Origin of the sequence: Mesorhizobium sp. GbtcB19, from assembly GCF_019091085.1 — a bacterium.
In the GTDB taxonomy this organism is placed as follows: Bacteria; Pseudomonadota; Alphaproteobacteria; order Rhizobiales; family Rhizobiaceae; genus Mesorhizobium.
Genome location: NZ_JAGXJY010000006.1, coordinates 171064 through 285795, shown reverse-complemented (window position 1 = coordinate 285795; position 114732 = coordinate 171064). Strand labels below are relative to the sequence as shown.

The following is a 114732-nucleotide window of genomic DNA, read 5'->3' as shown; positions in this document are numbered from 1 at the left end:
GTCGATGTTCTGGTAGACGGCGTCCGCCGTGCCTTCATACCACTGCGTCTCCGACACGCGCTGCGATGCGGGCAGGATGTCGAAGCTCTCGTTTCGCTCGGGGCGCAGGAAGTTCCAGCCGCGCTGCAGGTGGCGGATCAGCGAATGCGCCTTGTACTGGGTGGCGACGCCGAGACGGCGGATGCCGGAATTCAGCGCATTGGAGAGCGCGAAATCGATGATGCGCGTCTTGCCGCCGAAATAGACCGCGGGCTTGGCGCGCCGGTCGGTCAGTTCCTTGAGGCGACTGCCGCGGCCGCCTGCCAGCACATAGGCCATGGCGTCGCGCGCCAGCGGCTGGGTTCTTTTGATCTCTGCCATTTTGTTACCCTCCCAAACAAGCTGCGCGGACCGTTGCAAGAGCAGGATGAGACATCATCTGCTTCAGTCCGCGACGAATTCCAGCATGATCGTCGACAGCGGCGGCAACAGCATCGTCGCCGATACGCCGCCTCCTGCCCCGCTTGCCTCGACCGTGCCGCCATTGCCCATGCCGGAACCGCCATACTCGGCGGCATCCGTATTGATGATCTCGCGCCACTTTCCCGCCTTCGGCAACGGCACGCGATAGTTCTCGCGCGGCACCGGCGTGAAATTGGAAATGACGGCGATCGGGTCGCCGTCCGGCGCGTTGCGCACCCAGGCGAAAACCGAGTTGTCGCGGTCGTCGACGATCAACCAGGAGAAGCCCTCCGGCTCGCAGTCGCGGGCATGCAGCGCCGGGCGCGAGCGGTAGAGGTAGTTCAAGTCGCGCACCGTCTGCCACACGCCCCGGTGCGGCGCGAATTCGAGCAGGTCCCAGTCGAGCGCGCGTTCCTCACTCCATTCGCGGCGCTGGGCGAATTCCTGGCCCATGAACAAAAGCTTCTTGCCGGGATAGCCCCACATGAAGGCGTAATAGGCGCGCAGCGTGGCAAACTTCTGCCAGTCGTCGCCGGCCATCTTGTTGAGCAGCGTGCCTTTGCCGTGCACGACCTCGTCATGCGAGAGCGGCAGCACGAAATTCTCCGAGAAGGCATAGGTCAGGCCGAAGGTGATGTCGTTGTGGTGGTGCTTGCGGAAGATCGGCTCCTTGGAGAGATACTCCAGCGTATCGTGCATGAAGCCCATGTTCCACTTGAAGCCGAAGCCGAGCCCGTCCTCGTGCACGGGGCGCGAGACTTTCGGCCATGAGGTCGATTCCTCGGCGATCGTGACGACGCCGGGGTGATGGCCATAAAGCTCCTTGTTCATCTTCTGCAGGAAGGAGACCGCGTGCAAATTCTCGCGCCCGCCCTTCTCGTTGGGAATCCACTCGCCCGCCTTGCGCGAATAATCGAGGTAGAGCATCGACGCGACCGCGTCGACGCGCAGACCGTCGACATGGTATTTCTCGGCCCAGAACAGCGCGTTGTTGACGAGGAACGACACCACCTCGCGGCGGCCGAAATTGTAGATCGCAGTGTTCCAGTCGGGGTGAAAGCCCTGGCGCGGATCGGCGTGCTCGTAGAGTGCGGTGCCGTCGAAATGGACGAGGCCGTGCTCGTCGACCGGGAAATGCGCCGGCACCCAGTCGAGGATCACGCCGATGCCGGCGCGGTGCGCGCCATCGACGAAGCGGGCAAAGCCGTCCGGATCGCCGAAGCGGGCGGTCGGCGCATAAAGTCCGGTTGTCTGATAACCCCAGGACGGGTCGTAAGGGTGCTCCGAGATCGGCAGGAACTCGATATGGGTGAAGCCGGTGTCGACCACATAAGGGATCAGCCGCGCGGCGAGCTCGTCCCAGGACAGGAACGTGCCGTCGTCGCGGCGCTGCCACGAGCCGGCATGGACCTCGTAGATCGACATCGCCTCGCGCCGCGGATCAGCCTTGCGCCAGTAGCCGCGATGCGCCTCGTCGCCCCATTGATGCGCCATCGGCGGCGCCGTCACCGAGGCCGTCGCCGGGCGCAGTTCCGACCAGAAGGCGAACGGATCGGCCTTGAGCGGCAGCCGCACGCCGTCGGGAGCGATGATCTCGAATTTGTAGGGCTGGCCGGCGACGAGGTCGGGAATGAACAATTCCCAGATACCGGTGTCCTTGCGGTCGCGCATGGTGTGGCGGCGGCCGTCCCAGTCGTTGAAGGCGCCGACCACCGAGACGCGCCTGGCGTTGGGCGCCCATACGGCGAAATGCACGCCGGTCGCGCCTTCGTGGTCGATGATGTGGGCGCCGAGCTTGTCGAAGAGCCGCAGATGCGAGCCCTCGGCCATATAATAGTCGTCCATCGGCCCCAGCACCGGACCGAAGGAATAGGGATCGGTCAGCCACCAGTCGCCGCCGGCATTTCTGGCGTGATAGCGCAACGGCTGGCGCTTGCGGATCGAGACCTTGCCCTCGAAGAAGCCGGCATCGTCGCGGCGGGTGAGCTCACCAACGTCCTTGCCGGCCAGCGTGTAAGCGGTGACGAATTCGGCGTTGGGCACGAAGCAGCGCGCGACGAAACCCTTGCCGGCTTCCTGCACGCCGAGGATCGCGAAAGGATTGCCATGCGTTCCGGCGACAATCGCCGCGACATCACCGGCTGGCGCCAGTCCGTCCGGCCCGCTTGTCGCAGCGGTCACGCGCGGCTTCCTCATCAGGCGGTCGCCCTCCCCGGGCACCTTTGTTCTGCGCCGGCCGTCCCAAATCCGCTGGACATCTTGGGGCGACTTGCGCCGGGCCACATTGTTCGTGACCTCATGCAATCATATCAGACGGGCACGTTCCAGATTTCTTTCGCATATTGGCGGATGGTGCGATCGGACGAGAACCAGCCCATACGGGCAACGTTTCGGATGGCGCGCGCGTTCCAATCGGGGCTGTCGCGCCAGACATTGTCGACCTCGCGCTGGCAGGCTGCGTAGGAATCGAAGTCGGCCGCGACCATGAACCAGTCGCTCTGGTAGAGGCCGTTCATCAGGTCGCGGTAGCGGTTCGGGTCGTCGGGCGAGAAGACGCCGGACGAGATCGCCGCGACGGCCTGCGCCAGTTCAGGGGACCCCTCGATAACGCCGCGCGGATTGTAGCCATTGCTGCGGCGGTCGGCGACCTCGGCCGTGGTGAGGCCGAAGATGAAAATGTTGTCGGCGCCGACATGTTCCTTCATCTCGACATTGGCGCCGTCGAGCGTGCCGATGGTCAAAGCGCCATTCATCGCGAACTTCATGTTGCCGGTGCCGGAGGCCTCCATGCCGGCGGTCGAAATCTGCTCGGAAAGGTCGGCGGCCGGCATCAGCACCTCGGCCAGGCTGACATTGTAGTTCGGCACGAAGACGACCTTGAGCAGGCCGCGCACCGACGGGTCGCCGTTGATGACTTTTGCAACGTCATTGGCCAGTTTGATGATCAGCTTGGCGTTGTGATAGCTGGGCGCCGCCTTGCCGCCGAAGAATTTCACGCGCGGCATCCAGTCCCGCTCGGGATGCGAGCGGATCTGGTCGTAGAGCGCGATCGCCTCCAGGATGTTGAGCAGCTGGCGCTTGTATTCGTGGATGCGCTTGACCTGGATGTCGAACAGCGCCGACGGGTCGAGCCTGATGCCGAGCCGGTCGGCGACGAGATTGGCCAGCCTTACCTTGTTCTGCCGCTTCACGGCGGCGAATTTTTCGCGGAAGGCGGCGTCTTCGGCGAGCGGATCGAGCGCCTTTATCCTCTCGATGTCGTCCATGAAACGGTCGCCGATCGCCTCGCGGGCAAGCGCCGTCAGGCCCGGATTGCACTGGATCAGCCAGCGCCTGGGCGTGATGCCGTTGGTCTTGTTGTTGATGCGGTCGGGATAGAGCTTGTGGAGGTCGGCAAACACCGTCTCCTTCATCAGCTCGGTGTGGAGGGCCGAGACGCCGTTGATTGAGTGCGAACCGACAAAGGCCAGATTGCCCATGCGCACGCGGCGGTCGCCATTTTCCTGGATCAGCGAGATCCGGGCGATCTGCTCGTCGGAGAACTTGCCGGTGGCGCGCGCCTCGAGCAGCACCTGCGCATTGATGGCGTAGACGATCTGCATATGACGCGGCAGCAAGCGTTCGAACAGGGGCACCGACCAGCTTTCCAGAGCTTCGGGAAGCAGCGTGTGGTTAGTGTAGCCGAAGGTCCGCTTGGTGATGTCCCAGGCCTGGTCGAAGTCCATGCCGTGGACATCCATCAGAAGCCGCATCAGTTCCGGTACGGCGACCGCGGGATGGGTGTCGTTGAGATGGATCGCCGCCTTGTCGGGCAACGACTTCAGGTCGCCATACTGGCTGAGATGGCGCTGGACGATGTCCTGCAGCGAAGCGGTCGAGAAGAAATATTCCTGGCGCAGCCTCAACTCCTGGCCGGCCATGTGGGAATCGGCCGGGTAGAGCACGCGCGACAACGCGTCGGCCTTGTTGCTTTCGGCCAGCGCGCCGATGTGGTCGCCGGCATTGAACTTGTCGAGCAGGATCGGGTCGATCGGCATGCCGGACCAGAGCCGCAGCGTGTTGACGCGCTTGGCGCGCCAGCCGGCCACCGGCGTGTCGTAGGCGACGGCAAGAACATGCTCGGTCGGCTTCCAGACATGGCGCTCGAGCCGGCCGTCCTTCGAGGTGATCGATTCCACCGAGCCGCCGAAGCCGACCTCGAAGGAACGCTCGCGCCGCTCGAACTCCCAGGGGTTGCCGTGGTCGAGCCAGGTCTCCGGCAGCTCGACCTGCCAGCCGCCCTGGATTTCCTGGCGAAACATACCGTTGGCGTAGCGGATGCCGTAGCCATGGGCGGGGATATCGACGGTCGCCATGCTCTCCATGAAGCAGGCGGCGAGACGGCCAAGACCGCCATTGCCGAGCGCGGCGTCGGGCTCGAGCCCCGCGATCAGGTCGAGGTCGACGCCGAGCGAGGACAGCGCCTCGCGCATGTTCTCCATCAGGCCGAGATTGGAGAAGGCATCGCGCATCAGGCGCCCGATCAGGAACTCGAGCGAGAGGTAATAGACCCGCTTTTCCTGCTGGTCGTAAGCTTCCTTGGTCGCCTGCATCCAATGATCGACGACGCGGTCGCGAACCACCTTGATCGAAGCCGTCAGCCAGTCATACGGCGTGGCGACGGTGGTGTCCTTGCCGACCCGGTATTTGAGCGACATCAACACCTCTTCGGCGAGGGTCTTGGGGTCGGGGTTATCGAGAATGGGGGCTTCGGTCGTCATAGCGCGCGTCATGCTGCCTCTCGTGATGTTGCCACGATCATACCGGCTTTCATCATTTCTCCCAGCCTATCCTATCGCATTGCAGCATGCATTCAATCGATTTAGGCAAGCGTGCCGCCAGCCGGCCTGCGGCAATTTACCCATACATACTGGAGATCAGGCCGCCAGCGCGTCCTCTGGCGGCTTCTTGGCGCCGGTCATGAGGGCGACGGCATCCGACATGGAAATCTGCTTCGGATCGACGACGCAGAGGCGGCGGCCGAGGCGGTGGATGTGGATGCGATCGGCCACCTCGAAGACATGCGGCATGTTGTGCGAGATGAGCACGATCGGCAGGCCGCGCTTCTTGACGTCGAGGATCAGTTCCAGCACGCGGCGGCTTTCCTTGACGCCGAGCGCCGCGGTCGGCTCGTCCATGATCACCACTTTCGAGCCGAAGGCGGCGGCGCGCGCGACCGCGACGCCCTGGCGCTGACCGCCGGACAGCGTCTCCACCGCCTGGCTGATATTCTGGATGGTCATCAGGCCAAGCTCGGTCAGCTTGTCGCGGGCGCGCTTTTCCATCGCCGGACGATCGAGCATGCGGAACCAGCTTCCGAGTGGGCCGGGCTTGCGGATTTCGCGACCGAGAAACATGTTGTCGGCGATCGACAGCGCCGGCGACAGCGCCAAGTTCTGGTAGACAGTCTCGATGCCGGCTTCTCGGGCCTCCATCGGCGACTTGAAGGCAACGGGCTTGCCTTCAAGCCGGATTTCACCTTCGTCGGGCACAGCCGCGCCGGAAATCGCCTTGATGAGCGACGATTTGCCGGCGCCGTTGTCGCCGATCACCGCCAGGATTTCGCCCGGATAGAGGTCGAAATCGGCATTGTCGAGGGCGGTGACACGACCATAGCGCTTGGTAAGACCGCGCGCGGTGAGGATGGGTTCCTGGGTCATGGCTATGCCGAAACCTTTCTGATCCATTGATCGACAGCCACGGCGCCGATGATCAGCACGCCGGTGAGCAGCACTTTCCATTGCGGGTCGGCGCCCAGCATGTTGAGGCCCATCGAGACGACGCCGACGATCATGGCGCCGAACAGCGTGCCGAGGATCGAGCCGCGCCCGCCGAAGAGCGAGATGCCGCCGATCACCGTCGCGGTGATGGCCTGCAGATTGTAGTCGGTGACGGCGGCGGAAGGGGAGATCGAGCCGTTGCGGCCGATCGAGACCCAGGCGGCGAAGGCGGCGATCAGCCCGGCAAGGGCGTAGACCGTCATCAGCACCTTCTTGGTCTGGATGCCCGACAGCTTCGCGGCCTCCTGATCGTCGCCGACGGCATAGACGTGGCGGCCCCAGGCGGTATGGTTCAGCACATACCAAAGCAGCAGGACCAGCAGGACCATGGCGATGACGCCGGCCGTCAATACCGCGGAACCGACCCTGAAACTCAACGCGAAGAAGTGCAGCAGCGGCGCCTGGGTATCGACATCGGCGTCGCGGATCGTCTCGTTGGCGGAATAGATGAAATTCGTCGCCATGACGATGTTCCAGGTGCCGAGCGTGACGATGAAGGGCGGAAGCTTCATGTAGGCGACCAGGAGGCCGTTAAGCAGGCCGCAGGCAGCGCCGGCGGCCAGCCCTACGATCACCGCAAGAAGGGTCGGCATGCCGTAGGTGATGGCGCAGTTGCCCATGATGACGGCCGAGATCACCATGATCACGCCGATCGAAAGGTCGATGCCCGCGGTCAGGATGACCAGCGTCTGGGCGGCGCCGAGAATGCCGACGATGGCGATCTGCTGCAGGATCAGCGTCAGCGTGTAGGACGAGAAGAACCGTCCGCCGATGGCGATACCGAAGATGATGATCGACAAGACCAGCACGATCAGCGGCACAGCGGCCGGCGTGGAGTGCAGGAAATGCTGGGCGCGCTTGACGAACGACTTGCCGTGCTCGTCGAAGGCGGCGACGCTGGTGTCGCTGCTCGAGAGAACCTTCTCGAATTCCTGGATTTGAGACATATATCCTCCCGTCTCACGGAGCTTCGTCATGGCTCCATGCCGCGTTTACGCATTCCGGTCTGTCGCCGGGCTTATCAGCGTTTACGAAAATGCATCGTCCACCCGATGCGGCCGGGGATCAAGCCCCCAGCCGCGAGGTTTGTGCGCTCAGGCGGGCGTCAGCCCCAGCACTTGGCGAGGCCTTCCTTGGTGTCGATCGACTTGACACCCTTTGCCGGCTTGTCGGTCACGAGGTTGACGCCGGTGTCGAAGAAGTTCTTGCCTTCGGTCGGCTTCGGCTTCGTGCCGTCCTTGGCGAAAGCGGCGATCGCTTCGATGCCGAGCGCCGCCATCTGCAGCGGATATTGCTGCGAGGTGGCGCCGATGACGCCTTCGGTGACCGACTTCACGCCGGGGCAGCCGCCGTCGACCGAGACGATCAGCACCTGCTTTTCCAGACCGACGGCCTTGAGCGCCTGGTAGGCGCCGACAGCGGCGGGCTCGTTGATGGTATGGATGACGTTGATGGTGTTGTCCTTCTGCAGAAGGTTCTCCATCGCCTTGCGGCCGCCTTCCTCGTTGCCGTTGGTGACGTCATGACCGACGATGCGCGGATCGACCTCGTCGCCGATCTTGTTGGGGTCTTTCACGTCGATGCCGTAGCCCATCATGAAGCCCTGGTCGCGCAGAACGTCGACGGTCGGCTGCGAGGGGGTGAGGTCGAGGAAGCCGATCTTGGCGTCCTTGGCCTTGTCGCCGAGCGTGGCGGCGGCCCAGGCGCCGATCAGCTTGCCGGCTTCGAGATTGTCGGTGGCGAAGGTGGCGTCGGCGGCGTCGATCGGATCGAGCGGGGTGTCGAGCGCGATCACCAGCAGGCCGGCGTCACGCGCCTTCTTCACCGTCGGCACGATGCCCTTGGTGTCGGAAGCGGTGATCAGGATACCCTTGGCACCGTCGGCGATGCAGCTTTCGATCGCCGCGACCTGGCTTTCGCTGTCGCCGTCGATCTTGCCTGCATAGGTCTTGAGGTCGACGCCAAGTTCCTTGGCCTTGGCGGTCGCGCCTTCCTTCATCTTGACGAAGAAGGGATTGGTGTCAGTCTTGGTGATCAGGCAGGCGCCGACGCCGGCGGCCGACGCCGTCGATGCGAATGCCATCAGGCTCAAACCAGCCGCCGCGAACACGGTGGACTTCAGCAGTGATGTCTTGGTCACGATTTTCCTCCCAGTGGAACCATTCCGGGCGCCGGCCAACCGGCGCCTCAAGCGCATCCAACCATTTCTCCCAGCGTGGACGCCATCTAAAAAAACAACAGTCCGAAGCGCCTGTCAATAATTAAATCACTCTTATTTATTATTGACAGCCTTGCGCTGTTCACTCATTCTGAACGAAAAGCATCGCGGGGAAACAGACGGGAGGAACAGGGTGGAGACCGGCATTGCGAGGCACGGTTCGCCCGAGGCTTTGGAGAGCCGGCTGCATCGCGGCACCAACCAGAGCGGGATGCGCGACCACAATGAGCGGCTCGTGCTGTCCCTGGTGCGCCAGCATGGCAGCCTGGCCAAATCCGACATCGCGCGCATGACCGGCCTGTCGGCCCAGACCGTGTCGGTGATCATGCGCGAGCTCGAGGAAGACAAGCTGCTCGTGCGCCAGGCGCCGCTGCGCGGCAAGATCGGCCAGCCTTCGATCCCGATGGCGCTCAATCCCGAAGGCGCTTTCTTCATCGGCCTCAAGATCGGCCGACGCTCGGCCGAGCTCGTGCTGATCGACTTTCTCGGCAATGTGCGCGCCATGCTGCAGCACTCCTACCGTTATCCCGCCCCACGCGAGACGGTCGAGTTCGTCACCCAGGGCATCAAGACCATGCGTGGCGAACTGACGCCGGCGCAGGACAAGCGCATTGCCGGGCTCGGCATCGCCATGCCGTTCGAACTGTGGAACTGGGCCGACACGGCCGGCGCGCCGCGCGACATCATGGACGAATGGCGCCATCGCGACATCCGCGCCGATATCCAGGGCCAATGCGACTTTCCGGTCTACCTGCAGAACGACGCAACCTCGGCCTGCGGCGCCGAACTCGTCTTCGGCCAGGCGGGCGCGGCGCGCGACTTCGTCTATTTCTACATCGGCGCCTTTGCCGGCGGCGGCATCGTGCTCAACGGCCGGCTCTACAGCGGACCGAAGGGCAATGCCGGCGCGCTCGGCTCGATGCCGGTGCCGGGGCCTGACGGCAGGCCGACGCAGCTCATCGACGTCGCCTCGATCGCGATGCTGGAAAAGGCGCTTTCGGCCAAGGGCATCGACGGCTCCTACCTGTGGACCTCGCCGCAGGAATGGGGCGAGATCGGCGCTGAGCTCGACGACTGGATCGCCAGCGCCTCGCGCGCGCTCGCCTATGCCATCGTCGCGGCCTCGTCGGTCATCGATTTCGAAGCGGCGGTGATCGACGGCTGGATGCCGCTCGACGTGCGGCGCCGGCTTGTCGAGGCAATCCGGCAAGCCATTGCCGGGATCGACGCCGAGGGCCTGAAGCTGCCCTTCGTGCGCGAGGGAACCGTCGGCATCCATGCACGCGCGCTCGGCGGCGCCAGCCTGCCGCTTTCCGAGCGCTTCCTGATCGGACCGAACGCGACCGGGGGCGCCTGACCATGCTGATCGGCATCCCTTCGCTGCTCGGACCGCAGTTCCTGGCGACGCTCAGGGCCATGGGCCATGGCGACGAGATCGCGATCGTCGACGGCAATTACCCGGCAGAGGAACAGGCGCGGCGGCTGATCCGCGCCGACGGCCACCATGTAATTGCCGTGCTCGACGCCGTGCTCAGCGTGCTGCCGGTGGATGAGGCGGTGCCGGAGGCGCTGTTCCGCGCCTCGGTGCAGGGCGACCCGACGCTGGCCGATCCGGTGCACCACGAAATGGAAGCGGTTTGCGCCAAACGCGCGCCGGGCCACAAGGTGGTTGCGCTGGCCGGGCCCGACTTCTATGCACGCGTCAAGGCCGCGCACGCCATCGTGGCGACCAGCGAACCCCGGCTCTTTGCCAACATCATCATCCGCAAGGGCGTGATCCATCCGCCGGAGACCAAGACGACATGATCCTTTGCTGTGGCGAAGCCCTGATCGACATGCTGCCGCGCACCACCACCGAAGGCGAAGCGGCCTTCGCGCCCTATGTCGGCGGCGCGGTGTTCAACTCGGCGATCGCGCTCGGACGTCTCGGCGCGCCGGCGGGCTTCTTCTCGGGCCTTTCCTCGGATCTTTTCGGCGGCCAGTTCCGCGACGCGCTCGGCGCCAGCAAGGTGAGCTCCACCTATGCGCATACCTCGCCTCGCCCCACCACGCTTGCCTTTGTGCGGCTCACCAACGGCCAGGCGACCTACACTTTCTACGACGAGAACACCGCCGGGCGCATGCTGACCATCGAGGACCTGCCGAAGCTCGGCTCGGAGATCGAGGCGATGCTGTTCGGCGCCATCAGCCTGATCTCCGAGCCGGCGGGATCGGCCTATGAGGAGTTCATGCGGCGCGAGCACGAAGCCCGTGTGATGATGCTCGATCCCAACATCCGGCCGAACTTCATTCCGGACAAGGCCAAGCATCTCAGGCGCATCCGCGAGATGATGGCGATGGCCGATATCGTGAAACTCTCGGACGAGGACCTCAAATGGTTCGACGAGGCCGGCTCGCATGAGGATGTCGTGCGCAACTGGCTGGACCGCGGGCCGAAGCTGATCGTCGTCACGCATGGCAGCGAGGGCGCTGTCGGCTACAGCAAGGCGCACAAGGTCATGGTCATGCCGCAGAAGGTGAAGGTGGTCGACACGGTCGGCGCCGGCGACACGTTCAATGCCGGCATCCTCGCCTCGCTGCACGAGCAGGGCCTGCTTACCAAGGCGGCGATCGGCGGTCTGCCGGAAGACGCGATCCGCAAGGCGCTGGAGCTCGGCGCCAAGGCGGCCGCGGTGACGGTTTCGCGGGCGGGCGCCAACCCGCCCTGGCGGCACGAGATCGCCTGATCCGGCATCGGTCGGCGTGAAACCACCGCTCCCCGGCCGATCACTTTATGTTTCCCGAGGACGGAACGGTTCGATAACTGAGGCCGCAATCGCCTCGCAAAGCGCCGATTTCCGGCTTTTTCAGGCACTGCGCCGGCAAAATCGGTAACGGGCCGCGACACATAGGCAATTTGCCCTGGCCGCCACCGGCTTTCTCAGCCGGTTCAAGTCTGTTACCAGCGGGCCGGTTTTACAGGCAGTTTTTGAGGCCGACATGCAGTTCATCGATCTTGGCGCGCAGCGCGAACGTATCCGCGACCGGTTGAAGACCGCCATCGACACCGTCGTCGAGGAAGGCCGCTATATCCTGGGACCCCAGGTCACCGAATTCGAGAACAAGCTCGCGGCCTATATCGGCGTCAAGCATGTGGTCGCCTGCGCCAACGGCACCGATGCGCTGCTTTTGCCGTTGTTTGCCGCCGGCATCGGCCCGGGCGACGCGGTGTTCGTGCCGAGCTTCACCTTCGCCGCGACGGCTGAGGTGGTGGCGCTGGCCAAGGCAGAGCCGGTCTTCGTCGATGTCGACCGCGACAGCTACAACATCGACATCGCCAGCCTCGAGGCGGCGATCGAGATGATCAAGAAGGAAGGCCGCCTCAAGCCGAAGGCGATCATCCCGGTCGACCTGTTCGGGCTTTCGGCCGACTACGACGCGATCATGGCGATCGCCAAGCGTGAGAACCTTTTGGTGATCGAGGACGCCGCGCAGTCGATGGGCGGTTCGGCCGACGGCACAATGTGCGGCGCCTTCGGCCATGTCGGCTCGACCAGCTTCTACCCCGCCAAGCCGCTCGGCTGCTACGGCGACGGCGGCGCGATGTTCACCAATGACGGCGCGCTGGCCGACAAGCTCCGCTCCTTCGCCTTCCACGGCAAGGGCGAGACGCAGTACGACAATGTCCGCGTCGGCATCAATTCGCGCCTCGACACGCTGCAGGCGGCGATCCTGATCGAGAAGCTCGCCATCCTCGAGGACGAGATGGTGGCGCGCCAGGTCGTCGCCGACCGCTATGCCAAGGGCCTCGGCGACATCGTCAAGGCGTCACGCAATTTGGGCCATGGCCGCTCGGCCTGGGCGCAATACGCCATCGAGACGCCGAAGCGCGACGGGCTCAAGGCCCATCTCGGCGAAAAGGGCATTCCGTCGGTGATCTACTATGTGAAGCCGCTGCACGAACAGGTCGCCTACAAGGACTATCCGCGCACGCCGACGGGGCTTGCCGTGTCGGAAGCGCTTCCGAAGCAGATCCTTTGCCTGCCGATGCACGCCTATCTCAGCGAAGCCGACCAGGACCGCATCATCGAGACGATCCGCAATTATATCGGGTCTAACTCGGCGCATGTCGCGGCGGCCTGAAAGGTCCGCGCGAAGCCCCCCTCTCTGCCCTGCCGGGCATCTCCCCTCAAGGGGGGAGATCAGATGTCACGCGGGCTTTCGCCAACCTTCAACGTTGAAAGAATGAGCTGGGCGCTGAAGCTGCCAATCTCCCCCCTTGAGGGGGAGATGTCCGGCAGGACAGAGAGGGGGGCCTCGCGCCAGCGTTTACATTTGGCGACGCTGCGACTACGCGCTCTTCCCCATCGCGATGAAATGCGGGTTGGCGAAATCGCTGTCGCTCGCCTGGTTGCGCTTGCCGTAGGAAAGCGGCTCGCCGTCCAGCGTGCGGGTCATGCCGCCGGCGGCGCGCAGCACCGCGTCCCCTGCCGCCGTGTCCCATTCCATGGTGCGGCCGAAGCGCGGATAGACATCCGCCTCGGCGGCAGCGAGCAGGCAGAATTTCAGCGACGAGCCGACCGAGACGATCTCGGCTGCGCCGAGATCGCGGATGAAGGCGTCGGTTTCCGGCGTGTTGTGCGAGCGGCTGGCGACGACGGCAAGCGGCATGCCCGCTTCCCGCACCGCGATCGGCCGGCGAGCGGCAATCCGATAATCGCTGTCGATATCCAGCGCCTCGGCCTGGCCCGGCCGTCCGCTGAAGAAGCGCCCCGTGCAAGGCGCGAAGACGACGCCGACTTCCGGCACGCCATGACGGACCAGCGCGATGTTGACGGTGAAGTCGGTGCGGCGGTTGACGAATTCCTTGGTGCCGTCGAGCGGATCGACCAGGAAGAACGCGCCTTCAAGGTCGGGCGTCGCAATGCCCGCCGCCACCTCCTCCTCGGCCACGCAAGGGATATCCGGATAGGCGGCGCGCAGGCCGGCGAGGATGATCTTCTCGCTTTCGCGGTCGGCTTCCGTCACCGGCGAGGAGTCGGCCTTGCTGTCGACGGCACAGCCTTCGTGGAAGACGCGCATCACCTCGCGCCCGGCCTCGAGCGCCAGGCGCTCGAAGACGCCCAGCATCGCGTCGTCGTCAGATACCGCCGCCATTGTCATACTGCTCTTCGGCAATGTCGCGCTCGGTCAGCCAGTGTTCGAGGGCTTCCGCCATCTCCTGCGGACTCCGGCCGAGCGTCTCGAGGTGGATTTCGGGATGCTCCGGCGCCTCATAAGGAGAATCGACGCCGGTGAAGTTCTTGATCTCGCCGCTCAGGGCGCGCGCGTAAAGTCCCTTCGGATCGCGCCTTGCGCATTCCTCGAACGGCGTGTCGACGAACACCTCGACGAACTCGCCCTCGGCCATCAGCTCGCGCGCCACGCGTCGTTCGGCGGCGAAGGGCGAGATGAAGGAAACGATGACGATCAGGCCGGCATCGGCCATCAGTTTGGCCACCTCGGCGACGCGGCGGATGTTTTCCACGCGGTCAGCGTCGGTGAAGCCGAGATCGCGGTTCAGGCCGTGGCGGACATTGTCGCCATCGAGGATATAGGTGTGGCGGCCGGACGCGAACAGCTTCTTCTCGAACAAATTGGCGATGGTCGACTTGCCGGAGCCGGACAGCCCGGTGAACCAGAACACCGCCGGACGCTGGTTCTTAAGGTCGGAGCGGCCGCGCTTGCCGACATCGAGCGACTGCCAGTGGATGTTTTCGGCGCGGCGCAGCGAATGCAGGATCATGCCGGCGCCGACCGTGGCGTTGGTGATGCGGTCGATCAGGATGAAGGCGCCGGTCGTACGGTTCTCGGCGAAGGGATCGAAAGCGATCGGTGCCCTGGTCGAGAGGTTGCAGACGCCGACCTCGTTGATGTCGAGCGACTTCGCCGCCTCATGCGCGAAATCGTTGACGTTGACCCGGTATTTCAGCTCGGTGACGGTGGCGCTGACCTGGTCGGTCTCGGTGCGCAATATGTAGGAGCGGCCGGGCAGCAGCGCCTGCTCGTCGAACCAGACGATGTTGGCGGCGAACTGGTCGGCAACCTGCGGGCGCGCTGCCGGCGAGACCAGCAGATTGCCGCGCGAGACCTCGACTTCGTCGTCGAGGACAAGCGTGATGGCCTGGCCCGCAACGGCTTGCTTGAGGTCGCCGCCATGCGCGACGATGCGCTTGACGCGGGACGCCTTGCCGGATTTCGCGACGACGACCTCGTCGCCCTGTGCCACCGTGCCGGAGGCGATGGTGCCGGCGAAGCCGCGGAAGTCGAGGTTCGGCCGGTTCACATATTGCACCGGGAAGCGGAACGGCAGTTCGACCGCCGCCTCATCGACCGACACGGTCTCGAGATGCTCGATCAGCGACGGCCCGGAATACCACGGCGTGCGCTCCGAGCGGCTGGTGACGTTGTCGCCGAAACGCGCCGACATCGGGATCGGCGCAACACTGACGAAGCCTAGGCTTTGCGCGAATTCGGTGTAGTCGGCGACGATCCGGTCGAACACTTCCCTGTCGAAGCCGACAAGGTCGATCTTGTTGACAGCGAGCACGACGTGACGGATGCCGAGCAGCGAGGCGATGATCGAGTGGCGCCGGGTCTGGCGCAACACGCCCTGGCGCGCGTCGATCAGCACGATGGCGAGATCCGCGGTCGAAGCGCCGGTCGCCATGTTGCGCGTGTACTGCTCGTGGCCGGGCGTGTCGGCGACGATGAACTTGCGCTTCGGCGTGGCGAAGAAGCGGTAAGCGACATCGATGGTGATGCCCTGCTCGCGCTCGGCCTCCAGTCCGTCGACCAGAAGCGCGAAGTCGATGTCGTCACCGGTGGTGCCGTGCTTGCGCGAGTCTTTTTCCAGCGCCGCGAGCTGGTCCTCGAAAATCTGCTTGGTGTCGGAGAGCAGACGGCCGATCAGCGTCGACTTGCCGTCGTCGACCGAGCCGCAGGTGAGGAAGCGCAGCAGCGATTTCTTCTCCTGCGCGGCCATGTAGTCGCGGATCGAATCGGTCGGGGCGAGGCTCTTTGCCATGATGTGGCGCATGATCAGAAATAACCCTCGCGCTTCTTCTTTTCCATCGAGCCGGCCTCGTCGCGGTCGATGAGGCGGCCCTGGCGCTCGGAAGTGCGGGCGGTCAGCATCTCGCCGACGATGGCTTCGAGTGAATCGGCGTCCGATTCGATGGCGCCGGTCAGCGGATAGCAGCCGAGCGTGCGGAAGCGCACCAGGCGGTTCTCGATCGTCTCGCCGGGACGCAGCTGCATGCGATCGTCATCCTTCATGATCAGCATGCCGTCGCGCTCGACCACCGGCCGCTCCTTGGCGAAATAGAGCGGCACGATCGGGATGTTCTCCTGCAGGATGTACTGCCAGATGTCGAGCTCGGTCCAGTTCGACAGCGGGAAGACGCGGATCGACTCGCCCGGCGCGATGCGGGTGTTGAAGATCTTCCACATTTCCGGCCGCTGGTTCTTGGGGTCCCAGGAATGCTGCGCGTTGCGGAAGGAGAAGATGCGCTCCTTGGCGCGCGACTTCTCCTCGTCGCGGCGGGCGCCGCCGAAGGCGGCGTCGAAGCCGTATTTGTCGAGCGCCTGGCGCAGCGCCACGGTCTTCATCACGTGGGTGTGGGTGTTGGAGCCGTGATCGAAGGGATTGATGCCGTCGCGAACGCCGTCCTCGTTGACATGGACGAGCAGGTCGAAGCCGAGCTTCTGCGCCATCTGATCGCGAAAGGCGATCATCTCGCGGAACTTCCAGGTGGTGTCGACGTGCAGGAACGGGAAAGGCGGTTTGGCCGGGTAGAAGGCCTTCATCGCCAGATGCATCAGCACGGAGGAATCCTTGCCGACCGAATAGAGCATCACCGGCTTGGAGAAAGAGGCCGCGACCTCACGGAAGATATGGATGGATTCGGCCTCGAGCCGCTGCAGATGCGTGAGCGCGATATTCATGGACTGTCGAGCGTTCTCTCGTGCCGTCGAGTGGAAATCTTGCATTGCCGGGGCAATTCTGTGGCCGCAAGGGCGCAAATTTCACTTTGGACAAACTGTTTCGTGCGGGCGTTCTAACAGATCGGCGCCGCCCATAACAATGCAAGACGCGCCCGGCGCAAGGTGATTAGGGAACGAATTTTCCAAGCAGGACCGGTAAAGCGGAAAAATCCTGCCAGGGCGCTCGAAACACGGAAGCGAGAATATCGGCGGCCTGAAACATAGTCTCGGGACACCGGCGTCCCGGTCTGCGCCCCGATCGAGGATTTTTGCCGGAACATTGCCGGCCGCTCTATCGCGGAACGGCGCCAGCGGCTATACGGGCTCGGGGAACGGGCAAGGCGCGGCAAACGGAGTTCATCGAGACGGTCTTTCGGCTGACTCCACGGACCCGGGCGCAAGCTGGAAATGGCGAAGCAAAGCATTTGAACCCGTCCACAACGCTCCGGCGCCACCTCACGCCCGCACAGATCAATTTCTATTTCTCGATCCTCTGCTTTTTTTCGCCGCCGGTGCTCGGATCGCTGGTCAGCATCACCTTTAATGCCGGCGGCGTGTGGTCCGTGATGCTGCTCGCCACGAAGCGGCGGCGCTTCAACATCGACCGGCCGATGCTCGCCTTGACGGCAGCGATCTACGCCTATTGCGCGGCCATGCTGCTTGCTTCGATCGTCAACGGCACGCTGGCCGCCGATCTGCGATTGTTCCTGCCGCTGATCACCCTGCTGCTTTTTCCCGTCTCCTATTCGACCTGGAGCATCACCGAGAAGATCACGCTGGCACGCATCGCCATTCTGGCCAGCGCGGCGGCCTGCTTCGGCGCGCTGGCTCTCGCCGTCATCCAATACCACTGGCTCGGCACGAGGGCCGAGGGCGGCGCCGGAAACGCGATCGTTTTTGCAACCGTTACCTGCCTTGCCGTCATGTTATGCCTGGCCGGCGCGCTGTCGGGCATCGAGAAGCACTGGAAGCTGCTGGTCCTGGCGGCGATGGCCGGGGCCCTGGCGGTCGTCTATTCGGCGTCGCGCATGATCTGGGTGGCCGTCCCGGTAGCCGGCATCGTCGTCCTTCTCATCAATCGCCGCCGGTTCACCAACGCCAGCGTGGCGCGCTTTGCGGTGATCGGCGTCGTCGTCGCCCTGGTGATCGGCGGCATCGGCTCGCGCGTCATCCTCGATCGAACCGACTTCCTGGTCAGCGACTGGGACGCGCTGAACGCCAAGGGCGACCATTCGACGGCGCTCGGCCTGCGCGTGGCGATGTGGGAAATGGGCGCCAGCGCGTTTCGCGAGAAGCCGATTTTCGGCCATGGCATCTCCGCAAGCCGGGCGCTGATGAAGCAGGGCTTTCAGGATCAGTTCGGCCTGAACCAGGGTTTCAGCCATTTCCACAACGGCTTCCTGACGGCGCTTGTCGAGGCCGGCCTGCTCGGGGGGCTGGCGCTCGCGTCGATCTTCGTCGTCGCCGTCCGAAACGCTGCGAGGACATTGCGCGCCAGTGCCGATCCGGTCGAGCGGTTCGGCGCAACGATGATCCTTGTCGCGGTCATCACCTATCTCATCGCCGGAATGGCCGGCATCCTCATCGGCCACGATATCCTCGATGCGACGCTGATGGTGTTCCTGATTTCGGGAACCTACCTTGCCTCCGGGCGCACGATCGCGCCGACCGGCAAAAGCGCGCCCGCCAGGGCGCCGGACGCCAGCCCGCAACCATGAAAGTCCTGGTCACCGGCGCGACAGGTTTTGTCGGAAGCCGGGTCGTCGGCCGGTTGCGCGAGGCCGGATTTGACATACGGATCGCCTCCCGCGCGCAGCAACCGCTGGAAGGCGCGGACGATGCCGTGGCGCTGCCTGGCGCCGACGCGCCGGAGGAAGCCTTTCAGGCGCTGATTCGCGACGTCACGCATGTTGTCCACTGCGCGGCGCTCAACAATGATAGCGGCGCCGGCGGGGCCGATTTTCGAGCCGTCAATGCGACACTGACCGGACGGCTTGCCCAGGCGGCCGCGACGCGCACCGCCGGGCGCTTCATCTACCTTTCCTCGATCCGCGCCGTCGTGGGACCCGGTTTCAGCGGCACCATCGACGAGGCCACGCCCCCTGCCCCGCAATGCGCCTACGGGCGTTCCAAGCGCGAGGGCGAGATCGAAATGCTGAAGGCTTTCGCAACGGCCGGACGCGACGGCGCGACGGCGCTGCGACTGCCACCGGTCTATGGCGACGGCATGAAGGGAAATCTGCGCGGCCTGATGCGGCTCGCAGCCACTGGCTTGCCGCTGCCCGCAGCCGCTTTGGCGGCGGTGCGTTCGCTCATATCGCAGGACGCGGTGGCCGGGGCGGTGACGCATCTCCTGACCCGTCCGACGTCGCCGCGCCCGATCTATATTCTGGGCGATGCCTCGCCGGTCGCGATGTCGGACATCATCGCCGCATTCCGGCGCGGATACGGCCGGCCGACCCGGCTCCTGCCCATACCGGCCTGGCCGTTCCGGCTGTCGGCGACGTTGCTCGGCAGACAGGCGTCGTGGCAGGCTTTGGTGGCAACGCAGGTCTGCGACGTCTCGCTGCTGGCCTCGGAAGGCTGGATGCCGGAAACCGACACGCTCGGCCGGCTCGAGGAGCTGACGCGACGGGCTGGTCAAGCGCGGTAGAACGTGCCCAGCAATATCTTGAGATCGAGACCGGTGGAGGCGGCCTCGAGGTAGGCCGCGTCGGTCTCGGCGCAGCGTTTTGGATCCGACATGTCGATCCCCTTGATCTGCGCCAGCCCGGTGATGCCCGGCAGCGCGGCAAGCACGCCCAGTTCCCTGCGCCGTTCGATCAGTTCCGTCTGGGTCGGCAGGCATGGGCGCGGCCCGACAAGGCTCATCTCGCCCTTGAGCACGTTCCAGAGCTGCGGCAGTTCGTCGATCTTGGTCGCACGCAGCGTCTTGCCGACAGCCGTGACCGAACTCGCCGGCGCCTCGTGGGTAGGCAGTGACGGCGTTTCGCGATGCATCGTGCGCAGCTTATGGCACGCAAAGGGGGCTCCGTTACGGCCGACGCGGATTTGCGAGAAGATGGCCGGGCCGGGAGAGGTCACCCGGATCGCCAGCATCGCGACAAGCAGGACCGGAACCGCCAGCACCAGCATCGGAGCAGCGACCGCCAGGTCGAGCGCGCGCTTCGCCGTCATGGTCAAATCCAGCGCCGCAGAACGGCGAGATAGAGCCCCAACGTTCCCAGGAAGGTCTGCCGGTAGACCCCGCTCTTGCGTAACAGGCTGAAGCGCCTCAACACAGCACTCTTGCGCGCCTCGATGAACATCTCAAGGCAATGCTCGGCATCGGATGTCAGCAGATCCCGGTTGACGACCAGGCCGCTGAGATTGCTGTCGGTCCAGGCGGCGAACTGGCCTTTGCGCAGTCGTCCTATCCTGCTGAATCTCGCCCGCCACGAGACATTGGCGCCGACGAGATTTGCCCCGTGCTGGCGGTATCTGACCAGCGGCCGCGGGTCGTAGCGGATCGTGCCTCCGCCGGCGGCAACGATGAGATAGGCCCACCAGTCGTGGCTGACGAACTCGGTTCTTGCCGAGGCTTTCGCCAAAAGGTCGCGCGCCTTGCGGTTGAGCAGCATGGTGTTGCCGCCGGCGATGCTTTGCACGAGGGCGTTGCGAAACGAGGGCGGGCGCGGGAACAGCGGCGAATGGCCGGCCGCCTCGCCGGTCTCCGAAATGGTCGCCGTGCGCGAGCAGAACAGGAGCGGCGCCGCCGGATCCTGGGATTCCATCCAACGGATGGCGCTTTCCAGCCTGTCGCGCTCCCAGACATCGTCCTGGTCGCAAAAGGCGTAGTAGTCGGCCTGGATGCGCGGATCGATGATCATCGAACGGAAATTGGCGGCAAAGCCCTGCCGCGGGCCGTCCACCAGCGTGACGCAGCCTTTGGTCCAGTGGGTCCGCCACGCCTCGATGAAGGACGCCGTGCCGTCGGTCGAGCCGTCATCGGAAACCCAGAGATCGACGCGGGGCCAGGACTGCGCAGCCAGGGACTCCAATTGCTGATTGATGAATGCCGCGCCGTCCTTCGTGCCCAGAAGAACGGCCACGCGCTGATCTTGCCCACTCACAATTTGAAATCGCCCGCTGCCGATATCCGGGCACGCTAAAATAATGGTCACGCATGGGCAAGACAGCCTGGAGCGGTACATCCCTTGGTGGGCGAGGGTGAACCGCTCAAACTCGTTGTTTTGATGCGATTTCGGGCTTTTGACGCAAATTCGAGCGAAAAACCTTTCATGACTTTTTCTGGTACTGTTTTCAGGCCGATTGGCTTGCCGCCTTCGGCACAATTCGATCCGGCGTGTTCAGCGCCTCGTGCACTCCCGTCAGCACCGCCAGAGCCGTTGCCTTGTCCTGATCACGGACGGCGGCTTGCAGCGCGGTCAGCCCGGCCTGGATTTTCGGCCAGCCCAGGACCTCGGTCCTGAGGCCGAAGATCTTGGCGGTATCGAGCTTGACCACTTCCTCATTGTCGCCGTGCAGCGTCTCATGCAGCTTTTCGCCGGGCCTGACGCCGGTGAAGCGTATCTGAATGTCGGTGTAGGGACTTTTGCCGGCCATGCGGATCATCGTTTCGGCCACTTCGAGAATCGGCACCGGCTTGCCCATGTCGAGCATATAGATGGCATAGTCGTCCGCGCCCTGACGCTGCTCGGCGTCGGCGGCCGACATGATGACCAGATCGACGGCCTCGGCAACGGTCATGAAATAGCGGGTCATGCGACGGTCGGTGATGGTGAGCGGGCCGCCGGCCTCGATCTGGGCCTGGAAGATCGTCGCCACCGAGCCGTTGGAGCCGAAGACATTGCCGAAACGCACGGCGATGAATTTGGTCCCCGGATTGCGGCCGACGGCATCATGGCCGTTCAGCCCGATGCCATTCGACGCGGACGGACGCGCGGCATGCATCTCATGCAGCGAGGCGACGATCTGCTCGGCCGCCCGCTTGGTGATGCCGAGCACCGATGTCGGGTCCACCGCCTTGTCGCTGGAGATAAGCAGAAATTGCGGGACACCGCATTTGGCGGCGACCTCGGCGCAGGCAAGTGTGCCGAAAACATTGGTCTCGATCGCCGCTTCCCAGTTCTCCTCGAGGATCGGCACATGCTTCAGCGCGGCGGCGTGGAAAATGATTGCGGGCTCGAACTCCTTGACGAGGCGCATCATCTGGCGCCGGTCGGTGACGTCGACGATACGGCTGGTCAGCCGGTCGCGCTCGCCATCCTCGACCAGCTGATCGAGCTGGAAGATGCCGAACTCGGAATTGTCGGCGACCAGGACCGCCTCGGCGCCGAGCTCCAGCGAGCGCTTGACGAGCACGCGGCCGATCGAGCCGGCGCCGCCGGTGACCAGCACGCGCTTGCCCTCGACAAAAGCGCCGATGCGTTCGACATCCGTGGCAACGGCCGAACGGCGCATGATCGTTTCCATCTCGACCGCGTCGAGAACCAGCTTGCCGCCCTGTCCCAGTTCGGAAAGTCCGGAGAACTGGACGACGGTGATGCCGCTGTGGCGGGCAATGCGCACCAGTTCGGCATAGTCCTCGATCTCGCGCTCGACACCCTTGCCGAAGATGACGAAGTCGAGATTCTCCGTTCCTTTGACATATTCCTCCAGGACATCGACCAGGCGCGGACGGACCGCCACCACGGGAACGCCCTGGATCTGAGTGCCGAGCGGCGCATCGCTCTCGGTCGCCATGATGCCGCGAATGGCATATTCGGCCGGCACCGCCGTGCGGGTGAAGCGCACGATCACGTCAGCCTCGCTCAGCCGGCCGATGAAGAGCGCTTGCCTGATCGGCGCGTCGCCGGGGGTGCGGCGCAGGATGCGCCAGCTCGCGCCGTCGCGAAGGAAGCGGTAGTAAAGCCTCGGCGCGGAAATAATGGTGAAGGAGACGAGGAAAAAGACGATGAACTGGCGCTCGTTGAGGCCGGCGACAGGCTGGAAAGAGAAGCGGAAGGCGAGCGAGGTCACATAGAGGACCACCGTCAGTATTCCGCAGCCCTTCAGGATGTTGAAGAAATCGGGCGTGGAAGCAAAGCGCCAGACGGTGTTGTAGAGGCCGCAATACCGAAACAGCAGGTGGGCGACGAGCACGATCACCGTCCAGCAGGCCAGTCCGCCATAGGACAACGCCTCGAAAGAAAGCCGCGACTGCGACAGGATCAGGCTCAATGCCACGGCGATCAGGACCATGACGAGATCCTGGATCATGATGATGGCGCGCCGCATCTTAGGCCGGAGTCCAGATACGGCTTCTACATAGGACGTCATAGGGTGGCACTGAACTCCAGGCACGGGAATACAATCACCCGACTGGCACCGGACAAACCGCATCCGCCGCCACTCTAGATTGCAAGCTCCTGACCCCCTTACCCGTTATCGCAATAGCGCGGAGTCGGGCGTATCGCCAGAGGTTTTTTGTTCACATCGCGTCATATTGCCGATGTTCGACGCCGCAGCGCAGAGTCCATGGCGAGAACTCTCGATCAGCGTCCAGGATGATCGGCGACGATACGGCCCACGACAGCCGCGGTCGACTCACGCCAATCCGGCGCGGTCCAGCCGAACGCGGCCGCGAATTTGGCGCTCGACAGCCGCGAATTCGCCGGCCGCCTTGCTTTTGTCGGGTAGTCGGCGGTCGTGATGTCGCGAATGCGGGCATGCGGGCCGCCAAGCGCCCTGCTCGTCTCCAGGATGTGGCGGGCAAAGCCGCTCCAGTTGGTCTCGCCGCTGCCGGCCAGATGATAGACGCCGAAGGCAGCGCCCTTGTCCCGGCCGCCAAGGACAGCGGCCGCGCGCAGGATCGCCTCGGCAATGTCGGGCGCCGATGTCGGATTGCCCCATTGATCGGCGACGACGGAAATCTCGTCGCGGCCGGCGGCGAGCCTCAGCATCGTCTTGACGAAGTTCTTTCCGAACGGGCTGTAGACCCAGGCGGTGCGCAGGATGAGGTGACGCGGATTGGCGGCAGCGACCGCGTTCTCACCGGCGAGCTTGGAGGCCCCATAGACGCCGAGCGGCGCGGTTGCGTCCGTTTCCACATAGGCGATTGCCTTGGCGCCATCGAAGACATAGTCGGTCGACAAATGGATGACGGGAACGCCGAGTTTTCCTGCCGCCTCGGCGACCTTGCCCGCGCCCACGGCGTTGATGGTGAAGGCCAGGTCCTTCTCGTCCTCGGCCTGATCGACGGCAGTATAGGCGGCGGCGGAAACGACGATATCCGGTCTTGCCGCCTCCAGCGCCGAAAACACCGTGTCGGGGCGCGCCAGATCCAGTGCCGGCCTGCCGACGGCAACGACCTCGATGCCGCTTCGCCCCTGAGCCAACTCGATCAGGCTGGCGGCAACCTGGCCGTCGCGTCCGGTGACGGCAAGCCTCACGCGGTTTCCTTCGTGCCTTCGGCCCGGCCTGCGCCCAGCCTCTCGCCGGCGTAGCGCTGGTCGCGGATCGGACCCCACCACCATTTGTTGTCGAGATACCAGTCGACGGTTCTTGCCAGGCCTGAGTCGAAATTCTCGCGCGGCGTCCAGCCAAGCTCGCGCGCGATCTTGGAAGCGTCGATGGCGTAACGGCGGTCGTGGCCGGGGCGGTCGGTGACGAAGGAAATCAGCTCGCGATGGCTCCTCCCTCCGGCGCGCGGCCGTCTCGCGTCAAGCAGGTCGCAGATCGTCTCGACGACGGTCAGGTTGGTGCGCTCTGAATTGCCGCCGACATTGTAGCTCTCGCCCGGCTGTCCCTTCGTGGCGACGAGTTCCAAGGCCCGCGCGTGATCCTCGACGAACAGCCAGTCGCGGACATTGGCGCCGGCGCCGTAGACCGGCAGCGGCTTCTCGTCGAGCGCGTTGAGGATGACCAGCGGGATGAGCTTTTCCGGGAAGTGGTAGGGCCCGTAATTGTTCGAGCAGTTGGACAGCACGACCGGCAGGCCGTAGGTCTCGTGCCAGGCCCGCACCAGATGGTCGGAGGCCGCCTTCGACGCCGAATAGGGCGAGGACGGCGCATAGGGCGTCTCCTCGACGAACATGCCGCCGTCGAAAGGAAGATCGCCGAAGACCTCGTCGGTCGAGACGTGATGGAAGCGGAAGCTGCCTTGGCGAGCCTCCGGCAGGCCGCGCCAGTATTCCAGCGCGGCATTCAGGATGCGGTAGGTGCCGACGATATTGGTTTCGATGAAGGCGCCGGGGCCGTCGATCGAGCGGTCGACGTGGCTTTCGGCGGCGAGGTTCATGACGATGTCGATATCATCGCGGCGCAATATTTCGAGCACCGCGCGCTCGTCGCGGATATCGGCCTGTTCGAAGCGGTAATTGTGGGCGTTCTCGATCGGACGCAGCGACGCGAGGTTGCCGGCATAGGTGAGCTTGTCGAGATTGGTGACGCGGTAGGCCGGATTGGCGCACAAATGCCGGCAAACGGCCGAGCCGATGAAGCCGGCGCCGCCCGTCACCAGAAAGTTCAGCCTGCCCTCTTCCCTCACGCGAAAACCTCTGCCTCACCCAGCATTGGCGCCTTGCGATCCTTGTCCGAGAGCTGGAAGCCGCCGGCAAGCGACGGCCACGCAATACCGATGGCGGGGTCGTCGAAACGGATCGACCGGTCATGCTCCGGCGAATAGCTATCGGTGACCTTGTACAGGATCTCGGTGTCCGGCACGAGCGTGACGAAGCCGTGCGCATATCCCTTCGGCACCAGGATCTGGTTTCCCTTCTCGGCCGAGACCTCCAAGGCCGACCATTTTCCGAAGGTCGGCGAAGAACGGCGGATATCGACGACGACATCGAAGACGCTGCCCCGCACGACGCGCAACAGCTTGTCCTGGGCGCGCGGCGGCAATTGATAGTGCAGGCCGCGCAGGACGCCCGCGGCCGCGGAGTAGGAATGGTTGTCCTGCACGAAGGTCAGGTCGATGCCGGCTTCAGCAAAGCGCTCCGCATTCCAGGTCTCGCAGAAATAGCCGCGCGCGTCACCGTGCCGCTTCGGCACGATCTCCAGCACGCCCTCCAGGTCGAGCGTCCTGACCTCAAGCACCTTGATCCTCCATCAGATCGGCGACCCGCCGGCGCAGATAGGCGGCATATTCATTCTTGCCGAGGCGCGCCGCGCGGTCGAGGACCTTGTCGGCGTCGAGCCAGCCCTGCTCGAAGGCAATCTCCTCGGGGCAAGCGACCTTGATACCCTGGCGATGTTCGATGGTGCGCACGAAGAACGACGCTTCGTGCAGGCTGTCATGCGTGCCCGTATCGAGCCAGGCATAGCCGCGACCAAGCCGGTGGACCTGCAGCTCGCCGCGCTCCAGATAGGCGTTGTTGACGGCCGTGATCTCGAGCTCGCCGCGCGCCGAGGGCCGGATCGTGGAGGCGATGTCGACCACCCTGTTGTCGTAGAAATAGAGCCCGGTGACGGCCCAGTTGGATTTCGGCTTGAGCGGCTTTTCCTCGATCGTCAGCGCCCTGCCGGTTGCCTTGTCGAACGAAACCACGCCATAACGCTCGGGGTCCTCGACATGGTAGGCGAAGACCGAAGCGCCGCTTTCGCGCGACGCTGCCGCCCGGCAGAGCTTGGACAGCCCGTCGCCGAAATAGATGTTGTCGCCGAGGATCATCGAAACATTGTCCTTGCCGATGAAATCGCGGCCGATGATGAAAGCTTCGGCGAGGCCGTTGGGCTGCGGCTGCTCGGCGTAGGCAAGCTCGAGGCCGAATTCCGAGCCATCGCCGAGCAGAGCCTGGAAAACCGGCAAGTCGCGCGGCGTCGAGATGATCATGATCTGGCGTATGCCCGCCAGCATCAGCACGCTCAGCGGGTAATAGATCATCGGCTTGTCGTAGATCGGCAGGATTTGCTTGGAGACCGCTATCGTGAGCGGATAGAGGCGTGTTCCGCTTCCCCCGGCCAGAATTATTCCCTTCAACAGGCTCTCCGTCGAGCTGCCGGGGCATGCTCAGCTATCGAGCTGCCCGCGGTCGTGTTTCGTATGTCGGCTCGTTCGTTTATGCCCTAGCATGTCCTAATATCGGATTTAATCCCGCCACTTGCCGTCATCCTGGCCCGGAAAGCGCTTCGACCGGGCGCAGGCGGACATAAAAAAGCCGGCGGGTGTTCAGCTCCGCCGGTTTTTTCCTGCCGCTCGGGCTCAGCCGCGCTTGAGCAGCGCCCACACGGCCGGCACCAGGCTGGCGGCCAGGGCCACCTTGATCAGGTCGCCGACGATGAAGGGCAGGACGCCGAACTGCCAGGACTTTTCCGGTCCGATCAGCACCGCCAGCCAGGCAAAGCCCATGGCCATCATGACCACCTCGCCAGTCAGCATGGCGCCGAACAACTTGAAGGGATTGCGGTCCCAGCCGCGATCGGCGGCCCAGCCGGTAATTGCCGCCATGACCACGAAGCCGGCAAGGTAGCCGCCGGTCGAGCCCAGCATATAGGCGATACCGATGCCTTTTTCCGGCGTGCCCTGGAAGACGGGCCAGCCAAAAGCGCCCTCGGCGAGGTAGAGAAGCAGCGTAGCCACCGCCAGTCGCAGGCCGAAGGCCGAAGCGATCAGCAGCACGGCGAGCGTCTGCAATGAAATGTCGACCGGGCCGAGCACCACTTTCGTCTTGGCCGAAAGCGTGAGCAGCAAGGTTCCGGCGAGCGCCAGAAAGAGCTGGGTGGCGAGCCGGGCAGCGCCGCGATCCGGCAAAGTGAGAGAAGCGAGCGGACGCATCGTGGTTGCAGTTGCCATGGTCTTCCCCGTTCTGGCTGATTCACTGGGTGGCTGATTTGCTGGCTTTTAAAGCGCGTCCAGGCGACGCGCTTCAAAAATTTGTCTTGAGGCATGTCGTTCTCCCAAAACCGCTACGCACTTTTGGGCGACATGCATTGATTTTCCTATATTGGCTTCCGTATCGGGCGGCAATCATTTTGCCGCGTTGAACGGAGCCCGCCGGCATGGCCCTTGAATTCGACACCAGCTTCGATCCGGCCTATGGCCAGGCGGTTGCGGTTGCGCCCGACGTGCTGCGCATCACCGCCAGAAATCCGAGCCCGTTCACCTTTCACGGCACCAACAGCTATCTGGTCGGCCGCAATACGCTGGCGGTGATCGATCCAGGGCCGGAAGACGACGCCCATCTCGAAACGCTGCTTAAGGCGATCGGCGGCCGACCGGTCAGCCATATCTTCGTCAGCCACACCCATCGCGACCATTCGCCCCTGGCGGCACGGCTGAAGGAGCGCACCGGCGCGCCAACGCTTGCCGAAGGCCCGCATCGGCCGGCGCGGCCTCTGCGCATCGGCGAGGTCAATCCGCTCGACGCCAGCGCCGACCTGGGTTTTCTTCCCGATGTCGTGCTGGCCGACAATGCGCTGACCGAGGGCGACGGCTGGGCGATCCGTACCGTACTGACGCCCGGCCACACCGCCAATCACGCCGTGTTTGCCCTGGAAGGCACCGGAACCCTGTTTTCGGCCGACCATGTCATGGCTTGGTCGACCTCTATCGTCGCGCCGCCGGACGGCGCCATGGCCGACTATATGAGCTCCCTCGACAGGCTGCTGGCGCGCGACGATCGTCTGCTGCTGCCTGGTCATGGCGGGCCGGTAACGAGGCCCCAAAGGTTCATGCGCGGCCTCAAGACGCACCGCAAGATGCGCGAAAGGGCGATCCTGGAGCGCATCCGCGCCGGCGACCGGACCATCAAGGAGATGGTCGCGGCGATCTATCGCGACACCGACCCGCGGCTGCACGGCGCCGCCGGCCTGTCGGTGCTTGCCCAACTGGAGGACCTCGTCGCACGCGGCCTGGTCGCAACCGATGGCGAGCCCGCGATCGACGGTACTTTTACACCTGCCGGGTAGGCCTATTCCGCGGGCGCTGCGCCGACCTGGCCGGCGACTTCCTGGTCGAGTTCAGCGAGGAACTCGGTAATGCGCGCGGCGTTGTCGCCGAGGTCATAGCGGCCGTAGCGCGAGGCCGAACGCATGTCGACGATCACCGAATCGCCATCGTCGGTGACGCGGATGGCGACATCGGCGGGAAGTCCGAGCACGAAGCCCTTGGCCAGCGCGTTGATCGTCGCCTCGCTCTGACCGTTGATGTCTGGATAAGGCGCCGTCAATTGCCAGTCGCGGCGGTCGAGCACGGTCTCGACGGCGTCGACGACGGTTTCGAACGGCAGATTGTAGCTGCGCCCGCTGACCAGCGGATAGGCGTCGGCCTGCAGCCGCTGTTCCCCCGGCGTCGGCGGCGACAACTCGTTCATGTCACCGGTGCGGTCGCTGGTGTCCAGTGCCGGCAGGTCGTCGAGATCGGTCGAGATGTCGCGCAGCGGCGGATAGATCGTCGCCCAGTAGACCGCGACGCCGTAGGGTGCCAGCACCAGAAGCGCCAGCAGCGCGCCGACGCTCAGGTCACGGCCGCCGCGATCGCCGAAACTCCAGACCCGCGACAGGCCGAGGCCCGCCAGCAAGAGCGCGAACGCCGCCAGCAGCGCGACGAGCGCGAGCACCCACAGGAATGGCGGCGTCTCGACGAGATCGAGCCTGTAGGCGGCAAGGACCGTGAGCAGAAGCACAAGGGAAAATGCCCCGATCCGCCGCGACCAGCCGGCCGCCCTCGACGTCTGCCGTTCAGGAATAGTTGCCATTCTTTGCCGTATCGTCCCAACCCGGGCCGAGAGTTAGCGGTTTTCAGCGCGGGCTTGAAGCCGAAAGATCGAACATTTTCGTCAATCCGTCGGCAGGCGATAATCCTTGAACTGCTGGCGCAAGGTTGTTTTCTGGATCTTGCCGGTGGCGGTGTGCGGAATTTCGCCGACGAAAGCAATGTCGTCGGGCATCCACCATTTGGCCAGCTTGCCGTTCATGAAGGTCAGGATGTCGCTCTTGCTCGGCTCCTTGCCGGGCTTGCGCACCACGACGAGCAAAGGCCGCTCGCCCCATTTGGAATGGGGCACGCCGATCGCCGCCGCCTCGGCAACGTCCGGATGGCCGACCGCCAGATTCTCGAGGTCGATGGTCGATATCCATTCACCGCCGGACTTGATCACATCCTTGGCCCGATCGGTGATCTGCATGTAGCCGCTGGCATCGATATGCGCGACATCGCCGGTGTCGAACCAGCCGCCCGCGTCGAACTGCTCGGCGCCGGCGCCGCCATAATAGGCGCGGGCGACGGCCGGGCCGCGCACCTTGAGATGCCCGAAGGTCTTGCCGTCCCATGGCAGCGCGTTGTTGTCGTCGTCGGTCACCTTCATTTCGACGCCGAACGGCGCAAAACCCTGCTTGCCCTGGACATCCAGCCGGGCCTCGCCGGTAAGCGCTTCGAAGGCGGGCTTCATGGTGCAAAGGGTACCGAGCGGCGACATCTCGGTCATGCCCCAGGCGTGGACGACCTGAACGTCATAATTGTCCTGGAACTTGGCGGTGATGGCGCGCGGGCAGGACGCGCCGCCGATGACCACCTTGCGCAGATGGGGCAGTTTCTTGCCGGTCTCCTCCAGATATTGCAGAAGCATCATCCACACCGTCGGCACGGCGGCGCTGAACGTCACCTTCTCGGTGTCGAGCAATTCGTAGATCGAAGCGCCATCCATCTTGCAGCCGGGCATCACCAGCTTGGAGCCGATCATCGGGCCGCTTTGGCCAAGGCCCCAGGCATTGGCGTGGAACATCGGCACGACCGGCAGAATGACGTCGCGCGTGGACATGCCCATGGCATCTGGCATGGCCGCCATCATGGCGTGGAGAACGTTCGAACGGTGGCTGTAGAGGACGCCCTTCGGGTCGCCCGTGGTGCCGGAGGTGTAGCACATGCCGGCAGCGGTGTTCTCGTCGAACGTCTTCCAGGCAAAGTCGCCGTCGGCCTCGGCCAGCCATTCCTCATAGGCGACGGCATTCGGCAGCGAGGTTTGCGGCATGTGCGCCCGGTCGGTCAGCACGATCACCTGCCGCAACGATTTGACCGCGCCGGCGATCTTTTCCAGGATCGGCACGAAGGTCAGGTCGACGAAGATCGCCTTGTCCTCGGCATTGTTCATGATCCAGGCGATCTGCTCAGGGAAAAGCCTCGGATTGAGCGTGTGGTAGATCGCGCCGATACCCATGATGCCGTACCAGGCCTCGATATGGCGGGCCGTGTTCCAGGCAAGCGTGGCTATGCGGTCGCCAAGCGCGAAGCCGTCCCGCTCCAGCCGCTGCGCCACCTTGAGCGCGCGACGATGGATCTCGGCATAGGTGGTGCGCACGATCGGCCCTTCGATCGAGCGTGAGACGACCTCACGGCTGCCGTGCTGGCGTTCGGCATGGTCGATCAGCTTGTGGCAAAGCAGCGGCCATTGCTGCATCAGTCCGAGCATCCGTTCCTCCCGTTAGCGCTTTCGCGTCGTTGTTTCACGCATTGTGAAACGATCCGGCGGATTGTCCAGCTTCCATAAGTCCAAGGCGGTGGATGGATCGAAAACCCTGCGAAAACCGCCATAATCCGGCCATCGTCGCCGTTAAGGTTCATTAACGGGCTGGGTGAGATTGGCGAATGGAGTGGTTCGCATGGACGCGCAGCTCGACGAAAAAGCTCTCGAAAGCACGCTTGCCGAAAGTCTGGACGATCTGACGACGGACACCAAGGCCGTTTCCGAAACCAAGGCCGTTTCCGAAGATGAATTTGCCGAAGTCGTCGGCGGCGCGCTGGAGGCCGTCGGCGGAACGCTGCTGTTCAAGATGCGCGTTGAGAACGGCGGCGACGGCGAGCATGTCGCGGCGGCCTGCATCGGCGACGCCGGCAATCGCCAGTTCCTGCTGCTCACGCTGCCGACCTCCGGCGGCGCGCTCAAGGTCGAGACCGCGGCGAGAAGCACCAATCCGGTCGCGGGCATTGCCGCCGCCTATGCCGGCCTGATGGATGCCTTCAAGACGGCCGCCTGACGGGCCAGGCGACAGACGTTCAATGAATGGTGATGGCGCTGCGCTTGCGCGGCGCGCTTTCGCGACACATGTAAGTCTCCCCCCGAGAACGTTTCGCGGTTTCACGGAAACGGCGAAACGCTCTTTCTTTGTTTTGACGCAATTCCGGACGGAAAACCGATTCGCACTTTTCCTGGAATTGCAGGAGACCATTCATGGACAAGTTCGCCAACCCTGCCCCCGGCTTCCAGCGCAATCCCGACAAGGTGATCACCGTCGAACCCTATGGCGGCAGCGTCACCGTGCGTGCCGGCGACACCGTCATCGCCAGATCGACCCGGGCCAAGGTGCTGTCGGAAACACCCTATCCGGACGCCTTCTACATCCCGTTCGACGATATCGATTTCAGCAAGCTCGCCCGCACCGGGCATTCGACGCATTGCCCTTACAAGGGCGATGCCAGCTACTGGAGCGTCCAGTCTGCCGGCGAAACCGGCAAGAATGCGATGTGGGCCTATGAACAGCCGTTCGACGAAATGACAGAGATCCGCAACCACGGCGCGTTCTATACGAGCAAGGTAGCGGTCGAAGCGACGCTGGACTGACTATTCTTGGGGGATGACCCGCCAAAGGTGCCTTGAGATTCAGGTCAGGCCGAGTCGAGAATGGTGGTCTTCGAGAACCGGAGCGGAGCGTACTTGAAGTACGTGAGCACCGGAAGCGCAGAAAACCGCCATTCGCAGCCCGGCCTCACCTGAATATCATGGCACCGGTCAGTCCGTCGTGCCGTCATTGCCGACACCGTCGGCATCGTCCAGACGCACGAAGGTCATGCCCTTCTGCTTCAGGGCGAGCAGCCCCTGGACCACGCCCTCGCCCGCCGCATGGGTCGGCTGGTTGATGTGGGCGATGATGACGTCGCCATCCTTGGCGGCGCCGATGCGGCGTGCCGTTTCCCTGGCGCCGAGCAGCGAGCCGCCGTCGCCATTGACCGAGAAGCCGGCGATCTTGAAGCCCAGCTTGCGGATCATGGCGATCGCCGAGGGGCTGTATTCGGCGGTGGCGCCACGAAACCATTTCGGCGCCGGTCCGCCCGCGCCGGCCAGCGCCGCGGCGCCGGACTCGACCTCGGCCTGCACGGCGTCCGGACTGCCGGCGCTGAGGATGCCATAGATCTTCCGCGGCGTATCGACCGCCGGAATGTGGCGGCCGCCATGGTTTTCCAGTTCGAACAGATCAGGGTGCGCCCGCATGATCTCGACGGCCTCGGCATTGCGCTTCAGCCAGATGCCGGTGACGAAAATCGTCGCCGGTATCCTGTTGTCGACGAGCGCCGAGAGTATCCTCGTATCGGTCTTTCCGCCGCAGGCATCGAGCGTCAGGGCGACGCGGCCGCCGCCGCCGCCTTCGACACCCTGCGGTTTCACATGCAGCGTCGGCTCGAGCAAGGCGGTGGCATTGCCCGCCGACGCCGTAAACAGCGACAACGCCATGGCGCAAAGAGTGTTTCGAAGCACGCGCATCTTCATTTCAAGTCCGTCATATCGAACAGTTTGGGTGACCGCGCCAAGGATGACCGGCATCAAGGCGAAAATCGGGATGCCCCGACCGGCAGGCGCGGAATTTGCCGGCAATATCAGACCGTGCGCTCCAGGACCACCTCCGTCTGCGACAGAAGCTCGCGCACGGCATCGACGACCGCGCCCACTTCGAGGCGCCAGACGCAGCATGCCCTGCTCGGATTGGTCCGGCGACACAGGTCGCCGCCCACACAGTCGCAGGGCATGGAGGGGCGCAGCGAAATGCTGGGCGAACCAACCGGCGCCCACCGGATCGGGTTGGTCAGGCCAAACAGACCAACCACCGGCGTGCCGGTTGCCGCCGCCATGTGCATCGGGCCGCTTTCGTTGCCGAGGAACAGCCGTGCCTCCTTGAGCAGCGCCAGCAACGTTTCGAGCGAAAGCGCGCCTACCAGGTTGACGACCGGCGTTCTCACCAGAGACATGATTTTGTCGTTCGCCTCGGCCTCGTCGGGACCGCCGACCAGAACGGCCGGAAGACCGGTTTCGGCCGACATGATGTCGATGGCCTCGGCAAAGCGCTCGGGCAGCCAACGGCGCCCCGGGAAGCTTGCGCCGGCATGCACCACCAGGAAGGCATTGCGCTGGAGACCGGATTTGTCCAGCAAGGCCAGGGCTCGCGCGGTTTCGGGCAGCAGCGGCTGGATTGAGGGAGCCCTGACGCGCAGTTCCACGCCGAGCGCCTCCAACGGCGAAAGATAGCGATAAATAAAATGCTTTTCGCCGTAGCCGAACGGCTTGGCCCGGACATTGGCGGGCTGGGGCTCGAACCAGCGCAACCGCCGTTCGGACGGATAGTAGCCGACCCGGATCTTCGCGTTGACGGCCTTGGCGACGAAATGCGACGTCCTTGAATCGGCCAGGTCGATGATCATATCGAAGCCGAACCGGCGCAGTTCGCGCAACACCCGCCAGAGTTCCAGGCCGCGCTGCAATATCGTGCCGCGCGCGTTGGCGCGCTTGTAGGCGACGGCCTCCGAGGCAATGCCGTGAGCTGTCAGGAAGCCAGCGAAAAGCGCTTCGCAAAGGAAAACGATCCTGACACCCGGATACTCAAGCTGCAGGTTCTTCACAAGCGCGGAGGCAAGAACGAGATCGCCCAGGTACTTCGTCTGCAGGATCAGGATCGAGCGGATTGGTCCAGAGCCAACCTGCAACATCTTTGGCCGGGTACCGGGCGGATCGGATTCCGCGAAACTGGGCTTGGATGTCGACATGTGGAACCATCACGCGTATGTGCACGCGATCTCATATACATGACGATCAGGCCCTGAGCCATAACGACTCTTTGCGCGTCGCCAAAGGGGTCGAGGCGGCCGACAGGCGGGCACAGAATCGGGTGAGTGCCAGACCGCGGCATCCAGAACCATCTCGGAGCGCGCCAACAATTCGAGCACCGCGTCCACCACCGGATCGACCTCCAGGCGCCGGACGCAGCACGCCTTGCTCGGGTCGGTCCGCCGGCACAGATCGCCGCCGACACAGTCGCAAGGCATGGACGGGCGCAGCGAAGCGCTAGGCACGCCGACCGGCGCCCAGCGGATCGGGTTGGTCAAGCCGAACAAGCCGACGACCGGCGCGCCGGCAGCGGCAGCCATATGCATCGGGCCGCTTTCGTTGCCGAGAAACAGCCGCGCCTCCTTGAGCAGCGCCAGCAGTGTTTCCAGGCGCAGCGCACCCGTCAGGTTGACGACGGGCGTCTTCGCCGCGGCGATGACCGCGTCGGTCGCTTCGTTTTCGTCCGGGCCGCCGACCAGAACCACGCGCAGGCCGGTTTCGCCGACGATCCTGTCGATGGCCTCGGCAAAGCGCTCCGGCTGCCAGCGGCGGCCGACGAAGCTTGCTCCGGCATGAACCGCGACAAAGCCGTTCGGCTGGATGTGGTGCCTGGCCAGCAATGCCAGGGCGCGCGCCGTCTCGAAGGCCAGCGGCCGAATGGCCGGCACGCTGACGCGCAGGTCGACGCCAAGCGCCTCCAACGGGGACAGATAGCGGTAGAGATGGTGCTTTTCGCCGAATCCGTAGGGCTTCATCCTGACATTGGCCGGCTGGCGCTCATACCAGCGCAGACGCCGCTCCGACGGAAAATAACCGACCCTGAGCGGCGCATTGACCAGTCCGGAAACGATCCGCGAGGTTTTGGAATCGGTGATGTCGATGGTCATGTCGAAGCGGTGCCGCCGCAACGTGCGCACCATGCGGAACAGCTCGCGTCCCCGCTCGAGCGGCGAGCCACGCATCCTGGCGCGGCTGAACGGGACGACTTCCGAGGCAATGCCGTGAGCCGTCAGGAAGCCGGCGAAATGCGCTTCGCAAAGAAACACGATCCTGACGCCCGGGTATTCGAGCTGCAGGTTCTTCGCCAGCGCCGAGGCAAGCACGATGTCGCCGATGAACTTGGTCTGCAGCATCAGGATCGACCGGTAGGTCGTGGGGGAAATCTGCAACATGAGTTTCTGGCACCGAGCAATTCGGAACCAGAAACTGGCCGGCAACGATGTCGAGATTCGGAACCGTGACGCGCACGTTCGCGTGACATTCCATACAAAACCGTAAGGCGGCTGCACGCGCCGTTCAGGCGCGCTTTGCCCTGCCCTTGGCAGCCGCCACGGCGGCTTGCGCCGCGGCCAGCCTGGCGATCGGTACGCGATAGGGCGAGCACGACACATAGTCCAGGCCGACCTCCTCGCAAAAGCGGATCGATGCCGGGTCGCCGCCATGTTCGCCGCAGATGCCGAGCTTGATGTCGGGCCGCGTCGCCTTGCCCTTCTCGGCGGCGATGCGCACCAGTTCGCCGACGCCGTCGATGTCGAGCGACACGAACGGATCCTGCTCGATGATGCCTTTCTGCCTATAGGTTTCGAGGAAGGACGCGGCGTCGTCGCGCGATATGCCGAAGGTCGTCTGGGTCAGATCGTTGGTGCCGAAGGAGAAGAATTCGGCCTTTTCAGCAATGACATGGGCGCGAATTGCCGCGCGCGGCAATTCGATCATCGTGCCGGTCAGGTAGTCGATCTTGGTGCCGGTCTCCTGCATGACGCTTTGCGCCACCGCGTCGATGCGCGCCTTGACATATTCCAGCTCCTTCACGAGGCCGACCAGCGGCACCATGATTTCCGGCACCACCAGCGCGCCGGCCTTGCGGCCGGCCTCGACCGCCGCTTCGAAGATGGCGCGCGCCTGCATCTCGGCGATCTCCGGATAGGAGACGGCGAGCCGGCAGCCGCGATGGCCGAGCATCGGGTTGAACTCGTGCAGCGCCTCGGTGCGCTGGCGGAGCTTGTCGGCCGAAACGTTCATGGCGGCCGCCACCTCGGCGACCTCGGCCTCGGTCTTCGGCAGGAATTCATGCAGCGGCGGGTCGAGCAGCCGGATCGTCACCGGCAGGCCGGCCATGATCTCGAACAGTTCGAGGAAGTCCGAACGCTGCATCGGCAGCAGCTTGTCGAGGGCCGCGCGCCTGTCCTTCTCGGTGTCGGCCAGGATCATCTCGCGCATTGCGACGATGCGGGCCCCGTCGAAGAACATGTGCTCGGTGCGGCATAGGCCGATGCCTTCGGCGCCGAAGGAGCGCGCCATGCGCGCGTCGAGCGGGGTTTCGGCGTTGGTGCGCACCTTCATGCGGCGGGCGGCATCAGCCCATTCCATGATGGCGGCAAAATCGCCGGAGAGCTCGGGCTGCAGCATGGCGACCGCGCCTTTCAGCACCTGGCCGTTGCCGCCGTCGATGGTGATGATGTCGCCCTTGCGAAAGGTCTGGCCCATGGAGAGCAGCGTGCCGGCCTTGTAGTCGACACGCAGCGAGCCGGCGCCCGAGACGCAGGGCTTGCCCATGCCGCGCGCCACCACCGCGGCATGGCTGGTCATGCCGCCGCGCGTGGTGAGGATGCCTTCGGCGGCATGCATGCCGTGGATGTCCTCCGGGCTGGTCTCGATGCGCACCAGGATCACCTTGCGCCCTTGCGCCCTGGCGTCCTCGGCATCGCCGGACGAAAAGACGATCTCGCCCGTGGCGGCGCCCGGCGAGGCCGGCAAGCCCATGCCGATGACGTCGCGCGCGGCCTTCGGATCGATGGTCGGATGCAGCAGCTGGTCGAGCGAGGCCGCATCGATGCGGGCGACCGCCTCTTCCTTGGTGATCAGCCCGTCCTTCGCCATCTCGACCGCGATCTTCAGCGCCGCCTTGGCGGTGCGCTTGCCGGAGCGGGTCTGCAGCATCCACAATTTGCCGCGCTCGATAGTGAATTCGAGGTCCTGCATGTCGCGGTAGTGCTTTTCCAGCCGGTCGGAGATGTCGACGAAGGCCTGGAAGGCGTCGGGCATCAGCTTCTGCAGCGACGGCTTGTCGGAGCCGGCGGCGATGCGCGCCGCCTCGGTGATGTTCTGCGGCGTGCGGATGCCGGCCACCACGTCCTCGCCCTGCGCGTTGACCAGGAACTCGCCGTAAAGCTGCCTGTCGCCGGTCGAGGGATTGCGGGTGAAGGCGACGCCGGTGGCGGAGGTGTCGCCCATATTGCCGAACACCATGGCCTGGACGTTGACCGCCGTGCCCCAGCTTTCCGGAATATCGTGCAGGCGCCGATAGGTGATGGCGCGGTTGTTCATCCAGCTCGAGAACACGGCGCCGATCGCGCCCCAGAGCTGCTCCTGCGGATCCTGCGGGAACGGCTTGCCGAGCTCTTCCTCGACCTTGGCCTTGTAGAGCGAAATCACGCCCTGCCATTCCGCGGCCGTCAGCTCGGTGTCGAGCTCGTGACCGAGGCTCGCCTTCTCGTCTTCGAGGATTTCCTCGAACACTTCATGGTCGAGGCCCATGACGACGTCGGAATACATCTGGATGAAGCGGCGGTAGCTGTCATAGGCAAAGCGCGCGTCGCCGGAATCGGCGGCCAAAGCCTCGACCGTCTCGTCGTTGAGACCGAGATTGAGCACCGTATCCATCATCCCGGGCATGGAGGCGCGGGCACCGGAGCGCACGGAAACCAGGAGCAGCTTCGACGGATCGCCGAAGCGGCGGCCGGTGATCTGGCCGATATGGTCGAGCGCGGAGACGACAGCCGCCTCAAGCGCGCCGGGATAGGAGCGGCCATTGGCGTAATAGGCGTTGCAGACTTCGGTGGTGATGGTGAAACCGGGCGGCACCGGCAGCCCGAGGCTGCACATCTCGGCCAGATTGGCGCCCTTGCCGCCGAGAAGATTGCGGTCGCCGGCACGGCCTTCGGCGGCACCGTCGCCGAAGGTGTAAACCCACTTGGTCATGCTTGCCCTCCAGTTCGTGGAAGATAGAAACATCCGGACCTTGGCCCGGTTCCCCGCCTTCGCGGTCCGAGCGATAGGATGCTGCAGTGCGAAAGGCAAGGCACCGGCAAAGCAAGCACCGCCGCTAAAATCGATTAAGCAAACGCTGCGTCAAAAAGACTTGCCGACGGGTATGGCGCCATATAGAACATAACAGGAACATAGTGGAGTAGCGTGATGAAACTCAACGGAAAACTCGACTATCTGGAGCTGCCGGCGACAGGCGGCATCCTGGACAGCGTCAAATCCTTCTACAGCGCCGCCTTCTCATGGTCGTTCACTGATTACGGCCCGACCTATTCGGCCTTTGCCGAAGGGCTCGACGGCGGCTTCCAGGCCGATGCCGGCGAAGCGCCGGCCAAGCCGCTGCCGGTGCTTTACTCGGAAAATCTCGAAGAAACGCTGGACGCGGTGGAAAATGCCGGCGGCACCGTCGTCAAGCCGATCTTTTCCTTTCCCGGCGGCAGACGGTTTCATTTCACCGATCCGGCCGGCAACGAACTGGCGGTGTGGGGATATTAGGAAAAGCGCAGATTTCGAGGTATTTTTTGCTGTTGACAGCCCGGCTCACTCCAATAAGTAGCGGCGATCTTCCAACAGCAAAAGCAGACTGATGAAATTCGGGTCAAGCGGCGTTCGGGGTTTGGCTTCCGAATTGGTCGGAAGGCCAAGCGGACTTTACACTGAGGGTTTTGCCCGGCGCTTGCGGGCGACCGGATTTCAGCAGGGCGAGGTCTTCGTCGGACGTGACTTGCGCGACAGCAGTCCGGCAATTGCGCAGGACTGCATGGCGGCACTGGCCGCATCCGGCTTTGAGCCGGTCGATTGCGGCCCGATCCCCACACCGGCTCTCGCCTTTTACGCCCTCCGTCACGGCGGCGCGGCACTGATGGTGACCGGTTCGCATATTCCCGCCGACCGCAACGGCATCAAGTTCTATGGGCCGAAGGGCGAGATCGACAAGGCCGACGAGGCCGCGATCACCTCTTATGTCGCTGAACTGTCGGACCAATATCCCTGGCCGCCGGCCCATGCCGACCGGGAGACCGGCCATGAACAGGCGCTCGCGGCCTTTCGGGACCGTGTCGAAGCCATTCTGCCCCCTGGCGCCCTTTCCGGAATGAGGCTCGGCGTCTACCAGCACAGCACCGTTGCGGCGGGGCCGCTGGTCGAGGTGCTCAAATCCTACGGCGCCGAAGTCATCCCGGTCGGCAGGACCGAGGCTTTCGTGCCGGTCGATACGGAGGCCGTCAGCCAGGAAACGATGGCGAAGGCGAAAGACTGGGCGCGTGAATTCAAATTCGACGCCGTGCTCTCGGCCGATGCCGATGCCGATCGACCTCTCGTCATCGACGAAAATGGCGAACTGTTCCGCGGCGACCTGATCGGGCTGGCCACGGCCCTGTTCGTCAAGGCCGACACGGTGGTGACGCCGGTGACGTCGAACTCCGGCATTTCCGACGCTTTCGGCTTCAAGGTGGTGAGAACGAAGGTCGGCTCGCCCTTCGTCATAGCCGGCATGGAGGCCGCGCGGCCGGCCGGCGGCACGATCATCGGCTTCGAGGCCAATGGCGGGGTGCTGCTCGGATCGGACTGCCTCTTGAACGGCAAGATAGTGTCGGCGCTGCCGACGCGCGATTGCTTTTTGCCGATCCTGGCGGTGCTGGGCACCATGGCATCGACGGGAAAATCCCTGTCGGCCCTGCGCGAACTCTGGAAGCTTCCGGTCTGCGCCAGCGAGCGGCTCGAGAATTTCCCGGTCGAGACATCGCGCGGCCTGATGCATCAGCTGACCGATCGCGATGCCTTGCAGGCGTTTCTCGCGCCTTTCGGAACTGTCATCGACGTCGACGTCACCGACGGTCTCAGGGCGCGTATGGCGAGCGGCGAGATCGTCCATCTGCGGCCTTCGGGCAACGCTCCGGAGTTTCGTTGCTATGCCGAGGCCGCAAGCGGTGACAGGGCGGCGGCAATTGTGGCAATAGCGCTGGAACGGGCGCGGGACACGGGACTGGCAGACGAGCGAGAGGCCGTTCAATGAAAGTGGTTCCCGTCATCATCAGCGGCGGCGCCGGGTCGCGGCTGTGGCCGGCGTCCAGGCAATCGCACCCGAAACCTTTCCTCAAGGTCGCGGACGGGCGCTCTCTGATCCAGCACACTGTGCTCAGGGCCGTCTCGCTGAAGGACGTCGCCGAGCTCGTCGCGGTGACCTCCAGGGACCACCTCTTCCTGACGAAGGACGACTTCGACGAATTGTCGCCGGCAGTTCCGCCGCACACTTTCCTGCTCGAGCCGGAGGGGCGCGATACGGCCGCGGCGGTGGCGGCCGCCGTCGTCCACGCCAACGCAACCCAGGGCCCGGACGCAATTCTGTGCATTTTCCCGGCCGACCACATGATCGGCGACCTGCCCGCGTTCACGAATGTCATGGGCCGGGCCATCGAGCATGCGCGGCAAGGGCTGATCGCCACGCTCGGCATCCGGCCAAGCCGTCCTGATACCGCCTTCGGCTATATCGAAGCCGATGGCGAGAAGGTCATCCGTTTCGTGGAGAAACCGGACCTCGACACGGCCAAGGCTTACCTTGCGTCGGGACGCTTCTTCTGGAACGCCGGCATCTTCTGCTTCACGGCGCAGACCATGCTCGATGCGATGGCCGCGCATTGCCCTGCGGTGCTCGAGGCCGTTGCCGCGAGCTATGAGCACGGACATGCCAACAACAACGGGGCTTCCGACAGGGTCGAACTTTCGCCGGAGCATTTCGCGCTCGCGCCGCGCATCTCGCTCGATCATGCGGTGATGGAGAAGACGCGCAACCTCGCGGTGGTGCCCTGCGAGATGGCGTGGAACGACATCGGATCATGGAATGCGATGGCGGAGCTGACCCCGGCGGATGGCCACGGGAACAGGATCCGCGGGGATGTCCACACGGTGGACACGGCCGGCAGCTATATCAGCTCGGACAAGCGCGTCATCGGCACCGTCGGCGTGAGCGACCTGGTGATCGTGGATTCGCCTGACGCGCTGCTGGTAGCATCCCGCGACCGGGTCCAGGACGTCAAGAAACTGTTCGAGGGGCTGAAGGCCTCCGGGCATGAGGCGCATCTGCTCCACTCGACCGTGCACCGGCCATGGGGCACCTACACGGTTCTGGAGGAAGGCGACCGCTTCAAGATCAAGCGCATCGAAGTCAAGCCAGGGCGGCGGCTCAGCCTGCAAATGCACCATCACCGTTCGGAGCATTGGGTCGTGGTCTCCGGCTCGGCGAAAGTGGTCAACGGCGATGAGGAACTGTTCCTGGCGACGAACCAGTCGACCTACATTCCTTGCGGCCACAAGCACAGGCTGGAGAATCCAGGCAAGATCGACCTGGTGATCATCGAGGTTCAGAGCGGCGACTATCTCGGCGAGGATGACATAGTGCGCTTCGACGACGTATACGGTCGCGCGTAGCGATTCAGCGGTCCGCAGGGCTGGGGCGGGCAAATACAAACAGGGGCTTGGGGAGACATTATCAAAACATACTGAGAGCATTGATGACAAAGACAGCATTGATAACCGGCATTACCGGGCAGGACGGCGCTTATCTGGCTGAGCTCCTGCTCTCGAAGGGTTATGAGGTCCACGGGCTTGCGCGGCGGTCGAGCACGGCCGACGTCAACACCACCCGGCTGAAGTGGCTGGGCATCGAAAAAGACGTGCGGATCGTGGATGGCAACCTGACGGACCTGTCGGGCCTCACCCGAACCATGCGCGACATCAGGCCGGACGAGGTCTACAACCTTGCCGCTCAATCCTTCGTCAAATCCTCATGGCAGCAGCCGATCCTGACGGGCAACGTCACCGGCATCGGCGTCACCAACGTGCTCGAGGCGCTGCGGCTCGAAATCCCCTCGGCGCGCTTCTACCAGGCGTCTTCGTCGGAGATGTACGGCCTCATCCAGGAGCCGATGCAGTCGGAGACCACGCCTTTCCATCCCCGCTCGCCCTATGCGGTGGCCAAGATCTATGGTCACTGGATCACCGTCAACTACCGCGAAAGCTTCGGCCTGCACGCTTCGAGCGGCATCCTGTTCAATCACGAATCGCCGCTTCGCGGCATCGAATTCGTGACCCGCAAAGTCACGGACGCGGTCGCGCGCATCAAGAAGGGCCTGGCCAAGGAACTGCGGCTGGGCAACATCGACGCCAAGCGAGACTGGGGCCACTCGAAAGACTATGTGCGCGCCATGTGGCTGATGCTGCAGCAGGATCAGCCCGACGACTATGTGGTCGCCACCGGCAGGACGACGACGGTGCGCGACATGTGCAGGATCGCGTTCGAGCATGTCGGGCTGAAGGTGGATGATCACCTGGTCATCGACCCTGACCTGTTCAGGCCGGCGGAAGTCGAGATCCTGCTCGGCAATCCCGCCAAGGCTAAGGCGAAGCTCGGATGGGAAGCGACGATTTCGCTGGAAGAGATGATCCGCGAAATGGTGGATGCCGATCTCGTGCGCCACTCGGCGGCCAGGGGTTGAAGGGAAGCTCTTGCACTCACTGGTCGATGACTTGACGCACCGCGTTCCGCCATGCATCCGCATGCGGACAATGCGTCATGGTTAGCGAGGTCGGCATGCGGGTTTTGATCACCGGAGCGCGAGGGTTCGTCGGCCCCTATGTCTGCGAGGCGCTGCGCAACATTTGCGGCCACGACGTCGTCGTGGCCGCTACCTCCAAGGACGGCGGTCCGCATCCCGTGCTCGGCGAGGTCGACGCCTTGGACGTGACCGACAAGACTGCCGTCGAAGACGCCATTGCCCGTCATCGACCGACGCATGTCATTCACCTGGCGGCCGTCGCAGCGCTTGGCGCCGCCCAGGCTGACCCGCAAAACACCTGGCGCATTCATGTGCAAGGCGCGCTCAATGTCGCCCACGCCATCCTCGACAAGGCTCCGGACTGCTGGCTGATCCATGTCGGATCTGGCCTGGTCTATGGCGAAAGCGCGAAGGCCGGACGGCCGCTCGACGAAAGCACGCTGCTTGCTCCGATCGACGACTATGCCGTAACCAAGGCCGCGGCCGATCTTGCCCTGGGCGCGCTCGCACGCCATGGGTTGAAGTGTTTCCGCATGCGTCCCTTCAACCATACGGGACCGGGCCAGACAGAGGCATTCGCCGTGCCGGCCTTCGCCATGCAGATCGCGCGGATCGAAGCGGGCCTGGCCGCGCCGGTCATCCGCGTCGGCAATCTCGACGCAAGGCGCGATTTCCTCGACGCGCGCGACATCGCCAACGCCTATGCGCGCGTGGTCTCGGCCAGCAGCGGTCTTGCGCCGAACACCATTTTCAACGTCGCATCCGGCATTTCCTGGCGGATGGGCGACATTCTCGATCTCCTGCTGGCGCAAAGCAGCGCCAAGATCGTCACCGAGCAGGACCCCTTGCGGCTGCGGCCGAGCGATCTGCCATCCATCGTGGGCGACGCAACCCGCGCCCGGACCCAACTTGGCTGGGCGCCCGAGCATCCGTTCGAAGATACGCTTGCGGCGGTTCTGAGGGATTGCCGCGCACGTGTGGCCAAGGCGTGAGCAAGGCCACCCTTCCAACACCAACCGAGAGTACGGAAAATCATGACCGAGGTAAGATATCACGCCATCGAGGCCTGCCGTGTCGGCAAGGAAAAGGATCTCGTCTCTGTCCTCAATCTAGGTGAGCAGGCGCTCACGGGTGTGTTCCCGAAATCCGCGGCAGAGCCGGTGACAAAGGGACCGCTCGAACTGGTCTGGTCCCCCTCGAGCGGGCTTTTGCAGTTGAAGCACTCCTATGAGCCGAGCGAGATGTATGGCGACAATTACGGCTATCGCTCGGGCCTGAACCAGTCGATGGTCGATCACCTGACGCACAAGGTCCGGTTCCTGGAGCGGCTCGCTTCTCCGCGCGCCGGCGACGTCGTGCTCGATATCGGCAGCAACGACTGCACGACGCTCAAGGCCTATTCCATTGCCGGGCTGACGCGCGTGGGCATCGATCCGACGGCCAAGAAGTTCGCGCAGTATTATCCGGACGACGTGAAGCTGGTGCCGGACTTCTTCTCGGCCGAGGCCTATCGCGGCGCCAGCCAGAAGCGAGCGAAGATCGTGACGTCCATCGCCATGTTCTACGATCTTGAAGACCCCATCGCCTTCGCCCGTCAGGTGGCCGAGGTGCTCGCCGAGGACGGCATCTGGCATTTCGAACAGAGCTACATGCCGTCGATGCTGCGGCTGAACTCCTACGACACGATCTGTCACGAGCATGTCGAATATTATTCCCTGGGAGTCGTGGCGAAGATCCTGGAGGCGGCCGGGCTGAAGATCGTCAATGTCGTCATGAACAACATCAATGGCGGCAGCTTCGCCGTCACCGCGGCCCACAAAGCCAACCAAAGCGTCAAGCCCGATCGGGCGGTCATCGATTGGCTGCTCGAGCAGGAGGACCGCATGGGGCTGTCGACGCCGCGGCCGTTCCGCGACTTCGAGGAGCGCGTGTTCAGGCACCGGCAGGACCTGTCGCGCCTCATTCAGGCACTGGTCGCCGACGGCAAGAAGGTGCTGGGTTACGGCGCCTCCACCAAGGGCAATGTCGTCCTGCAATTTTGCAACTTCACCGCCGCCGAAATCCCGGCCATCGCCGAGGTCAACCCGGAAAAATTCGGCCGCATGACGCCGGGAACGCACATACCGATCATTTCCGAGGCGGAAGCGCGGGCGATGAAGCCGGACTATTTTCTGGTCCTGCCCTGGCATTTCAAAGACGGCATCCTGCGCCGCGAACGCGAATATCTCGCGGACGGCGGCAAGTTCATCTTCCCGTTCCCGGAGATCGAGATCATCTAAAGCGGCCTCGGGAAAAAAGCTTCGCCAACCGGCCGCCGGCAAATCAAATGGCCGCGTTATAGATTTCGCGGTCGATTTGCGTGAGGTCGTGCAGCTTCCGAAGGGCCGAGGGCGAGAGTTCCTCGACATCGGGCTGTTCGGAGGCGTTTGCCCGTGGCACCGCCTGAGCCTCAGGTGGAGGGACATTTGCCACCCTGGCCACTCGGGCCAGGAAATCATGGAGGCGGTCGGTGACCCCGACCACCGACATGCTTTTGAGCGCCGTTCTGGCGCCTTTCAACAATTCCGGCTTGAGCAGCGGCAGCGAGGTTTGCTCCAGTGCTTCCGACAGGACAGGCAGCGCGGGATCGGCCTCGGAATATCGCCTTGCCATAACGCTCAGGCTAAGCGGCAGCTTCATAAGGTACCGGGCCTGGTAATCCTCGATCATGACCCGATTGAGGTCGTCCATCACAAAGTCGGTGAAGGTCTGGCCCAGGACCCGAAGGTGGTGCGGGTGCTCGGGCGCGCGGCGAACATGCTGCCAATGCGAGCGCGTTCTGGCCACCGGCTCCCGCAGGACGGTGACCGTCACAAGATCGCGACCAAGATACTGCTCGAGATAGCTGTGAAAGTGACCCGCGAAAGCCTGGTAGTTGCGCAACATCTCCGGCGTCGACCTCACCAGATCGTCCGCGAGCCACGCAGGACAAAGGCGGTCGGCGTAGTGCGAATGCAGCCATGTCCTGACCGAGACGCCGGCCGTTTTAGGAATGTGCTGGAAATAAATCGGGCAGTCCCGCGCGCGGACCCGCCTGTCCTTCCAGTCCATGAGCCGCTTGACAGAAGGTATCAAAGCATTTTCCCCGTGCGCCTTGCCATGCCGGACGCCGCGCGATCGCGGGTATGGTTGCGAGACATGAGCGGCATTTGTCGCCCTTCCCGGTGGAAGTCGTAGGCAACACTTCCGTCAAATGCGCTGTGCAATTTCGTCGCGCGCAAAGCGCTCGGCACAATCCGGCCGGAAAGACGGCTCATCAAACTTGATGTCGCCAAGCCAATAATGTATCGCACCTTTCGCACAGTCGGGCCTGGGCAGAACAAACGAACGGGATACATGCTGCCGACCAGAACAGGCTTCGTTGCAGACGCATTCGCCGATATCGGCGCTGCGCTCCTGAAACACCACCTTGCGACGACTTTCAGTTGGCAGGACGTGGCCCAACGCTATCGCCGCTCGCGGGTCGGAGCGTTCTGGCTGACGATCAACATGGGCGTCCTGATCGGCGCGCTCGGGTTCGTCTTCGGCACGCTCTTCCGCACGCCGATGCACGAGTATCTGCCCTATATTTGCGTCAGCCTGATCTTCTGGGGTTTCATTTCGACGTCGATCAACGAAGGCTGCACCGCCTTCATCGGCGCCGAGGGCATTATCCTTCAGGTGCGCATGCCGCTGTTCACCCATGTACTCAGGACGCTGTACCGCAACGCCATTATCCTCGGCCACAACATCCTGATCTATCCCCTCGTCCTGCTGTCCGTCGGGCGCATGCCGACATGGGATATTTTCCTGGCGCTGCCCGGCTTCGTCATTTTGACGCTGAACCTGCTTTGGATCATGCTGACCCTGGCCGTGCTCTGCGCCCGTTACCGCGACATGACGCAAGTGGTGCAGAATATGCTGCAGGTCATCTTGTACCTGACCCCGGTGATGTGGATGCCCAAAACGCTGCCCGAAGGCATTTCGCGGCTGCTGCTGGATCTCAACCCCTTTTACCATCTGATCAGTGTCGTGCGGGATCCGCTGCTGGGTGACGTGCCCTCAGCAACCAACTGGATGGCATGCGTCGGGTTTGCCGTCGTCGGCTGGACGGCGGCGCTGCTGCTCTTCAGCCGTTATCGTCATCGCGTTCCCTATTGGCTCTGAGCACTCCCATGGCTTCCATCACACTGGCCGGCGTCTCGGTCGAATTCCCGGTGTTCAACGCGGCGAGCCGCTCGCTCAAGAACAGGGTCCTCAGTGTCGCGACAGGTGGCGCGATCGACCGTCGCACGGACGGCCATGTCATCGTGCGCGGCCTCGAGGACGTGAGTTGCGCCATCAAGGAGGGCGATCGGATCGGCCTTGTCGGTCACAACGGCTCCGGCAAAACGACGCTGCTTCGCGTGCTGTCAGGCATCTACAGGCCGACCAGCGGATCCGCTGCGATCGACGGCGATTGCGTGTCCCTCATCAACATCTCGCTGGGCATCGATCCGGAGGCAACCGGCCGCGAGAATATCCGGCTCCGCGCGGCGATGATGGGCATGCGTCCGGACGAGTTGCGCAAGCAGTTCGACGAAATCGCCGAGTTCAGCGGACTTGGCGATTTTCTCGACATGCCGTTCCGGACCTATTCGTCAGGCATGCAGTTGCGCCTGGCATTCTCGACATCGACGGCGATCCGGCCGGAAATACTGGTCATGGACGAATGGCTGTCGACCGGCGACGAGGATTTCAAGCACAAGGCCGACAAGCGGCTGCGCGAGATCGTCAGCACGACCAAGATCCTTGTCCTTGCCAGCCACTCGCGCGAACTGTTGCAGAAGAATTGCAACCGCATTCTGTGGATGGATCATGGCCGCGTGCGGATGGACGGGCCTGCCAACGACGTTCTGCCAGCCTATTTCGGCTGAGAATTTTTTACCGACGCCGGGCCGATTTCGGTTAGTGTGGACAAGGGGGATGTCGTGGAACTCCTTTGCCACGAACGAATTGCAACAAAAGCAAGCATCGATGTCAGGTCCGATCGATGGGCCAGTCGTGCCGATGCATTCATTAGAGTAGTTCAGCCACCGATAGCATCGTCGACCTGCACTAACTCTTGGTTTTTGCGCAATTCCGGTTGGAAACCACTGCGCACTTCCTGGAATTGCTCTAACCGGCGCGAGGCGCATTCATGGCTGGCAGCGAACAAGGTTGGTGGCGGAACCGGAAGGCGGCGCTGGTCGTAGCCCATCCAGGGCATGAATTGCGGGTCCACCACTGGATGGAAAACGCCAGACCGCTCGTCCTGGTGCTGACCGACGGCTCGGGCCATCTCGGCACCGGCCGGCTCGACCGCACAGCGGCGGTTTTGGCCGGCGCGGGCGCGTCCCCATCGGTGAATTTCTTCGGCAAGATGCCGGACCGGGAGCTCTATCGCGCCATTCTGGCTGGCGAAATGGAGACCTTCAGGGCGCTTGCCGACGAAATCGCCACGATCTTCGCCGATGGGGAGATCGACTATGTCGCCGCCGATGCCGTCGAAGGGTTCAATCCGGGACACGATGTCTGCCGGCTGCTCGTCAATGCAGCGCTGGCGACGCTGCGCGGCCGGAATGGCCGCGATCTGCCCAATCTCGAGTTTCCGCTTGAAGCCGCCACGCTGGAGCGCCAGACGCGAGGCGGAATAGAACTCCATCTCGACGCCGTTGCCCTCGATCGCAAGCTCAGGGCCGTCGACAATTATCCCGAATTGACCGAGGAGGCTGACCGGCTGCGCGCGGCGCATGGCATGACGAGCTTCGGCGTCGAGCGCCTTACCCCAGTGGACTATCTGCTCGATATCTCAGACTGTTGCGAGCAGCCGCCGGCCTATGAGCGCTGGGGCGAGCAGCGGGTAAAGAGCGGCTACTACAAGACGGTGCTGCGTTTCAGGGACCATGTCGAGCCGATCGCCAGACAGCTAGGTTCATGGAAATGGTGAAATACCCTAGCTCCTTGTTTTTACGCAATTCCGGACGGAAAACCGCTCACACTTTTCCTGGATTTGCCCTGGCCAAAGCGCCTCATCGTTTGAGTTCGATCTGACACAGCCCCAGCCCGAGCCGCCGTCCGTCGCTCGACAGGCCGAGCTGCCGCGGACTTCTCGGGTTCTCGATGCGAAAGCCGATGGTAAGGCTCGAGCCTGGCGTGGCTTCGGGCGGCAACGCCACCAGCCAGTCCCGCGCTTCAGAAACCGGCGCACTGCCGACAACCGGCCGGAAAACCCGTCGCTCGATCTTCACGCCGTTGACGAAAAGCTCGACGGCGACTTCCGTGTGATCGCCATAAAGAAATGGCACAAGGCTCAGCCTGAGCGCAGCCGGGGCAAAGGTCGAGGAGACGATCTTGCATTCGACCGTCGCCAGCTCACCGTCCGTCCAGGCGCCCCAGTGCTCGACCGTCGAGAAGCCCGTCAGGCGCACCATGCTTTGCGGATCGTCGGCCAGCGCCAACGACACCGGCTCGTCCAACTTCACCGGCTTGAGCTCGACCGGGACAGGTTCGACCGGCTGCGCCAACCGTGCCAGCAGATCCTCGCGCTCCGTCATCCAGGGCCAGATCGGTCCAGGTTTCGGCAGCCATATCTGCATATGACGGGCCAGCGAGAGGTTCATATCGGGCATGTCCGGAGGCGCGGCCCGGTGTTGCCTGATCGCTTCGTCATAGAGCGACAGGCAAGCGTCCAGCCATTGCGGCATTCCCGCATCCTGGCGCGTCCTCCTCGTCACCTCGGCGGCGTCGACGGCGTCATAGCGTTCGATCTCGGCCGAGATCGCATCCGGCGACAGGCGCTGCTGCAACACTCCCAACCCGAAATTGCGCCGCCGCCATGCATCCCAATTGTCGGAGCGGGCCATTCCGGCAAGGCCGCGGCCGTCGCAAACGACAACGGCGCGCCCGCATGCCATCGCTTCGAGGGCACTGAGGGCGGAAGTGAAGAGAAGGTCGTATTGCGGCAGCAGATTCTCGGGCTCCGCCACGAGATTGCCTGTGATGACCCCCGCCACGTCCAGCGCGATGCCGTGCCGTTCGCACGCGGTACGCACGGCATGGAGGTGCTGCACGTTCTTGGCGAAGGCCAAAGCCCGGCGCGGGCGCTTAGGCAGCGGCGGGCCGAGCACGAAACGATCGGTATCGACGGCATTGAGCAGCGTGACGATACGCTGCGCCGGAATGCCGGCCTCGAATTGCAGCCGCTCGGCGACCGTGTCGTCGACGGCGACGTATTTCGAGATATTGGCGAGAAACGGCGGCGCGCTGTGCCAGGCGGCGAAATCATGCGCGAAATAAAGCGCCGGAGCGTTCGGGAAACGCGCCGCGGCAATGGCGGTGACCTGATTGTGGTTGCCATGGACGATGTCGACATCCGCGGCGATGGTCGAGATGTCGTCGGTGACCGGTATGCCGCGAGCCTGAATCTCTTCAGCGATCGGTCCCAGCCCGGGGGCGTAGACGATCGGCCTGTGCCCGGCGCGCCGCAGCGCGAAGGCGACTTCGCGCGTGACGATCTCGGTTCCCGACCGTCCGGTCAGATAGATGTTGGCGATGAGGACCGTCAGCGGCCGTTCGAAGATCATGGATCGGCAAGGCTCCCTACGGTGAACTGTCCGCACCCAGGCGATGCGCCAACCCTATAATTTATCGGCGCTCTTTTGGATCGCCGAATTCCTCGGCTCGGCTCTTGCGCCAGCTGGCGCCCAACCGGCCAAGCGCAAAAGCTGGACTTGCGTACCGCGCCGGCGGTTGCCAGCGGGGAGAATACCGGCATATTGCGGTTGGGGGTTTCGCAACCGAGGTCAACAGCCTCTGCTAAGGTAGACAACCAAATTGCGAGATCAACGGAGTTCTTCGATTCGAAATGCAAGGCACGAACAAGCCAAGGGCGTTGAGGCAGCACCTCCCGACGCCGCGCTTACAATGATCAGCTACGCGCAAAATCGTGAAGACGTTCTGCTCGATCGCGTTTTCAAAGATGCGGCGACCGGTTTCTATATCGACATCGGCGCCTACCATCCGACGATGGGGTCCGTCACCAAGACCTTCTACGACCGCGGATGGTCCGGCATAAATGTCGAACCCGGAGCGGTGTTCGACGAGTTGGCGCGTGAACGGCCGCGCGACATAAATGTGAGAGCCGTGGTCATAGATCGCGACGGCGACGTCGATTTCTTCGAAAATTCATCCGATCCAGGCATGTCCAAAGTGACCGAAGGGCCGGTCGCGGCAGATGGCGAAGGCAGGACGTTTCAGGTCCGGGCCGTAACGCTGGACAGCCTCATCGCCCAGCATGCCTCCGGACAAGAGATCAACTTTCTGAAGATCGATGCGGAGGGGTCCGAGGCCGCAATCATTGGAGCCGCGAATTGGAAATCGGTCCGACCGCAGGTCCTGGTGATTGAAGCAACCGCGCCATGGTCGAACGACCTCGTCAACCAGAATTGGGAACCCGTTCTGCTCGCAAACGGGTTCCTGCGCGCATATTTCGACGGCATCAACGTCTTCTATGTCAGGGCCGAGAATGAAGGATTGCTCCGCCACTTCGAGGCGCCGGTGAATGTTCTCGACAACTATGTTCCGTTCGAGCAATGGCGTTCCGATACGGCAGTGGCCGAGCTGACAGCTGAACGCAGCCAAATCATCGCGGAGCAGGAGGCTCTGCAGCAAAAGAGCGCGGAGATCCAAAAACGATCGACCGATCTCACCGCCGCAATCGACCGGGGCGAATCCAAACGCAAGCGTCTGGCAGCCCGCATGGCATCGCTGTCGACGCAACTTACCCAAGACCGGGAACTGGCGCAGGCTGAAGCCAAGCGCCTGGCGGCCGACACGGCAGCGATGTCCGAGCGGCTCATGCAACAGCGAGACCAGGCGCATGCCGAAGCCGGACAGTTGACGGCCGTCGTGGCTGCACTGTCCGAACAACTTGCACAGGAGCAGGCCGAAGGCAGGCGGTTTGCCGCTAATGCCGCAGCACTGTCCGAGCAGCTTGCCCAGCAACGTGGCTCCCTCGCATTGGCGGCCTCCCGCGCCGCACGTTACGATCGTCTTGTCCTTGAACTTCGCGATGACGATGGTCCGCGAGCTTTAAGGTCGGTGCTGCCATTGGCGCGGCATGTTCGCCGGGTTCACAATGTTGTCCGCCGCGACAATTCCACCCGTTCTTCTCCGGCACCGGGCTCCGCCGTCATGCCGACTGGCATGTCGCCGCCGCCCAATCCGGCTCCGGGCGGCTTGCGCCTGGTCGTGAAGAAGGGCGTTTTCGGCGTCTATAAAGCTCTGTTCAGGCCCATCGTGCGGCCGGCAATGTGGCGCGTCAGAACATTTCTGTTGCAGCCCATCTTCGAGCGTTTCGACCACTCGAACGAAACCCTCATCCGCGCCCGCTCCGGCGAGATCGAGCTGTTGCGACAGGGGCAAGCCGAGCTCGCCAGGAGCTCGCAAAATCAGTCGCTCTCGGACGACATGCGAGGGTTGCGACAGGAGCAGGCCCAGATCGCGAGAAGCCTGGAAAGTCAACCTCTGTCGGATGACGTGAAGGCGTTGCGGCAGGAGCAGGCCCAGCTGGTGAGAAGCCTGGAAACGCTCGCCCTCACGATAGCATCGAACGTGTCGCGGGAGCGCTGATCTTACTGCGTTTTGACGCAATTCCGGACGGAAAACCGTTACTCACTTTTCCTGGAATTGCTCTCAGTATTTGTTTCTACGCAATTCCGGACGGAAAACCGTTACTCACTTTTCCTGGAATTGCTCTAATCGTGCAGCCACCGCGCGAGCCCTTGCACGAACCCGTCCCAGGTCGGTATCCGCAGGCTGGTCACCTCACCCCAGAGCCTTTCGGCGAATGAATCATCCAGCAGCTGGAGCACGGCGCCCGCGATCGCCGTGGGGCTTATCTCGCCCAAGATGACGCGTCCGCCCGCCGGCAACAGGTCGAGGCTCGGCAGGTTCGCGGACGCGACAACCGGAATGCCGCTCGCCAGACTTTCGTAAGGCGGAATGCCAAAGCCTTCCAATGAACTGACAAACAGGGTTGCCCTGGTTCTTTGCAGGGCTTGCCTGATCGCGTCGTCGCTCGCGTGGCCAAGATAGCTGAACCGAGGCTCGGCCTTGAGGCGATCCAGGATCGGTGGCTCGCGTGTCGATCGGATTTCCATCCGGCCGATGACGGTCAATTCGACGTCGACGTCCTGCCGCCAAAGCATCTCGAAGGCTTCGAGGATGTCGGCGACGTTCTTCCTGGGCTCGATCGTCCCCACATAGGTGAACATCCGCCGGCGCGGATCGAATTCCTGGCGGGACAGAGCAACGCCGTCGCCTCCAAGCGGGATCACCGGGCCTGCGCGCCCGGCATCGCGGATGACACGGTGCAGGTAGTCATTGCGGGTCTGTTCGCTGATGAAGGCAGCGCGCGGTATTTCACGAAGCGTGCGCACGTAATGCATCAGCCGCTCCGTCGTCCGCGGCTCCCAGCCCTGCGGATGAAGAAAGGGCAGGAAATCATAGACGAGCCAACTGACCGAAGCGGTGCCGTCGCGGCACAGAGCCCTGTATGCCTCGGCCCGCCGCTGCTCGTAAAAGACTTCGGGATTGTGCAGGCCCGCATCGATATCGCCCTGCGAGATCGGCGTCCCCTTTTCAAGATGCGTACGGAGCCGCTCCTTGTCATCGTCCACGGTGTGATTGCCGTCTTGCGTCAGTATTTCCACCACCGCGTCTGGCAGTGCACAGAACCGCAGCTTCTCGGCATCGAAGCGGCACGGCACGAGCGGCCTTGGGCCTCGCCAGCGGCGTAAAATCTCGCGCTCCACCCGCTGGATCCCGGTGCGCAACGGGTGGGTCGTCAGTTCGGTCAAATCGATAAAGATCGGGGCTGGTGGCAATCGTGCCTCGCTCATGGGCTTCGCCGACCGGCGTCGATTTCGAGACCTAGTCCCTCACACAGCTTGCGCGCGTAATTTTCGAAACTATGCGCTTCGCAATAGTGTCGCCGTGGCTGATCGAATTGAGACCGATCGGCGCCTCTCCCAAGAATCTCGGCAAGCGACTCCGCGATAAGGACGGGACTTGGGTGATCGGGCACGGGAGAGACATATGGCGGCGCCTCCATCGCCACCGCCAGGTCTTCGTTCGCGACGGTCGGCAAGCCAACGGCTATGCAGTCAAGCAGCGCTCCGGAGAGCCCTCCGAAGAAGTGCGTCCGCAATTGCACCGCCGCGTCGGCGGCGAGCAAATAGTCGCGATACTGCGCCTCGCCGACAAACCCCGATGAGAAGGATACATGGTCCGCCAGATCGAGGTAGGACACCAAATTCCTGAACCGGCCTTCGTCATCGGCAAATCCACCGACGAGATAGAGCTTCGCTGGTATCTGCCAGCTGCGCAGAAGGTCGACGGCCCAGATACACTCCTCGACCGCTTTGTTGGAATGAACGAGCCCCAGGGATACGACTGCGAATTCCTTCGAACCGATGCCGAGCCTCGTTCTGGCGGCGAGTTTAAGCTCGCGATCGGTGGGATCGATCTCCCACTGTCGATAGATCGAAAAAGGCAAATAAATCGCCTCTTTTGCAAAGCGCTCCCGAACGATCCGGGCTGTCACGCGCGAGTGCACGAACATCGGCGAAGCCCATTCGGCGATCTCTCCGAGAAACGTGGCCTTGAGCCGCGACTCGTCCTGCAGCCATGAGGCGATTTCCTCCTCCGTCACAGGCCGTCGGAGCTCGCGCTCCGCAAGCGAGCGGGCACGCTGCGAGCCGAGGAGAATTCTATAGAAGCCAAGCAGGCGGTTGTCGTGCTCGATGCAGGCTCCGCCATATCTTTCAAGGAGCTGGAACACCTCCAGGTGAAAATGCGAGTTCCCTACAACTCCAATCACCCGATCAAAGCCCGACGACAGGCACGGCAGGGCGGTGATCTGCTGGACCGATGCAGCGCCGTCGGGCATCGCCGCGCATATGTGCTTTGAAAAGACATGGACATCGGCCAACTTCCCGAGTTCGCTGATGGTCGCGGCAGAATAATCGGCAACGCCGGATTGATCGGGCGGCATGGGGCTGAGAAATGCAATCCGTGGCCGCGCGCCCCTGAGGATGGCGCTTCGCTTTGGTTGGCGCTGCGCTACCAGATCGCTCACCTTCGCCCAGAAATCGCCGGCAATCTTATCGGCTCGAAATCGCTGCCAACGCGTCGACTGGTCGCCGACGACTTCCGCCCGCCTCGCAGGGTCCAGCACAAGCGCCTCGACCTTGCTCCTGACGGCTTCGACGTCTTCGGGAGAAAACATCAAATCGTTGCGGCCAACCAGTTCCTTGTGGGCGGGTATGGAAGACGCGAGCACCGGCGTGCCCGCCGCCATCGCCTCCACGACCGGCATCGAGAACCCTTCCATCTGCGCCGCGACGACCGCGCACCGGGCGCTGCGATAGATGGCTACAAGTTCATCTTCGTCGACAAAACCCGGAAAAATCAAAAGCTCCGATTTGCCGCCATTGGCGACATAGAGATCGCGCAAGCTTGCCTGCCATCCAAGCGGATAGTTTCCGGTGACCACGAGCTGAACACCGGCGTCCTGCATCGCGCGGCTTCCCGCGTGAGCAAGCATCGGGCACTCGATGTTTTTGCGCGGCTCGGCCCCGCCGCTCGCAAGAACATAGCGTTCGGAGGATCCTCCCCATTGCCCGAAACCGTCGACGCGCTCGAAGGCGTTGCCTATCGGGGCTCCGGTATTCGTAATGTGCCGGGATTCCACATTGAGGATGCGTCGGAGCTCATCCGCCGTGTATTGCGAAATAGGGAAAAAATGATCGTGGCGAGACAGCCAGATGAGCTGCGTGTGATAGTCGAGCCGATCGGAGGCGGTCGGCAGATAGCGTTCCGGCTTCATCAGGGGGATGAAGTCGTAAACGATCGCAAGCTTGAGGATGTCGGGGTCATTGACGATGCGGCCCGGGAACAACGGGTCGTGAGTCATCGGCGATAGTTCGACAAACACCGTCGAACGCCTCTTGACGTCAAGATAAGCGTTACCCTGGATCCGGTCGACCAGGCGAAGGAACCGGTCCTCCAAAGGCGGCAAACGCGGATCGATCAGCCCGAGGGTCGATGTTTCGATTTTCGTGCGAAGGCTACCTACATTGCGGACCAGATTCGCGGAAAGCTTGCCGACGCCACGATCCTTGTAGGACGGATCCTGCAGGCATCTCATGTCAAATACGATGTCGCAGTCGACCATGCCTTCCCGATCCTGGAGCACCAGCTTCCTACGCATCGGGAATGCAAAATGGCAAGGGAGAAACACGCGTTGACAACAGGTAGCACGTTTTGCCACCGGACGCGGCCGCCGGCGTCGGAAGCGGGTGGCGAATAACCCACCTATGGCAACGTGCAGAAGGCGAAGCCGCGCATAAGAATTTATTGATTTATCAGCACATTCTTAATTAACGCCCCGCGGCCGGCAAACAGTTGCCAAGTCGCAAATCGCCGCGCTATGTGGCGAAATCTTTTCGAGGTGTTGAAACGATCGACGCCGTCACCTCATATATGGATGGGACCGCCAAGATTATTTTTCGCACATCCCAAAGATCTTCATAACCTGTGCCTGTCGCCATTCCATCGGGTGCCGGGTCGGGAGCGGGCAGGAGGCAGGTGTTTTTGACCATTGGTTTTCGATCGGCAACGAGGACTTAAAACAGACACGCAGCTGCGTGAAATCGTCGACGCGGCCAAATATCCCCCGGCCGGCCGGGCATGTGAGCCGCTGCTAAACGATCCGCGGCGTGCCGAGCGGACGGTTGAGCGCAACTGGCCCACCCAACAAGGTCCAGCCCGGTTTCGATTGAGCCCGTGGCTTGAACGAAGGTAAGTGCGGAGAGATTCCTGACGATGCCGATCACGTGTTACGCCCAGAACTTTGAAGATGTCATTCTTTGGCGGGCGCTGAAGCATGTGGAGCATGGTTTCTACATCGACATCGGCGCACAGGATCCGGTCGTCGATTCCGTAAGCCTTGCCTTTTACGAACGAGGGTGGCGGGGCGTTCACGTCGAACCAAGCGCCAATTACGCGGAAAAGCTTCGTTCCGCGCGGTCCGACGAGGAAGTGATCCAATCGGCCATCGCCCTGGAGGCAGGCGAAATCGCGTTCTTCGAGATTGCTGACACCGGTATGAGCACCGGCGATGAAGAAATAGCCAAGCAGCACCAGAACAATGGGTTCAAAGTCAGTCGGATATCGGTTTTCGCCCAGCCGCTTTCAGCGATCCTGTCCCTCCATGCCGATCGAGACATCCACTGGATGAAAATCGATGTCGAAGGCATGGAACATCAGGTGATAAAAAGCTGGCTGCCTTCGGGGGCTCGACCGTGGATCGTTGTCGTCGAGAGCACAAAACCAAATTCACAGGAGCAGAACCACGAGACCTGGGAGCAGGAGCTTCTGGATCTCGGGTATGATTTTGTTTATTTTGATGGTTTGAATAGATTCTATTTAAGTATTTCGCACTCTGAACTCAAATCACAATTTGACGTTGGACCTAATTATTTCGACTGGTTCGCAGCCAGCACGACGTCCTGGCTTTCGCGCAATATCAATGTCGAAATTAGCGCTCTTCGTGAACAACTGGCAGACGAGAGCAAGAACAAGGCCGCCGCCCAAGAACGTCTTGCAGAGCAAGAGCGTCTCCGAGCAGCATTGGAGCTGCGTCTTGCCGAAGAGCAGATGGCGAGATCCTCGCTTGCAACTCAGGCAGAGAACACGAGAGCCGCCTTGGAGGCGCGCCTTGGTGAGTTAGAGGCGCGCCTTGGTGGGGAGGAGCGTGCCAGACAAGCTTTGGAAAGCCAGCTCGGCTCAATCTACACCTCAACCTCTTGGCGTATCACCGAGCCGATACGAATTTTGGTGCGCGCCGCCAGATGGCTCGCACGCTAGATGACGCCAGCCGTCGGGATTTCCGTGCTGCATGTTGGGGTGCATCGGCATCTTCCTCGACGTCAAGGGACTCGATTTCGGCGATCGACGATACCCCGCAACACCAGACCACCCTCAACTGTCGGAAAAACGGATGACTAAGAAGCGAATTTTCTGGCTGGGCATGCACAAGGTTCTATCGCAGACTGAGCTCCCCCGCCTGCGGGCGCTGGGCTACGAGGTGTTCAACCCCCCCTACCTGAGCGACGTTTACGATCAATCCGCTGTCTACAGTTGGGTTCCGTCAGACTCCAGCCTGCCAAAAGAGGCCCTGGAGATCCTGACCAGGACCAATTTCTTCTATGACGAAATACCGGCGGACGCGGCCGAGGTTCTCAATGTCTATTTCGAAGCCGCGATCGTAACCATCAATCCCCTATGGCTGGTGCATTTCCTAAAGGCCTATCGCGGGCGCGTCATCTACCGCACCTATGGCCAGCCTTACAGCCTGTCGAATGAGCTCACCAATATAGGCGGGCTGCCGCTGATCACCGAGCGGAATGATTTCTGGTTCATGCCGCACTCCGAAAAAGTCGCCGAGATAGAGGACGAATGGCTGCGGTCGCGCATGATGGTCGTTCCCTATTGCCTCACACAGGACGTTGTCGACCGACGGGACACGTGGACGATCGAGGCGGCGGTGCCGGAACTGGGGTTGCTTTGCCCGCGGGCAATGGACATACCGTATTATACAAACAATTACAGGCACTTAAAGCATTACTTCCCGGCCAGGGGCTATAGAATCTTCGGCGCGCAAAATGTACCCGTCGACGACGACCAGGTCGTAGGCACGGTCGAGCGGTCCGAATTCCTGAGGCACTTGGCCCTCATGCGCGGCTTTGCGTACCACTATGAAGAGCCGACCGTCTGCTATCTGCCACCGATAGAGTTCATGACGCTTGGCGGTCCGGTGTTGTTCAAGGACGGTTCCCTGCTTTCGCGCTATTTCCCGGCCGATGCGCCTGGCAGGGCCGACAGCATCGAAGACCTGGTGAAACGCTCGGAGCGATTGAGGAAAGGCGGTGGCTCGCTGTCGCGCGAAATCATCGAAAGCCAGGCCGAGGTGCGCAAGCTCTATCAGCCGGAATATGTCTGGCCGCTGTTCGACGCGGCGATGACGAGGGCGCTGGGCGACGACGGCGCCAACCGCGCGCCGGGATTGATCTACACACCCACCGTGAAGACGACGGCGCCGGCCGCCGAGACCGTGCTGGTCGCCTTCCATGGCTTCGGCCCGCTGATCGTGCATCGCGACGGCAAATACCACTGCGCGGAAGGCATAGCGCGCGTCGTGCGCCAGATCATTCGCGCGCTCTCAGATCTCGGTTTCAAGATCGTCGTCACAAGCCGCAGGCAAGACGCCGGCCGCATCCAAGGCTTCCTCGCCCCCGCCGCAAGCTCCGACCTGAGGATCATGCTGGTCGACGATGCCGGCCCCGGCGGCGGGAAGCCCATGACGGCTATAGGACGTCTTCGCGAGATCGCATCGACACGGCCATTCTCGGCCAATGTCGATCACCTGAAGGGGCTCTACCGGTCAAAAGATTTCAAGGGCATGCCGCGCGCGCTGGCATCGACGCTGGCCGTGGCAGCCTTCAAGGTTTTGCGCAGGGCACAACAGCGGCTCGCCGGCGTCAAGGTCGCGATCGGTGTCGTGCCATATGAGAAATATGTCGATCTGATCAATGCGGACGCCGGCATCGATCACGTCCTGATACCGCACTATTATATGTTCCCGGAGCTTTCCCGTTTGAAAGACAAGGATGTCGTTCTCTATCTTCCCGACTACATGCCGCATTTCTACAGGGGTTCGGCGGAGATGGGCGCCACGCAGCAAGCCGCCGCGATCGGCAAAAGCCTGGCGGGCAAGGCGCGGCGCGTGCTGACGAACTCCGCCTTCACGGCTTCGTATCTGCCCGAGACGGAACTGGCCGTGCAGGCGCAAAACATCGCCCACATTCCCTTGCCGTTCCTCAATGACGGCTCACTCAAGGCCGAAACACCCGCGACATCCGGTCCGTTGGGAAAACTGCCGCGGCATTACGTGTTTTACCCGACCCGGAACCGGCCCTCGAAGCGGCTCGCCGACTTCGCAAGAACGGTGGCGGTCGTGAATGAGAGACTGGAGAAGGCGGGAAGCAAGGACCGGCTGTTCGGACTCTTGACCACGCCGTTGAGCGGCAAATCGGCAGGCGGCGCGGAAAGCCATCTGATCTCGCTGCCGGAGCTCACGGACGCGGAACTCGGCTATCTTTACAGACATGCGCTCTGCCTGCTGTTCACATCGGAGATGGAGGGAAATTTCCCGACGCAGATTACCGAGGCGCTGCATCTCGGCGTGCCGGTGGTCGCCACGAACATCCCGCTCATCACCCTGGAGCTCGGCGATGTATCGGCTTGCCTCGATCTGGTCGACGTCGGCGACGTTGACGGCTTCGCCGACCGCGTCATGGCAATCCTCGGCGACCGGCCCGCGGCGGCGCGCAGGCAGCAGGACGCCAGGGACGTCGCGTCCCGGCAGTTCGCTTACGACAATTTCAAACAGGGCCTGTCCGAACTGTTCCGGCAATAGCGGTTTCAGGGACGGGCTCGGCAGCTTCGTGATTCATTTCGATGAACCAGGCCATTGCGTGAGCAAAGCTTGCCGACTCAGATATTCTAAGGCGCCGGCGAAGTGCCGGCTGTTCGAGCCAGGCCTGTCTTTCGACATCCCCGTGCCCTGCTCGCGGAGCGCTCATTGAGAATCGGCATCGACGGCAGGAACCTGAGATCGGCCACGGACGGCATAGGCCGGTTCGTTCACAAGTCGATCAAGGCGCTGTCGGCGCTCGGCGCCGAGCTTTGCGTCTACGCTCCCGCCCCGATCAATGCCGGCTACGAATTGCCGCGCGAAGTTGTCTTGCGGACGGGCGGATACCGATCGCTTCCAGGGCGGGTGTTGTGGGGGCAAGCCATGCTGCCCGCGGCAGCCGCGCGCGATGGCATCGAGGTTTTCTGGGGACCAGCCCACCGGCTGCCGCTCGTTCTGGACAGAAGGATCGCGCGGGTGGTGACCATCCACGATCTTGTCTGGGTGCACGCGCCGGAAACCATGCGAATGCGGACCTTGCTCGGCGAGCGCCTGCTGATGAAGCCCTCGTTGCGAAGGGCCGATGTCGTGGCGGCCGATTCCGGCGCCACCGCGAGCGCGTTGAAGGGCGAATTTTCGTGGCTGACGGCGCCGATCCGCACAATCGCGCCCGGCACGACCCCTCTTCCCGCGCCGGGCGGCTTTTCCAGTCTCGAGCCTCTCGGCATCGCCAGGCCCTACGCGCTTTTCGTCGGCACGCTGGAGCCCAGAAAGAATCTCGGCAACCTCATCAAGGCCTATGGGCTGCTGCCTGAGAGCGCCCGCTCGGGCTGCGATCTCGTCATCGTCGGCGGCAGCGGCTGGAAACAAACCGGCCTGGCGGACGAGGTGCGCCGCGGCGGGCTCGAGGAGAAGATCATCTTCACCGGCTTCGTCGACGACGGCGTGCTCGCGACGCTCTATGCGAACTGCCTCTTTCTGGCCATGCCATCGCTCTACGAGGGCTTCGGCTTCCCGATCGTGGAGGCGCAATCCTTCGGCAAACCGGTGCTGACGTCGAACATTTCGTCGATGCCGGAAGTGGCCGGAGACAGCGCGGTTCTGGTCGACCCCAACGACATAGAAGCGATCGCAAGTGGCTTTCGTCATCTTTGCCTCGATGCGCAATTGCGCCAAAAGCTTGCATCCGGCGCGCGCCGCAACGCGGAGCGCTTCACCTGGGAGAACCACGCCAAGGGCATGCTGCAAATCTTCGAGCAGGCCATCCGGCTAAGACGAAAGACGCCTGCTTGAAAGTCCTGCATTTCTTCAAGACATACTGGCCGGACAGCTTTGGCGGCGTGGAGCGTACCATCCATGCCATCGCCGAAAGCACGGCCGGCCATGGCGTCGAAACGCAGGTGCTGTCGTTGAGCAGCGCTCCCGACGAGAACACCGGGCGCATCGGTGGCCACATGGCGGTGAAAGCGAGGCTGGATTTCGAGCTCGCATCGACAGGATTTTCCCGCGAGGTGTTCCGCAAGTTCGATACGCTCGCCCGGCAGTCAGACCTGGTGCACTACCATTTTCCCTGGCCGGTCATGGACATCGCGCATCTCAGATCGCGCCACGGCAAGCCCGCAGTCGTCACTTACCATTCCGACATCGTCAAGCAGCGCCTGCTGCTGCCGTTCTACAACCCGCTGATGCAGCGCTTCCTGAGCGACGTCGACGCGATCGTGGCGACATCGCCGGACTATCTGAGGTCGAGCGCAACCTTGAGAAAATTCAAGGGCAAATCGCAGGTCATTCCGATCGGCATAGACGAGGACGCCTATCCTGTGCCGACGGCGGCGGACAGCGCCTGGCGCCAATCGATCGTGTCGGAGCCTTTCGTGCTCTTCGTCGGCGTGCTGCGCTACTATAAGGGGCTGGATATCCTTATCGAGGCCGCGGACCGGGTGCGGTGCAAGATCGCCATCGCCGGATCGGGACCGATCGAGCAGCAACTGAAGCGCCAGGCCGAAAGGCTCAAGCGCAACAATGTTATCTTCCTCGGCGAGGTTTCCGAACAGCACAAGATGGCCCTGCTGCACGCCTGCAGCGGTTTCGTCTTCCCCTCGAATCAGCGCTCCGAGGCCTATGGCGTCTCGCTGGCGGAGGCGGCGATGTGCGGCAAGCCGATGATCTCCTGCGAGATCGGGACCGGGACCTCCTTTGTGAACAAGGCCGGCGTCACCGGCCTGGTCGTCCCGCCTTCCGATACGGTCCGGCTTGCAGAGGCCGTCAACCGCCTTCTCGATTCGCCCGAAGAGGCGGAAAGATGGGGCCGCGCCGCGCGCGAACGGTTTTCCGACCTCTTCACCGCCGAAAAAATGGGGCAGGCCTATGCCGAGCTCTATGTCCGGCTGAGCAATCGCGGCGCTTAGCCGGTACCTGCAATTACCGTTGTCTTTCATGCGCTCCCGGCATTGAGCTTTGCGCCGCCTCGTCCTATAAGGCCGCGCGCAGCGCGGCATCGCCCCGCCTGCTGGGGCGTCGCCAAGTGGTAAGGCATCGGTTTTTGGTACCGACATTCCCAGGTTCGAATCCTGGCGCCCCAGCCAACCGGATGCCCTGTGGACAGCCTGGTTCCGCGCGCTTCCACCATCTCTGCGGCGGCCGTCATTTCGGCAAGTAAATCAAAAGGTTGCCTGAAGGCAACCTGACATGCCCACGCCCGCTCCTATTCCGGCTCAACCTGGCCGCGCGCCGCGATATATTCGACCCGAGCTGCGAGATAGCTGCCCATGATGCCTTCGGCGCAGCGGGAGGCTTCGACGGCCGAGAGACCGCGATTTTGCATCAACCATTTTTTCGCGGCGCTCTGCCCTTGCTCGACAGCCGCCAGGAGAGTCTTCACGTCGGATCTGTCCCAGACGCTCGGAACCTGCTTGCGGATAAGTCCGATGGCCCGCTGCTTGTCTCTCCTGTGCTGGCGGGTGTCGAATTGGCGGGGAAAGTTGACGGCTCTGACCTCATCAGCCGCCCAATCCGCGTAGATCGCGAAGCGAATGCTGCCAGTTTCCGCATCGTCCGGGAGAGCCGCCGCGAGAATGTCGTTGAGAGATTGCCAGGCTGGCAGTTCCATGAACGTCGGCCCGTCCTGACAAACCGGGTCATTACCGTCCATGCTGGAACCAAAAAGGCCGCCGAACGCGATCAGCGCCCTCCCTTCGTCGCGCTCGAACATGAACCCGTGGGGGCAGGAAAAAATCGGCTCGGCATTTGTTTGGTCGAGCGCAATGCGGAGCAGGAAAAACGGGACATCGGCGGGCTTTCTTTTCGGAAGGTCAAGCATGCTGAGGACGCCTGGGGTCTGTTCCTGAAACATGGCAATGGCTCGCGCCTTCGCCGCCTCACCCTCCTGGGGCGAGACGCCGGCTTCCGGGACATGGGTGGCGAGATAGACCAGCCAGGAATTGGCCAACGCGCTGCCGGGATAGCGCCGAAAGATATCGGCCGACTTCGCCGGCGTTGACGGAATCATGCTGCTTGCCGCCATCGTCAAGATGTCGTCGTCGCGCAGATCGGCCTGCAATTGCACGATGTGCCGCTGCATCGCGTTACGAAAGCAAGAGGGCTTGTCGTCTACATGCGCACAACCAAGAGACCAGCTCTTCCTTTCTTCCTGTTCGACCTCCTGCATGAATGGTCGCTTTTGTGGCGCGACGAGTGCACCCATCTGCGCGACGAGGTCGGCGATCTGGCGATCCATCTGGCTCAGTTCGTCGCTCGCGCAAATCGCCTTTTCGGCCTCGATCGAGGCCTTCGCGCAATCGAAGGATGGACCGGCGGCCGCGAAGGCGGGACCGGTGAAGAATGACAACCAGGCAAAAACCAGAAGCGCGCAAGGCAGCCAGACAGCCAAGCAGCACTTCCGGACTTCGTCGCTGAAACCCATTTTAGCCGCTCCCGATCCTGTTGGCGCGATACTCCAAGGCATAGCGGATGCCACAGCGTGCGGTCTGTGTCGCAGGTCACGTGTCGCTTCCGAAAACGTTCGGATGGGTAGACTGCACCCAACGGCCTGAACGTGCCAGAGTGCATGTTGATCAGCACGTTGGCGAAGCGTCCATGGGTAAGTTGGCATGCCGCCGGCGTCGCGCGTAAAGGCGAGAAGCCTCCTGCGCCCGCACTGGTTGCTTCCTCCTTCGGCGAGTTCAAGCATCCCTTCGGTGGCACGGGCTGCATCCTGTTGCTGCGTTCCGCGCGCCAAATGCCGGCGGCTGACGCTCAAGAGTTTTGCAATCGTCCCCTAATCCTTGCGCAAAGTATCCATGATCATCGTATCGAGGCTGCTGGCCGAGATGCCGAGCAGTCGCTCGGTGTCGGAGGCCTCGATGATGCAAGGGCTTCGGTAGAGATAGCCCATTTCCGGCAGCTCGCGCATGAGCTCGTCGTCACGACCCATCGCCTCGAGCTCCTGTTCGGTGAGCATTTGAAGGTCGGGAGCCGGGGCACCGGCCAGTTCCGAGAAGCGCGCCGCCAGGCTTCGTACCGAAGAATGCTGCGACGGCACGAGGAAGGCACGCCCCCATTCACCGGTATAGCGCGAGGCGGCGACCAGCGTCCGGGCGACGTCCCTGGTGAAGGTCCAGGCATGCCGCGCATCGAGATCGCCCGACACCATCGCAGGCTTGCCGGCGAGCAGGGACGGCAGCGTCATCAGTGTAAACAGCGAGCCGGCGCCCTCGCCCAGGTAATCGCTGGCGCGGACCTCCAGCGCCGGAACGCGCGCAGAGCGCGCACGGTCCCACATGGCGACCCTGACACGCCCCTTCACACTCGTCGGGGCGAGCGGCGCAGAGGAAGTCAAAGGAGACTTTGCCTCGCTGCCATAGCCATAGACATTGCCCAGCACGACAAGGCGCGCCTGCAGCTTTTGCGCGGCTTCGGCAACGCCCTCCATGATCGGCGGAAAATCCGTCGGCCACCTCGTGTAAGGCGCCATGGCGCACATGAAGATCGCTTCGGCGCCGGCCCCGATGCGGGCCAGGCCGTCCGCGTCGCGGGCATCGAGAGCGAAGGCGGCAACCGCGCCATCCGGCGCCGTGCCGCTTCGGCTCACCAGCCGGACCTCATGACCATCTTTTGCCAGAATACGCGCGGTCGCGCGCCCGACCGGTCCGGCGCCGACCACAACAAACACAGACATACAAAGCCTCATCGATGTTGAACTCGTGAGGCAATTTCCGGTCGAATGCGTTGAAAGTCGCGCAGGAAACGCCGATCTTTGAGCACGATCTGCCTTGAATTCGGAGCGCCTCATGCACGGCCCATCTGGACTATTGCAGCCTTCGGCCAATGTCAGCGTTTCGCGCAATCGCCACGGCGCCGGGGCGATCGTGCTGCCGCCGATCAGCGACCACCGCATCGTCGTGCATGCCAGCCGCAAGACCTGGTCGTTTTGCAACACGACCGGGACGCGCCATCTTCGGCGGGAAGGCGATATCGACCTCGTTCCCGCCGGTCAGGAAGGCGGCTACGCGGCGGAAACGGATTGCGAGGCGCTGGAAATCCGGCTTGCGCCACAAGTCGTTGAACAGACCGCCTTCGAGATGGGATCGGGCAGAAGATCGAGCCTCGACATGCGCCATGTCATGCGGAACGAACGCATTGTCCATCTGGCGCGCGCGCTGGAAAGCGAGCGGCACGCCGACTCACCGGGCGGTTCCCTCTACGCCGAGACCATAGGCATCGCGCTGGCCACGCAACTGATCGGGCTGGCCAGGACCGCGGATGATTTTCGCGCTGGCCTCTCCGCGGCGCAGCTGCGGCGGCTCTACGACTTCGTCGAGGCGTATATCGACCAAGCGCTGACCATCGAGACCCTGGCGCGCGAGGCCGGCGCCAGCAGCTCGCATTTGCGCCACTGGTTCAAGCAGGCCACCGGCGTGACCGTGCATCGCTATGTCGTGCGCCGGCGTGTCGAGCGCGCGCGGCTCCTGCTTGCGCAAGGCAAGCTGAGCGTCGCCGAAGTGGCGCTCGCGGCCGGCTTCTCGCACCAGTCGCACATGGCGCGCTGGATGCGCCGCGAGCTCGGCGAGACGCCGCGAACCTTGCTCCGCAGGCCATCGGCCTAAACCTTCCGCCGACAGCTGGTTCGCCAGGCCGGTCCTGCCGGCGGGACCGGTGACACCGCTATACGGCGCCGGCGTCTGCTCCGAAGAAGTAGATCATTCCCAGCCTGACCGCTCGCAGTCGAGCTCTCAGCTCGCCTCGCGCATGGCCTCGGCCGCCTGCAGGTCGACCGAGACCAGTTGGCTCACCCCCTGCTCGGCCATGGTGACGCCGAACAGGCGGTCCATGCGCGCCATGGTGATCGGGTTGTGGGTGATGATGACGAAGCGCGTCTCGGTGGTCTTCGACATCTCGTCCATCAGATTGCAGAAGCGCTCGACATTGTGATCGTCGAGCGGGGCGTCGACCTCGTCCAGCACGCAGATCGGCGCGGGATTGGTGAGGAAGACGGCGAAGATCAGCGACATCGCGGTCAGCGCCTGCTCGCCGCCGGACAAGAGCGTCATGGTCTGCGGCTTCTTGCCGGGTGGGCGGGCGAGGATTTCGAGGCCGGCTTCCAGCGGGTCTTCCGACTCGATGAGCTGCAGTTCCGCCGTGCCGCCGCCGAACAGATGCGCGAACAGCCGCTGGAAATGGCCGTTGACGACCTCGAAGGCCGACAGCAGCCGCTCGCGGCCCTCGCGGTTGAGGCTCTGGATCGCCTGACGGAGTTTCCTGATCGCCTCGATGATGTCCTCGCGCTCGGACACGATCGTCTCCAGCCGGTCCGACAATTCCTTCTGCTCTTCCTCGGCGCGCAGATTGACGGCGCCGAGGCGCTCGCGCTCGATCTTCAGCCGGTCGAGCTGGCGCTCTATCTCGGCCATGTCCGGCATCGGATCGTCGGCTTTGAGCCCGGTATGCTGGATGACGAGATGCGGCGGCGTGTTCAGCGCCTCCTGGATGCGCGCCTCGACCTCGGCGCGCCGTTCGTCGGCTGCGGTGAGCCGCTCCTCGGCGCGGACACGGGTTTCGCGCGCTTCGGCGAGCGACTGGATGGCGGCGGTCGCCGCTTTGTCGAGCTCGGCCTGTTTGGTCTCAGCTTCCTGCAGGCGGTCGCTCGCCGCCTGGCGCAGCGCCTCGGCCTCGGAAAGCTGCGACAGCAGCGCGCGGCGCTTGGCGTCGATCTCGTCCGGAGCGTCGGCAAGCCGCTCGCGCTCGGCTTCGGCCTCGGCCTTGCGTTCGCCAAGCGCCGCGATCTGCGTCGAGGCGTTTTCCGCGCGCTCCAGCCAGTTCTTGCGCTCGGCGCCGATGGATTCCAGCCGGCGCATGCGCGCCTCGGCCTCGCGCCTCAGCCCTTCATGCACGGCGCGCGCATCGGCAAGCGTGGCGCGGTCGCGCGAGACGTTGGCGGAGGCCTGTTCGAGTTGCAATTGCAGATCGCCGAGATCGGGCGCGTCCTTAAGCATCTCCTCGGCTTCGAGGAAGGCGGCCTGCGTTTCCTCATGGCTGTCGACGATGCGCGCGCGGGCGTCATCCAGCGCGGCGCGGCGGCTGACCAGCTCGCCGCCGGCCTTCTCGGCCTCGGCCAGAGCATTGCGGGCGGCATCCAGCGCGTGCTGGGCGTCGCGACCGGCCTGGCGGGCGTTGCGCTCGGCCTCGCTTGCCTGGCGCATCGCCTGCTCGGCGCGCGCGAGCGCTTCCTCGGCCTCGCGCACGACACGCGTCGCTTGCACGGCTTCGGCGTCGAGCTCGGCCAAACGGTTCTTCTGCGCCAGCCGCTGCGCGGCGGCGGTCGGCGCGTCGGCGCTGGCGGTCAGGCCGTCCCAGCGCCACAGCGCGCCGTCACGGCTGACCAGCCGCTGTCCGGGCGAAAGCAACGCCTGCAACCGACGGCCGTCGGCGGCCTCGATGATGCCGATCTGCGCCAGGCGGCGGGCGAGCTGCGCCGGAGCGCGAACGACGCTAGCAAGGCTCTTCACGCCTTCGGGCAGCGCCGCATCATCCGGCTGTACAGCGCTTTCACCCCAATGCACCGGGGCGCTGCGGTCGAGCGGAACGTCGAGGTCCTCGCCGAGCGCCGCGCCAAGCGCGGTTTCATAGCCGCGCTCGACGCTGATCTGCTCGAGCACCGAGGGAAAGAGATCGCCACCGCTGGTGGCGTTGAGGATCTTGGCCAAGGTGCGCGCTTCGGTCTCGATGCGCGCCAGTTCCGCCCTGGCATCCTGCAGCGGCGGACGCGCGGCGCTCTCAGCGGCGCGGGCGTCGGCGACCGCCTGCTCGGCGGCGATGGTGCCGGCCTCGCTCTCTTCCAGCCGGCCCAATGCATCCTCGACCAGCACCCGCTTTTCGGCAGGGTCCGGCAGGCCGGAAATGCGCGCGACGATGTCGGAAAGCTCCCGGTCGACCTCGGCGAGCTGGCGGGCGAAGCGGTCGCGGCGCTCGGCGGTCTCGCGCAGCGTGCGCTCGATCTGGTGGCGCGAGGCGGCCGCCTCGGCGCGTTCGGCAGTCAGCGCGGCGAGCTTTGCCTCGCTCTGCGACAGCGTAGCACCCGCCTGCTCGAAAGCGGCGCGTGTGGTCGCCTCGCGCTCGGCGGCGCCGGCATTTTCCGAGTTGAGCCCGGCTTCCTCGGTGCGCAGGCGTTCGAGAATGTCGGCATTGTCACGCACCATCCGCTCCTCGCGGACGATGTCGGCGTCGAGCTGCTGCAGGCGGCGTTCGAGTTCGGTCTGGCGCGCGCGGATGCGGCCGGCCTCTTCCTCGATCTGCGTCTTGGCGATCGACAGGCGCTGGAAGGCCGCCGCGGCGGCGGCCTCGGCATCGCGCAAATCCGGCAGCCGGTGCGCGGCGATGCCCTGCTCTCTTGCCGCGGCCATCTGGGCGGCGGCACGATCGCCGACCAGCGTGGTGGCGACGGCAAGCGCTGAACGCGCCTCGCCTTCCTGGGTCTTTGCCAGCGTCCAGCGCAGATGCAGCAGCGTTGCTTCGGCCTTGCGGATGTCGGCCGACAGGTTCTTGAAACGCGAGGCCTGGCGCGCCTGGCGCTTCAGGCTCTCGATCTGGCCTTCGAGCTCGCCGACGACGTCGTCCAGCCGCTCGAGGTTCTGCTCGGCCGCCTTCAGCCGAAGTTCGGCCTCATGCCGGCGCGTATGCAGGCCGGAAATGCCGGCGGCTTCTTCCAACAGCGCGCGGCGCGCCTGGGGCTTGGCCTGGATCAGTTCGCCGATGCGGCCCTGGCCGACCATGGAGGGCGAGCGGGCGCCGGTCGACTGGTCGGCGAAGAGCAGTTGCACGTCCTTGGCACGGGCTTCCTTGCCGTTGATGCGGTAGAGCGATCCCGCCTCGCGCTCGATGCGGCGCGATACCTGCAGTTCGTCGGCGTCGTTGAAGGCGGAAGGCGCGGTGCGGTCGCTGTTGTCGAGGAAAAGCGTGACTTCGGCGGTGTTGCGCGCCGGACGCGCGCCGGAGCCTGAGAAGATGACGTCGTCCATGCCGGACGCGCGCATGTTCTTGTAGGAGCTTTCGCCCATCACCCAGCGCAAAGCTTCGACGAGGTTCGACTTGCCACAGCCGTTCGGCCCGACAATGCCGGTCAGCCCGCGTTCGATGACGAACTCGCCGGGCTCGACGAAGGATTTGAAACCGAGGAGGCGAAGGCGCGAAAATTTCATTCGCGCCGCCCAACACTACAGGCGTGGGCGCCGAAGCCGGACCGCTTCGGCGCGGCCTGGATGTCAGAGCAGAGGGTCGATGATGGCCGACATTTCCTCAATCGACATCGCCCCTTTGTAGGTCTTTCCGTTGATGAAGAAGGTCGGCGTCGAGTCGACCTTGAACTCGTCCGCTCCGCGTTTCTGGACTGCTCTCACATCGTCCAGAAGCTTCTGGTCCGTCAAGCAGGACTCAAAGGACTCCTGTGTAAAACCGGCCAGCTTGGAGATCTGCAGCAGCGCTTCCTTGGTGTTGTTGACGCCAACCCAGCTCGGCTGCTGCTTGAACAGCACGTCGACCATGGCGAAGTAGTTGTCCTTGGAGCAGCGCGCCAGCATGAAGCCGGCCTCGGCACTCGGATCGAACGGGAATTCGCGCAGGATGTAGCGCGCCTTGCCGGTGTCAATGTATTTGGTCTTCAACTCAGGGAAGGTGGTCATGGCGAAATGCGCGCAATGCGGGCAGGTCATCGACGCGTATTCGACGATGGTGACCTTGGCATCGTCCTTGCCGAGCTGCTTTTCAGGCAGCGCGCCGGGCTTGAGCAGCTCCGCCATGTCGACCGGACCGCTCGATTCCGGGACCTGGACCGCGGCCGGCGTGGCCGCTGGCTTGGCAGGCGTCGACGGGTCGGCGGGCTTCACCTCGGCAGCCTTCGCTGGCTCGCTGGAGTCGCTGCATGCGGCAAGCAGCGCCACCGCAGGCACGGCGGCCAGCGTGGTCAGAACGTTTCTGCGGGACAAGCTTTTGCCAGACGGGCTTTTGCCAAACGGGGCACGGTTCATGCGAATCACCTGATATCGGTTGGATTTTGCAATGCAAGGGCTAGAAAAGGCGAGAGTTGGCGCGAATTAAGGCATCGCGATCCCCAATCCAATCGCTAAACCTGACCTTCGGCATCACGAATGCGCGAGATTGGTGACGCATTCATGACGCTTCTTACGACCCTTTGGGCTTCCTTTCACCCAAAATTGTGGCGCCAAGCCGCTCCAGCGAAGCGCGCAGGCCATCATCCTCGATGTTGGCGACCAAATGCGAAAGCTTCGATTTCTCGGCCTCGGTCAGGGGTCGCGGCGCCGGAATCGGCCGGGCCTTTTGCGACAGCACCGGTTTTTGCAGGATCTTGATGCGGCCGATCGCGTTGAAGCCCAGGAAGGCGTTGACGCGGTTGATGACCTCGCCGGCCTCGTGCTGCAGGTGCAGCGCCGCCATGCCTTCGCAGGCGATGATCAGTGTCGCCGGCTCGAACGGGTCGTCCTCATGCAGGCGGCGCGGCCATTGGATCTTTTCCGGGCGCGAATGGGCGGCCAGGCGCGGTCCGGCGATCTCTTCCCAGGACTGCACCAGGCCGATCGAGATGCCGGCGCGCTTCCTCAGCACCGGATCGAGGATCTCGGTCGCGAGATCGCTCACCGGAACGGGATTGCCGAAGGGCCTTTTCCCTGCCATGTGCGTTCTCCAGTCCCCAACTCACCCGATCAATGGCACCGCTCGACCAGACCCGCAAGGCATCACGACAGACCGCGTCCGGCGATAGGGGCTTCGCGGCGCGCCTGCTCGCCTGGTACGACGCGCATCATCGCGACCTGCCCTGGCGCGTCACGCCCGGCGCTTTTGCGCGCGGCGTTAGGGCCGATCCCTATCGGGTTTGGATGTCCGAGGTGATGCTGCAGCAGACCACGGTCGAGGCGGTAAAGGCTTATTTCCGCAACTTCGTCGAGAAATGGCCGACGGTCGAAGCGCTGGCGGCGGCACCCGCCGAGGACGTGATGAAGGCCTGGGCCGGGCTCGGCTATTATTCGAGGGCGCGCAACCTGAAGGCCTGCGCCGACCTCGTGGCGCTGCGGGGCGGCGGCTTTCCCGACACAGAGGCCGGCCTGCGCGAATTGCCCGGCATCGGCGCCTATACCGCGGCGGCGATCGCGGCGATCGCCTTCGACCGGCCGGCGGCGGTGGTCGACGGCAATGTCGAGCGGGTCATGACCCGGCTTTATTCGGTCGAAACGCCGCTCAGCGAAGCCAAAGCCGAAATCCGCGCGCTGGTCGAAAAGCTGGTGCCGCTGGCCCGGCCCGGCGACTTCGCCCAGGCCATGATGGATCTCGGCGCGACCATCTGCACGCCGAAGCGGCCGCGCTGCATGCTGTGCCCGGTGCGCGAGGGTTGCAGCGCTATCCTTTCTGGCGATCCGGAACGCTTTCCGGTCCGGCTTCCCAAAGATGACAAGCCGCTCAGGCGCGGCGCCGCCTTCGTCGCCGAGCGCGACGATGGCGCCATCCTGCTGCGCAAACGGCCAGACAAAGGCTTGCTCGGCGGCATGACGGAAGTGCCGACGACGGGCTGGACGGCGCGGATCGACGGCGCCACGACGGCAGATGCCGCGCTCTTCCCCGCCGCTTGGCGGCGCGTGGGACAGATCGGGCACGTCTTCACCCATTTCGCGCTGGAGCTCGATGTCTTCCATGCCCAGGTCAAAGGCGATGCGCCGGCAGGGCATTTCTGGTCGCTGGCCCATGAGATTTCCGGGGAAGCGCTGCCCACCGTCATGAAAAAGGTAATCGAAGCGGCGATACCGGGCGCAACCAAGAAACGACGTCCGCAGTGAAAGGCCCGCAATGACCGAGATTCGCCATATCGTCTTCGACATCGGCAAGGTGCTGGTCCACTACGACCCGAACATCCCGTTCAGCCGCCTGATCCCGGATGCGGCGGAGCGGAAATGGTTCTTCGACAATGTCTGCACCAGCGCCTGGAATCTCGAGCAGGACCGCGGTCGTACCTGGGAAGAGGCGGAGGCGCTGCTGATCGCCGAACATCCTTCCCAGGCGGAAAACATCCGCAATTTCCGCCGCCACTGGCACGAGATGGTGCCGCATGCCTATGGAGACAGCGTCGCGCTGCTGGAAGGACTGATCGATGATGGCCGCGACGTGACGCTGCTCACCAACTGGGCTTCGGACACTTTCCGCGAGTCACGCAAGCGCTTTCCGTTCCTGGAAAAACCGCGCGGCGTCACCGTCTCCGGTGACATCGGCCTGATCAAGCCCGACCGCGCCATCTACGACCATCACGTCGCCTCGTTCGGGCTCGAGCCTGCGGCTTCTTTGTTCATCGACGACAGCCAGAAGAATGTCGACGGCGCCAAGGCCGCCGGCTGGCAGGCGGTGCTGTTCACCGACGCTGGAACGCTTAAAGCGGACCTTGAACGGTTCGGGATTGCGGCCTGAACTGAATCGCTTGCGGCGATCCGTTAAAGTGTTGATTCAGGCCCCTGCCCGCTCCATGCCGAGGCGGGCGATGCGGCGCAGTTCGTCGATCGGGGTCAGGCCGCCGCTTCGCTCATAGTGCCAGAAGGTCCAGCCGTTGCAGGCGTCCAGACCCTGCACTTCGGCGCCGATCTTGTGGATCGAGCCGGCGCTGTCGCCGATCGCCAGCGTGCCGTCGGCGCGCACTTTGGCGGCCCAGCGCTTCTTGGCGTCGTAGAGCGTGGCGCCAGGCGCCACCAGGCCGTTGTCGATCAGGCTGATGAAGGCGACGCGCGGTTCGGCGCGCTTGCCGGAAAGCACGGTGAGGTCGGCGTTCTCCAGCGGGCGCACCGCGGCGATGCGCTCGTTGGCGGCATCGATATAGGCCTGCTCGCGCTCGATACCGACGAAGTGACGGCCGAGGCGCTTGGCGACGGCGCCGGTGGTGCCGGAGCCGAAGAAGGGATCGAGCACGACGTCGCCCGGCTTGGTCGAGGCCATCATGATGCGGGCAAGCAGCGCCTCCGGCTTCTGGGTCGGATGCAGCTTGTTGCCGTTTTCGTCCTTCAAGCGCTCGCCGCCCGTGCAGATCGGGAACAGCCAGTCGGAGCGCATCTGCAGATCGTCGTTCGAAGCTTTCAGCGCCTCGTAGTTGAAGGTGTAGCCCTTGGCCTTCTGGTCGCGCGAGGCCCAGATCATCGTCTCATGCGCGTTCTGGAAACGGCGACCGCGGAAATTCGGCATCGGGTTGGTCTTGCGCCACACGATGTCGTTGAGGATCCAGAAGCCGAGATCCTGCATGCGGGCGCCGACGCGGAAAATGTTGTGGTAGGAACCGATGACCCAGATCGTGCCGCTGGGCTTCAGCACGCGGCGCGCCGCGAGCAGCCAGGCGCGGGTGAAGGCGTCATAGGCCTCGAAACTCTCGAACTGGTCCCAGTCATCGTCGACGGCGTCGACCTTGGACTGGTCGGGACGGTGCAGGTCGCCATCGAGCTGCAGATTGTAGGGCGGGTCGGCGAAGATGATGTCGACCGACTTTTCCGGCAGCCTGTCGAGGGCGGCGACGCAATCGCCCTTGAGGATGGTGTCCAGCCATTCGGACTGATGGGGAGCGTGGGAAAGCTCGTCGAGAAGACGCACGGCGGACATCAAATCACCCAAACAAACGCGTTACGGTTTACTGGCTGTTATGGTTACCGATCAGCGTAAACATTCGGTGAAGGGAGCGACGCATGCCCTGAGGTTTGCGCCTGCCCGCCCATTGGTGTATGCCGCGCCGCTTGAGCCGATAGGCCATTTCCCCAACGTTTCCGGATTGCCATGCCCCAGCCAGACCTTGTCATTTTCGATTGCGACGGCGTGCTCGTCGATTCCGAGATCATCGCCGCGCGCATCGAGGCGGAGCTTTTGACTGCGGCCGGGTTCGAGATTTCGGCTGAGGAGCTCAGCGAAACCTATGCCGGCCTGACCTTCAAGGACATCATGCTGCGGGTCGAGGAAAAGTCGCAGATCCCGTTCCAGGCCTCGCTGATCGACCGCGCGGAGGACCTCGTCGACCGCAAGCTGCGCGCGGACGTGCGCATCATCGACGGCGCCCGCGAAGCGGTGGCCGCCGTCGCCGCGCCACGCGCAGTCTGCTCCAACTCGAGTACCGAGCGCGTCGAATTCATGCTGGAGAAGGTGCGGCTGCTGCCGTTCTTCGCCGGTCGCATCTTTTCGGGACTGGATATCCCCAGCAAAAAGCCCAAGCCGGCGCCGGACGTGTTCCTTTACGCTGCCGATAAGCTTGGCGCCAACCCGAAGAACACCTTCGTCATCGAGGATTCCGTGCATGGCATCGCCGGCGCCAGGGCAGCCGGCATGCGCGTCATCGGCTTCACCGGCGCAGGGCATAGCTATCCCGGCCATGCCGATGCGCTGACCGAGGCCGGCGCCGAGACGGTCATCCGCCGCTGGGCGGAGTTGAACAGCACGATTGCGGCGCTGTCGGAGTGGTCGGAAGACGCCTAGAGCGGTTCAGCGTTTCACGGAATCGCCGAACCACTCTAAGCCTTTGTTTTTGCGCAATTCCGGACGGAAAACCGCTACGCACTTTTCCTGGAATTGCTCTAGGCTTCGCAGGAACGAGCTGGAAAGACCTACGCGCGCGTCGTCAGCGTCGAGAGCTGGTCGGTGTCGTAGCGGTTTCGCAGATCGGCGAGCGCCTTTGGATCCGGCGCACCCTGCATGGCCAGCTCGGCCAGTTCTTCGAAATAGTGCTCGTGGCCGGGCGGAGAGACGGTCATCAGCACGCGCGCAGGCTTCTCGCTGACATTCGTGATGTTGTGCGGCACTCCCGGCGGGATGAACAGGAAGGTTCCCGGCGTCGCTCGGATCGTCCTGTCGCCAACGTGCCATTCACACTCGCCCTCAAGCAGGTAGAAGGTCTCCTCCTGCACCCGGTGAACATGCCGCCCGGTGGCGAACTCCGGCGGGATCGTCCAGTCGAACATGCTCGTATGCCTGGTATTTTCATCGGTAACGAGGAAAGCCATGGGGTGGCCACGCAGCATGACGCCCTTCTTCTCGTCGGGCATGCGGATGACGGCATCAGCGCTCATATGATCCTCCTCTGACCGGGCGCTTAGTTCTGGCAAGCGTTTGCGCAACATCGGCCGTCCATGCCGGAAAGTCGTGAATCCGTTCCCAAAAATTTGCTAAAAGACTCCGATGATAGTCAGGGGCGACATCTACCGCTTTGGCCCGTTTCGCCTCGACCCGGAGGTGGGCATTCTCTTTTCCGGAAATGAGCCGACCATGCTTGGGCAGCGCGCCGTCACGCTGCTGCGGCTGCTGATCCAGAACGCGGGCGTACCCGTATCCAAAGACGCGCTGATCGACGCCGGCTGGGGCGGATCGGCGGTTGCCGATAACAATCTGACGGTTCAGATCGCGGCCTTGCGCCGGACACTTGCCGACGCGGCGAATGTCGCGGACTGGATCGAAACATTGCCGCGCCGCGGCTATCGCTACGTCGGACCGGCTGTCACCACAAACGTTGCCGATGCCTCGGCCGCCGCCGGCGCCGCGTCGGCGCCGAGCTTGCCCGAGAAGCCCTCCGTCGCGGTCCTGCCGTTCTCGAACTTGAGCGGCGATCCGCAGCAAGAGTACTTCGCCGATGGGATGGTGGATGACATCATCACCGGCCTCGCACGCATCAAATGGCTGTTCGTCATCGCACGAAACTCGACCTTCACCTACAAGGGTCGCGCCGTCGACGTGAAGCAGGTCGGCCGCGAGCTCGGCGTTCGCTATGTGCTCGAAGGCAGTGTGCGCAAGGCCGGCGGCAGCGTGCGTATCACCGCGCAGATGATCGATGCCACGACCGGCGCCCATGTGTGGGCCGAGCGCTACGACCGCAGTTCCGACGACATCTTTGCGCTTCAAGACGAGATCGCGCTGTCAGCCGTGGGCGCGATTGCGCCAAGCGTGCGGAAGGCCGAGATCGAACGTGTCAGGCGCAAGCGCCCCGATAGTCTGGATGCCTACGATCTCGTGCTGCAGGCCCAGCCTGACGTCGATTCAGGCATGCCGGAGCAAGTGACCAGAGCGCTGGTCCTTCTCGACCGCGCGATCGTACTCGAACCGGCTTACGCGCTGGCGCATGGCAATGCCGCCATGTGCCATCACTGCTTGTTCCTTCGCGCCGGTCTGCAGGAGATCAACCGCGCGTCTTCAATCCGCCACGCCCGGTCGGCCATCGTCCATGGACAAGATGATGCACTGGCCCTCACATGGGCCGGCTTTTCCATCGGAATGGATGCGCATAATCGCGCCGCTGCGTTCGCGGCATTGGAGGCTGCCCTCGCCATCAGCCCGTCATCGGCGCTGACCTACATCCTTGGCAGCGTCATGCTCGGATGGAGCGGCGAAGCCGAGCGCGCAATAGAATGGAGCGAGCAGGGCTTGCGGCTGAGCCCGTTCGATTCATGGGCCTGGGCCGCGTTTGACGCGCAGGCGATGAGCCATTTGCTGCGCGGCCGTTACGAAGAGGCTTGCCGTGCTGCCTACAGGTCCGTCCAGGCCAATCCGGCACATAGCATCACCTATGTGCAATTGGCCGCCGCGCTGGCCAAGCTTGGCCGGTTGGACGAAGCGAGGGCGGCCGCCGCTCGCGTGCTCGAGCTTCAGCCCGGCTTCCGCTATAGCCGCCAGTTTGCCGGCGTCAATTGCGCGCCCGCGCTCGCGGCGGCTCTTGGCAGCGCGCTGCAAGATGCCGGATTGCCGGAGTAGCCGACGAGGCCGGCTGGTCAGCCTGCGCCGATCAGGCTACGACCGACGTCGATGAGTGCCGCCATCAGTTCGTCGCGGCAGCGCGCTTCCGCTTTTTGCCCTTCGCCTTGTCGGCGGCCGGCGCCGGCGTGTTCTCGTCATAGCCGGCATAGGCCTGGTAATCGGTCGCGCTGGGCTCCGGCACCACGACATTGGCGTCGGTGAAGACGAACTGGGTTGCGGCAGTCGGATCGGTGACCTGCACCTGGTATTGATGAAGCTGCGAATAGAGCACATCGTTGCCATGCTGGACCGCGATGCGGATCGGCATGGTGACGGTGCCGGGCGCGAACAGCGGACCCGGCACGACCTTGCCGGCAACGGCAATCTTCATCGACAGCTGACCGTTGGCGTGCGTGCAGTCGCGCGTCACATCGGAGATCGAGGCCTGGTAGATGATCTTGGCCGGATCGTGATCGGGATCGACCGGCTGACCGTTGGGTCCGGTCTGCGCGGCCGCGGCAGCTGCCTCGGCTTCGGCATCGGCTGCGGCATCGCCCTTCTTTTTCTTGGGCTTGGCGACCGTGCCTTTGGCGTAGGTGTTGAAGAAGGCGGTGCCCTCACGCAGCGTCACTCTCGGACAGTAGGCGCGCAACTGGCTGGCGAGGATCTTGGGATCCTGCGGCGGCAGCGGCGCGGTCGGATCCTTCTTGGTGAGGCCGAAATCAAGAACACCATTGTCGCTCGATTGGCAGCCGGCGGCGGCAAGCATAAAGCCGGTGAGCGCCAGACCCGCGACAAAACGACGGTTGACCGAATAAAACGCCATGAAACTGCACTTCCCTCTCACAAAGCCGGTGACGTATAGCAACCGCGCGGCAAAAATGCGACTGAGCCGGCTCGGAAAATTAACCAATTGCCGTGGATGACGCGACCGGCAGCAATGGGCCTTTTACGATGCACTATGTGAGTACCCGCGGGGATGCGCCCGCGCTTGGATTTTCGGATGCGGTGCTGGCGGGGCTTGCCCGCGACGGCGGGCTTTACGTGCCGCGCGAGTGGCCGCAGTTTTCCGCCGCCGACATCCGCGCCATGCGCGGGCTTGCCTATCCCGACCTTGCCATCCGCGTGCTGACGCCCTTCCTCGGCGGCGAGATCGCGGCGCCCGTCTTCGAGCGGCTGGTGCGTGAAGCGTATGCCACGTTCCGGCACGAGGCCGTCTGCCCGCTGGTGCAGACCGGGAAGAACACCTTCATCCTCGAGCTGTTCCACGGCCCGACGCTGGCGTTCAAGGACGTGGCGATGCAGTTGCTGGCGCGGCTGATGGACCATGTGCTCGCCGAACGCGGACGGCGCGCCACCATCGTCGGCGCCACCTCCGGCGACACGGGGGGTGCTGCGATCGATGCTTTCGCCGGCCGCGACCGCACCGACATCTTCATCCTTTTCCCGCACGGCAAGGTCTCGCCGGTGCAGCAGCGCCAGATGACGACGTCGAGCGCGGCAAACGTCCACGCGCTTTCGGTCGAAGGCAATTTCGACGATTGCCAGGGCCTGGTGAAGGACATGTTCAACGACCACGCCTTCCGCGACAGGGTGTCGCTGTCGGGCGTGAATTCGATCAACTGGGCCCGCATCATGGCCCAGATCGTCTATTATTTCTCGTCCGCGCTGTCGCTCGGCGCGCCGGACCGGCCTATCTCCTTCACCGTGCCGACGGGCAATTTCGGCGACATTTTCGCCGGTTACGCCGCCAAGCGCATGGGCCTGCCGATCGAGCGGCTGATCATCGCGACCAATGACAACGACATACTGGCGCGCACGCTTGCCAGCGGCGAATACCGCACCAAGGGGGTGTTCGCCACGACCTCGCCGTCGATGGATATCCAGGTGTCGTCGAATTTCGAGCGCCTGCTGTTCGAGGCTGCCGGTCGCGATGCCGAGACGGTGCGGCGCTATATGAACGGACTGAAGCAGTCCGGCGCTTTCACCATCGAGGAAGGCGAGCTCAAGCGCATCCGCGCCGAGTTCGATGCCGGCCGCGCCAGCGTCGACGAGGTCGCCGCCACCATCCGCGCGACGCTCGAAGCGAGCAACTACCTGCTCGATCCGCATACGGCCGCCGCCGTCCATGTGGCCGCCGCCCAGGCTGGCGGCGCGGTGCCCATGGTGGTGCTCGGAACCGCGCATCCGGCGAAGTTCCCGGCCGCGGTCGAGGCCGCCAGCGGGGTCAGCCCCGCACTTCCGGCCTGGCTCGGCGGCTTGATGACAGCCGACGAAAAATACACGATACTTCCCTCCGACTTGAAAATGGTGGAAGATTACGTGAGCCGCCACTCGCGGGCGGCGCGTTAGGGAGTACTTGCCATATGGGTGTTGAGGTAAGCCGTCTGTCGAACGGCCTGACAGTCGCCACCGAAACCCTTCCAAGCATCGAATCGGTTGCCCTGGGTGCCTGGGTCAAGTCGGGCGCCCGCAATGAGCGCGACGAAGAGCATGGCATGGCCCATCTGCTCGAGCACATGGCGTTCAAGGGCACGAAGCGCCGCAGCGCCTTCGAGATCGCCTCGGAAATCGAGAATGTCGGCGGCGAGATCAACGCCGCCACCAGCGTCGAGACGACCTCCTACTATGCCAGGGTGCTTTCCGACGACGTGCCGCTGGCGGTCGATATCCTGGCCGACATCCTGCAGGAATCGGAGTTCGATCCGGAGGAACTGGAGCGCGAGCAGCATGTGATCCTGCAGGAGATCGGCGCCGCGCACGACACGCCCGACGACATCGTCTTCGACCGCTTCACCGAAACCGCCTTCCGCCATCAGACCATCGGCCGCTCGATCCTGGGCACGCCGGAGACGGTCAAATCCTTCACGTCCAAACAGCTGCACGATTTCATCGAGCGGCAATACGACGCCGAGCGGATGGTCATCGTGGCCGCCGGAGACGTCAAGCACGACGCTTTCGTGCGCGAGGTGGAAAAGCAGCTCGGCGGCTTCCGCGCCAAGGCGGCGGGCAACATCCCGCAATATGCGCAATATGTCGGCGGCGACTTCCGCGAGGATCGCGACCTGATGGACGCGCAGATCGTGCTCGGCTTCGAGGGCCGCGCCTACCATGTGCGCGATTTCTACGCCTCGCAGGTGCTGTCGATGATCCTCGGCGGCGGCATGTCGTCCAGGCTGTTCCAGGAAGTGCGCGAGAAGCGCGGCCTGTGCTACTCGGTCTATGCCTTCCACTGGGGTTTTTCCGACACCGGCATTTTCGGCGTGCATGCGGCGACCGGACAGAGCGACATCGCCAAGCTGGTGCCGGTGATCATCGACGAATTGCAGAAGGCCGGCGAAAGCATCTTGCAGGAAGAGCTCGACCGGGCGCGGGCGCAATACCGCGCCGGCCTGATCATGTCGGCCGAAAGCCCGGCCAGCCGCGCCTCGCAGATTGCCCGGCAGCTGCTTTTGTTCGGCCGGCCGATCGCCAAGGAGGAACTGATGGAGCGGCTTTCGGCGCTGACCATCGAGCGGCTGACCGACCTCTCGTCACGACTGTTTTCGACCAAGCCGACGCTTACCGCTGTCGGGCCTGTCGGCACGCTGGCGCCCTACGAGGCGATCCTCGAATCGCTCGCGGGTCCGCAGACGACGGCCCGCAAGCTCGCCGTCTGACCTAAGCAGGTTCCGCAAAGTGTCCCACGGTTTTGCGATCAGAACCTGCGAAAAATCAGGGAATCTAGGTGGATATTCGTGGGGCATCCCACGAATATCTGCCTAGAACCAGCGCCGTGTTCGCGCTCCCTTTCTTTCGCCGCGACCTGCCGGCACTGAAGGGCGACAAGGTTACGCTGCGCGTGCCTTTCACCAACGACTATCGCGAATGGTCTGCGGTGCGCGGCGAAAGCCGCGCCTTCCTCGAGCCCTGGGAGCCGCGCTGGCAACCGGACGAGCTCGACCGCACCGCCTGGCGGCTGCGCATCAGCCGCTACCGCGAGGATTACGCGCAAGGGACCGCCATCGCCTTCTTCATCTTCGAAAAATCGAGCGGCAAGCTCGCCGGCGGCATCACGCTCGGCAACATCCGCCACGGCGTCGCGCAGAGCGGCCATATCGGCTACTGGATCGGCGAACGCTTCGGCAATCGCGGCCTGATGACCGAGGCGGTCAAGCTGGTGTCGCGCTTTGCCTTCGATACGCTCAGGTTGCACCGGATCGAAGCTGCCTGTATTCCCGAAAACGCCCGATCGATCCGCGTGCTTGAAAAAGCCGGATTCCGGCGCGAAGGACTGCTGCGATCCTATCTCAGGATCAACGGCATCTGGCAGGATCACTACCTCTACGCCCGGATCGCGGACGATCCGCCGGGCGATGGAACGAAGGGCTGATTGTGACGAATTTTTCGCGATTAGCGTCGCTGTTCGCCCTCATATTGGCGGTTATCATCACGTTTTCGGCGGCCATGCCGGCTTTCGCCGTCGAGCCGATCAAGATCGCGCGCGACGACAAGGCGCTGGACCTCTCCCGTGCCTTCGACCTGTACCCGAATCAGGGCGAGAATTTCCAGGTCTCGACCGCGCCGGGTCCCGACGGCATCGTGCGGCGCATCGAGGTGGAGGCCAAGGACACGCGCTCGAGCGGCGACTGGGCCGTCTTCGCGCTCGCCAACACCACCGACCAGCAGCTCGACCGGCTGATCGTGGCGCCACATTTCCGCCTGGTGAACTCCGGCATCTTCTGGCCCGATCTCGGCTCGACCCGCATCGCGGCGATCACGCCCAGCGAAGGCTTCGCGCTCGACCGCCAGACGAGCCCCGACGCCGACGTGTTCCGCGTGACGCTGAACCCCGGAACGGTGGTGACCTTCATCGCCGAGCTCGCCTCGCCCAAGCTGCCGCAGATCTATCTCTGGGAGCCGGATTCCTACAAGGACTCGGTCAATTCCTATACGCTGTTCCGCGGCATCGTCATCGGCATTTCCGGGCTTCTGGCGCTGTTCCTGACGATCCTGTTCGTGGTCAAGGGAACCTCGATGTTTCCGGCGACCGCCGCACTCGCCTGGGCAGTGCTGGCCTATATCTGCGTCGACTTCGGCTTCCTCAACAAGATCATCGAGATCTCGCCCGGCAACGAGCAGATATGGCGGGCCGGCACGGAGGTGGCGCTTGCGGCAACGTTCGTGGTGTTCCTGTTCGCCTATCTCAACCTCAACCGATGGCACGGCCATTTCAGCTATGGCGCGCTGGTCTGGATCCTCGGGCTGCTGTTGATCGCGGGCGTCGCCATCGTCGATCCGGCGGTCGCCGCCGGCATTGCCCGCATCTCGTTCGCCGCCACCGCGCTCACCGGCCTCGGCCTCATCATCTTCCTCGGGATTCGCGGCTATGATCGTGCGATCATGCTGGTGCCGAGTTGGGTCATGGTGCTGCTATGGTTATGCGGGTCGTGGATGGCGATCACCGGCATGCTGGACAACGACATCGCCCAGCCGGCGCTGGGCGGCGGGCTGATCCTGATCATCCTGCTGATAGGCTTCACGGTCATGCAGCACGCCTTCGCCGGCGGCGCGCTGCACCAGGGCCTGTTCTCCGACCTCGAACGGCAGGCGCTCGCCGTTGCCGGCTCGGGCGACATCGTCTGGGACTGGGACGTGCTGCGCGACCGCGTTGTGACCAAGCCGGACATCAGCCTGCAGCTCGGCCTGGCGCCCAACAGCCTTGGCGGTGCGGCCCGCAACTGGCTGCCGGTGCTGCATGCCGACGACCGCGATACCTTCCGCACCACGCTCGACGTGGTGCTGGAGCACCGGCGCGGCAAGGTCTCGCAAAACTTCCGCCTGCGCGGCGCCGACGGCCACTATCACTGGTTCGCTCTGCGCGCCCGGCCGGTGATCGGCTCCGACGGCGAGGTGATCCGCTGCGTCGGCACCATGGTCGACGTCACCGAGCAGAAGAAATCCGAGGAAAGGCTGCTGCACGACGCCGTGCACGACAACCTGACCGGCCTGCCGAACCGCGAATTGTTCATGAACCGGCTGGAGGCGATCATCTCGATCGCCCGCACCGAGGACAAGGTGCGCCCGACGGTCTTCATCATCGATATCGACCGCTTCAAGCAGGTCAATGACGGGCTTGGCATCTCCGCCGGCGACACCATTCTTCTGACCGTCGCGCGCCGGCTGCACCGGCTGTTGAAGCCGAAGGATTCGCTGTCGCGCTTTGCCGGCGACCAGTTCGCGCTGATGCTGCTGTCGGAGCAGGACCCCGCCCGCATCGCGGCAATCGCCGACGCCATCAAGCACGCGATCAACAATCCGATCACCTTCGCCAAGCGAGAGATCGTGCTGACCGCCTCGATCGGCCTGATCACCTGGACGACGGCGCAGACCTCGGCCGAGGACATGGTCAAGGACGCCGAGCTTGCCATGCACCAGGCCAAGCGCTTCGGCGGCGACAGGATCGAGCCGTTCCGGCCGGCCTTCCGCACCGTCGGCACCGACCGGCTGCAATTCGAATCCGACCTTCGCCGCGCCATCGAGCGGCGCGAGTTCACGCTCGCCTACCAGCCGATCGTGCGGCTGGAGGACGGCAGCGTCGCCGGCTTCGAGGCGCTGCTGCGCTGGGATCATCCACGCCGCGGCATGATCCCGCCGGGGGACTTCATTCCCGTGGCCGAGAATTGCGGGCTGATCGTGCAGCTTGGCCTGTTCGCCATGCAACAGGCGGCCGAGGACCTCGCGGGCTGGCAAAAGCAGATCGGCGACGCGCCGCTATCGGTCTCGGTCAACCTGTCCAGCCGCCAGCTCATCCGCCGCGATCTGGTCAGCGACGTCCGCTCCGTCATCGCGCGCGCCAATCTGAAGCCGCGCTGCTTCCGGCTCGAGCTCACCGAATCCCTGGTGATGGACAATCCCGAGCAGACCGCGCATGTGCTGACCAAGCTGAAGCAGCTCGGCATCGGGCTTTCGCTCGACGATTTCGGCACCGGCTATTCCTCGCTCTCCTATCTGACGCGCTTCCCCTTCGACACGATCAAGATCGACAAAAGTTTTGTCGACGACGCGACGCCGAAGCGCGCGGTGCTGCTCAAATCCATGGTCAACATGGCGCATGAGCTGGGGCTTTCGGTGGTCGCCGAAGGCATCTCGGACGAGAGCGACGCGCTGGAGCTGCGCCAGATGGGTTGCGAATATGTGCAGAGCTTCATGTTCGGCGCGCCGATGCCCGGCGACCAGGTGCTGAAGACGTTGAAGGAACAGTATCCGCTCACTCAGGCTTAGAGGCCTGTCGTTCTGGTAGAGCAGCAGAGTCCTCTGCGATTGGCCGTGACATCCATCGCGTCGTCATCCTCGGGCTTGACCCGAGGATCCATTCCGTGACGTCAAGGCGTTGAAAGCACCGCAGAATTCTGCACCGCCGCACTCTATGCTCGATGTAACGGCATGGATCCTAGGGTCTGCGCGCGTCGCTTCGCTCCTTGCTCCGCCCTAGGATGACGATGTGCTAGGCGTGCCCGGCGGCGGCGCTCAGATGGGCGAGGTCGATGCCGATCGAGGCGAGGATACGGTCGTATTTGCGCTCGATGTCGGTGTCGAAGAGGAGCTCCGGCGTTGCCGGACAGGTGAGCCAGCCATTCTCGGCGATCTCGGTTTCGAGCTGGCCGGCGCCCCAGCCGGAATAGCCGAGCGCCATCAGCGCATGGCGCGGTCCGCGCCCCGTCGAGATGGCGCGCAGGATGTCGACCGTGGCGGTCAGGCAGATGTCGTCGGAGACGTTGAGCGAGGATTCCACGCGATAGTCGCCGGAATGCAGCACGAAGCCGCGGCTGCGGTCGACAGGTCCGCCATTGCGCACGACGAAATCGCGCGTATGGGCCGGCAGGCGGATGGCTTCCTGCTCGTTCATGATGCCGAGTTGCACGAGCAGGTCCGGAAACAGCATCTGCTGCGTCTGGTTGATGATGAGGCCCATCGCGCCTTCGTCGCTGTGGGCGCAGATGTAGATGACGGAGCGCGCGAAACGGTCGTCCTTCATGCCCGGCATGGCAATCAGGAACTGGTCGTCTAGGAAGCCGCGTCCGGCGGCCGCCTTCTTGTGGCGCAGCAAGTCCATGGAGTGAGCGTAACGCGTTTCGGCTGCGCCGAAAAGATGGTGGCGGTCCCCGATGTAACGCAAATATGATACCGGGAGGCTGACGAAGTCATTGCGCGGCCAAGAACGGACGATCAAATCACCGCCATGCGATACATGAAGATACTGGTTCTCGGCGTCGTTTTCGGGTGGGCTTGCAGCCTCCCGGCCGAGGCCTCCTCCTCGATCTGGTACAATTCGGAAGGCGGCAAGGTGCGGCTGGTGACCACCGGCAAGCCCGACGAGGCCGGCAAGATCCGCGGCGTGCTCGACATTGCCTTGAAACCCGGCTGGAAGACCTACTGGCGCGATCCCGGCGATGCCGGCGTGCCGCCGCAGCTCGACATATCGGGCAGCACCAACATCGCCGACGCGCAATTGTCGTTCCCGCCGCCGCAGCGGCATGACGACGGCTATGGCAAATGGGCCGGTTACGATCGCCCGGTGTCGCTGCCGGTGACCTTCACGCTGTCGACGCCCGGCCAGCCGGCGACCATCGACGCCAACATCTTCCTCGGCATCTGCGAGACGATCTGCATTCCGGTACAGACCCGGCTCAGCGTCGATCCGGGTTCCGATCCCGACAACGCCACCGACGCGGCGCTGGTGAAGACGGCGCTGGCGACGCTGCCCTCCCCGGCCCGGTCCGATTTCGGCATCAGCGTGCTGTCCGGCGACCACGAGACGCTTGTCGTCCAGGCGCAGTCGCCGGGCGATCCGGAATCCGTCGACTTCTTCATCGCCGGCGAGCGCGACTACATGTTCGGCGCGCCGGTGCGCAGCGAAAAGGACGGCAAGCTCGTCTTCGCCGTGCCGATCCTCGACCGGCCGTCGGCGACGCCGACCGGTGGCGGGCTCTATTACACGCTGACCGGCGCCGAGGGTTCGGTGGACGGGCTGCTGCCTTTCCCTTGATCCAGCATCAGGGCAAAGGTTGCGGGAAAGCGCCCGGTCCGGTATCGCAGATATCGATCCTTCCCCATCTCCCAAGCGAGGAAACCCATGACCATTTCGGTTGGCGAAAAACTGCCCGCCTCGAGCTTCAAGGTGATGACCGCGGACGGCGCAAAGCCGATCACCGGCGACGAGATCTTCGCCGGCAAGAAGGTGGTGCTGTTCGGGGTGCCCGGCGCCTTCACGCCGACCTGCTCCAACAACCACCTGCCGGGCTATCTGGAGAACCATGACGCCATTCTTTCGCGCGGCGTCGACACGATCGCCGTCGTTTCGGTCAACGACGTGCATGTGATGGGCGCCTGGGCGCGCTTCACCGGCGGCGAGGGCAAGATCCTCTACCTCGCCGACGGCAGCGCTGATTTCGCCAAGTCGGTCGGTCTCGACAACGATCTTTCGGCGGGCGGCATGGGCCTGCGCTCGAAGCGCTTCTCGATGATCGTCGACGACGGCAAGGTCACCGCGCTCAACGTCGAAACCAAGCCGGGCGTCGACGAGAGCGGCGCGGCGAAAATCCTCGAGCAGCTTTGATGTTCGAAACCGCCTGGCGCGCGGTGGCGATCGGCATCGGCGCCACGGTGTTCATGGATATCTGGGCGATCATCCTCAACAAGGCGATCGGCCAGCCCTTGCCCAATTGGGGCATGGTCGGGCGCTGGGTCCGGCATCTCCCCGAAAAAGTCTTCCACGACGATATCGGCAAGGCCGCGCCCTATGCGCATGAAAAAGCGCTGGGCTGGGCCTTCCACTATCTGGTCGGAATCCTTTACGGCGTGATCCTGGTCGTGCTCGCCGGAGCGGGCTGGCTGGCGGCGCCGACTTTCCTGCCGGCCTTCATCCTCGGCATCGTCACGGTCGGCGCCGGCTGGTTCCTGCTCGCGCCAGGCATGGGCGCCGGCTGGGCGGCATCCAAACTGCCCAACCCAACGAAGGTGCGCGCGCTGAACCTCTTGGCACACACGGTGTTCGCGCTCGGCATGTTCTCGACGGCGCTGCTGATCCGGTGATTGGTCAGAAGAGACGGTTCAAATCCCTGCGACCGTCCACAACGCGTACGATCTCGACCGAGTCGACCGGACCGCTTTCTGTATCTGGGACCGTTTCGTAAAGGAGCAAAAACGGAGTCACGACAAGCATTCTCGCCGAAGGGCGGATGTCTGGACGTCTGACACCCATGCGGGGCTGACCCGCGAGCTGCATGGCTCGCTCCTCTATCCATTCGTAATAGCGGTCCGCCGCCGTTAAGCTCTCGGCGCCTATGGTCGTATAGATGTCGATCAGGTCGGCTCTGGCTGCTGGCGACCAGACTATCCTAACGGCCATTTGGTGAAGCGTCCTTTAGCTTCTGCCGCGCCTCCTTTCGCAAGGTATCGAAGTCCAGAGCCTCCGGTTTCCCACTTGCCTTCCCTTCGTCCCACAAGCGTTGAAGCCTTCGCACATCTTCTTGCCGAAGTTCACGCTTAGCCAGCCAATCCCGCATCGCCTCGCGCACGATTTCGCTCGTAGTCGCGTATTCGCCAGCTTCCACAGCTTCGCGCATGACGGTTGCCTGTTGCGTCGTCACGGCCACGCTTAACTTTTCCACATTTGGCATGGGATGCTATCCTTGCTCTATGGTAGCAAATAATACTCCTTCTTAGGTGCTGCAATCAATGGTGCGGGGTTGATCGAGTGAATTCAGCGGACGATCAGAGGCTCCGATGCTGCGCCAACCTATCGATCGGCAGCCATCCATGGATCACGCCGCGTGAGCCGACATCCCACGCAAAATAGTTGCCGCCGCCCGCCGGCTGATCCGCATCGCGGCTGATTTCCCGTCCGCTGAGATGGAGGAGCATTAGCGTTCCGACGCCTCCATGGCCCACGAAAGCGATGTCTCCATCGAGACCGGTGCCGAGCACCGCATCGATCTCGCTCGCGATACGGCGTTGCGCGTCGATCGCGCGCTCCCAGCCGCGGACGCTCTCATGCGGCCTGGCGAAGAACGGATCGGCTACAGCCTCGAATTCCACCGGCGGCAGGAAACCGGTCACCGACCGGTCGTTCTCATGCATCCGCTGCCGCACTTCGACCTTAAGATGCCAATGCTCCGCCAGGATCTCCGCTGTTTCGATCGCCTTGCGCTCGGCGGATGACACGACGCGGCGGATCGAGCTGACCCAGGGCTGGTCGAGCATGGCGACAGCCCGCGCCCGGCCGATGTCGGATAGTCCCCACTCAGGCACGGGAACGTCAGCGTCGATGCGCACCTGTGGGTGCGTGATGTAATAGGCGATCGGCACGATACGCTTCTCCGGTCAGAGCGCGGGCTCAGCCACCGAAATCAATAGCTCTGGGTTGAGCGACGTGCCCTTGGGGCGGCGGGCTGCCTTGCCGACGTGGCCGGCTTCGGCGCCGCCGCAGGCTTCGGCGCTGTGGAGAGAGCAGAGCCCTTCTTGAACGGCGCCATGCCTTCGCGCGCCAGCTCATCGGCGCGCTCGTTCTCGGGGTGGCCGGCATGGCCCTTGACCCAATTCCAGGTCACCTTGTGGCGCCTGTTGGCCTCGTCGAGCGCCTGCCACAGCTCGCCGTTCTTCACCGGCTTCTTGTCGGCGGTCTTCCAGCCGTTCTTCTTCCAGCCATGGATCCATTTGGAAATGCCGTCCATGACGTATTTGCTGTCGGTGTGCAGCTCGACGGCGCAGGGCTCCTTCAGCGCGTTCAGCGCCGAGATGGCCGCCAGCAGTTCCATCCGGTTGTTGGTCGTCTCGGCCTCGCCGCCCGACAATTCCTTGGTCTTGCCGTTGAAGCGCAGGATGGCGCCCCAGCCGCCAGGCCCGGGATTGCCCGAGCAGGCGCCGTCGGTGAAGATTTCAACCTGCTTGGTCATTTGAGCCCGTATTCGGATGGCGATCTGATCGCGCGATGGAATCGCATGCGGCGGATATATTCGGTCGGATCGCGCTTCATCACCAGCCCGCCATCGGGGATGGTCAGCCAGTCATAGAGGCGGGTCAGCATGAAGCGAAGCGCCGAGCCGCGCGCCAGCATCGGCAGCGCCGCCTTCTCATCGCCCGAGAGCGGCCGTACCGACTGGTAGCCGGCGAGCAGCGCCGCCCCCTTGGTCAGGTTGAAGGAAAAATCCTTCTCGAAGCACCAGGCGTTGAGGCAAGTGGCGACATCGTAGGCGTATAGGTCGTCGCAGGCGAAATAGAAGTCGATCAGCCCGGACAGCTTCTCGCCGAGAAAGAACACATTGTCCGGGAACAGATCGGCATGGATGATGCCCTGCGGCAGACCGGCCGGCCAGTTGCGCTCGAAATCGCCGAAATCGGCATCGACCTCGGCCGCAAGGCCCGGCTCGACCTCGTTGGCGCGATCGCGCGAGGCGTCCCACAGCTTGCGCCAGCCGTCGATCGCCAGCGCGTTCGGCCTTCTCATCTGAAAATCCTGGCCGGCAAGATGCAGGCTGGCGAGCGCCTTGCCGACTTCCGCGCAATGCGCGGCGGTCGGCCGCCTGAGCGACAGGCCCTCGAGGAAGGTGATGATGACGGCAGGCCGGCCGGCAAGCGTGCCGATGACGGTGCCGTCATGCGCGGTGACCGGCAGCGGGCAGGAAATGCCTTTCCTGGCGAGATGGCCCATCAAGCCGAGGAAGAACGGCAGGTCGGCCTTGTCGACGCGCTTCTCATAGAGCGTCAGGATGTAGGAGCCGGTCGAGGCGTGGACGAGGAAGTTGGAATTCTCGGTGCCTTCGGCAATACCCTTGTAGGACAAGAGCTCGCCGACCGGATAGGCCTTCAGGAACGCGCCGAGTTCGTTCTCGTTGACGTCGGTGTAGACGGCCATCGGGCTTCACGCCGCTCCGTTGACGAAGGCCATGTCGGCCGCCGTCAGTTCGACATCGCGCAGCACCCGCATCACCGGAAAATCCTCCGTTTCGGTGGCCGTGACGGCCAGATCGATGGTGACGTCGAAACGCTGCCGGAAGGCGTCGATGATCTCGTCGACGATGATCTCCGGCGCCGAGGCGCCGGCCGACAGGCCGAGCGTCGAAATCCCGGCGATCTCATCCCACGGAATTTCGGCGGCCCGCTGCACGAGAAGCGACATCGCGGCACCGGCGCGCTCCGCCACTTCGACAAGACGACGCGAATTGGACGAATTGGGCGCGCCGACGATGAGGAACAAATCGGCGCCCGGGGCGGTCTCCTTCACCGCTTCCTGGCGGTTGGTGGTGGCATAGCAGATCGATTCGGCCGCAGCCGCGTGCAGCTGTGGGAACCGCTCCTCGAGCGCCCGGATGATGCCGGCGGTGTCCTCGACCGACAGCGTCGTCTGGGTGACGAAGCCGAGCGCCGAAGCGTCGACCGGCTCAAAGCGCGCCGCGTCGGCCTCGGTCTCGATCAAGGTCACGGCGCCTTCCGGCAATTGGCCCATCGTGCCGATCACCTCCGGGTGCCCGGCATGGCCGATCAGCAGCACATGGCGGCCGAGCCGCTGGTGGCGCATCGCCTGCTTGTGCACCTTGGAGACGAGCGGGCAGGTGGCGTCGAGGTAGAAGAGATTGCGCGCCTGGGCATCCGCCGGCACCGATTTCGGCACGCCATGCGCGGAAAAGACCACCGGCGACTGGCGGTGCTCGGGCGGGATCTCGGACAGTTCCTCGATGAAGACGGCGCCCAGGCTCTGCAACCCTTCGACGACGTAGCGGTTGTGCACGATCTCGTGGCGGACATAGACCGGCGCGCCATATTTCTTCAGCGCCAGCACAACGATCTGGATGGCGCGGTCGACGCCGGCGCAGAAGCCGCGCGGCTGGCAGAGCCTGATCGTGAGCGGTGGCTTTTTCTCAATCATGAATGCAAGGCCGGTTCAGTCGAAAATCCTGTGGCGAAATGAGGTGCCGACCCCTGCCCTGTCAAGAGCGGCCGGCCTCACGCTTCTTTCGCCGGGCGGCGGAGTCTCAGGATCAGCACGGCGGCGAGAGCCGCGGCGAGCCCGTACCAGGTGACGGCATATTGCAAATGATTGTTCGGCAGATCGATGATGGTGACGCCACCGACCGGCAGGCCGCCGGGGTTGGGCGTCTTGTCGGCATCGATGAAGAACGGCACCAGCGGCGCGCCGGCCGGCAGGCCGGCTGTTGCCGCCATGACGTCGCGGTCCTTCCAGAAGAAGATGTTCTTGGCGACGTCGTTGTCGGGAAGCATCATCGACGGCTTTCCGGGCAACGGATTGCGGGCGAGCCCGGTCACCGTCACCTTGCCGGCGACCTCGCCCTTTGGGCGCTTGGCCGGATCCTTGAGGTCGTAGGGAACAAAGCCGCGGTTGACGAGCACGAAGCGGCCGTCATCGAGCTGAAGGGGCGTGTAGACGTTGAAGCCGCTGTCGCCTTCCCAGGTCGAAAAGAAATGCCGCTCGCCCTGATGCAGGAAAATGCCGGTCACCGTCACCGGCGTGTAGTCGACATCCTGTGAGGCAGCGAATTGCCTCTCGACATCGGCCAGCGACAGGGGCGCTGAATGCGTGCGCTTGTCGATGGTCGCGAGCAGGTCTTCCTTCCAGTGCAGGCGCTGGACCTGCCAGGTGCCGAGTCCGATCAGGATGGCGAACAGGACAAGGCCGAGGTTGAGCAGCAACACCGAGCGCGGCCGCGAACGGCCGGCAACCAAACCGGCCGCCCCGGTCATTGGCTGGAGTCCAGCCTGCCCTCGGAGGCTTTCTTCGAATATTGCAAGGTGATCAGCACGCCCTTGATCAGGCGCAGCGCCGTCAGGCAGAGCACCAGCGCCAGCGGTATCCACAACATGAAGTGCAGCCAGAGCGGCGGGCTGAACGTCACCTCCATCCAGAGCGCGAGGCCGACGACGAGGAAGCCGATGATCAGGATGACGAACACCGCCGGTCCGTCGCCGGCATCGGCGAAGGAATAGTCGAGCCCGCAATTGTAGCAGCGCTTGCCGACGGTCAGGAAACCCGAGAACAGCTTGCCTTCGCCGCAGCGCGGGCAGCGGCCGTGCAGGCCGGCCGGAATGGGATCGATGGGTGGCCAGATCGCCTTGTCTTCGCTCATTGGTAATCTTCGCTCATTGCATGATCTCGATCGGTGTGCCGTCGGCCACCATTGTCCAGATTTCATCCATATCGGAGTCCGTAACCGCAATACAGCCGTCAGTCCAGTCGACCATTTGAAGCAGCCGGCCCACCCACCCAAAGCCATTGGGCTGACCATGGATCATGATGAAGCCGCCAGGATCGACGCCGCGCGATCTTGCCGAGGCGAGATCGTCGGCGTTGGGATAGGAGATGTGGATCGACTTGTGCGCGACGCTGTTGGGATTGCGCCAGTCGAGCACGTAGCGCCCTTCCGGCGTTCGCTGATCGCCTTCGCGGTGCTTTTGGCCGACGGGATCGCCGCCCAGCGCGATGTCGTAGCTGCGCAGCACCTTGCCGGCGCCGATCAGTTGCAATTGCCGTTGCGATTTCTCGACCCGCACCAGATCGACCTTCTGCCAATGGAGCGCGTTACGCTCCAACACAGGGGTCGTCGCGATGAGACATGCACATATGGCGACAGGGGTTCGCGCCCACATCGCTTACCGATGGCCAGCCATTGCGCCGAAAAGAAGAAGGCGGCCGCGTTGCCGCGACCGCCCTCAAAAACTCCTGAAAAAGTGCCGAAAGCAAATTCCGGAAAAATCGCGACGCGCTCTTCCCGGAGTTGCTTCTTATCAGTGGCCTTCGATCAGCGCCCCATTCGAGGCCCAGACGTAGATCGCGCTGAACAGGAACAGCCAGACCACGTCGACGAAGTGCCAGTACCAGGCGGCCGCCTCGAAGCCGAAATGCTGCTTCGGGGTGAAGTCGCCGCGCCAGGCGCGGATCAGGCAGACGAGCAGGAAGATGGTGCCGATGATGACATGGAACCCGTGGAAGCCGGTCGCCATGAAGAAGGTGGCGCCATAGATCGAGTCCTTGAACGCGAACGGGGCGTGCATGTACTCGTAGGCCTGCACCATGGTGAAGAGCATGCCGAGGCCGACGGTCAGCACCAGGCCGTTGATCAGGCCCTTGCGGTCGCCATGCAGCAGCGCATGGTGCGCCCAGGTCACCGTCGTGCCCGACAGCAAAAGGATGATGGTGTTGTAGAGCGGCAGGTGGAAGGGGTCGAGGACCTCGAGGCCCTTCGGCGGCCAGACGCCGCCGGTGAAGGCGGTGCGGGCATACTGATTCGCCTCGCTGGGGAACAGGCTGGCGTCGAAGAAGGCCCAGAACCAGGCGACGAAGAACATCACCTCGGAGGCGATGAACATGATCATGCCGTAGCGCAGGTGCAGCGACACGACGCGCGTGTGGTGGCCCTCATGCGCTTCCTTGATGGTGTCCGACCACCAGGCGAACATCGTGTAGAGCACGATGATCAGGCCGATGAAGAACAGCCATGGATTGGCGATGTTGTGGCCGAAGATCGGAAATGGGCCAAGTTTGGGATCAAGATACCGCATCAGGCAGACGCCGCCGATGGCGGTGATCAGCGCGCCGATCGAGCCCAGAAACGGCCAGGGGCTCGGGTTGACGAGGTGGTAGTCGTGTTGTGGTTTTGCGTGCGCGTCTGCCATATCAACCCCCGAGGCTTGCTTCGGTATCGGAAACTTTGTTGGTGCTGCTGCCGGCGGCCGGCGTGGACGAGGCGACCGGCTGTTTCTTTTCGACCGGGAACATCGTGTAGGACAGAGTGATGGTCTTCAAGTCCTTGAGTTCCGGCACGTTGACGATGTCCGGATCGACATAGAACACGACCGGCATGTCCAGCGTCTCGCCGGGCTTGAGCGTCGTGTCGGTGAAGCAGAAGCACTCCACCTTGTTGAAATAGGCGCCGGCCATTTCAGGCTGCACGTTGAACGAGGCGCGGCCGGTGATGGCGCGGTCGAACTTGTTGGTGGCGCTGTAATGCGCCTGCGCCGTCGCGCCGATCTTGATCGTCACCGAGCGGGCGACCGGTTCGAACTGCCACGGAATGCCGTTGGTGTTGGCATCGAAGCGGATGGTGATGTCGCGGTCGAGCACGCGGCCGGCATATTGCTTTTCGGCACGCTGCGTGGTGCCGCCATAGCCGGTGACCTGGCAGAACATCTTGTAGAGCGGCACCGCCGCATAGGCCATGCCGACCATGCCGGTGAAGAAGGCAAGGCAGACGGCGGCAACGATGCCATTGTTGACCTTGCGGGGCTTGCTCAACTCGCCGCTCATCAGCCGCCTCCCAGCAGGCCGGAGCCGGTGATGCTGGCGCCGTGGTGGCCGAAGCGCACGATGGTGACGACGTAGAAGATGATGACCAAAGCCGCCAGCGCAATGCCGATGGCCACAGAACGGTTGCGGCGCGCCTTCCGCTGGCGTTCGGTCAAGGTGACCAGTTCGAGCTTCTTGTCGGCCACGATCATGCGCCCCCCATCATGAGGGCGCGTGCGACCACGCAGTCGACGAGGAAAGCGGCGAAAATGGCGAAGAGATAAAGCAGCGAGTAGGCAAACAACGCCTTGGCCGGCTTCATGGCGCGGTCGTCGTCGCGCATGCCCAGCACCTTCCAGGCATACCAGACGAAGCCAAGGCCGAGGACCGCCGAGACGACGCCATAGCCGGCCGTGCTGTAGCCAAGCGCCCAGGGCAGCACGCCGACCGGCGCCAGGATCAGCGCATAGGCGAAGATCTGCCTGCGGGTCGACGCCTGGCCGGCGACGTTCGGCATCATCGGGATGCCGGCCCGCGCATAGTCGTCGGATTTGAACAGCGCCAGCGCCCAGAAATGCGGCGGCGTCCACAGGAAGATGATCAGGAACAGGATCACGCTTTCGAGGCTGACCGACCCGGTCACCGCGGCCCAGCCGATCACCGGCGGGAAAGCGCCAGCCGCACCGCCGATGACGATGTTCTGCGGCGTCCAGCGCTTCAGCCACATCGTGTAGATGACGGCATAGAAGAAGATGGTGAAGGCAAGCAGCGATGCCGACAGCCAGTTGACCAAGACGCCGAGCGTCATCACCGAAAGCGCCGACAGCACCAGGCCGAAGGTCAGCGCCTCGCCTGGCGTGACACGGCCGGCCGGCACCGGGCGGGATGCCGTCCTGGTCATCACCGCATCGATATCGGCGTCGTACCACATGTTGAGCGCGCCAGAGGCGCCGGCTCCTATGGCGATTGCCAGGATGGCGACCATCGCGATCAGCGGGTTGATGGCGACGGGCGCCGCGACCAGGCCGACAAAGGCGGTGAAGACGACCAGCGACATGACGCGCGGCTTCAGCAGGGCGAAGTAATCGCCCGCTGTCGCTTCCGATATGCGAAAGCCCGCGTCCTTCATCAATCCGTCGTCGGCAAGGGCCATGCGTACTTAAAGTCCATTATTCCGTTGGCCAAGACCGCCGGCAGGCCGGCGGTCCCGTATTTCAGGCGGCCGCCTACTTGATCTTCGGCAGCTGTTCCCACTGGTGGAAGGGCGGCGGCGAAGGCAGCTGCCATTCGAGCGTCGTGGCGCCCTCGCCCCATGGGTTGGCGCCAGCTACCCGCTTCTTCTGGAACGCCTCGAACACACCGTAGAGGAAGATCATGACGCCGATCGCCGAGATGTAGGAGCCGATGGACGACACATAGTTCCATCCGGCGAACGCGTCAGGATAGTCGACCGTACGGCGCGGCATGCCGGCAAGGCCGAGGAAATGCTGCGGGAAGAAGATCAGGTTGACGCCGACGAAGGTGACCCAGAAGTGGGTGTTGGCGATAACCGGCGAATACATGTAGCCGGTCATTTTCGGGAACCAGTAGTACCAGCCGGCGAAGATCGCGAACACGGCGCCCAGCGACAGCACGTAGTGGAAGTGGGCGATCACGAAATAGGTGTCGTGCAGCGAGCGGTCGAGGCCTGCATTGGCGAGTTGGACGCCAGTGACGCCACCGATGGTGAACAGGAAGATGAAGCCCAGCGCCCACAGCATCGGCGGCTTGAAGGAGATCGAGCCGCCCCACATGGTGGCGATCCAGGAGAAGATCTTCACGCCGGTCGGCACCGCGATGACCATGGTGGCGAACACGAAGTAGCGCTGCGTGTCGAGCGACAGGCCGGTCGTGTACATGTGGTGCGCCCAGACGATGAAGCCGACGGCGCCGATCGCGACCATGGCGTAGGCCATGCCGAGATAGCCGAAGACGGGCTTCTTCGAGAAGGTCGAGACGATGTGGCTGATGATGCCGAAGCCCGGCAGGATCAGGATGTACACTTCGGGATGGCCGAAGAACCAGAACAGGTGCTGGAAGAGCAGCGGATCGCCGCCATTGTCCGGCACGAAGAAGGAGGTGCCGAAATTGCGGTCGGTGAGCAGCATGGTGATGGCGCCCGCCAGCACCGGCAGCGACAACAGCAGCAGGAAGGCGGTGACCAGCACCGACCAGGCAAACAGCGGCATCTTGTGCAGCGTCATGCCGGGCGCGCGCATGTTGAAGATGGTGGTGATGAAATTGATGGCGCCGAGGATCGACGAGGCGCCGGCGATGTGGATCGACAGGATCGCCAGATCCATGGCCGGGCCTGGCTGGCCCGAGGTCGAGAGCGGCGGATAGATCGTCCAGCCGCCTCCCACGCCAAAAGCACCTGGCGCGCTCGGCATGAACATCGAGGTCAGCAGCAGGATGAAAGCCGGCGGCAGCAGCCAGAAGGAGATGTTGTTCATGCGCGGGAAGGCCATGTCCGGCGCACCGATCATGATCGGCACCATCCAGTTGGCGAAACCGCCGATGAGGGCCGGCATGACCATGAAGAAGATCATGATCAGCGCATGCGCCGTGCCGAAGGCATTGTACATGCTCTTGCCGCCGTCGATGGCGGCGTCGCCGTTCATGCCGTAAACCATCTGCGCCAGACCCGTGAAGATCTGGATGCCGGGCTCCTGCAGCTCCATGCGGATGACGACCGAAAGCGCGCCGCCGATGATGCCGGCGCAGATCGCGAAGATCAGGTAGAGCGTGCCGATATCCTTGTGGTTGGTGGAGTACACCCACCGGACCCAGCCATGATAGGGCTTGTGGTCGTGGTCGTCGTGAGCTGCAGCCTCTGCCATGTTCCGCTCCGTTCCCTAAATCTTGCTAACCCGCGGCATCAGTTGCCGGCGGCCGCTACCTTGTTGGTACCATCGACCTCGGCCATCAGCGCCTTGTTGGCGCCAGGCACGTCGGTCTTGGCCGTCGCCAGCCAGGTCTTGAACTGCGCCTCGGAGACGACGCGGATCGCGATCGGCATGAAGGCATGGTCCTTGCCGCAGAGCTGCGAGCACTGGCCATAGTAAAGGCCTTCCTTCTCCGCCTTGAACCAGGTCTCGTTGGTGCGGCCCGGCACCGCGTCCATCTTGATGCCGAAGGACGGCATGGCGAAGGAATGGATGACATCGGTGGCGGTGATCAGCACGCGGGTCATGGTGTTGACCGGCACGACCAGCTCGTTGTCGACCGCGAGCAGCCGCGGATAGAGGCCACGGTCTTCCTTGCCGGCCTTGGCGCGGTCGGAATCCTGGAGAATCGCCGAGTTGAAGGAGAAGGTCTTGTCGACCTGGTATTCGTAATCCCAGTTCCACTGGTTGCCGGTTGCCTTGACGGTGAGCTTGGCTTCTTCCGGCGGCGTGTACTGCGCGGTGAGCAACTGGAAGGAGGGAATGGCGATGAGCAAGAGCACGATCACCGGCCCGACCGTCCAGATCACTTCGATCAGCGTGTTGTGGCTGGTCTTGGACGGCACCGGGTTGACGCTGGCGCGGAAGCGCATGATGCAGACCAGCAGAAGCACCAGCACCAGGATGGTGATCGGGACGATGAACCACATGGTGTAGTTCCCGAACCGCTCGATCTGCCGCATCATGTCGGTCGCCGGAGCCTGGAAGGTCATCTCCCATTCTTTCGGCTGGTCGGCACGGGCCGCCACACTGGAGAAGAGCACGGCCGAAGCTGCCGTACCTGCCAAGAATTTAGCGCTTGCCAGGAATTTCCTCATCGCCCTCTCGTCTCCCACTTCCCGCGATCTGGTCGCACCAATAACGGACGATGCCGGAATTGGGAATCCCGGTCTGTCCCTTGGGTGGTTCAAACCATACTCTATTTCCCTCCGCAAGAAAGGAGCGGAGGAAACCGTGCGGCATTTTTGCGCGCAAGCCGAAGGCCATGTTCGGCACCCGCCACGTGATCTGCGCAATGGTCGCAATTCGGGCGAATTTGCTTTGGAAAAGCACGCAATTGCCGGTATCGGGGCGGGCCGGCGACGGTCTCGTCCTTTACTTGGCCCCGGCGCGGCTTAAAGTGCCGTGATTCGCAATGGAGCCGTCATGACTTCCTGGCTTTCGAGAACCCTGGCGAAGGTCGTCCTTGCCGTCGCCTTGCTCGGTGTCGGCGTAGCCGTTGGCGCCGCCGCCTCGCCGAACAATGCCACGCCGCCCAGCGGCACAGTCAAGTCGACGCATGGCGCGTGGTCGATCATCTGCGACACGCCGGCGGGCGCGACCTCCGAGCAATGCGTGATGATGCAGAACGTCGTCGCCGAGGATCGCCCTGAAATGGGCCTTTCGGTCGTGGTGCTGCGCACCGCCGACAACAAGGCCGAGATCCTGCGCGTGCTGGCGCCGCTCGGCGTGCTCCTGCCCAACGGCCTTGGCCTCAATGTCGACGGCAAGGATATCGGCCGCGCCTATTTCGTACGCTGCTTCCAGGACGGCTGCTATGCCGAGGTGATCCTCGAAAAGCCGCTGCTCGACACGCTGAAGAGCGGCACGTCGGCCACCTTCATCGTCTTCCAGACGCCGGAAGAAGGCATCGGCATCCCTGTCGATCTCAAGGGCTTTGCGGAAGGCTTCGCCGCCCTACCTTGATCTTCTTGCCCATGCGCCGCTCCCGACGCTGAGGTCGGTGGCGAATGCGCGTTTGGCTGCCAGGAGGCTCAAATGCGCGCGACGCGATCCATTTCCATCACAGGTCTGGCGTTGGCCGGCGCGGTTTCGGCGGCACGGGCCGAGGATGCCGAAATCCTCCAGGCGCCCGACCCCGCGACGGTCCTCGACATCGCCAAGGGTTTCGGTTCGGCCAGGATGGAGAAAGACGACAATGGCGATCCGATGATTTCCGGACGGGTCGAGGGCGTCAAATACGTCATCTATTTCTATGGCTGCGAGAACCATGAGAACTGCAAGTCCTTGCAGTTCTCGACCGGTTACACCGACCCGCTCACCGCCGACCAGGCCAATGCCTGGAACGAGAAGTACCGCTGGGTGAAGGCCTATTCCGGCGACGGCTCGAACTTCAAGATGGATGTCTCCTTCGCCGGCGGCATCACCAGGGCCAATCTCGAGCAGCAGTTCGCCAACTGGGACTCGATGGCCGGCAACATCAAGGACTTCGTCAACGAGAAGTGAGCCGCAATCGCCGGCATGACCCTGTTGGCGATTGTCTGGCGGCTGCTTCGCGCCTACATCCGGTGCAACGATTTGTTTCCATGAATGGACCTGCCATGAACAGCCTGATCGGCCAATTCGACATTTCCGACGATCGCGTCAAAGAGATCGTCGCCGAGACCATCAAGGGCGCCGACGACGGCGAGCTGTTCCTCGAATACAGCGAGAGCGAGGCGCTGATGTTCGACAATGGCCGGCTGAAGACGGCCAATTTCAACACAGATCAGGGTTTTGGCCTGCGCGCCGTGGCCGGCGAAGCCAGCGGCTATGCGCATTCGAGCGATCTTTCCGAAGCCTCGCTGCTGCGCGCCGCCGATGCGGTTTCGGCGGTCAAGGGCGGCTATTCCGGCCAGCTCGCCGGCGCGCCGGCGCGCACCAACCGCCACCTCTATGGCGACGAGAACCCGATCCCCTCGCCGTCCTTCGAGGCCAAGGCCAAGCTCTTGCAGGAGATCGACGGCTGGCTGCGGGCGAAGGATCCGCGCGTGCGCCAGGTGACGGCCTCGCTCGCCGCCTCGTGGCAGCATGTCGAGATCGTGCGCGGCGACGGCCAGATCGTGCGCGACATCCGCCCGCTGGTCCGCATCAACGTGTCGGTCGTGGTCGGCAGCGGCGACCGGCAGGAGAGCGGCTCCTATGGCATGGGCGGCCGCAAGAGCTTTGGCGAGTTCGTCAGCGAGGAAAGCTGGAAACATGCCGCAAGCGAGGCGCTGCGGCAGGCGCTGGTCAATCTCGAGGCGGTTCCCGCGCCAGCCGGAACGTTCGACATCGTGCTCTCCAGCGGCTGGCCGGGCGTGATGCTGCACGAAGCGGTCGGGCATGGGCTGGAGGGCGATTTCAACCGCAAGAAGACCTCGGCCTTCGCCGGCCTGATGGGTAGCCAAGTTGCGGCGAAGGGCGTCACCGTGGTCGATGACGGCACGATCCCCGAGCGGCGCGGCTCGCTCACCGTCGACGATGAAGGCACGCCTTCGGCGCGCAACGTGCTGATCGAGGACGGCAAGCTGGTCGGCTATATGCAGGACCGCCAGAACGCCCGGCTGATGGGCATGAAGGCGACTGGCAACGGCCGGCGCGAAGGCTATGCACACCAGCCGATGCCGCGCATGACCAACACCTACATGACCGCGGGCGACATGGAGCCGGACGAGATCATCGCCTCGGTCAAGAACGGCATCTACGCCGTGTCCTTCGGCGGCGGCCAGGTCGACATAACGTCCGGCAAGTTCGTGTTCGGCTGCACCGAGGCCTACATGATCGAAAACGGCAAGGTGACGCAGCCGATCAAGGGCGCGATGCTGATCGGCAACGGTCCGGACGCCATGCACCGCGTCAGCATGATCGGTAACGACATGAAGCTCGACAACGGCATCGGCATGTGCGGCAAGGCCGGACAGGGCGTGCCGGTGGGCGTCGGCCAGCCGCATCTGCGGATGAACCAGATGACGGTGGGCGGCACCAGGGTTTGAGGCCTGAGGCAATATGACTTGAATTCGACCCTGACGTCATCTATCTTACCTTTGTCTTACACAGGTAGGGTGCCATGTCTGCGTCTGAAAAGCTCACTACCACCGTCTCGACCAAGGGGCAGGTGATTTTGCCCAGCGCCATCCGGAAACGGAGAGAGTGGGGCGCGGGAACGAGGCTTGAGGTTGAGGAAACGCCGGAAGGGGTGCTTTTGAGGCTAGCGCCTGCATTTGCTGCGACGCAGCCGAACGATGTCTTTGGCTCCCTGCCATCCCGCGGCGCGCCGAAGACACTGGAAGAAATGGACGCGGGCGTGCTCGCCGAAGCACGGCGACGCCATGCTCGCGATTGATACGAACGTTGTCGTTCGCTACCTGACGAACGATCATCCCGAGCAGTCCGCGCGCGCCAGGCGGTTGATCGACGGTCAACCGGTCTTTGCCGCCGTCACGGTGGTTCTGGAAGCCGAGTGGGTGCTACGCAGCGCTTATGGTTACGACCAGGCCGATATCGTCAGAGCATTACGGAAGTTTGGCGGGCTTCCCACGGTCGAGATCGAAGACGCTCCTGTTGTCTCTTCCGCGCTGGGTCTGGTCGAGGCGGGGGTTGATTTCGCGGATGCGCTGCATCTGAGCAAATCAGCCCATTGCACCGGCTTTGCAACCTTTGACCGCAATTTCGTAAAAGCTGCAAAAGCGGCTGGGTCTGAAGGTGTGCGGGAAGTATAGGCTTGGCGATCGGGAATTCACCACGCCGGAGTGTTCGGCCTGGCCGATGTTCGCATTTCGGCTTGAACGCCGACCGCACCTTGAAGTGAACACAATCGTGTTAGGACATTATTAATAGTTTAATTGGCGGGGCTGGCGTTCGCGCATTAGGCTGTCGCCAGTCTCCTCGTTGCGGTGGTGTGTTGGCAGTGAAGCAATCCCCTTACGTCCTGACTTCTTCCTTCCTGTTTGGCCTTGTTTCGTTGGTTGGCGTTTCATCGCTCAGTGTCAGCCCGGCGGCGGCACAGTCGACGCTGTTCAAGCGAATGTCGGCGCCACCTGCCGCCGGTGCGAGTTCGGCCACGGTTGGCGCAAGCACCAGCGTTCCATATGGCTGGCTCGATTTCTGTCATCGCCGGCCCAAGGAGTGCAAGGTGCCCGCTCTGCCGGCCGCGAGCGTCAAGCTGACCGCGCAGAACATGCGCACCCTCCAGCGGGTCAACCAGAAGGCTAACCGCTCCATCAAACCCGTCAGCAACTACGACCACTGGGGCACGATGATGGACCATTGGGACTATCCGACGGACGGCAAGGGCGACTGCAAGATCTACGCGCTCTATAAGCGCAAGCTCCTTCTGCAAGCGGGCTTCCCCCGGCAGGCGCTGTTGATGACGGTCGTGCGCGATCTCAACAATGAGGGCCACACGATCCTGACGGTGAAGACCGACAAGGGCGATCTTGTGCTCGACAACCTGGCCGACGAGGTCAGGCCGTGGAACGCCACCGGCTATTACTTCCTGAAGCGCCAGTCGCAGCAGAACCCGAACACCTGGGTTTCGATCAACCAGCGTGGCGGCACGGCGAAACGGCTGACTCCGAGTTCGTAGACCGAATACCTGCCAGATATGCGCAGCCTCCCAAAGGGAGGCCAACGCGCCAAGCGGTTCATCGTGTCACGGAAACGCCGAACCGCTCTAACTCTTTGTTTTTACGCAATTCCGGACGGAAAACCGCTCACACTTTTCCTGGAATTGCTCTAGCCGCTAGGCACTTTTCCTGGAATTGCTCTAAGCGGTCCGCCATTGACCGGCTGACGCACCGCCAACTGGCAATCCCCGCCTTTCAAAACCACGGACCGGACTCCGGCCCATGCAACGGAGGCTCCGCCCAGCCGCGCCGGCCTACTGCTTGCAGGGCGGCTCACCCGGCTGCCCGCAGACAGGCTTCTTGTTTCCTTGCTGCTGCTGCTTGGGCTCCTGCGACAGACGCCGCTCCTGCGGCTGGACTTGAACCTTGGGCTGCGCGCGGAACTCCTGTTTCTGCGGCTTGAAGTTCCGCTGGACGTTCACCTCCGCGCCGGCGGAACCTTCCTCGTTCTGCGGCCGGCGGAACTTCCTGCCCACGTCGTTCCCGCCGGCCGAGCCCTGATTCTCGTTGGAGAACACGTCCGGATTGTTCCTCCTGAACCGCTTCTGCATACTCGGCCCATTGTCGGCCGGCTCACCATTGACGGTAGGCAGTCTGCGGAGCTTCTTGACGTTCCCGTCGATCGAGCCCTGGGACTGGTCGGAGAACACGTCCGGATTGTTCTTCCTCATGTGCTTCTGCACGATCGGCCGATTGTCGGCCGGCTCACCGTTGACGGTCGGCAGCTTGCGGAATTTCTTGCCTTTGTCATTTCTGTTGGCCGAGCTCTGATCGCCCGGTTCGACGATGGACTGGCCGACCGACAAATCCTTGCGCGTCAGCTTCTTCGGTTTGCCGTTGCCCTGGTCGGACAACGCATTCGGGTTGTTTTTCCCGAACCTCTCCTGGGCGCTCTGCCCATTCTCGACCGGCGCGCCATTGACGGTTGGCAGCTTGCGGACCTTGCCTTTCTTGCCCTGATCGTTGCCAGCCCCATTCTGCTGGCCGTTGCCGGAAATGGCGGCACCGGCATTTCCGGTCGCCTCCTGGTTGCCCTCCACAATGCCTTTCTTGCCAAGCAGCTTCCTGGACCTGTCGTTCGGCAGATTCTGGCCGTTGAGCACCGGCTTGCCGTTGACGAGCGGCAGCGTGTTGCCATCGGCTCCCGGCAAGGCGTGGTCGGTTCCGAGCTTACGGGCGGACAGGTTCTTCGACAGCGGAACCGCAGCACCAGGCTGCTGGCCCTGCGTTACACCCTGGCCGGGTTTCAGCGGCAAGCCGCTCTTAATCTGGCCGCCCTGATTCTGATCGAACTGGGACTGACCGGATATGGCCGCCCTCTTCTTCAAGAGCGGCGGCAGCGCGACCTTGGCCGCCAGCGCTGCGCCGGCACCGATGGCAGCTCCGGTGATTTTCTGGCCTGTGGTGAGGCCGCCCTCGGTATTGCCGTTTGGCTGTCCGGCCTGACTAGCGGTCTCGTTGCGGATCGTGGTGTTGTTGATGACGGTCGTGTTGTGGATGTTGTTGAAGATGATGTTGTCCGGCGGCGGCACGATGTTGCGCGGCGGGTTGACCCACACGGGCACCGGCACGAAGACCGGCACCGGCAGAACGAAAACGTCGACCGGCGGCCGTGGCGGCGGCAGCACGATGAAATCCGGCGGCGGCGGCGGCAGGAAGATCACCGCGACCGGCGGCGGCGGATCGAAGTCGTAGTCCGGATCGTCGAAATAGAGCACCGGACGGTCGACATAGATGATTTCCTCCGGCGGCGGCGGCGGCACGTCATAGACGATGACGGTGAAACTCGACGGCGGCTCGAGCTCGGCGTCGAAATGCTCCAACCGGCGGCGCGCGTCCCAGGCATGCGGGCCATGCGGATAGCGGTCCAAATAGGACCAGTAAGCCTCCGGCGTGTCGCGCATCCAGGTCTGGCGCCAGGTGATCGCCTCGCGCCGCGCGGCGATGATGGCGCGCACCCGCTTGGCCATCGGATCGTGCGGATAGGCGGCGAGGAAATCCTGGTAGCCGCGCATCGTGTCGCGGTCGAGGGCCGCCACATAGGCATCGCGGGCATCGAAATCGCGGATTTCCCTGGTCCGGTTGGCTTGGTCTTCGGCCTCGGAAACCTTGGGCGCGGGCGCATCCGACGCCCGGTCGAAGAACACGAAAGGCGCACTGATCTTCGAGGCGTCCCAAGGCACTTCAGCCCCTTGCGTCACCTCGTTGACGCGCAGGCGCGTACGGTCGAACACGTCTTCGAGCGGCAGGCCGCCCTCGCGCATCATCTCGGCGAGCGCCTGCGCATAGGCGCCATACGGTCCCTTGCCCTCGGGTGCCGCGGTTCCCGGCGCGGAATTGAAGGCAATCAGCATATTCGGGTCGGGGTCGACCAGCGCGAGACCGCCGGCCAGCGGCTCTTTCGTCTGCGGGAACTCATTCGGCCGCGCCGCGTCAAGCACGATGACGTTGACCTTCGTCGGCAGGGCGGCAAGCGGTCGGGTGAGGTCGGAAACCCGAATGGCCTGGAGCGGCACATCGGCGGGATTGGCGATGTTGGCGTCAACCGGCAGGAAGTAGTTTTCACCTTCGAACTGCGCGCCATGACCGGCGAGGTAGACGAAAACGACCGCGTCGGGACCGGCGGCCGAAACCTTGGCGAGAAAATCGCGGAAGGCGCCGCGCAGCGATTCCTGGTCCACATCGCGCGCGCCGACCACATCGAAGCCGGCTGCCTGCAGGGTCTGCCCGATCAGGCCCGCGTCATTGGCGGCCGTCGCGAGTTCGCCGGATTGATAGGCGCCATTGCCGATGACGAAGGCCAGCCGCTTTTCACCTTGCGCCAGCGCCCCGGCGGCGGAACCGGCCATGAATATGAGAACGACGACGAGGCCAAGGAATTTCTGAAGCGTGCGCATTGCAATCCGCCATCCATTCGCAACGGTAACGCTCCAGGGACCGGAACGTTTCCCAGACGACATAAATTTATGGCTCGCAAAAAGGCGTCTTTGGGGCGCAATTTCGTCGAAAGAACAGAGGTTTCACAAATTTCTTGCGAACCGCTGGTTGTGGATTATCGCCGCCGCTTCGGCTTTTCCAAGAGCGCCACGGCCTCGACATGCGGCGACCATAGGAACTGGTCGATCGGCGTCACGCGCTTCAGCGTGTAGCCGCCGTCGAGAAGGATGCGCAAATCGCGCGCGAGCGTCACTGGGTTGCAGGAGACGGCGGCGACCAGCGGCACGTCGGAGCGGGCGATCTGCTTCGACTGATCCTCGGCGCCGGCGCGCGGCGGATCGAAGACCAGGCCATCGAAGGCGTTCAACTCCTTGAAGGTCAGCGGCCGGCGGAACAGGTCGCGGCGTTCGCTGGTCACCCGCTTCAGGCCGCTGGCGAAGCGGAAGGCGCGGTCGAGCGCGGCGAGCGCGGGACCGTCGCCCTCCACGGCATGAACCTCGGATTTCGCCGCCAGCCGGAGCGCGAAGCTGCCGCAGCCGGCAAACAGATCCGCAACCTTCTTCGCGCGCGCCACATGTTGGCCGACAAGGCCCGCCATCGTCTCCTCGGCGGCTTCCGTCGCCTGCAGGAAGGCGCCGGGCGGCACGGCGACCGCGACCGATCCGAACTGCACCACCGGCTTCTTCGGCTCGACGACGATCTCGCCGTCGACGGAAAGCCGCGCCAGGCCCTCGGCCATGACGAAATTCGACGCGATACGGCGCTGGTGGTCGCCCAGCTTGCCGGCATCCTGCACGGCGATGTCGAGGCCGGAAGCGGTGACAGTCACCGTCATGTGGAAGGCTTTCGGCGTGGCGCAGACCAATCCGGCCAGGGCGCGCAATTTATCGAGCGCCGCGACGATCACCGGCAGCGAGATCGGGCATTCCTCGATCGGGATGATCTCGGAGGACAGCGCGCGCACGAAGCCGAGCAGCATGCCGGCCTCGGTGCGTCTGGCGCTGAAGGTGACGCGGCGCCGGCTGTGCGGCGCGCAAGGCACCAGCGCAGCGATCTCGCAAGCGATGCCCTTGGTCTTCAGCGCCTGCACGACCTTCTCGCGCTTCCATTGCCGGTAAGCCTCGGCCTCGTAATGCTGCAGCGCGCAGCCGCCGCATTCGGTGAAATGCCGGCAGGCCGGATCTACCCTGAACGGCGAGGGTTCGAGCACCGACATCAGCGTGGCGCGGTCCTTCTGCCGCGCGGCGGTGACAGTTTCGCCCGGCAGCGTGAACGGGATGAAGACCTCCCCGCCCTCGGCATTGGCGATGCCGTCGCCCTGCGAGCCTAGCCTGGCGATGGTGAAGCGTGTGCTCATCGCGATCCCTTTACGGCGGCGAGCAGGAACTCGCGGTTGCCGTCGCCGCCTTCGATCGGCGACGGGTGCAATCCGAGCACGCGCCAGCCAAGGACGCCGGCGAGCCAATCGCGCAAGCTCACGGCAACGCGCTCAGCGTCTTCAGGCTCCTTGAGCAGCCCGCCCTTGCCGATCGCCTCCCGCCCGGCCTCGAATTGCGGCTTGACCAGAAGGATCGCCCTGGCGCCCTCGCCCGCCAATTCCAGCGCCGGCGGCAGCGCCAGCTTCAGCGAGATAAAGCTTACGTCGCAAACCAGGAAATCCGGAACGCGGCCGCCGAGATCGGCCGCCGTCAGATCGCGGGCGTTCAGCCCTTCGATCACGGTGACGCGCGGACCAGCGGCAATTTCGGGATGCATCTGGCCGTGGCCGACATCGATTGCCGTGACATGCGCCGCGCCACGCTCGAGCAGCACCTGGGTGAAGCCGCCGGTCGAGGCGCCAACGTCGAGCGCCTCGCTGCCGGATGGGTCGAGGCCGAAACGGTCGAGGCCGGCAATCAGCTTCAGGGCGGCGCGCGACACATAGGCCTGCGCCGGATCGTCGATGGCGACCAGGCAGTCCGGCGCGACGGGCTGGCCGGGCTTGCGCGCAACGATGCCGTCAACCGTCACCGTGCCGCGCTCAATCGCGTCGCGGGCCCGCGAGCGGCTGGCGAACAGGCCGCGCCCGACGAGCAATTCGTCGAGCCGCTGGCGCTGGCTTGATGGCAAAGGGGAACTCATCGGCCTTCATTGGCGAAAGCCGGGCGCGAACGCAATGGGTTGAACACGGCGCGATAGGCTGCAGAATGCCGACGCGACGGGCCGTCGATCGGACGGGCGGAGGTGACGATGCTGAAGGGTACTTGTCATTGCGGCGCGGCCCACTGGACGCTGGAGGGCGATCCCGGTGGAATCACCGCCTGCAATTGCACGCTTTGCCGCCGCTACGGCGCGCTCTGGGCCTATGATTATCTCGACGAACGAATTCGCATTGCCGGACCGCTGAAGTCCTACACGCGCGCCGAGGTGGCCGAACCCGCGCTGGAAATCCTGTTCTGTCCGACCTGCGCCTGCGTGGTCGCCTGGCGCGGCCTGGGTTCCGGCGAGAGCGGCCGCACGCGCATCGCCGTCAATGTCAGGCTGGCGCCGCCGGAGGACGTCGCCGACCTGCCGATCGACCATTTCGACGGCCTGGACAGTTTCGACGACCTGCCGCGCGACGGGCGCTGCGTGCGCGATATGTGGTTCTAGAAAATGGTGCGCGAGACCTGGCGCTCGACCGCCGGCATCAGGCCGTCATTGCCGGAAGCCTCCTTGCGCGGCGGCTCAACGGGAGCGGGCGCGGCGGGCGCCGCTTCCGGGAGCAGGACAAGCTGCGGCCTCTGCTTGTAGGAGAAGCCGCCGCGGATGTTGCCCATCTTGCCGGCGACGATGTCTATCGCCGCCTTTTCGATATTGCGATCGTAACGCGTTTCGGCTGCCACCGGCGCAATCATGGCCGCCAAAAGGGCCATGCCGCAAATGAGCGACTTCATTGTTCCTATTCCCCTGCCTAGGACCAAGGTCTTAGCAGGGCGCCGTTGAAAATCGGCCAAGAGACAGGGTAAGCGAACCGCCAAACGGAAGCGTTAACAAAAGATTACCGGCAACAGCCGACAAACCGATTCAAGAAGTTGAGATTTCGATTCAGGCGCGCTGCGCCTGCGCGCCACGGCCGAGCGCGGCAAAGACCGTGTGCACGATGCCTGCCGCGTCCAGGCCGGCATCGGCATACATTTTTTCGGGCTTGGCGTGGTCGCTGAACACATCCGGCAGCACCAGCGGGCGCACCTTGAGGCCGCTTTCCAGCAAGCCTTCATGGGCAAGGAAATGCAGCACCTGGGCAGCGAAGCCGCCGATGGCGCCTTCCTCCACGGTGACCAGCACTTCATGCGAACGGGCGAGACGCCGGATGAGATCCTCGTCCAGCGGCTTGGCGAAGCGGGCGTCGGCAACGGTGGTGGAGAGGCCCGCCGCGCCGAGTTCCTCGGAGGCGATAAGGCAATCCTGAAGCCGCGTGCCGAAGGAGAGAAGCGCTACCTTGGTGCCCTCTTTCACGATGCGGCCCTTGCCGATTTCAAGCACCGAGCCACGCTCCGGCATGTCGACGCCGACGCCGTTGCCGCGCGGATAGCGGAAGGCGATCGGGCCGTCGTCATAGGACGCCGCCGTGCGCACCATATGGCGAAGCTCGGCCTCGTCCGCCGCGGCCATGACGACGAAGCCCGGCAGCGTCGCGAGAAAGGTCGTGTCGAAGGCGCCGCAATGGGTGGCGCCGTCAGCGCCGACGAAGCCGGCGCGGTCGATCGGGAAGCGCACCGGCAGTCTCTGGATCGCCACGTCGTGGACGACCTGGTCGTAAGCGCGCTGCAGGAAGGTGGAGTAGATGGCGGCAAAGGGCTTGTAGCCCTCGGTGGCCAGCCCGGCGGCGAAGGTCACAGCATGCTGCTCGGCAATGCCGACATCGAAGGTTCGCTTCGGAAACACCTCGCCGAACAGGTCGAGGCCGGTGCCGCTCGGCATGGCGGCGGTGATGGCGACGATGCGCTCGTCCTCGCGCGCTTCCTGGATCAGGCCTTCGGCGAACACCTTGGTGTAGGCCGGCGCGTTGGCCGGCGCCTTGGCCTGCGCGCCGGTGATGACGTCGAACTTGTTGACGCCGTGATATTTGTCGGCCGCAGCCTCCGCCGGGGCGTAGCCCTTGCCCTTCTGGGTCACGACATGGATCAGCACCGGGCCGTCGGCATTGTCGCGGACATTCTTCAGCACTGGAATGAGGTGCTCGAGATTGTGCCCGTCGATGGGGCCGATGTGATAGAAACCGAGCTCCTCGAACAAGGTGCCGCCGGTGACGTAGCCGCGCGCATGCTCGACCGCGCGGGTGATGGCGCGGTCGGCGCGCTTGCCGAGATAAGAGGTCAGCTTCTTGCCGAAATCGCGCAGGCCGAGATAGGCCTTGCCGGAGGCGAGCCTCGCCAGATAGGCGCTCATCGCCCCGGTCGGCGGCGCGATCGACATGTCGTTGTCGTTGAGGATGACGATCAGGCGGGCATCGAGCGCGCCGGCATTGTTCAGCGCCTCAAAGGCCATGCCGGCCGACATGGCGCCGTCACCGATGACCGAAATGACGTTGTTGCGGCCGCCCGACAGGTCGCGCCCCATCGCCATGCCGAGGCCGGCCGAAATCGAGGTCGAGGAGTGCGCGGCGCCGAACGGGTCGTATTCGCTCTCGGCCCGGCGGGTGAAGCCGGAAAGGCCGCCTTCCTGGCGCAGCGTGCGGATGCGGTCGCGGCGGCCGGTCAGGATCTTATGCGGATAGGCCTGGTGGCCAACGTCCCAGATCAGCCGGTCTTGCGGCGTGTTGAAGACGTAGTGCAGGGCGACGGTGAGCTCGACGACGCCGAGGCCGGCGCCAAGATGGCCCCCGGTCTGCGATACCGCATCGATCATCTCAAGGCGCAGTTCGGAGGCGAGCTGCGGCAGCTCGCTTTCCTCAAGCGTGCGCAAATCCGCCGGGATGCGGACCTTATCGAGAAGCGGTGTTTGCGGCTTTGGGCTCACTCAGGCGCGACCTGCTGAAATCCGTTGAACACGGCGCTAGCAATGAATTGCGCCATAATCATGCGCGGCATAGGCCGCCAGCGGGTGAATGTAAATGCGCGTCAGTGACGCGCATTCCTTTGCCACCACCTAAGGCGGGTCGAGATTCAGGTCAGGCCGAGTCGAAAATGGCGGGTTCCGAGAACCGGAGCGGAGCGTACTAAAGTACGTGAGCACCGGAAGCGCAGGAAACCGCGATTTGCAGGTCGGCCTCACCTGAATATCGACCTGCCTTAGCCTTCCGGCAGCGGGATAAACTCCTCCTCATCGCCAGGAACGATATCGAAGCGGCCTGTCTTCCATTCCTCTTTGGCCTGTTCGATGCGTTCCTTCGAGGACGAGACGAAATTCCACCAGATATAACGCTTGGAGCCGAGCGAAGCGCCGCCGAACAGCATGAAATGCGCGCCGCGCTCGGAAGAAACGACGATTTCCTCGCCGGGCTTGAACACCAGAAGCCGCTCGGCCGGGAAAATGTCGCCGGCGATCGAGACGTCGCCTTCCAGCGTGTAGATGGCGCGCTCCTCGGCATCGGCCGGAATTTTCACGGCAGCACCCGCCGCCAGGCGCAGATCGGCATAAAGCGTCTCCGAAGCGGTCGCCACGGGCGAGCGCCATCCTGAGAACTCGCCGATGACGACGCGGCCGCTGACGCCCTCGGCGTCGATCTCGGGCAGACGGGCCATCGACGTGTTGGCGAAAATTGGAGCGATCTCCTCCTTGCCGTCCGGCAGCGCCAGCCAGGTCTGCAGGCCGGACACCGACATCGGCGCGCCGCGTAATTCCTCCGGCGTGCGCTCGGAATGGACGATGCCACGTCCGGCGGTCATCAAATTCACGTCGCCGGGCGCGATCACCATTTCGGTTCCGAGCGAGTCGCGATGCCTGATCTTGCCGTCGAACAGGTAGGTGACGGTGGACAGGCCGATATGCGGATGCGGGCGAACGTCGAGCGCATGGCCGGCGCGCAGGATGGCCGGTCCCATACGGTCGAAGAAGATGAACGGCCCGACCAGCCGGCGCTTGGCCGTCGGCAAGGCCCGGCGCACCTCGAAACCGCCAATGTCCTTGGCGTTCGGAACAACCATCAACTCGATCTGGTCACAGGCGAAGGCATCGCCGGGTTCAGGATCGTTTCCCGGAAAGAAGCTCATGTCGGGTCCTCAGGCGAAACGGAGCGCCGACCTGGCCTTCGCCTTGGCGGCCTCTTCCTCGCGATTGCGCGGTTCCTGATTGGTCTCGAGCGAATCGATGAGCTCGCGCGCGATCGCCGCGATCGCCTCGACGGCATGGTGGAAAGCATGCTCGTTGCGCTTCGAGGGTTTCGTCGTACCGCTCAGCTTGCGCACGAATTGCAGTGCTGCATCATGCACTTCGTCATTGGTCGCCGGCGGTTCGAAATTGGCCAGGGTCTTGATGTTGCGGCACATGGCTTGAACTCCTTACCTGCTTACTCTGCCCACCCTGTTGCAAATTATTCCGCGTCGAGCGGCTCCGTTCCCACCGGCTTGCCGTCGCGCGACAGCCTGATCTTCTCGACCTTGTCCTCGGCCGCCTTCAGGAGGCGGTCGCAATGCGCCTTCAACGCCTCGCCGCGCTCATAAATCCTGATCGACTGGTCGAGCGGGACGTCGCCGCGCTCCAGATCATCGACGATCTTCTCCAGCGCGTCGAGCGCCTGTTCGAAGCTCATCGCCTTGACGTCCTCATTGCCTTCCACTGCCATACCCTATCCCTTCATCAGCCGCCCGACATGGGCGGCGACTGAAAATGCCAGTCCCTGCAGATCGTAGCCGCCTTCCAGCAGGCTGACGAGCCGGTTGCCGCTGTGGCGGCCGGCGCGCTCCATCAATTGCCCGGTCGCCCAGTCGAAATCATCCTCGGTCAGGTTGATCTCGGCCAGCGGATCGCGGTGGTGCGCGTCGAAGCCGGCGGAAATGATGATCAGATCCGGCGCGAAAGCATCGATGGACGGCAGCACGCGCGACAGGAAGGCGTCGCGGAACAGATCGCTGCCGGTGCGCGGCGCAAGCGGCGCATTGACGATGTTGCCGGCGCCGGTCTCGCTCTTCGCGCCGGTGCCCGGATAAAGCGGCATCTGGTGCGTCGAGCAGTAGAGCACCGACGGGTCGTCCCAAAAAATGTCCTGCGTGCCGTTGCCGTGATGGACGTCCCAGTCGACGATGGCGACGCGCTCGGCCTGGTGCTTCTTCTGCGCGTAGCGGGCGGCAATCGCCGCCGTGTTGAACAGGCAAAAACCCATCGCCGTGGTCTTTTCGGCATGGTGGCCGGGCGGGCGGGCGGCGACGAAGACGTTGGCGGCGCGGCCCTCGAAGACGTCGTCGACGGCCGCGTTGGCGCCGCCGATCGCCGTCACCACGGCCTGCCAGCTTTTCGGGCTGGCGCTGGTATCGGCATCGATCGAGACGATGCCGTTTTCAGGGATGGCGGCGCGCACGCGCTCCACGAAATTTTCCGGATGCGCGTAGAGGATGGTTGCCTCGTCGCCTTCCGGCGCCTTGACGCGGTCGAGCGCCGAAAACGCCTCGTCATCCAGCACGCGCTCGATGGCGCGCAAGCGGTCAGGCCGCTCGGGATGGCCGGGCGGCGTGAGGTGTTCGAGGAAGATCGGGTGCGTGTAGAGACGTGTGGCCATGGCGCCTAATCTAGGCACCTGCGGCCTGGATGACCATGTTTGAAAGCCGAATGGCTGGGGAAAATTGCGTCAGCCCGTGTCGCCAGCGCCATTGGCTGGCGCCGGACTTCGCGGTAAGGTCACTCTGCTGCCTGGTGCCCGCGACGCGGGAGAATCGGGAACACGGTTGAATTCCGTGGCGCGCCCAACGCTGTGAGGGGGACCGCGCCGGCAAAGCCACTGTCGAAAGACGGGAAGGCGCCGGATGCGGGATGATCCCGAGCCAGAAGACCGGCCTGGCAGACACATGGTTATCCGCTTGGTCAGGCGGATGACTGCTTGTCGCAAGGGGAAAAGCGATGACGGCAGCAGCGATCGCCGCGAGCGGCGATGACTTTGACCAATTGGCGCGCGACGCGGTCTATCGGGCAATGTTCACCAGGCGTGACGTGCGCAGCCATTTTATCGCCGACGATCTCGACGATGCCGTGCTGGCGCGGCTCATCACCGCCGCGCATCATGCGCCTTCGGTCGGCTACATGCAGCCGTGGAATTTCATCGTCATCCGCGATGGGGAGCGACGGCGGCAGGTGCGCGACCTGTTCCTCGCCGCGCGCGAGCAGGAACTGCCGGCGATCGAGGCGGAGCGGCAGGCGCTCTACCGCAAGCTCAAGCTGGAAGGCATCTGCGAAAGCGCGCTCAATCTGTGCATCACCTGCGACCGGCAGCGCTCGAAGGACTCGCCGCTCGGGCGCTGGCACAATCCGGAAATGGATCTCTACAGCACCGTCTGCGCGGTGCAGAATTTCTGGCTGGCGGCGCGGGCGGA

General features: G+C 63.7%; 104 protein-coding genes, 1 tRNA gene and 1 riboswitch (2 of these 106 cut by a window edge). Of the genes, 44 read left to right on the top strand and 61 right to left on the bottom strand.

The window, feature by feature from the left end:
• The 6 genes from glgC to KVT37_RS13985 all read right to left on the bottom strand — a co-directional run.
• Window positions 1-360: the beginning of a glucose-1-phosphate adenylyltransferase gene (gene glgC, locus KVT37_RS14010; protein ID WP_217573822.1), read on the bottom strand. Its footprint begins 906 nt before the window's first position; only the first 360 of its 1266 coding nucleotides appear in the window; it begins with the start codon at window positions 358-360; its stop codon lies beyond the left edge, outside the window.
• Between the two features lie 63 nt (window positions 361-423).
• The gene (glgB, locus tag KVT37_RS14005) at window positions 424-2637 is read right to left on the bottom strand and encodes a 1,4-alpha-glucan branching protein GlgB (RefSeq protein WP_217573820.1); all 2214 of its coding nucleotides are present in this window, start codon (window positions 2635-2637) and stop codon (window positions 424-426) included.
• A 113-nt stretch (window positions 2638-2750) separates the two neighbouring features.
• Window positions 2751-5213, bottom strand: coding sequence for a glycogen/starch/alpha-glucan phosphorylase (locus tag KVT37_RS14000; protein ID WP_217573818.1), 2463 nt, complete (start codon window positions 5211-5213; stop codon window positions 2751-2753).
• A 144-nt stretch (window positions 5214-5357) separates the two neighbouring features.
• On the bottom strand, window positions 5358-6140 hold the full coding sequence (locus KVT37_RS13995) for an ATP-binding cassette domain-containing protein (protein WP_217573816.1): 783 nt from the start codon (window positions 6138-6140) through the stop codon (window positions 5358-5360).
• A gap of 2 nt (window positions 6141-6142) precedes the next feature.
• Window positions 6143-7207 carry an ABC transporter permease gene (locus KVT37_RS13990; protein WP_217573806.1) on the bottom strand — a complete coding sequence of 355 codons (1065 nt, stop codon included), beginning with the start codon at window positions 7205-7207 and terminating at the stop codon, window positions 6143-6145.
• A 158-nt stretch (window positions 7208-7365) separates the two neighbouring features.
• Complete coding sequence (locus tag KVT37_RS13985) at window positions 7366-8382, bottom strand: sugar ABC transporter substrate-binding protein (protein ID WP_217573892.1); 1017 nt, start codon at window positions 8380-8382, stop codon at window positions 7366-7368.
• 229 nt (window positions 8383-8611) lie between these two features.
• On the opposite strand from KVT37_RS13985, the gene KVT37_RS13980 reads away from it, so the two are divergent.
• The 4 genes from KVT37_RS13980 to KVT37_RS13965 all read left to right on the top strand — a co-directional run bounded on the left by KVT37_RS13980 (window position 8612) and on the right by KVT37_RS13965 (window position 12600).
• Window positions 8612-9835, top strand: a complete 1224-nt coding sequence (locus KVT37_RS13980) for an ROK family transcriptional regulator (protein ID WP_217573805.1) — start codon at window positions 8612-8614, stop codon at window positions 9833-9835.
• A 2-nt stretch (window positions 9836-9837) separates the two neighbouring features.
• The gene (locus KVT37_RS13975; protein ID WP_217573803.1) at window positions 9838-10284 is read left to right on the top strand and encodes an RbsD/FucU family protein; all 447 of its coding nucleotides are present in this window, start codon (window positions 9838-9840) and stop codon (window positions 10282-10284) included.
• Entirely contained in the window at window positions 10281-11204 is a 924-nt protein-coding gene (locus tag KVT37_RS13970) for a carbohydrate kinase (RefSeq protein WP_217573801.1), read from the top strand. Before KVT37_RS13975 ends, KVT37_RS13970 begins: the two co-directional genes overlap by 4 nt.
• Before the next feature lie 253 nt (window positions 11205-11457).
• On the top strand, window positions 11458-12600 hold the full coding sequence (locus KVT37_RS13965; protein ID WP_217573799.1) for a DegT/DnrJ/EryC1/StrS aminotransferase family protein: 1143 nt from the start codon (window positions 11458-11460) through the stop codon (window positions 12598-12600).
• 207 nt (window positions 12601-12807) lie between these two features.
• Here KVT37_RS13965 and cysQ read toward each other — a convergent pair whose 3' ends face one another.
• From cysQ to cysD, 3 genes are read right to left on the bottom strand one after another with little or no spacing between them, the layout of a single operon-like run.
• Window positions 12808-13587: a 3'(2'),5'-bisphosphate nucleotidase CysQ gene (gene cysQ / locus KVT37_RS13960; protein ID WP_217573890.1), complete on the bottom strand. Its 780-nt coding sequence runs from the start codon at window positions 13585-13587 to the stop codon at window positions 12808-12810.
• A 10-nt stretch (window positions 13588-13597) separates the two neighbouring features.
• On the bottom strand, window positions 13598-15535 hold the full coding sequence (cysN, locus tag KVT37_RS13955) for a sulfate adenylyltransferase subunit CysN (RefSeq protein WP_217573797.1): 1938 nt from the start codon (window positions 15533-15535) through the stop codon (window positions 13598-13600).
• Window positions 15536-15537: 2 nt separating this feature from the next.
• A complete protein-coding gene (gene cysD / locus KVT37_RS13950) occupies window positions 15538-16443 on the bottom strand; it encodes a sulfate adenylyltransferase subunit CysD (protein WP_127228659.1) in 906 nt (301 codons plus the stop codon).
• Between the two features lie 464 nt (window positions 16444-16907).
• On the opposite strand from cysD, the gene KVT37_RS13945 reads away from it, so the two are divergent.
• Together KVT37_RS13945 and KVT37_RS13940 are read left to right on the top strand one after the other, a co-directional pair.
• A complete protein-coding gene (locus KVT37_RS13945; protein ID WP_217573795.1) occupies window positions 16908-18200 on the top strand; it encodes an O-antigen ligase in 1293 nt (430 codons plus the stop codon).
• Window positions 18197-19135 (top strand): NAD-dependent epimerase/dehydratase family protein, encoded by a 939-nt coding sequence (locus tag KVT37_RS13940; protein WP_217573793.1) that lies wholly within the window; start codon window positions 18197-18199, stop codon window positions 19133-19135. Before KVT37_RS13945 ends, KVT37_RS13940 begins: the two co-directional genes overlap by 4 nt.
• On the opposite strand, the gene KVT37_RS13935 is transcribed toward KVT37_RS13940, so the two are convergent.
• The 8 genes from KVT37_RS13935 to KVT37_RS13900 form a co-directional block, all read right to left on the bottom strand.
• On the bottom strand, window positions 19123-19659 hold the full coding sequence (locus tag KVT37_RS13935) for a sugar transferase (RefSeq protein WP_217573791.1): 537 nt from the start codon (window positions 19657-19659) through the stop codon (window positions 19123-19125). The genes KVT37_RS13940 and KVT37_RS13935 overlap by 13 nt on opposite strands.
• A 2-nt stretch (window positions 19660-19661) precedes the next feature.
• The gene (locus KVT37_RS13930) at window positions 19662-20573 is read right to left on the bottom strand and encodes a glycosyltransferase family 2 protein (RefSeq protein WP_308642619.1); all 912 of its coding nucleotides are present in this window, start codon (window positions 20571-20573) and stop codon (window positions 19662-19664) included.
• A 211-nt stretch (window positions 20574-20784) separates the two neighbouring features.
• Window positions 20785-22761, bottom strand: coding sequence for a UDP-N-acetylglucosamine 4,6-dehydratase (locus tag KVT37_RS13925; RefSeq protein ID WP_254634004.1), 1977 nt, complete (start codon window positions 22759-22761; stop codon window positions 20785-20787).
• A 257-nt stretch (window positions 22762-23018) separates the two neighbouring features.
• Window positions 23019-23915, bottom strand: a complete 897-nt coding sequence (rfbD, locus tag KVT37_RS13920; protein ID WP_217573785.1) for a dTDP-4-dehydrorhamnose reductase — start codon at window positions 23913-23915, stop codon at window positions 23019-23021.
• Window positions 23912-24994, bottom strand: a complete 1083-nt coding sequence (gene rfbB, locus KVT37_RS13915; RefSeq protein ID WP_217573888.1) for a dTDP-glucose 4,6-dehydratase — start codon at window positions 24992-24994, stop codon at window positions 23912-23914. Before rfbB ends, rfbD begins: the two co-directional genes overlap by 4 nt.
• 14 nt (window positions 24995-25008) lie before the next feature.
• Window positions 25009-25563 carry a dTDP-4-dehydrorhamnose 3,5-epimerase gene (rfbC, locus tag KVT37_RS13910; RefSeq protein WP_217573783.1) on the bottom strand — a complete coding sequence of 185 codons (555 nt, stop codon included), beginning with the start codon at window positions 25561-25563 and terminating at the stop codon, window positions 25009-25011.
• The gene (gene rfbA / locus KVT37_RS13905) at window positions 25556-26446 is read right to left on the bottom strand and encodes a glucose-1-phosphate thymidylyltransferase RfbA (protein WP_217573781.1); all 891 of its coding nucleotides are present in this window, start codon (window positions 26444-26446) and stop codon (window positions 25556-25558) included. Before rfbA ends, rfbC begins: the two co-directional genes overlap by 8 nt.
• Before the next feature lie 222 nt (window positions 26447-26668).
• Window positions 26669-27259: a biotin transporter BioY gene (locus tag KVT37_RS13900; protein ID WP_217573779.1), complete on the bottom strand. Its 591-nt coding sequence runs from the start codon at window positions 27257-27259 to the stop codon at window positions 26669-26671.
• 206 nt (window positions 27260-27465) lie between these two features.
• Here KVT37_RS13900 and KVT37_RS13895 point away from each other — a divergent pair, with 206 nt between their 5' ends.
• The gene (locus KVT37_RS13895) at window positions 27466-28374 is read left to right on the top strand and encodes an MBL fold metallo-hydrolase (protein WP_217573777.1); all 909 of its coding nucleotides are present in this window, start codon (window positions 27466-27468) and stop codon (window positions 28372-28374) included.
• Between the two features lie 2 nt (window positions 28375-28376).
• Here the strand turns inward: KVT37_RS13895 and KVT37_RS13890 are convergent, their stop codons facing one another.
• Together KVT37_RS13890 and KVT37_RS13885 are read right to left on the bottom strand one after the other, a co-directional pair.
• On the bottom strand, window positions 28377-29162 hold the full coding sequence (locus tag KVT37_RS13890; RefSeq protein WP_217573775.1) for a DUF1499 domain-containing protein: 786 nt from the start codon (window positions 29160-29162) through the stop codon (window positions 28377-28379).
• A gap of 81 nt (window positions 29163-29243) precedes the next feature.
• Window positions 29244-30872, bottom strand: coding sequence for a fatty-acid--CoA ligase (locus KVT37_RS13885; RefSeq protein WP_217573772.1), 1629 nt, complete (start codon window positions 30870-30872; stop codon window positions 29244-29246).
• Window positions 30873-31062: 190 nt separating this feature from the next.
• Between KVT37_RS13885 and KVT37_RS13880 the strand changes: the two genes are divergently transcribed.
• Window positions 31063-31437 carry a hypothetical protein gene (locus tag KVT37_RS13880; RefSeq protein ID WP_217573770.1) on the top strand — a complete coding sequence of 125 codons (375 nt, stop codon included), beginning with the start codon at window positions 31063-31065 and terminating at the stop codon, window positions 31435-31437.
• A gap of 19 nt (window positions 31438-31456) precedes the next feature.
• On the opposite strand, the gene KVT37_RS13875 is transcribed toward KVT37_RS13880, so the two are convergent.
• A complete protein-coding gene (locus KVT37_RS13875; protein WP_217573768.1) occupies window positions 31457-31633 on the bottom strand; it encodes a hypothetical protein in 177 nt (58 codons plus the stop codon).
• Here KVT37_RS13875 and KVT37_RS13870 point away from each other — a divergent pair.
• A complete protein-coding gene (locus KVT37_RS13870) occupies window positions 31632-32021 on the top strand; it encodes a DUF427 domain-containing protein (protein ID WP_217573766.1) in 390 nt (129 codons plus the stop codon). The genes KVT37_RS13875 and KVT37_RS13870 overlap by 2 nt on opposite strands.
• Before the next feature lie 168 nt (window positions 32022-32189).
• Here KVT37_RS13870 and KVT37_RS13865 read toward each other — a convergent pair whose 3' ends face one another.
• The 4 genes from KVT37_RS13865 to ppdK all read right to left on the bottom strand — a co-directional run bounded on the left by KVT37_RS13865 (window position 32190) and on the right by ppdK (window position 38255).
• Window positions 32190-32939 (bottom strand): polysaccharide deacetylase family protein, encoded by a 750-nt coding sequence (locus tag KVT37_RS13865; protein WP_217573764.1) that lies wholly within the window; start codon window positions 32937-32939, stop codon window positions 32190-32192.
• 113 nt (window positions 32940-33052) lie between these two features.
• Window positions 33053-34213, bottom strand: coding sequence for a glycosyltransferase family 9 protein (locus KVT37_RS13860; RefSeq protein WP_254634003.1), 1161 nt, complete (start codon window positions 34211-34213; stop codon window positions 33053-33055).
• Window positions 34214-34222: 9 nt separating this feature from the next.
• On the bottom strand, window positions 34223-35446 hold the full coding sequence (locus tag KVT37_RS13855) for a glycosyltransferase family 9 protein (RefSeq protein WP_217573763.1): 1224 nt from the start codon (window positions 35444-35446) through the stop codon (window positions 34223-34225).
• Window positions 35447-35570: 124 nt separating this feature from the next.
• Window positions 35571-38255, bottom strand: a complete 2685-nt coding sequence (gene ppdK, locus KVT37_RS13850) for a pyruvate, phosphate dikinase (protein ID WP_217573760.1) — start codon at window positions 38253-38255, stop codon at window positions 35571-35573.
• A 216-nt stretch (window positions 38256-38471) separates the two neighbouring features.
• On the opposite strand from ppdK, the gene KVT37_RS13845 reads away from it, so the two are divergent.
• The 6 genes from KVT37_RS13845 (at window position 38472) to KVT37_RS13820 (ending at window position 45153) form a co-directional block, all read left to right on the top strand.
• Window positions 38472-38816, top strand: coding sequence for a VOC family protein (locus KVT37_RS13845; protein ID WP_217573758.1), 345 nt, complete (start codon window positions 38472-38474; stop codon window positions 38814-38816).
• A gap of 91 nt (window positions 38817-38907) precedes the next feature.
• Window positions 38908-40335, top strand: coding sequence for a phosphomannomutase (locus KVT37_RS13840; protein ID WP_217573756.1), 1428 nt, complete (start codon window positions 38908-38910; stop codon window positions 40333-40335).
• The gene (locus tag KVT37_RS13835; RefSeq protein ID WP_217573754.1) at window positions 40332-41747 is read left to right on the top strand and encodes a mannose-1-phosphate guanylyltransferase/mannose-6-phosphate isomerase; all 1416 of its coding nucleotides are present in this window, start codon (window positions 40332-40334) and stop codon (window positions 41745-41747) included. The genes KVT37_RS13840 and KVT37_RS13835 overlap by 4 nt, the downstream gene beginning before the upstream one ends.
• 83 nt (window positions 41748-41830) lie before the next feature.
• Window positions 41831-42814, top strand: coding sequence for a GDP-mannose 4,6-dehydratase (gene gmd, locus KVT37_RS13830; RefSeq protein ID WP_217573752.1), 984 nt, complete (start codon window positions 41831-41833; stop codon window positions 42812-42814).
• A 77-nt stretch (window positions 42815-42891) separates the two neighbouring features.
• Window positions 42892-43866, top strand: a complete 975-nt coding sequence (locus tag KVT37_RS13825) for an NAD-dependent epimerase/dehydratase family protein (RefSeq protein ID WP_217573750.1) — start codon at window positions 42892-42894, stop codon at window positions 43864-43866.
• Window positions 43867-43908: 42 nt separating this feature from the next.
• Window positions 43909-45153, top strand: coding sequence for a class I SAM-dependent methyltransferase (locus KVT37_RS13820; protein WP_217573748.1), 1245 nt, complete (start codon window positions 43909-43911; stop codon window positions 45151-45153).
• Window positions 45154-45196: 43 nt separating this feature from the next.
• Here KVT37_RS13820 and KVT37_RS13815 read toward each other — a convergent pair whose 3' ends face one another.
• Window positions 45197-45964, bottom strand: a complete 768-nt coding sequence (locus KVT37_RS13815) for a sulfotransferase family 2 domain-containing protein (RefSeq protein ID WP_217573746.1) — start codon at window positions 45962-45964, stop codon at window positions 45197-45199.
• A gap of 285 nt (window positions 45965-46249) precedes the next feature.
• Between KVT37_RS13815 and KVT37_RS13810 the strand changes: the two genes are divergently transcribed.
• The 3 genes from KVT37_RS13810 (at window position 46250) to KVT37_RS13800 (ending at window position 48860) form a co-directional block, all read left to right on the top strand.
• Entirely contained in the window at window positions 46250-47059 is an 810-nt protein-coding gene (locus KVT37_RS13810; RefSeq protein ID WP_217573744.1) for an ABC transporter permease, read from the top strand.
• Between the two features lie 8 nt (window positions 47060-47067).
• Window positions 47068-47808: an ABC transporter ATP-binding protein gene (locus KVT37_RS13805; protein ID WP_217573742.1), complete on the top strand. Its 741-nt coding sequence runs from the start codon at window positions 47068-47070 to the stop codon at window positions 47806-47808.
• Window positions 47809-48071: 263 nt separating this feature from the next.
• A complete protein-coding gene (locus tag KVT37_RS13800) occupies window positions 48072-48860 on the top strand; it encodes a hypothetical protein (RefSeq protein ID WP_217573740.1) in 789 nt (262 codons plus the stop codon).
• 82 nt (window positions 48861-48942) lie between these two features.
• On the opposite strand, the gene KVT37_RS13795 is transcribed toward KVT37_RS13800, so the two are convergent.
• Window positions 48943-50496: a glycosyltransferase gene (locus tag KVT37_RS13795; RefSeq protein ID WP_217573738.1), complete on the bottom strand. Its 1554-nt coding sequence runs from the start codon at window positions 50494-50496 to the stop codon at window positions 48943-48945.
• A gap of 340 nt (window positions 50497-50836) precedes the next feature.
• On the opposite strand from KVT37_RS13795, the gene KVT37_RS13790 reads away from it, so the two are divergent.
• Window positions 50837-52543, top strand: a complete 1707-nt coding sequence (locus KVT37_RS13790) for an FkbM family methyltransferase (RefSeq protein WP_217573736.1) — start codon at window positions 50837-50839, stop codon at window positions 52541-52543.
• Between the two features lie 125 nt (window positions 52544-52668).
• Here the strand turns inward: KVT37_RS13790 and KVT37_RS13785 are convergent, their stop codons facing one another.
• Together KVT37_RS13785 and KVT37_RS13780 are read right to left on the bottom strand one after the other, a co-directional pair.
• Window positions 52669-53814 (bottom strand): glycosyltransferase, encoded by a 1146-nt coding sequence (locus KVT37_RS13785; RefSeq protein ID WP_217573734.1) that lies wholly within the window; start codon window positions 53812-53814, stop codon window positions 52669-52671.
• The gene (locus tag KVT37_RS13780; RefSeq protein WP_217573732.1) at window positions 53811-56150 is read right to left on the bottom strand and encodes a glycosyltransferase; all 2340 of its coding nucleotides are present in this window, start codon (window positions 56148-56150) and stop codon (window positions 53811-53813) included. Before KVT37_RS13780 ends, KVT37_RS13785 begins: the two co-directional genes overlap by 4 nt.
• A gap of 650 nt (window positions 56151-56800) precedes the next feature.
• On the opposite strand from KVT37_RS13780, the gene KVT37_RS13775 reads away from it, so the two are divergent.
• From KVT37_RS13775 to KVT37_RS13755, 5 genes are all read left to right on the top strand, one after another.
• Complete coding sequence (locus KVT37_RS13775; RefSeq protein WP_217573730.1) at window positions 56801-57844, top strand: FkbM family methyltransferase; 1044 nt, start codon at window positions 56801-56803, stop codon at window positions 57842-57844.
• A gap of 133 nt (window positions 57845-57977) precedes the next feature.
• Complete coding sequence (locus KVT37_RS13770) at window positions 57978-60455, top strand: glycosyltransferase family 4 protein (RefSeq protein ID WP_217573728.1); 2478 nt, start codon at window positions 57978-57980, stop codon at window positions 60453-60455.
• 165 nt (window positions 60456-60620) lie between these two features.
• Window positions 60621-61745 (top strand): glycosyltransferase family 1 protein, encoded by a 1125-nt coding sequence (locus tag KVT37_RS13765; protein ID WP_217573726.1) that lies wholly within the window; start codon window positions 60621-60623, stop codon window positions 61743-61745.
• Complete coding sequence (locus KVT37_RS13760; protein WP_217573724.1) at window positions 61742-62860, top strand: glycosyltransferase; 1119 nt, start codon at window positions 61742-61744, stop codon at window positions 62858-62860. Before KVT37_RS13765 ends, KVT37_RS13760 begins: the two co-directional genes overlap by 4 nt.
• A gap of 102 nt (window positions 62861-62962) precedes the next feature.
• Window positions 62963-63037: transfer RNA gene (locus KVT37_RS13755), tRNA-Gln, on the top strand.
• Between the two features lie 119 nt (window positions 63038-63156).
• Here KVT37_RS13755 and KVT37_RS13750 read toward each other — a convergent pair.
• Complete coding sequence (locus KVT37_RS13750) at window positions 63157-64374, bottom strand: lysozyme inhibitor LprI family protein (protein WP_217573722.1); 1218 nt, start codon at window positions 64372-64374, stop codon at window positions 63157-63159.
• Between the two features lie 354 nt (window positions 64375-64728).
• On the bottom strand, window positions 64729-65628 hold the full coding sequence (locus tag KVT37_RS13745) for an NAD-dependent epimerase/dehydratase family protein (RefSeq protein ID WP_217573719.1): 900 nt from the start codon (window positions 65626-65628) through the stop codon (window positions 64729-64731).
• A 112-nt stretch (window positions 65629-65740) separates the two neighbouring features.
• Between KVT37_RS13745 and KVT37_RS13740 the strand changes: the two genes are divergently transcribed.
• Window positions 65741-66556, top strand: a complete 816-nt coding sequence (locus KVT37_RS13740) for an AraC family transcriptional regulator (RefSeq protein ID WP_217573717.1) — start codon at window positions 65741-65743, stop codon at window positions 66554-66556.
• Between the two features lie 126 nt (window positions 66557-66682).
• On the opposite strand, the gene smc is transcribed toward KVT37_RS13740, so the two are convergent.
• The 3 genes from smc to KVT37_RS13725 all read right to left on the bottom strand — a co-directional run bounded on the left by smc (window position 66683) and on the right by KVT37_RS13725 (window position 71633).
• A complete protein-coding gene (smc, locus tag KVT37_RS13735; protein ID WP_217573714.1) occupies window positions 66683-70144 on the bottom strand; it encodes a chromosome segregation protein SMC in 3462 nt (1153 codons plus the stop codon).
• A gap of 63 nt (window positions 70145-70207) precedes the next feature.
• A complete protein-coding gene (locus KVT37_RS13730) occupies window positions 70208-70969 on the bottom strand; it encodes a DsbA family protein (protein WP_217573713.1) in 762 nt (253 codons plus the stop codon).
• Window positions 70970-71123: 154 nt separating this feature from the next.
• Window positions 71124-71633 (bottom strand): DUF721 domain-containing protein, encoded by a 510-nt coding sequence (locus KVT37_RS13725; protein WP_217573711.1) that lies wholly within the window; start codon window positions 71631-71633, stop codon window positions 71124-71126.
• Between the two features lie 32 nt (window positions 71634-71665).
• Between KVT37_RS13725 and mutY the strand changes: the two genes are divergently transcribed.
• On the top strand, window positions 71666-72787 hold the full coding sequence (gene mutY, locus KVT37_RS13720) for an A/G-specific adenine glycosylase (protein WP_217573708.1): 1122 nt from the start codon (window positions 71666-71668) through the stop codon (window positions 72785-72787).
• A 10-nt stretch (window positions 72788-72797) separates the two neighbouring features.
• A complete protein-coding gene (locus KVT37_RS13715) occupies window positions 72798-73409 on the top strand; it encodes an HAD family phosphatase (protein WP_217573707.1) in 612 nt (203 codons plus the stop codon).
• Window positions 73410-73445: 36 nt separating this feature from the next.
• On the opposite strand, the gene KVT37_RS13710 is transcribed toward KVT37_RS13715, so the two are convergent.
• On the bottom strand, window positions 73446-74579 hold the full coding sequence (locus KVT37_RS13710; protein WP_217573705.1) for a site-specific DNA-methyltransferase: 1134 nt from the start codon (window positions 74577-74579) through the stop codon (window positions 73446-73448).
• Between the two features lie 171 nt (window positions 74580-74750).
• On the opposite strand from KVT37_RS13710, the gene KVT37_RS13705 reads away from it, so the two are divergent.
• Complete coding sequence (locus KVT37_RS13705; protein ID WP_217573703.1) at window positions 74751-75440, top strand: HAD family phosphatase; 690 nt, start codon at window positions 74751-74753, stop codon at window positions 75438-75440.
• 128 nt (window positions 75441-75568) lie between these two features.
• Here KVT37_RS13705 and KVT37_RS13700 read toward each other — a convergent pair whose 3' ends face one another.
• A complete protein-coding gene (locus tag KVT37_RS13700) occupies window positions 75569-76030 on the bottom strand; it encodes a cupin domain-containing protein (RefSeq protein ID WP_217573701.1) in 462 nt (153 codons plus the stop codon).
• A gap of 109 nt (window positions 76031-76139) precedes the next feature.
• On the opposite strand from KVT37_RS13700, the gene KVT37_RS13695 reads away from it, so the two are divergent.
• Window positions 76140-77702, top strand: coding sequence for a winged helix-turn-helix domain-containing tetratricopeptide repeat protein (locus KVT37_RS13695; protein WP_217573699.1), 1563 nt, complete (start codon window positions 76140-76142; stop codon window positions 77700-77702).
• A 64-nt stretch (window positions 77703-77766) separates the two neighbouring features.
• Here KVT37_RS13695 and KVT37_RS13690 read toward each other — a convergent pair whose 3' ends face one another.
• The gene (locus KVT37_RS13690; RefSeq protein ID WP_217573697.1) at window positions 77767-78510 is read right to left on the bottom strand and encodes a hypothetical protein; all 744 of its coding nucleotides are present in this window, start codon (window positions 78508-78510) and stop codon (window positions 77767-77769) included.
• 128 nt (window positions 78511-78638) lie between these two features.
• Between KVT37_RS13690 and thrC the strand changes: the two genes are divergently transcribed.
• From thrC to KVT37_RS13670, 4 genes are all read left to right on the top strand, one after another.
• The gene (thrC, locus tag KVT37_RS13685) at window positions 78639-80036 is read left to right on the top strand and encodes a threonine synthase (RefSeq protein WP_217573695.1); all 1398 of its coding nucleotides are present in this window, start codon (window positions 78639-78641) and stop codon (window positions 80034-80036) included.
• Window positions 80037-80050: 14 nt separating this feature from the next.
• Window positions 80051-81343 (top strand): pitrilysin family protein, encoded by a 1293-nt coding sequence (locus tag KVT37_RS13680; RefSeq protein ID WP_217573693.1) that lies wholly within the window; start codon window positions 80051-80053, stop codon window positions 81341-81343.
• Window positions 81344-81459: 116 nt separating this feature from the next.
• Window positions 81460-82056: a GNAT family N-acetyltransferase gene (locus tag KVT37_RS13675; RefSeq protein ID WP_217573691.1), complete on the top strand. Its 597-nt coding sequence runs from the start codon at window positions 81460-81462 to the stop codon at window positions 82054-82056.
• 2 nt (window positions 82057-82058) lie between these two features.
• A complete protein-coding gene (locus tag KVT37_RS13670) occupies window positions 82059-84947 on the top strand; it encodes an EAL domain-containing protein (protein WP_217573689.1) in 2889 nt (962 codons plus the stop codon).
• Between the two features lie 223 nt (window positions 84948-85170).
• On the opposite strand, the gene KVT37_RS13665 is transcribed toward KVT37_RS13670, so the two are convergent.
• Window positions 85171-85779: a YqgE/AlgH family protein gene (locus KVT37_RS13665; protein ID WP_112095931.1), complete on the bottom strand. Its 609-nt coding sequence runs from the start codon at window positions 85777-85779 to the stop codon at window positions 85171-85173.
• Between the two features lie 126 nt (window positions 85780-85905).
• Between KVT37_RS13665 and KVT37_RS13660 the strand changes: the two genes are divergently transcribed.
• From KVT37_RS13660 to KVT37_RS13650, 3 genes are all read left to right on the top strand, one after another.
• Window positions 85906-86712, top strand: a complete 807-nt coding sequence (locus KVT37_RS13660) for a protein-disulfide reductase DsbD domain-containing protein (protein WP_217573686.1) — start codon at window positions 85906-85908, stop codon at window positions 86710-86712.
• 87 nt (window positions 86713-86799) lie between these two features.
• Complete coding sequence (locus KVT37_RS13655) at window positions 86800-87282, top strand: peroxiredoxin (RefSeq protein ID WP_217573684.1); 483 nt, start codon at window positions 86800-86802, stop codon at window positions 87280-87282.
• Window positions 87282-87758, top strand: a complete 477-nt coding sequence (locus tag KVT37_RS13650; RefSeq protein ID WP_217573682.1) for a DUF2938 domain-containing protein — start codon at window positions 87282-87284, stop codon at window positions 87756-87758. The genes KVT37_RS13655 and KVT37_RS13650 overlap by 1 nt, the downstream gene beginning before the upstream one ends.
• 4 nt (window positions 87759-87762) lie before the next feature.
• Here KVT37_RS13650 and KVT37_RS13645 read toward each other — a convergent pair whose 3' ends face one another.
• From KVT37_RS13645 to coxB, 15 genes are all read right to left on the bottom strand, one after another.
• Window positions 87763-88074, bottom strand: a complete 312-nt coding sequence (locus KVT37_RS13645) for a type II toxin-antitoxin system RelE/ParE family toxin (protein ID WP_217573680.1) — start codon at window positions 88072-88074, stop codon at window positions 87763-87765.
• Window positions 88064-88345 (bottom strand): type II toxin-antitoxin system ParD family antitoxin, encoded by a 282-nt coding sequence (locus tag KVT37_RS13640; RefSeq protein ID WP_217573678.1) that lies wholly within the window; start codon window positions 88343-88345, stop codon window positions 88064-88066. Before KVT37_RS13640 ends, KVT37_RS13645 begins: the two co-directional genes overlap by 11 nt.
• A gap of 94 nt (window positions 88346-88439) precedes the next feature.
• The gene (locus KVT37_RS13635) at window positions 88440-89033 is read right to left on the bottom strand and encodes a histidine phosphatase family protein (protein ID WP_217573676.1); all 594 of its coding nucleotides are present in this window, start codon (window positions 89031-89033) and stop codon (window positions 88440-88442) included.
• Between the two features lie 41 nt (window positions 89034-89074).
• Complete coding sequence (rnhA, locus tag KVT37_RS13630) at window positions 89075-89620, bottom strand: ribonuclease HI (RefSeq protein ID WP_217573667.1); 546 nt, start codon at window positions 89618-89620, stop codon at window positions 89075-89077.
• Window positions 89617-90579, bottom strand: a complete 963-nt coding sequence (locus tag KVT37_RS13625) for a homoserine kinase (RefSeq protein ID WP_217573665.1) — start codon at window positions 90577-90579, stop codon at window positions 89617-89619. Before KVT37_RS13625 ends, rnhA begins: the two co-directional genes overlap by 4 nt.
• A 6-nt stretch (window positions 90580-90585) precedes the next feature.
• Window positions 90586-91590, bottom strand: coding sequence for a 4-hydroxy-3-methylbut-2-enyl diphosphate reductase (gene ispH / locus KVT37_RS13620; protein ID WP_217573656.1), 1005 nt, complete (start codon window positions 91588-91590; stop codon window positions 90586-90588).
• Window positions 91591-91667: 77 nt separating this feature from the next.
• Complete coding sequence (locus KVT37_RS13615; protein WP_217573654.1) at window positions 91668-92423, bottom strand: SURF1 family protein; 756 nt, start codon at window positions 92421-92423, stop codon at window positions 91668-91670.
• Window positions 92420-92806: a DUF983 domain-containing protein gene (locus KVT37_RS13610; RefSeq protein ID WP_217573652.1), complete on the bottom strand. Its 387-nt coding sequence runs from the start codon at window positions 92804-92806 to the stop codon at window positions 92420-92422. Before KVT37_RS13610 ends, KVT37_RS13615 begins: the two co-directional genes overlap by 4 nt.
• A 13-nt stretch (window positions 92807-92819) precedes the next feature.
• Entirely contained in the window at window positions 92820-93272 is a 453-nt protein-coding gene (locus tag KVT37_RS13605) for a L,D-transpeptidase family protein (RefSeq protein ID WP_308642618.1), read from the bottom strand.
• A 192-nt stretch (window positions 93273-93464) separates the two neighbouring features.
• A complete protein-coding gene (locus KVT37_RS13600; RefSeq protein ID WP_217573649.1) occupies window positions 93465-94352 on the bottom strand; it encodes a cytochrome c oxidase subunit 3 in 888 nt (295 codons plus the stop codon).
• A 1-nt stretch (window position 94353) separates the two neighbouring features.
• Window positions 94354-94983, bottom strand: a complete 630-nt coding sequence (locus KVT37_RS13595; protein ID WP_217573647.1) for a cytochrome c oxidase assembly protein — start codon at window positions 94981-94983, stop codon at window positions 94354-94356.
• Complete coding sequence (locus KVT37_RS13590; RefSeq protein WP_217573645.1) at window positions 94983-95174, bottom strand: hypothetical protein; 192 nt, start codon at window positions 95172-95174, stop codon at window positions 94983-94985. The genes KVT37_RS13595 and KVT37_RS13590 overlap by 1 nt, the downstream gene beginning before the upstream one ends.
• Window positions 95171-96115 carry a heme o synthase gene (locus KVT37_RS13585; protein ID WP_217573643.1) on the bottom strand — a complete coding sequence of 315 codons (945 nt, stop codon included), beginning with the start codon at window positions 96113-96115 and terminating at the stop codon, window positions 95171-95173. Before KVT37_RS13585 ends, KVT37_RS13590 begins: the two co-directional genes overlap by 4 nt.
• 73 nt (window positions 96116-96188) lie before the next feature.
• On the bottom strand, window positions 96189-97841 hold the full coding sequence (gene ctaD / locus KVT37_RS13580) for a cytochrome c oxidase subunit I (RefSeq protein WP_217573641.1): 1653 nt from the start codon (window positions 97839-97841) through the stop codon (window positions 96189-96191).
• Window positions 97842-97879: 38 nt separating this feature from the next.
• Complete coding sequence (gene coxB, locus KVT37_RS13575) at window positions 97880-98881, bottom strand: cytochrome c oxidase subunit II (RefSeq protein WP_254634000.1); 1002 nt, start codon at window positions 98879-98881, stop codon at window positions 97880-97882.
• A 211-nt stretch (window positions 98882-99092) separates the two neighbouring features.
• On the opposite strand from coxB, the gene KVT37_RS13570 reads away from it, so the two are divergent.
• From KVT37_RS13570 to KVT37_RS13545, 6 genes are all read left to right on the top strand, one after another.
• The gene (locus tag KVT37_RS13570) at window positions 99093-99632 is read left to right on the top strand and encodes an invasion associated locus B family protein (protein WP_140647278.1); all 540 of its coding nucleotides are present in this window, start codon (window positions 99093-99095) and stop codon (window positions 99630-99632) included.
• 72 nt (window positions 99633-99704) lie between these two features.
• Entirely contained in the window at window positions 99705-100172 is a 468-nt protein-coding gene (locus tag KVT37_RS13565; protein ID WP_217573637.1) for a YbjN domain-containing protein, read from the top strand.
• Between the two features lie 95 nt (window positions 100173-100267).
• The gene (gene tldD, locus KVT37_RS13560) at window positions 100268-101680 is read left to right on the top strand and encodes a metalloprotease TldD (RefSeq protein ID WP_217573635.1); all 1413 of its coding nucleotides are present in this window, start codon (window positions 100268-100270) and stop codon (window positions 101678-101680) included.
• Between the two features lie 74 nt (window positions 101681-101754).
• The gene (locus KVT37_RS13555) at window positions 101755-102030 is read left to right on the top strand and encodes an AbrB/MazE/SpoVT family DNA-binding domain-containing protein (protein WP_217573633.1); all 276 of its coding nucleotides are present in this window, start codon (window positions 101755-101757) and stop codon (window positions 102028-102030) included.
• Window positions 102017-102406 carry a type II toxin-antitoxin system VapC family toxin gene (locus tag KVT37_RS13550; RefSeq protein ID WP_217573631.1) on the top strand — a complete coding sequence of 130 codons (390 nt, stop codon included), beginning with the start codon at window positions 102017-102019 and terminating at the stop codon, window positions 102404-102406. The genes KVT37_RS13555 and KVT37_RS13550 overlap by 14 nt, the downstream gene beginning before the upstream one ends.
• A gap of 188 nt (window positions 102407-102594) precedes the next feature.
• Window positions 102595-103272: a transglutaminase-like cysteine peptidase gene (locus KVT37_RS13545; protein WP_217573629.1), complete on the top strand. Its 678-nt coding sequence runs from the start codon at window positions 102595-102597 to the stop codon at window positions 103270-103272.
• Between the two features lie 294 nt (window positions 103273-103566).
• Here KVT37_RS13545 and KVT37_RS13540 read toward each other — a convergent pair whose 3' ends face one another.
• The 3 genes from KVT37_RS13540 to KVT37_RS13530 form a co-directional block, all read right to left on the bottom strand.
• Window positions 103567-106209, bottom strand: coding sequence for a caspase domain-containing protein (locus KVT37_RS13540; RefSeq protein ID WP_217573627.1), 2643 nt, complete (start codon window positions 106207-106209; stop codon window positions 103567-103569).
• Between the two features lie 155 nt (window positions 106210-106364).
• Window positions 106365-107606 carry a class I SAM-dependent RNA methyltransferase gene (locus KVT37_RS13535; protein WP_217573625.1) on the bottom strand — a complete coding sequence of 414 codons (1242 nt, stop codon included), beginning with the start codon at window positions 107604-107606 and terminating at the stop codon, window positions 106365-106367.
• Window positions 107603-108370, bottom strand: coding sequence for a TlyA family RNA methyltransferase (locus KVT37_RS13530; RefSeq protein WP_217573623.1), 768 nt, complete (start codon window positions 108368-108370; stop codon window positions 107603-107605). Before KVT37_RS13530 ends, KVT37_RS13535 begins: the two co-directional genes overlap by 4 nt.
• A 108-nt stretch (window positions 108371-108478) precedes the next feature.
• Here KVT37_RS13530 and KVT37_RS13525 point away from each other — a divergent pair, with 108 nt between their 5' ends.
• Window positions 108479-108880, top strand: a complete 402-nt coding sequence (locus KVT37_RS13525; protein ID WP_217573621.1) for a GFA family protein — start codon at window positions 108479-108481, stop codon at window positions 108878-108880.
• Here KVT37_RS13525 and KVT37_RS13520 read toward each other — a convergent pair.
• From KVT37_RS13520 to KVT37_RS13495, 6 genes are all read right to left on the bottom strand, one after another.
• Complete coding sequence (locus tag KVT37_RS13520) at window positions 108877-109164, bottom strand: hypothetical protein (protein WP_217573619.1); 288 nt, start codon at window positions 109162-109164, stop codon at window positions 108877-108879. The two genes, KVT37_RS13525 and KVT37_RS13520, sit on opposite strands and share 4 nt — an antisense overlap.
• A gap of 151 nt (window positions 109165-109315) precedes the next feature.
• Entirely contained in the window at window positions 109316-111229 is a 1914-nt protein-coding gene (gene dxs, locus KVT37_RS13515) for a 1-deoxy-D-xylulose-5-phosphate synthase (RefSeq protein ID WP_217573617.1), read from the bottom strand.
• A gap of 272 nt (window positions 111230-111501) precedes the next feature.
• Window positions 111502-112422 carry a pirin family protein gene (locus KVT37_RS13510; RefSeq protein ID WP_217573615.1) on the bottom strand — a complete coding sequence of 307 codons (921 nt, stop codon included), beginning with the start codon at window positions 112420-112422 and terminating at the stop codon, window positions 111502-111504.
• A gap of 9 nt (window positions 112423-112431) precedes the next feature.
• Window positions 112432-112698 carry a DUF2277 domain-containing protein gene (locus KVT37_RS13505; RefSeq protein WP_217573613.1) on the bottom strand — a complete coding sequence of 89 codons (267 nt, stop codon included), beginning with the start codon at window positions 112696-112698 and terminating at the stop codon, window positions 112432-112434.
• A 44-nt stretch (window positions 112699-112742) separates the two neighbouring features.
• Entirely contained in the window at window positions 112743-112994 is a 252-nt protein-coding gene (locus KVT37_RS13500; RefSeq protein ID WP_040991103.1) for an exodeoxyribonuclease VII small subunit, read from the bottom strand.
• A 3-nt stretch (window positions 112995-112997) separates the two neighbouring features.
• Complete coding sequence (locus tag KVT37_RS13495; RefSeq protein WP_217573609.1) at window positions 112998-113924, bottom strand: histone deacetylase family protein; 927 nt, start codon at window positions 113922-113924, stop codon at window positions 112998-113000.
• 115 nt (window positions 113925-114039) lie between these two features.
• A riboswitch (cobalamin riboswitch) is annotated at window positions 114040-114218 on the top strand.
• A 44-nt stretch (window positions 114219-114262) separates the two neighbouring features.
• On the opposite strand from KVT37_RS13495, the gene bluB reads away from it, so the two are divergent.
• Window positions 114263-114732 carry the 5' portion of a 5,6-dimethylbenzimidazole synthase gene (gene bluB / locus KVT37_RS13490; protein WP_217573607.1) on the top strand. 253 nt of this gene lie beyond the right edge of the window, so 470 of the gene's 723 nt are visible here — the first part of the coding sequence; the start codon lies at window positions 114263-114265; its stop codon lies beyond the right edge, outside the window.

Bases quoted from the DNA above. Each gene is read 5' to 3' on its own strand.
- KVT37_RS13680 (WP_217573693.1), top strand. From the start codon at position 80,051: ATGGGTGTTGAGGTAAGCCGTCTGTCGAACGGCCTGACAGTCGCCACC.
- KVT37_RS13625 (WP_217573665.1), bottom strand. From the start codon at position 90,579: ATGGCCGTCTACACCGACGTCAACGAGAACGAACTCGGCGCGTTCCTG.
- KVT37_RS13890 (WP_217573775.1), bottom strand. From the start codon at position 29,162: ATGGCAACTATTCCTGAACGGCAGACGTCGAGGGCGGCCGGCTGGTCG.
- KVT37_RS13555 (WP_217573633.1), top strand. From the start codon at position 101,755: ATGTCTGCGTCTGAAAAGCTCACTACCACCGTCTCGACCAAGGGGCAG.
- KVT37_RS13780 (WP_217573732.1), bottom strand. From the start codon at position 56,150: ATGGTCGACTGCGACATCGTATTTGACATGAGATGCCTGCAGGATCCG.
- KVT37_RS13750 (WP_217573722.1), bottom strand. From the start codon at position 64,374: ATGGGTTTCAGCGACGAAGTCCGGAAGTGCTGCTTGGCTGTCTGGCTG.
- KVT37_RS13875 (WP_217573768.1), bottom strand. From the start codon at position 31,633: ATGAATGGTCTCCTGCAATTCCAGGAAAAGTGCGAATCGGTTTTCCGT.
- glgB (WP_217573820.1), bottom strand. From the start codon at position 2,637: ATGAGGAAGCCGCGCGTGACCGCTGCGACAAGCGGGCCGGACGGACTG.
- KVT37_RS13710 (WP_217573705.1), bottom strand. From the start codon at position 74,579: ATGTCCGCCGTGCGTCTTCTCGACGAGCTTTCCCACGCTCCCCATCAG.
- KVT37_RS13855 (WP_217573763.1), bottom strand. From the start codon at position 35,446: ATGTTGCAGATTTCCCCCACGACCTACCGGTCGATCCTGATGCTGCAG.
- KVT37_RS14000 (WP_217573818.1), bottom strand. From the start codon at position 5,213: ATGACGCGCGCTATGACGACCGAAGCCCCCATTCTCGATAACCCCGAC.
- KVT37_RS13995 (WP_217573816.1), bottom strand. From the start codon at position 6,140: ATGACCCAGGAACCCATCCTCACCGCGCGCGGTCTTACCAAGCGCTAT.
- KVT37_RS13925 (WP_254634004.1), bottom strand. From the start codon at position 22,761: ATGCGGCGCGCCATCATCATGATCCAGGATCTCGTCATGGTCCTGATC.
- KVT37_RS13900 (WP_217573779.1), bottom strand. From the start codon at position 27,259: ATGGCAACTGCAACCACGATGCGTCCGCTCGCTTCTCTCACTTTGCCG.
- KVT37_RS13885 (WP_217573772.1), bottom strand. From the start codon at position 30,872: ATGCTCGGACTGATGCAGCAATGGCCGCTGCTTTGCCACAAGCTGATC.
- KVT37_RS13745 (WP_217573719.1), bottom strand. From the start codon at position 65,628: ATGTCTGTGTTTGTTGTGGTCGGCGCCGGACCGGTCGGGCGCGCGACC.
- KVT37_RS13700 (WP_217573701.1), bottom strand. From the start codon at position 76,030: ATGAGCGCTGATGCCGTCATCCGCATGCCCGACGAGAAGAAGGGCGTC.
- KVT37_RS13655 (WP_217573684.1), top strand. From the start codon at position 86,800: ATGACCATTTCGGTTGGCGAAAAACTGCCCGCCTCGAGCTTCAAGGTG.
- KVT37_RS13590 (WP_217573645.1), bottom strand. From the start codon at position 95,174: ATGATCGTGGCCGACAAGAAGCTCGAACTGGTCACCTTGACCGAACGC.
- KVT37_RS13540 (WP_217573627.1), bottom strand. From the start codon at position 106,209: ATGCGCACGCTTCAGAAATTCCTTGGCCTCGTCGTCGTTCTCATATTC.
- KVT37_RS13705 (WP_217573703.1), top strand. From the start codon at position 74,751: ATGCCCCAGCCAGACCTTGTCATTTTCGATTGCGACGGCGTGCTCGTC.
- KVT37_RS13665 (WP_112095931.1), bottom strand. From the start codon at position 85,779: ATGGACTTGCTGCGCCACAAGAAGGCGGCCGCCGGACGCGGCTTCCTA.
- KVT37_RS13970 (WP_217573801.1), top strand. From the start codon at position 10,281: ATGATCCTTTGCTGTGGCGAAGCCCTGATCGACATGCTGCCGCGCACC.
- KVT37_RS13530 (WP_217573623.1), bottom strand. From the start codon at position 108,370: ATGAGTTCCCCTTTGCCATCAAGCCAGCGCCAGCGGCTCGACGAATTG.
- KVT37_RS13565 (WP_217573637.1), top strand. From the start codon at position 99,705: ATGCGCGCGACGCGATCCATTTCCATCACAGGTCTGGCGTTGGCCGGC.
- KVT37_RS13740 (WP_217573717.1), top strand. From the start codon at position 65,741: ATGCACGGCCCATCTGGACTATTGCAGCCTTCGGCCAATGTCAGCGTT.
- KVT37_RS13935 (WP_217573791.1), bottom strand. From the start codon at position 19,659: ATGACGGCGAAGCGCGCGCTCGACCTGGCGGTCGCTGCTCCGATGCTG.
- cysN (WP_217573797.1), bottom strand. From the start codon at position 15,535: ATGCGCCACATCATGGCAAAGAGCCTCGCCCCGACCGATTCGATCCGC.
- KVT37_RS13715 (WP_217573707.1), top strand. From the start codon at position 72,798: ATGACCGAGATTCGCCATATCGTCTTCGACATCGGCAAGGTGCTGGTC.
- KVT37_RS13730 (WP_217573713.1), bottom strand. From the start codon at position 70,969: ATGAACCGTGCCCCGTTTGGCAAAAGCCCGTCTGGCAAAAGCTTGTCC.
- KVT37_RS13495 (WP_217573609.1), bottom strand. From the start codon at position 113,924: ATGGCCACACGTCTCTACACGCACCCGATCTTCCTCGAACACCTCACG.
- KVT37_RS13965 (WP_217573799.1), top strand. From the start codon at position 11,458: ATGCAGTTCATCGATCTTGGCGCGCAGCGCGAACGTATCCGCGACCGG.
- KVT37_RS13800 (WP_217573740.1), top strand. From the start codon at position 48,072: ATGGCTGGCAGCGAACAAGGTTGGTGGCGGAACCGGAAGGCGGCGCTG.
- ppdK (WP_217573760.1), bottom strand. From the start codon at position 38,255: ATGACCAAGTGGGTTTACACCTTCGGCGACGGTGCCGCCGAAGGCCGT.
- KVT37_RS13645 (WP_217573680.1), bottom strand. From the start codon at position 88,074: ATGGCCGTTAGGATAGTCTGGTCGCCAGCAGCCAGAGCCGACCTGATC.
- KVT37_RS13585 (WP_217573643.1), bottom strand. From the start codon at position 96,115: ATGGCCCTTGCCGACGACGGATTGATGAAGGACGCGGGCTTTCGCATA.
- KVT37_RS13795 (WP_217573738.1), bottom strand. From the start codon at position 50,496: ATGATCTTCGAACGGCCGCTGACGGTCCTCATCGCCAACATCTATCTG.
- KVT37_RS13525 (WP_217573621.1), top strand. From the start codon at position 108,479: ATGCTGAAGGGTACTTGTCATTGCGGCGCGGCCCACTGGACGCTGGAG.
- gmd (WP_217573752.1), top strand. From the start codon at position 41,831: ATGACAAAGACAGCATTGATAACCGGCATTACCGGGCAGGACGGCGCT.
- KVT37_RS13805 (WP_217573742.1), top strand. From the start codon at position 47,068: ATGGCTTCCATCACACTGGCCGGCGTCTCGGTCGAATTCCCGGTGTTC.
- KVT37_RS13865 (WP_217573764.1), bottom strand. From the start codon at position 32,939: ATGCGCGTGCTTCGAAACACTCTTTGCGCCATGGCGTTGTCGCTGTTT.
- mutY (WP_217573708.1), top strand. From the start codon at position 71,666: ATGGCACCGCTCGACCAGACCCGCAAGGCATCACGACAGACCGCGTCC.
- cysD (WP_127228659.1), bottom strand. From the start codon at position 16,443: ATGAATATCGCGCTCACGCATCTGCAGCGGCTCGAGGCCGAATCCATC.
- KVT37_RS13895 (WP_217573777.1), top strand. From the start codon at position 27,466: ATGGCCCTTGAATTCGACACCAGCTTCGATCCGGCCTATGGCCAGGCG.
- KVT37_RS13570 (WP_140647278.1), top strand. From the start codon at position 99,093: ATGACTTCCTGGCTTTCGAGAACCCTGGCGAAGGTCGTCCTTGCCGTC.
- KVT37_RS13535 (WP_217573625.1), bottom strand. From the start codon at position 107,606: ATGAGCACACGCTTCACCATCGCCAGGCTAGGCTCGCAGGGCGACGGC.
- smc (WP_217573714.1), bottom strand. From the start codon at position 70,144: ATGAAATTTTCGCGCCTTCGCCTCCTCGGTTTCAAATCCTTCGTCGAG.
- KVT37_RS13870 (WP_217573766.1), top strand. From the start codon at position 31,632: ATGGACAAGTTCGCCAACCCTGCCCCCGGCTTCCAGCGCAATCCCGAC.
- KVT37_RS13505 (WP_217573613.1), bottom strand. From the start codon at position 112,698: ATGTGCCGCAACATCAAGACCCTGGCCAATTTCGAACCGCCGGCGACC.
- KVT37_RS13940 (WP_217573793.1), top strand. From the start codon at position 18,197: ATGAAAGTCCTGGTCACCGGCGCGACAGGTTTTGTCGGAAGCCGGGTC.
- cysQ (WP_217573890.1), bottom strand. From the start codon at position 13,587: ATGCTGGGCGTCTTCGAGCGCCTGGCGCTCGAGGCCGGGCGCGAGGTG.
- KVT37_RS13510 (WP_217573615.1), bottom strand. From the start codon at position 112,422: ATGAGCTTCTTTCCGGGAAACGATCCTGAACCCGGCGATGCCTTCGCC.
- KVT37_RS13790 (WP_217573736.1), top strand. From the start codon at position 50,837: ATGATCAGCTACGCGCAAAATCGTGAAGACGTTCTGCTCGATCGCGTT.
- KVT37_RS13835 (WP_217573754.1), top strand. From the start codon at position 40,332: ATGAAAGTGGTTCCCGTCATCATCAGCGGCGGCGCCGGGTCGCGGCTG.
- KVT37_RS13500 (WP_040991103.1), bottom strand. From the start codon at position 112,994: ATGGCAGTGGAAGGCAATGAGGACGTCAAGGCGATGAGCTTCGAACAG.
- KVT37_RS13640 (WP_217573678.1), bottom strand. From the start codon at position 88,345: ATGCCAAATGTGGAAAAGTTAAGCGTGGCCGTGACGACGCAACAGGCA.
- KVT37_RS13600 (WP_217573649.1), bottom strand. From the start codon at position 94,352: ATGGCAGACGCGCACGCAAAACCACAACACGACTACCACCTCGTCAAC.
- rnhA (WP_217573667.1), bottom strand. From the start codon at position 89,620: ATGACCAAGCAGGTTGAAATCTTCACCGACGGCGCCTGCTCGGGCAAT.
- KVT37_RS13990 (WP_217573806.1), bottom strand. From the start codon at position 7,207: ATGTCTCAAATCCAGGAATTCGAGAAGGTTCTCTCGAGCAGCGACACC.
- KVT37_RS13840 (WP_217573756.1), top strand. From the start codon at position 38,908: ATGAAATTCGGGTCAAGCGGCGTTCGGGGTTTGGCTTCCGAATTGGTC.
- KVT37_RS13690 (WP_217573697.1), bottom strand. From the start codon at position 78,510: ATGGCGTTTTATTCGGTCAACCGTCGTTTTGTCGCGGGTCTGGCGCTC.
- ispH (WP_217573656.1), bottom strand. From the start codon at position 91,590: ATGATTGAGAAAAAGCCACCGCTCACGATCAGGCTCTGCCAGCCGCGC.
- KVT37_RS13695 (WP_217573699.1), top strand. From the start codon at position 76,140: ATGATAGTCAGGGGCGACATCTACCGCTTTGGCCCGTTTCGCCTCGAC.
- KVT37_RS13615 (WP_217573654.1), bottom strand. From the start codon at position 92,423: ATGACCGGGGCGGCCGGTTTGGTTGCCGGCCGTTCGCGGCCGCGCTCG.
- KVT37_RS13550 (WP_217573631.1), top strand. From the start codon at position 102,017: ATGCTCGCGATTGATACGAACGTTGTCGTTCGCTACCTGACGAACGAT.
- KVT37_RS13520 (WP_217573619.1), bottom strand. From the start codon at position 109,164: ATGAAGTCGCTCATTTGCGGCATGGCCCTTTTGGCGGCCATGATTGCG.
- KVT37_RS13810 (WP_217573744.1), top strand. From the start codon at position 46,250: ATGCTGCCGACCAGAACAGGCTTCGTTGCAGACGCATTCGCCGATATC.
- tldD (WP_217573635.1), top strand. From the start codon at position 100,268: ATGAACAGCCTGATCGGCCAATTCGACATTTCCGACGATCGCGTCAAA.
- KVT37_RS13825 (WP_217573750.1), top strand. From the start codon at position 42,892: ATGGTTAGCGAGGTCGGCATGCGGGTTTTGATCACCGGAGCGCGAGGG.
- KVT37_RS13820 (WP_217573748.1), top strand. From the start codon at position 43,909: ATGACCGAGGTAAGATATCACGCCATCGAGGCCTGCCGTGTCGGCAAG.
- ctaD (WP_217573641.1), bottom strand. From the start codon at position 97,841: ATGGCAGAGGCTGCAGCTCACGACGACCACGACCACAAGCCCTATCAT.
- KVT37_RS13725 (WP_217573711.1), bottom strand. From the start codon at position 71,633: ATGGCAGGGAAAAGGCCCTTCGGCAATCCCGTTCCGGTGAGCGATCTC.
- KVT37_RS13860 (WP_254634003.1), bottom strand. From the start codon at position 34,213: ATGTCGACATCCAAGCCCAGTTTCGCGGAATCCGATCCGCCCGGTACC.
- KVT37_RS13845 (WP_217573758.1), top strand. From the start codon at position 38,472: ATGAAACTCAACGGAAAACTCGACTATCTGGAGCTGCCGGCGACAGGC.
- KVT37_RS13785 (WP_217573734.1), bottom strand. From the start codon at position 53,814: ATGAGCGAGGCACGATTGCCACCAGCCCCGATCTTTATCGATTTGACC.
- KVT37_RS13880 (WP_217573770.1), top strand. From the start codon at position 31,063: ATGGACGCGCAGCTCGACGAAAAAGCTCTCGAAAGCACGCTTGCCGAA.
- KVT37_RS13610 (WP_217573652.1), bottom strand. From the start codon at position 92,806: ATGAGCGAAGACAAGGCGATCTGGCCACCCATCGATCCCATTCCGGCC.
- KVT37_RS13770 (WP_217573728.1), top strand. From the start codon at position 57,978: ATGACTAAGAAGCGAATTTTCTGGCTGGGCATGCACAAGGTTCTATCG.
- KVT37_RS13650 (WP_217573682.1), top strand. From the start codon at position 87,282: ATGTTCGAAACCGCCTGGCGCGCGGTGGCGATCGGCATCGGCGCCACG.
- KVT37_RS13775 (WP_217573730.1), top strand. From the start codon at position 56,801: ATGCCGATCACGTGTTACGCCCAGAACTTTGAAGATGTCATTCTTTGG.
- KVT37_RS13975 (WP_217573803.1), top strand. From the start codon at position 9,838: ATGCTGATCGGCATCCCTTCGCTGCTCGGACCGCAGTTCCTGGCGACG.
- KVT37_RS13660 (WP_217573686.1), top strand. From the start codon at position 85,906: ATGCGATACATGAAGATACTGGTTCTCGGCGTCGTTTTCGGGTGGGCT.
- KVT37_RS13815 (WP_217573746.1), bottom strand. From the start codon at position 45,964: ATGGACTGGAAGGACAGGCGGGTCCGCGCGCGGGACTGCCCGATTTAT.
- thrC (WP_217573695.1), top strand. From the start codon at position 78,639: ATGCACTATGTGAGTACCCGCGGGGATGCGCCCGCGCTTGGATTTTCG.
- KVT37_RS13595 (WP_217573647.1), bottom strand. From the start codon at position 94,983: ATGAGCGGCGAGTTGAGCAAGCCCCGCAAGGTCAACAATGGCATCGTT.